This window comes from Streptomyces erythrochromogenes, from assembly GCF_036170895.1.
GTDB classification, from domain to species: Bacteria; Actinomycetota; Actinomycetes; order Streptomycetales; family Streptomycetaceae; genus Streptomyces; species Streptomyces erythrochromogenes.
The window spans coordinates 1,868,544-1,983,886 of sequence record NZ_CP108036.1 but is presented as its reverse complement, the minus strand read 5'-3'; the positions used below and the strand labels follow the sequence as shown (position 1 = coordinate 1,983,886).

87 protein-coding genes, 1 pseudogene and 1 riboswitch (2 of these 89 cut by a window edge) are annotated in these 115,343 nt (G+C 73.8%); of the genes and pseudogenes, 56 read left to right on the top strand and 32 right to left on the bottom strand.

The window, feature by feature from the left end; all coding sequences use genetic code 11:
- Positions 1–104: the beginning of a hypothetical protein gene (locus OHA91_RS09120; protein WP_037632630.1), read on the bottom strand. Its footprint begins 706 nt before the window's first position; only the first 104 of its 810 coding nucleotides appear in the window; its start codon is at positions 102–104; the stop codon falls past the left edge of the window.
- A gap of 165 nt (positions 105–269) precedes the next feature.
- The gene (locus OHA91_RS09115; RefSeq protein ID WP_031151972.1) at positions 270–1,949 is read right to left on the bottom strand and encodes a PucR family transcriptional regulator; all 1,680 of its coding nucleotides are present in this window, start codon (positions 1,947–1,949) and stop codon (positions 270–272) included.
- Between the two features lie 253 nt (positions 1,950–2,202).
- Here OHA91_RS09115 and OHA91_RS09110 point away from each other — a divergent pair, with 253 nt between their 5' ends.
- The 7 genes from OHA91_RS09110 to OHA91_RS09080 all read left to right on the top strand — a co-directional run bounded on the left by OHA91_RS09110 (position 2,203) and on the right by OHA91_RS09080 (position 11,872).
- Positions 2,203–3,096, top strand: coding sequence for an FAD binding domain-containing protein (locus tag OHA91_RS09110; protein WP_031151975.1), 894 nt, complete (start codon positions 2,203–2,205; stop codon positions 3,094–3,096).
- Between the two features lie 2 nt (positions 3,097–3,098).
- Entirely contained in the window at positions 3,099–3,704 is a 606-nt protein-coding gene (locus tag OHA91_RS09105) for a (2Fe-2S)-binding protein (RefSeq protein ID WP_031151977.1), read from the top strand.
- Positions 3,705–3,706: 2 nt separating this feature from the next.
- A complete protein-coding gene (gene pucD / locus OHA91_RS09100; RefSeq protein WP_031151979.1) occupies positions 3,707–6,103 on the top strand; it encodes a xanthine dehydrogenase subunit D in 2,397 nt (798 codons plus the stop codon).
- 327 nt (positions 6,104–6,430) lie between these two features.
- Positions 6,431–7,894 (top strand): NCS2 family permease, encoded by a 1,464-nt coding sequence (locus tag OHA91_RS09095; protein ID WP_031151981.1) that lies wholly within the window; start codon positions 6,431–6,433, stop codon positions 7,892–7,894.
- 108 nt (positions 7,895–8,002) lie between these two features.
- Positions 8,003–9,154: an XdhC family protein gene (locus tag OHA91_RS09090; protein ID WP_031151983.1), complete on the top strand. Its 1,152-nt coding sequence runs from the start codon at positions 8,003–8,005 to the stop codon at positions 9,152–9,154.
- A 130-nt stretch (positions 9,155–9,284) separates the two neighbouring features.
- Entirely contained in the window at positions 9,285–10,535 is a 1,251-nt protein-coding gene (locus OHA91_RS09085) for a YncE family protein (RefSeq protein WP_328739009.1), read from the top strand.
- A 104-nt stretch (positions 10,536–10,639) separates the two neighbouring features.
- Positions 10,640–11,872 carry a GNAT family N-acetyltransferase gene (locus tag OHA91_RS09080; protein ID WP_031151988.1) on the top strand — a complete coding sequence of 411 codons (1,233 nt, stop codon included), beginning with the start codon at positions 10,640–10,642 and terminating at the stop codon, positions 11,870–11,872.
- Positions 11,873–11,923: 51 nt separating this feature from the next.
- Here the strand turns inward: OHA91_RS09080 and OHA91_RS09075 are convergent, their stop codons facing one another.
- Both OHA91_RS09075 and OHA91_RS09070 read right to left on the bottom strand, forming a co-directional pair.
- Positions 11,924–14,140 (bottom strand): terpene synthase family protein, encoded by a 2,217-nt coding sequence (locus tag OHA91_RS09075; protein WP_328739008.1) that lies wholly within the window; start codon positions 14,138–14,140, stop codon positions 11,924–11,926.
- 110 nt (positions 14,141–14,250) lie between these two features.
- Positions 14,251–16,350: an ABC transporter ATP-binding protein gene (locus OHA91_RS09070; protein ID WP_328739007.1), complete on the bottom strand. Its 2,100-nt coding sequence runs from the start codon at positions 16,348–16,350 to the stop codon at positions 14,251–14,253.
- Between the two features lie 628 nt (positions 16,351–16,978).
- Between OHA91_RS09070 and OHA91_RS09065 the strand changes: the two genes are divergently transcribed.
- From OHA91_RS09065 to OHA91_RS09055, 3 genes are all read left to right on the top strand, one after another.
- On the top strand, positions 16,979–17,377 hold the full coding sequence (locus OHA91_RS09065) for a hypothetical protein (RefSeq protein WP_328739006.1): 399 nt from the start codon (positions 16,979–16,981) through the stop codon (positions 17,375–17,377).
- Complete coding sequence (locus OHA91_RS09060) at positions 17,355–18,872, top strand: immunity 49 family protein (protein WP_328739005.1); 1,518 nt, start codon at positions 17,355–17,357, stop codon at positions 18,870–18,872. The genes OHA91_RS09065 and OHA91_RS09060 overlap by 23 nt, the downstream gene beginning before the upstream one ends.
- Positions 18,873–18,963: 91 nt before the next feature.
- Positions 18,964–19,185, top strand: coding sequence for a hypothetical protein (locus tag OHA91_RS09055; protein ID WP_031152000.1), 222 nt, complete (start codon positions 18,964–18,966; stop codon positions 19,183–19,185).
- Between the two features lie 117 nt (positions 19,186–19,302).
- Here the strand turns inward: OHA91_RS09055 and cobN are convergent, their stop codons facing one another.
- Positions 19,303–22,920, bottom strand: coding sequence for a cobaltochelatase subunit CobN (cobN, locus tag OHA91_RS09050; protein ID WP_031152002.1), 3,618 nt, complete (start codon positions 22,918–22,920; stop codon positions 19,303–19,305).
- A 40-nt stretch (positions 22,921–22,960) separates the two neighbouring features.
- Positions 22,961–23,088, bottom strand: a riboswitch (cobalamin riboswitch).
- Between the two features lie 369 nt (positions 23,089–23,457).
- Between cobN and OHA91_RS09045 the strand changes: the two genes are divergently transcribed.
- The 3 genes from OHA91_RS09045 to OHA91_RS09035 are packed head-to-tail and all read left to right on the top strand — an operon-like array spanning position 23,458 to position 26,889.
- Positions 23,458–24,741, top strand: coding sequence for a cobalamin biosynthesis protein CobG (locus tag OHA91_RS09045; protein WP_266493036.1), 1,284 nt, complete (start codon positions 23,458–23,460; stop codon positions 24,739–24,741).
- 4 nt (positions 24,742–24,745) lie between these two features.
- On the top strand, positions 24,746–25,393 hold the full coding sequence (locus OHA91_RS09040) for a precorrin-8X methylmutase (protein WP_031152007.1): 648 nt from the start codon (positions 24,746–24,748) through the stop codon (positions 25,391–25,393).
- Positions 25,390–26,889 (top strand): precorrin-2 C(20)-methyltransferase, encoded by a 1,500-nt coding sequence (locus OHA91_RS09035; RefSeq protein ID WP_328739004.1) that lies wholly within the window; start codon positions 25,390–25,392, stop codon positions 26,887–26,889. Before OHA91_RS09040 ends, OHA91_RS09035 begins: the two co-directional genes overlap by 4 nt.
- Before the next feature lie 58 nt (positions 26,890–26,947).
- On the opposite strand, the gene OHA91_RS09030 is transcribed toward OHA91_RS09035, so the two are convergent.
- From OHA91_RS09030 to OHA91_RS09010, 5 genes are all read right to left on the bottom strand, one after another.
- Entirely contained in the window at positions 26,948–27,706 is a 759-nt protein-coding gene (locus tag OHA91_RS09030; RefSeq protein WP_328739003.1) for a cobalt-precorrin-6A reductase, read from the bottom strand.
- Positions 27,696–28,445, bottom strand: a complete 750-nt coding sequence (cobM, locus tag OHA91_RS09025) for a precorrin-4 C(11)-methyltransferase (protein ID WP_031152013.1) — start codon at positions 28,443–28,445, stop codon at positions 27,696–27,698. Before cobM ends, OHA91_RS09030 begins: the two co-directional genes overlap by 11 nt.
- Positions 28,442–29,725 (bottom strand): precorrin-6y C5,15-methyltransferase (decarboxylating) subunit CbiE, encoded by a 1,284-nt coding sequence (gene cbiE / locus OHA91_RS09020; RefSeq protein WP_328739002.1) that lies wholly within the window; start codon positions 29,723–29,725, stop codon positions 28,442–28,444. The genes cobM and cbiE overlap by 4 nt, the downstream gene beginning before the upstream one ends.
- A 391-nt stretch (positions 29,726–30,116) precedes the next feature.
- A complete protein-coding gene (locus tag OHA91_RS09015; RefSeq protein WP_328739001.1) occupies positions 30,117–30,719 on the bottom strand; it encodes a TetR/AcrR family transcriptional regulator in 603 nt (200 codons plus the stop codon).
- Positions 30,720–30,830: 111 nt separating this feature from the next.
- Positions 30,831–31,790: a trypsin-like serine peptidase gene (locus tag OHA91_RS09010; protein ID WP_328739000.1), complete on the bottom strand. Its 960-nt coding sequence runs from the start codon at positions 31,788–31,790 to the stop codon at positions 30,831–30,833.
- A 483-nt stretch (positions 31,791–32,273) separates the two neighbouring features.
- On the opposite strand from OHA91_RS09010, the gene OHA91_RS09005 reads away from it, so the two are divergent.
- From OHA91_RS09005 to OHA91_RS08985, 5 genes are all read left to right on the top strand, one after another.
- Positions 32,274–33,458: a GDSL-type esterase/lipase family protein gene (locus OHA91_RS09005; protein ID WP_051893229.1), complete on the top strand. Its 1,185-nt coding sequence runs from the start codon at positions 32,274–32,276 to the stop codon at positions 33,456–33,458.
- A gap of 127 nt (positions 33,459–33,585) precedes the next feature.
- Positions 33,586–34,863: a hypothetical protein gene (locus OHA91_RS09000; protein ID WP_328738999.1), complete on the top strand. Its 1,278-nt coding sequence runs from the start codon at positions 33,586–33,588 to the stop codon at positions 34,861–34,863.
- A complete protein-coding gene (locus tag OHA91_RS08995) occupies positions 34,860–36,923 on the top strand; it encodes a VMAP-C domain-containing protein (protein ID WP_328738998.1) in 2,064 nt (687 codons plus the stop codon). The genes OHA91_RS09000 and OHA91_RS08995 overlap by 4 nt, the downstream gene beginning before the upstream one ends.
- Positions 36,924–36,953: 30 nt before the next feature.
- Positions 36,954–38,063, top strand: coding sequence for an AAA family ATPase (locus OHA91_RS08990; RefSeq protein ID WP_051893231.1), 1,110 nt, complete (start codon positions 36,954–36,956; stop codon positions 38,061–38,063).
- Entirely contained in the window at positions 38,060–41,656 is a 3,597-nt protein-coding gene (locus OHA91_RS08985; protein WP_328738997.1) for an SAV_2336 N-terminal domain-related protein, read from the top strand. The genes OHA91_RS08990 and OHA91_RS08985 overlap by 4 nt, the downstream gene beginning before the upstream one ends.
- A 19-nt stretch (positions 41,657–41,675) precedes the next feature.
- Here OHA91_RS08985 and OHA91_RS08980 read toward each other — a convergent pair whose 3' ends face one another.
- The 4 genes from OHA91_RS08980 to OHA91_RS08965 form a co-directional block, all read right to left on the bottom strand.
- Entirely contained in the window at positions 41,676–42,584 is a 909-nt protein-coding gene (locus OHA91_RS08980) for an ion transporter (RefSeq protein WP_328738996.1), read from the bottom strand.
- A gap of 162 nt (positions 42,585–42,746) precedes the next feature.
- Positions 42,747–43,517, bottom strand: a complete 771-nt coding sequence (locus OHA91_RS08975) for a thioesterase II family protein (RefSeq protein WP_266493074.1) — start codon at positions 43,515–43,517, stop codon at positions 42,747–42,749.
- Positions 43,518–43,554: 37 nt separating this feature from the next.
- On the bottom strand, positions 43,555–43,755 hold the full coding sequence (locus tag OHA91_RS08970; protein ID WP_266493076.1) for an acyl-CoA carboxylase epsilon subunit: 201 nt from the start codon (positions 43,753–43,755) through the stop codon (positions 43,555–43,557).
- Complete coding sequence (locus OHA91_RS08965; RefSeq protein WP_328738995.1) at positions 43,755–45,314, bottom strand: acyl-CoA carboxylase subunit beta; 1,560 nt, start codon at positions 45,312–45,314, stop codon at positions 43,755–43,757. Before OHA91_RS08965 ends, OHA91_RS08970 begins: the two co-directional genes overlap by 1 nt.
- Before the next feature lie 249 nt (positions 45,315–45,563).
- On the opposite strand from OHA91_RS08965, the gene OHA91_RS08960 reads away from it, so the two are divergent.
- The 8 genes from OHA91_RS08960 to OHA91_RS08925 are packed head-to-tail and all read left to right on the top strand — an operon-like array spanning position 45,564 to position 56,467.
- On the top strand, positions 45,564–47,375 hold the full coding sequence (locus OHA91_RS08960; protein WP_328738994.1) for a fatty acyl-AMP ligase: 1,812 nt from the start codon (positions 45,564–45,566) through the stop codon (positions 47,373–47,375).
- On the top strand, positions 47,369–49,129 hold the full coding sequence (locus tag OHA91_RS08955; RefSeq protein ID WP_266493083.1) for an acyl-CoA dehydrogenase: 1,761 nt from the start codon (positions 47,369–47,371) through the stop codon (positions 49,127–49,129). The genes OHA91_RS08960 and OHA91_RS08955 overlap by 7 nt, the downstream gene beginning before the upstream one ends.
- 54 nt (positions 49,130–49,183) lie before the next feature.
- Entirely contained in the window at positions 49,184–49,483 is a 300-nt protein-coding gene (locus OHA91_RS08950; RefSeq protein WP_031152048.1) for an acyl carrier protein, read from the top strand.
- The gene (locus OHA91_RS08945) at positions 49,483–52,449 is read left to right on the top strand and encodes a type I polyketide synthase (protein ID WP_328738993.1); all 2,967 of its coding nucleotides are present in this window, start codon (positions 49,483–49,485) and stop codon (positions 52,447–52,449) included. The genes OHA91_RS08950 and OHA91_RS08945 overlap by 1 nt, the downstream gene beginning before the upstream one ends.
- Positions 52,446–53,486 carry a 3-oxoacyl-ACP synthase III family protein gene (locus tag OHA91_RS08940; protein ID WP_051893234.1) on the top strand — a complete coding sequence of 347 codons (1,041 nt, stop codon included), beginning with the start codon at positions 52,446–52,448 and terminating at the stop codon, positions 53,484–53,486. The genes OHA91_RS08945 and OHA91_RS08940 overlap by 4 nt, the downstream gene beginning before the upstream one ends.
- A gap of 8 nt (positions 53,487–53,494) precedes the next feature.
- On the top strand, positions 53,495–55,390 hold the full coding sequence (locus OHA91_RS08935) for an HAD-IIIC family phosphatase (protein ID WP_266493096.1): 1,896 nt from the start codon (positions 53,495–53,497) through the stop codon (positions 55,388–55,390).
- Entirely contained in the window at positions 55,377–55,613 is a 237-nt protein-coding gene (locus OHA91_RS08930; protein WP_328738992.1) for a phosphopantetheine-binding protein, read from the top strand. Before OHA91_RS08935 ends, OHA91_RS08930 begins: the two co-directional genes overlap by 14 nt.
- A complete protein-coding gene (locus tag OHA91_RS08925) occupies positions 55,610–56,467 on the top strand; it encodes a 4'-phosphopantetheinyl transferase family protein (protein WP_031152060.1) in 858 nt (285 codons plus the stop codon). Before OHA91_RS08930 ends, OHA91_RS08925 begins: the two co-directional genes overlap by 4 nt.
- Here OHA91_RS08925 and OHA91_RS08920 read toward each other — a convergent pair.
- Together OHA91_RS08920 and OHA91_RS08915 are read right to left on the bottom strand one after the other, a co-directional pair.
- A complete protein-coding gene (locus tag OHA91_RS08920) occupies positions 56,464–57,495 on the bottom strand; it encodes a LuxR C-terminal-related transcriptional regulator (protein ID WP_266493102.1) in 1,032 nt (343 codons plus the stop codon). The genes OHA91_RS08925 and OHA91_RS08920 overlap by 4 nt on opposite strands.
- Positions 57,496–57,883: 388 nt before the next feature.
- Complete coding sequence (locus OHA91_RS08915; protein ID WP_328738990.1) at positions 57,884–58,612, bottom strand: 4'-phosphopantetheinyl transferase family protein; 729 nt, start codon at positions 58,610–58,612, stop codon at positions 57,884–57,886.
- Positions 58,613–58,924: 312 nt separating this feature from the next.
- On the opposite strand from OHA91_RS08915, the gene OHA91_RS08910 reads away from it, so the two are divergent.
- The 3 genes from OHA91_RS08910 (at position 58,925) to OHA91_RS08900 (ending at position 63,751) form a co-directional block, all read left to right on the top strand.
- A complete protein-coding gene (locus tag OHA91_RS08910) occupies positions 58,925–59,752 on the top strand; it encodes a metallophosphoesterase family protein (protein WP_328738989.1) in 828 nt (275 codons plus the stop codon).
- 145 nt (positions 59,753–59,897) lie between these two features.
- Positions 59,898–62,594 carry a helix-turn-helix transcriptional regulator gene (locus OHA91_RS08905; RefSeq protein WP_328738988.1) on the top strand — a complete coding sequence of 899 codons (2,697 nt, stop codon included), beginning with the start codon at positions 59,898–59,900 and terminating at the stop codon, positions 62,592–62,594.
- 209 nt (positions 62,595–62,803) lie between these two features.
- Positions 62,804–63,751, top strand: a complete 948-nt coding sequence (locus OHA91_RS08900; RefSeq protein WP_245240134.1) for a polyprenyl synthetase family protein — start codon at positions 62,804–62,806, stop codon at positions 63,749–63,751.
- Between the two features lie 178 nt (positions 63,752–63,929).
- On the opposite strand, the gene OHA91_RS08895 is transcribed toward OHA91_RS08900, so the two are convergent.
- From OHA91_RS08895 to OHA91_RS08880, 4 genes are read right to left on the bottom strand one after another with little or no spacing between them, the layout of a single operon-like run.
- Entirely contained in the window at positions 63,930–65,663 is a 1,734-nt protein-coding gene (locus OHA91_RS08895; RefSeq protein WP_328738987.1) for an AMP-binding protein, read from the bottom strand.
- Complete coding sequence (locus OHA91_RS08890) at positions 65,654–67,945, bottom strand: ATP-binding protein (RefSeq protein WP_245240135.1); 2,292 nt, start codon at positions 67,943–67,945, stop codon at positions 65,654–65,656. The genes OHA91_RS08895 and OHA91_RS08890 overlap by 10 nt, the downstream gene beginning before the upstream one ends.
- 10 nt (positions 67,946–67,955) lie before the next feature.
- Complete coding sequence (locus OHA91_RS08885; protein ID WP_328738986.1) at positions 67,956–70,646, bottom strand: AfsR/SARP family transcriptional regulator; 2,691 nt, start codon at positions 70,644–70,646, stop codon at positions 67,956–67,958.
- A gap of 5 nt (positions 70,647–70,651) precedes the next feature.
- A complete protein-coding gene (locus OHA91_RS08880) occupies positions 70,652–71,656 on the bottom strand; it encodes an AfsA-related hotdog domain-containing protein (RefSeq protein WP_266493122.1) in 1,005 nt (334 codons plus the stop codon).
- 363 nt (positions 71,657–72,019) lie between these two features.
- Between OHA91_RS08880 and OHA91_RS08875 the strand changes: the two genes are divergently transcribed.
- The 11 genes from OHA91_RS08875 (at position 72,020) to OHA91_RS08825 (ending at position 84,106) form a co-directional block, all read left to right on the top strand.
- Positions 72,020–73,426, top strand: coding sequence for an MFS transporter (locus tag OHA91_RS08875; protein ID WP_328738985.1), 1,407 nt, complete (start codon positions 72,020–72,022; stop codon positions 73,424–73,426).
- Between the two features lie 89 nt (positions 73,427–73,515).
- On the top strand, positions 73,516–74,463 hold the full coding sequence (gene hypE / locus OHA91_RS08870; RefSeq protein ID WP_266493126.1) for a hydrogenase expression/formation protein HypE: 948 nt from the start codon (positions 73,516–73,518) through the stop codon (positions 74,461–74,463).
- Between the two features lie 178 nt (positions 74,464–74,641).
- Positions 74,642–75,241: an acyltransferase gene (locus OHA91_RS08865; RefSeq protein WP_031152088.1), complete on the top strand. Its 600-nt coding sequence runs from the start codon at positions 74,642–74,644 to the stop codon at positions 75,239–75,241.
- A gap of 430 nt (positions 75,242–75,671) precedes the next feature.
- On the top strand, positions 75,672–76,841 hold the full coding sequence (locus OHA91_RS08860; RefSeq protein ID WP_328738984.1) for a hypothetical protein: 1,170 nt from the start codon (positions 75,672–75,674) through the stop codon (positions 76,839–76,841).
- Positions 76,838–77,608 carry a WecB/TagA/CpsF family glycosyltransferase gene (locus tag OHA91_RS08855; protein WP_031152093.1) on the top strand — a complete coding sequence of 257 codons (771 nt, stop codon included), beginning with the start codon at positions 76,838–76,840 and terminating at the stop codon, positions 77,606–77,608. Before OHA91_RS08860 ends, OHA91_RS08855 begins: the two co-directional genes overlap by 4 nt.
- Positions 77,608–78,864, top strand: a complete 1,257-nt coding sequence (locus OHA91_RS08850) for a nucleotide sugar dehydrogenase (protein WP_031152096.1) — start codon at positions 77,608–77,610, stop codon at positions 78,862–78,864. Before OHA91_RS08855 ends, OHA91_RS08850 begins: the two co-directional genes overlap by 1 nt.
- A gap of 4 nt (positions 78,865–78,868) precedes the next feature.
- Positions 78,869–79,999, top strand: a complete 1,131-nt coding sequence (gene wecB / locus OHA91_RS08845) for a non-hydrolyzing UDP-N-acetylglucosamine 2-epimerase (RefSeq protein WP_037632642.1) — start codon at positions 78,869–78,871, stop codon at positions 79,997–79,999.
- A 29-nt stretch (positions 80,000–80,028) separates the two neighbouring features.
- Positions 80,029–80,766 (top strand): YveK family protein, encoded by a 738-nt coding sequence (locus tag OHA91_RS08840; protein WP_209441506.1) that lies wholly within the window; start codon positions 80,029–80,031, stop codon positions 80,764–80,766.
- Positions 80,763–82,211: an oligosaccharide flippase family protein gene (locus OHA91_RS08835; protein ID WP_051893236.1), complete on the top strand. Its 1,449-nt coding sequence runs from the start codon at positions 80,763–80,765 to the stop codon at positions 82,209–82,211. Before OHA91_RS08840 ends, OHA91_RS08835 begins: the two co-directional genes overlap by 4 nt.
- Before the next feature lie 10 nt (positions 82,212–82,221).
- A complete protein-coding gene (locus OHA91_RS08830) occupies positions 82,222–83,286 on the top strand; it encodes a hypothetical protein (RefSeq protein WP_051893237.1) in 1,065 nt (354 codons plus the stop codon).
- A 25-nt stretch (positions 83,287–83,311) separates the two neighbouring features.
- On the top strand, positions 83,312–84,106 hold the full coding sequence (locus tag OHA91_RS08825; protein WP_328738983.1) for a glycosyltransferase family 2 protein: 795 nt from the start codon (positions 83,312–83,314) through the stop codon (positions 84,104–84,106).
- A 22-nt stretch (positions 84,107–84,128) separates the two neighbouring features.
- On the opposite strand, the gene OHA91_RS08820 is transcribed toward OHA91_RS08825, so the two are convergent.
- The 3 genes from OHA91_RS08820 to OHA91_RS08810 form a co-directional block, all read right to left on the bottom strand.
- Positions 84,129–85,034, bottom strand: coding sequence for an RNA polymerase sigma-70 factor (locus OHA91_RS08820; RefSeq protein WP_031152112.1), 906 nt, complete (start codon positions 85,032–85,034; stop codon positions 84,129–84,131).
- A 91-nt stretch (positions 85,035–85,125) separates the two neighbouring features.
- Complete coding sequence (locus OHA91_RS08815) at positions 85,126–86,097, bottom strand: glycosyltransferase (protein ID WP_266493148.1); 972 nt, start codon at positions 86,095–86,097, stop codon at positions 85,126–85,128.
- Positions 86,037–88,067, bottom strand: a complete 2,031-nt coding sequence (locus tag OHA91_RS08810) for an O-antigen ligase family protein (RefSeq protein WP_266493150.1) — start codon at positions 88,065–88,067, stop codon at positions 86,037–86,039. The genes OHA91_RS08815 and OHA91_RS08810 overlap by 61 nt, the downstream gene beginning before the upstream one ends.
- Before the next feature lie 62 nt (positions 88,068–88,129).
- Between OHA91_RS08810 and OHA91_RS08805 the strand changes: the two genes are divergently transcribed.
- Complete coding sequence (locus tag OHA91_RS08805) at positions 88,130–88,906, top strand: hypothetical protein (RefSeq protein ID WP_209441507.1); 777 nt, start codon at positions 88,130–88,132, stop codon at positions 88,904–88,906.
- On the opposite strand, the gene OHA91_RS08800 is transcribed toward OHA91_RS08805, so the two are convergent.
- From OHA91_RS08800 to OHA91_RS08770, 7 genes are all read right to left on the bottom strand, one after another.
- Positions 88,825–89,874, bottom strand: coding sequence for a glycosyltransferase (locus OHA91_RS08800; protein ID WP_328738982.1), 1,050 nt, complete (start codon positions 89,872–89,874; stop codon positions 88,825–88,827). The genes OHA91_RS08805 and OHA91_RS08800 overlap by 82 nt on opposite strands.
- Complete coding sequence (locus OHA91_RS08795; RefSeq protein ID WP_328738981.1) at positions 89,871–93,173, bottom strand: DUF4082 domain-containing protein; 3,303 nt, start codon at positions 93,171–93,173, stop codon at positions 89,871–89,873. The genes OHA91_RS08800 and OHA91_RS08795 overlap by 4 nt, the downstream gene beginning before the upstream one ends.
- 31 nt (positions 93,174–93,204) lie before the next feature.
- Positions 93,205–94,320 carry a DegT/DnrJ/EryC1/StrS family aminotransferase gene (locus tag OHA91_RS08790; RefSeq protein WP_031152123.1) on the bottom strand — a complete coding sequence of 372 codons (1,116 nt, stop codon included), beginning with the start codon at positions 94,318–94,320 and terminating at the stop codon, positions 93,205–93,207.
- A complete protein-coding gene (locus OHA91_RS08785) occupies positions 94,317–95,168 on the bottom strand; it encodes a NeuD/PglB/VioB family sugar acetyltransferase (RefSeq protein ID WP_328738979.1) in 852 nt (283 codons plus the stop codon). Before OHA91_RS08785 ends, OHA91_RS08790 begins: the two co-directional genes overlap by 4 nt.
- On the bottom strand, positions 95,165–96,316 hold the full coding sequence (locus tag OHA91_RS08780) for a DegT/DnrJ/EryC1/StrS family aminotransferase (protein ID WP_328738978.1): 1,152 nt from the start codon (positions 96,314–96,316) through the stop codon (positions 95,165–95,167). Before OHA91_RS08780 ends, OHA91_RS08785 begins: the two co-directional genes overlap by 4 nt.
- A complete protein-coding gene (locus OHA91_RS08775; RefSeq protein ID WP_031152126.1) occupies positions 96,313–97,308 on the bottom strand; it encodes an NAD-dependent epimerase/dehydratase family protein in 996 nt (331 codons plus the stop codon). Before OHA91_RS08775 ends, OHA91_RS08780 begins: the two co-directional genes overlap by 4 nt.
- A gap of 86 nt (positions 97,309–97,394) precedes the next feature.
- The gene (locus OHA91_RS08770; RefSeq protein ID WP_266493165.1) at positions 97,395–98,519 is read right to left on the bottom strand and encodes a Gfo/Idh/MocA family protein; all 1,125 of its coding nucleotides are present in this window, start codon (positions 98,517–98,519) and stop codon (positions 97,395–97,397) included.
- 370 nt (positions 98,520–98,889) lie between these two features.
- Between OHA91_RS08770 and OHA91_RS08765 the strand changes: the two genes are divergently transcribed.
- From OHA91_RS08765 to OHA91_RS08755, 3 genes are all read left to right on the top strand, one after another.
- Positions 98,890–99,750 carry a glycosyltransferase gene (locus OHA91_RS08765; protein WP_328738977.1) on the top strand — a complete coding sequence of 287 codons (861 nt, stop codon included), beginning with the start codon at positions 98,890–98,892 and terminating at the stop codon, positions 99,748–99,750.
- Positions 99,751–99,875: 125 nt separating this feature from the next.
- Entirely contained in the window at positions 99,876–101,207 is a 1,332-nt protein-coding gene (locus OHA91_RS08760; protein WP_328738976.1) for an MFS transporter, read from the top strand.
- Positions 101,208–101,215: 8 nt separating this feature from the next.
- Positions 101,216–102,232: a TolB-like translocation protein gene (locus OHA91_RS08755; protein ID WP_328738975.1), complete on the top strand. Its 1,017-nt coding sequence runs from the start codon at positions 101,216–101,218 to the stop codon at positions 102,230–102,232.
- 425 nt (positions 102,233–102,657) lie between these two features.
- Here OHA91_RS08755 and OHA91_RS08750 read toward each other — a convergent pair.
- Together OHA91_RS08750 and OHA91_RS08745 are read right to left on the bottom strand one after the other, a co-directional pair.
- A pseudogene (locus tag OHA91_RS08750) lies at positions 102,658–103,119 on the bottom strand (AMP-binding protein); the annotation flags it as partial.
- Between the two features lie 97 nt (positions 103,120–103,216).
- Complete coding sequence (locus tag OHA91_RS08745; RefSeq protein WP_266493175.1) at positions 103,217–103,891, bottom strand: AMP-binding protein; 675 nt, start codon at positions 103,889–103,891, stop codon at positions 103,217–103,219.
- Between the two features lie 636 nt (positions 103,892–104,527).
- Between OHA91_RS08745 and OHA91_RS08740 the strand changes: the two genes are divergently transcribed.
- The 12 genes from OHA91_RS08740 to hypB form a co-directional block, all read left to right on the top strand.
- Entirely contained in the window at positions 104,528–104,899 is a 372-nt protein-coding gene (locus OHA91_RS08740) for a low affinity iron permease family protein (protein WP_031152137.1), read from the top strand.
- Positions 104,900–106,024: 1,125 nt separating this feature from the next.
- A complete protein-coding gene (locus tag OHA91_RS08735) occupies positions 106,025–107,776 on the top strand; it encodes an enoyl-CoA hydratase-related protein (RefSeq protein ID WP_266493181.1) in 1,752 nt (583 codons plus the stop codon).
- An 80-nt stretch (positions 107,777–107,856) separates the two neighbouring features.
- Positions 107,857–108,912, top strand: coding sequence for an NADH-quinone oxidoreductase subunit B family protein (locus tag OHA91_RS08730; RefSeq protein WP_031152142.1), 1,056 nt, complete (start codon positions 107,857–107,859; stop codon positions 108,910–108,912).
- A 79-nt stretch (positions 108,913–108,991) separates the two neighbouring features.
- Entirely contained in the window at positions 108,992–110,776 is a 1,785-nt protein-coding gene (locus tag OHA91_RS08725) for a nickel-dependent hydrogenase large subunit (protein WP_328738974.1), read from the top strand.
- Positions 110,773–111,300, top strand: coding sequence for a hypothetical protein (locus OHA91_RS08720; RefSeq protein WP_031152147.1), 528 nt, complete (start codon positions 110,773–110,775; stop codon positions 111,298–111,300). The genes OHA91_RS08725 and OHA91_RS08720 overlap by 4 nt, the downstream gene beginning before the upstream one ends.
- Positions 111,297–111,959, top strand: a complete 663-nt coding sequence (locus OHA91_RS08715) for a DUF5947 family protein (protein WP_266493185.1) — start codon at positions 111,297–111,299, stop codon at positions 111,957–111,959. Before OHA91_RS08720 ends, OHA91_RS08715 begins: the two co-directional genes overlap by 4 nt.
- On the top strand, positions 111,956–112,657 hold the full coding sequence (locus OHA91_RS08710; RefSeq protein WP_266493187.1) for a DUF6084 family protein: 702 nt from the start codon (positions 111,956–111,958) through the stop codon (positions 112,655–112,657). Before OHA91_RS08715 ends, OHA91_RS08710 begins: the two co-directional genes overlap by 4 nt.
- Positions 112,654–114,072, top strand: a complete 1,419-nt coding sequence (locus OHA91_RS08705) for a hypothetical protein (protein ID WP_031152155.1) — start codon at positions 112,654–112,656, stop codon at positions 114,070–114,072. The genes OHA91_RS08710 and OHA91_RS08705 overlap by 4 nt, the downstream gene beginning before the upstream one ends.
- Entirely contained in the window at positions 114,069–114,647 is a 579-nt protein-coding gene (locus OHA91_RS08700) for a hydrogenase maturation protease (protein WP_328738973.1), read from the top strand. Before OHA91_RS08705 ends, OHA91_RS08700 begins: the two co-directional genes overlap by 4 nt.
- Complete coding sequence (locus OHA91_RS39850) at positions 114,644–114,748, top strand: DUF6893 family small protein (RefSeq protein ID WP_381622670.1); 105 nt, start codon at positions 114,644–114,646, stop codon at positions 114,746–114,748. Before OHA91_RS08700 ends, OHA91_RS39850 begins: the two co-directional genes overlap by 4 nt.
- A gap of 116 nt (positions 114,749–114,864) precedes the next feature.
- Positions 114,865–115,260: a hydrogenase maturation nickel metallochaperone HypA/HybF gene (locus tag OHA91_RS08695; RefSeq protein WP_031152160.1), complete on the top strand. Its 396-nt coding sequence runs from the start codon at positions 114,865–114,867 to the stop codon at positions 115,258–115,260.
- Between the two features lie 3 nt (positions 115,261–115,263).
- On the top strand, positions 115,264–115,343 hold the start of the coding sequence (gene hypB, locus OHA91_RS08690) for a hydrogenase nickel incorporation protein HypB (RefSeq protein ID WP_328738972.1). It continues 829 nt past the right edge of the window; only the first 80 of its 909 coding nucleotides appear in the window; it begins with the start codon at positions 115,264–115,266; the stop codon falls past the right edge of the window.

Here is a 115,343-nt window from a genome sequence, read left to right as displayed (position 1 = left end):
GCCGCGTCGGTCCAACAGCCGCGCGAGCGCAGCCGCCATATCGCCCGCTGGAGGGGGTCGTCTCCCCCGGTAGATCCGGCACCCGACATGGCGGTATCCGCCACATTGCCCTCCCCGAAGCAATCAAGCAGCACATGGTTGAGCCCTGGGGCGAAATGAGAGCACGGATCGCAGGCTCCGGCCAAGGGGTCGGGTGAACTCTTTCACAAAGTCCGGACGGATCATCAGCGCCGCCCGCCACCCCGTGGCCGCCGGCGGAGAGGGTCTCCTCAGCTCATGCGCAGTGCCAGGAAGAAGTCGAGCTTGTCCTCCAACCGGGACAGGTCCCGCGCCGTCAACTGCTCGATTCGCCCGACCCGGTAGCGCAGCGTGTTGACGTGCAGGTGCAACCGGGTCGCGCAGCGGGTCCAGGAGCCGTCGCAGTCCAGGAAGGCCTCCAGCGTCGGGATGAGCTCCGCCCGGTGGCGCCGGTCGTAGTCCCGCAGCGGGTCCAGCAGCCGGGCGGTGAAGGCGCGGCGCACGTCGTCCGGGACGAACGGCAGCAGCAGCACGTGCGAGGCCAGCTCGTGGTGGCCCGCCGCGCAGACCCGGCCCGGCCGGGCCGCCGCGACCCGGCGGGCGTGCCGGGCCTCCTCCAGCGCCCCGCGCAGCCCCTCGGCGGAGTGCACGGCGGCGCTGACGCCCAGCGTGAGCCGGCCGTCGTCGGCCAGGCCGGCCGCCAGGGGCTCCCGTACGGTCGCCAGCAGCACGTCGGCGTGCAGGGCCGAGTCCGGGCCCTTGTCCTCCCCGGCGTCACCGGACAGCGAGGGCAGCGGCACCAGTGCGATGGCCTCGTCACCCGCATGGGCCACCGCGATCCGGTCGGACGGCTCCGGGCCCGAGACCGACGGGTCGACGAGGATCTCCTCCAGCAGCGACTGGGCCACCGGGCCGCCGGGGATGTCCCCGCCCTCCCAGTCCACCCGTGCCACCACGACCTGCCAGTGCGGGGCGGCACCCAGCCCGGGCAGCAGCACCGGGGCCGCGACCCGCAGGCGGGCGGCGATCTCGGCGGGCGCGGCGCCCGTCTGGACCAGCTCCAGGACCTCCTGTGCGAGGCGGCGGCGCACGGTGCGGGCGGCGTCGCGCCGGTCGCGCTCCACGGCGATCAGCTGGGTGACGCCCTGGAGGAGGTCCAGACGCTCGGCCGGCCAGTCGCCGGCGTCCGCCTCGACGGCCAGCAGCCAGTCGGACAGCACGGTCTCGCGCACGTCCCGGGCGGCCGGACCTGCGGCGCCGCGGCCGTGTCCCCTGATCGGGAAGAGCGAGTAGGTAATACCCTGGATGGAGATCCGGTGCGGTCCCCTACGGCCCGTCCGGACCGCCGCGAGGTGCTCGCCCGCCAGTGCTGCGCAGATGCCCGGCGCCAGCGGCTCTCCCGCCCCGGCGATCTGCCGGCCGGTGGGGGACAGCACCCAGGCCCGGAGGTCGAGGTCGGTGGTGAGGAGATCCAGCACCACGTCGGGGCCGCCCCCCGCCGGACCCGATGTCATCAGGCGGCGGTGCCGGTCCACGACGGCCGCCAGGTCCCCGGCGCGCTCGCCCGAGACCTGCCGTACGACGTACTCGGTGATCGTGGCGAATGCAACGTCCTCGTTCACGGCGAACAGCGGCAGCCGGTTGCGCACACAGGCCGATACGAGGTCGTCCGGGATGTCGCCGAGCTCCGCCTCGCCCGCCGCCAGCCCCGCGACGCCGGCGCTGGCGAGGATTCGTACGAATGGCTCGGAGTCGGCTGAATTTCGTCTCCATGCCAGGCCGGTGAGGACGAGTTCGCCTCCGGACAGGTACCGGCTGGGATCGCGCAGGTCGGTCGTCATGACCCCGCGGACCGTACGGTCGAGTTCGTCCTCGCCACCGAGCAGCCGCAGCCCCAGCGCCTCGGTCTCCAGCAGTGCGCGCAGCCGCATGATGTCGCCGCCGATCTGTCTCGAATGTTGCCGTTGGAAATCGGGCAGGTCGTCGCATCCTGCCTTTCATACGAATCTACAAGACGAGGGAGGCCGTCAGCCAACTCCTTCATGGTTTCGGTGACTGCACCCGGGGGACGCGCGGCTTGTGTACTGAGTCCACACCGCGTTAACAGCACGTGAACGACCAGTCGAGGGCCCTTAGGCCTCCTGGCTTGAAGTGAACGACCCGATTAAGAAGAAGAGAGCCGACATGGACTTCCTTCGCCCCGCCAGCTGGGAGGAGGCACTCGCCGCTAAGGCCGAGTACCCCACAGCTGTGCCGATTGCGGGTGGCACCGACATCATGGTCGAGATCAACTTCGACCACCGCCGTCCGGAGTACCTCCTCGACCTCAACCGCATCGAGCTGCTGCGGGAGTGGGAGGTAGGCGAGGAGGTCACCAAGCTCGGCGCCTCCGTCCCGTACACCCAGATCATGGAGAACCTGCGGACCACCCTGCCGGGTCTCGCGCTCGCCTCGCACACGGTCGCGTCCCCGCAGATCCGCAACCGCGGCGGCGTCGGCGGCAACCTCGGTTGCGCCTCGCCCGCCGGTGACTCCCACCCCGCCCTGCTGGCCGCCGGCTGCGAGGTCGAGGTCGAGTCCGTACGCGGCTCGCGCATGATCCCGATCGACGAGTTCTACACCGGCGTCAAGCGCAACGCGCTGGCCGCCGACGAGCTCATCAAGTCGGTCCACATCAAGAACGCCACGGGCCCCCAGCAGTACTCGAAGGTCGGCACCCGCAACGCGATGGTCATCGCGGTGTGCGGCTTCGGCCTCGCCCTGCACCCCGACACCCGCACCGTGCGTACGGGCATCGCCTCGGCCGCCCCGACCCCGATCCGGGCCAAGGCCGCCGAGGAGTTCCTGAACGCCGCGCTCGAAGAGGGCGGCTTCTGGGACAACGGCAAGGTCATCACCCCGTCGATCGCCAAGCAGTTCGGTGAGCTCGCCTCCGGCGCGTGCAACCCGATCGACGACGTCCGTGGCACGGCGAAGTACCGCCGTCACGCGGTTGGCATCCTCGCTCGCCGCCAGCTCGTCTGGACCTGGGAGCAGTACCGCGGCACGAACGGCCGCTCGCTTGAAGGGGCTGCGTAATCATGCGCGTCAATTTCACCGTCAACGGTCGTCAGCAGGAAGCCGACGACGTCTGGGAGGGCGAGTCCCTTCTCTACGTGCTGCGTGAGCGCCTGGGTCTGCCCGGCTCCAAGAACGCGTGCGAGCAGGGCGAATGCGGCTCCTGCACCGTCCGCCTCGACGGCGTGCCGGTCTGTTCCTGCCTGGTGGCCGCCGGTCAGGTCGAGGGCCGCGACGTCGTGACCGTCGAGGGCCTGGCCGACTTCGCCAAGCAGCGTGAGCAGCACGGCCACGGCGGTGCCTGCGGCACCGGCGGCGGCTGCGGCAGCAAGGGCGTGTCCACCGACGAGGCCAAGAAGTGGGCCGCCAAGCCCGGCGACTCGCAGACCGGCGAGGGCATCGAGCTCTCCAACATCCAGCAGGCGTTCATCGACGCCGGCGCCGTCCAGTGCGGTTTCTGCACCCCTGGTCTGCTGGTCCAGGCCGACGAGCTCCTCGAGCGCAACGCGGACCCGTCCGACCAGGACATCCGTGAGGCCCTTTCCGGCAACCTGTGCCGCTGCACGGGCTACGAGAAGATCCTCGACGCGGTCCGCCTCGCGGCCGCCCGTCAGGGAGAGGCGGTCTGACCATGGCCCAGAACACCCGTACCGTCGGCACGCCGACGAACGTCACCCAGAAGCACAACAAGGGCGGCATCGGCGAGTCCACTCTCCGCCCGGACGGCACCCTCAAGGTCACCGGTGAGTTCGCGTACTCCTCGGACATGTGGCACGAGGACATGCTGTGGGGCCAGACCCTGCGCAGCACCGTCGCCCACGCCGAGATCGTCTCCATCGACATCTCCGAGGCGCTGGCCATGCCGGGCGTCTACTCGGTCCTGACCTACGACGACCTGCCGGCCGAGATGAAGAACTACGGCCTGGAGATCCAGGACACCCCCGTTCTCGCCAACGGCCGGGTGCGCCACCACGGTGAGCCGGTCGCCCTCGTGGCCGCCGACCACCCGGAGACCGCCCGCCGCGCGGCCGCCAAGATCAAGATCGACTACCGGGAGCTGCCGCTCGTCACGGACGAGGCCTCGGCCCTGGCCCCCGACGCGCCGCTGATCCACGAGGGCCGCGACGACCACCACTCCGGCCACGTCCCGCACCCGAACATCGTGCACCGCCAGCCGATCATCCGCGGCAACGTGGAGGAGGCCCGCAAGCGAGCCGACGTCATCGTCGAGGGCGAGTACACCTTCGGCATGCAGGACCAGGCCTTCCTCGGCCCGGAGTCCGGTCTCGCCGTGCCCTCCGAGGACGGCGGCGTCGACCTCTACGTCGCCACCCAGTGGCTGCACTCGGACCTCCAGCAGATCGCCCCGGTCCTGGGCCTGCCGCCGGAGAAGGTGCGCATGACGCTCTCCGGCGTCGGCGGTGCCTTCGGCGGCCGCGAGGACATCTCGATGCAGATCCACGCCTGCCTGCTGGCCCTCGCGACCAACAAGCCGGTCAAGATCGTCTACAACCGCTTCGAGTCCTTCTTCGGCCACGTGCACCGCCACCCGGCGAAGCTCTGGTACGAGCACGGCGCCACCAAGGACGGCAAGATCACGCACATGAAGTGCAAGATCGTGCTCGACGGCGGTGCCTACGCCTCGGCCTCCCCGGCCGTCGTCGGCAACGCCTCCTCCCTCTCCGTCGGCCCGTACGTCGTCGACGACGTCGACATCGAGGCGATCGCGCTCTACACGAACAACCCGCCCTGCGGCGCGATGCGCGGCTTCGGCGCCGTCCAGGCCTGCTTCGCGTACGAGGCCCAGATGGACAAGCTCGCGGCGAAGCTGGGCATGGACCCGGTCGAGTTCCGCCAGCTGAACGCCATGGAGATGGGCACGATCATGCCCACCGGCCAGGTCGTGGACTCCCCGGCGCCGGTCGCCGAGCTGCTGCGCCGGGTCAAGGCCCGCCCGCTGCCGCCGGAGCGCCAGTGGGAGACGGCCGGCGAGGGCGCGGACGTCCGCGCGCTGCCGGGCGGTCTGTCGAACACCACCCACGGCGAGGGCGTCGTCCGCGGCGTCGGCTACGCGGTCGGCATCAAGAACGTCGGCTTCTCCGAGGGCTTCGACGACTACTCCACCGCCCGCGTGCGCCTGGAGGTCATCAACGGCGAGCCCGTGGCGATGGTCCACACGGCCATGGCGGAGGTCGGCCAGGGCGGTGTCACCGTCCATGCGCAGATCGCCCGTACCGAGCTGGGCGTCACGCAGGTGACCATCCACCCGGCCGACACGCAGGTCGGCTCCGCCGGTTCCACGTCCGCCTCGCGGCAGACGTACATGACCGGTGGCGCCGTGAAGAACACCTGTGAGCACGTCCGCGAGGCGCTGCTGGAGATGGGCCGCCGCAAGAACGGCTCCTACCACCCGGCCTGGGCGCACGCCGAGCTCCTCCTGGAGGGCGGCAAGGTCGTCACCGACGGCGGCGAGGTCCTCGCGGACATCGCCGACATCCTGGAGAACGAGGCGATCGACCTCGAGCTCGAGTTCCGCCACCGCCCGACGGTCGCCTTCGACCTGAAGACCGGCCAGGGCGACGGCCACGTCCAGTACACCTTCGCCGCGCACCGCGCGGTCGTCGAGGTGGACACCGAGCTCGGCCTGGTCAAGGTCGTCGAGCTGGCGACCGCCCAGGACGTGGGCAAGGCCCTCAACATGCTCTCCGTGGTCGGCCAGATCCAGGGTGGTACCACCCAGGGTCTCGGCGTGGCGGTCATGGAGGAGATCATCGTGGACCCGAAGACCGCGAAGGTGCGCAACCCCTCCTTCACGGACTACCTGATCCCGACCATCCTCGACACCCCGACCATCCCGGTCGACGTCCTGGAGCTCGCCGACCCGAACGCGCCGTACGGCCTTCGCGGTCTGGGCGAGGCCCCGACCCTGTCGTCCACCCCGGCCGTCCTCGCGGCGATCCGGCAGGCGACCGGGCTGGAGCTCAACAAGACCCCGATCCGTCCGGAAGCCCTCACCGGGACCCTCTAGGACGGACCCGGTCCGGGGGCCGCGAGGCCCCCGGACCCCCTCGGACTCTCCGGGCGGTGTGACTCGGGAACGTCACACTTCACCGCCGCACCGCCCGGAGTACATACGAAGCACCGCACCGCTCGCGGTCCCCTTCAGCCGGCAGTACCCCTGCGAAAACCCCCACGTAGTACCAGCGGTCACCCCGCACTACCCGCAGTACACGCAGTGAACATTCGCGTCGCCTCGGGCCGTCACCCCGGGTCGTGCAGCCAAACGCACCATCCCAAATCCCGCAGTCTCCAATCCCCAAGCGGGTGCCCCTTTGAACCTTGGGAGTTAGGCACCATGACCCAGTCGTCAGTGGAGTCCAAGACCACCGCGGAGGAAGCCGGAGACGGCTCCCCCACTCCGGCGGGCAGTTCTTGGCTCGACCGCTACTTTCACATAACCCATAGAGGATCCAACGTCGGCAACGAGGTCCGTGGCGGTATCACGACCTTCATGGCCATGGCGTACATCCTCCTGCTCAACCCGCTGCTCCTCTCGGGCAAGGACGTCGCCGGCACGTCGATGGAGGCCTCGGCCATCATCACCGCCACGGCCTTCGCGGCAGCCGTCACGACGCTCCTCATGGGCTTCGTCGGCAAGGTCCCGCTGGCCCTGGCCGCCGGACTCTCCGTTTCCGGTGTGCTCGCCTCGCAGGTGGCCCCGCAGATGACCTGGCCGCAGGCCATGGGCATGTGTGTGGTCTACGGTGTCGTGATCTGTCTGCTGGTCGTCACCGGCCTCCGAGAGATGATCATGAACGCGATCCCCCTCGCGCTCAAGCACGCGATCACCATGGGCATCGGCATGTTCGTCGCCCTGATCGGTCTCGTGAAGGCCGGCTTCGTCGGCCGCGGCCCCGAGCAGGGGCCCCCGCTCCAGCTCGGCTCGGTCGGTGAGCTCGCCGGCTGGCCCGTCCTGATCTTCTGCCTCACCCTGCTCGCGATCTTCATGCTGCAGGCCCGCAAGATCCCCGGCGCCATCCTGATCGGCATCGTCGGCGGCACCGTCGTCGCGGCCATCGTGAACGCCGTCGCGAACATCGACCCCAAGGCCTGGCGCAGCGGCCCGCCGGAGCTGTCCGGCTCCGCGGTCTCGATGCCCGACTTCTCGCTCTTCGGCGACGTCTCGTTCGGCGGCTGGGGCGACGTCGGCTACATGACGGTCGGCATGATCGTCTTCACCCTGGTGCTGGCCGGCTTCTTCGACGCGATGGCCACCATCATCGGTGTCGGCACCGAGGCCAAGCTGGCCGACGACAAGGGCCGCATGCCGGGCCTGTCCAAGGCGCTCTTCATCGACGGCGCCGGCGGCGCCATCGGCGGCGTCTCGGGCGGCTCCGGCCAGACCGTGTTCGTCGAGTCGGCGACCGGCGTCGGCGAGGGTGCCCGCACGGGTCTCGCCTCCGTCGTGACCGGCCTGTTCTTCGCGGCCTGCCTCTTCTTCACCCCGATCACGCAGATCGTCCCGGGTGAGGTCGCCTCCGCGGCCCTGGTGGTCATCGGCGCGATGATGATGCAGAACGCCCGCCACGTGGACTGGGCCGACAGCGCGACGGCGATCCCGGTCTTCCTGACCGTCGTGATCATGCCGTTCACGTACTCGATCACGGCCGGCGTCGCCGCCGGCGTGCTCTCCTACGTCGCCATCAAGGTCGCTCAGGGCAAGGCCCGGGAGATCGGCGGCTTCATGTGGGCGCTGACCGGGATCTTCGTGGTCTTCTTCGCCCTGCACCCGATCGAGGGCTGGCTCGGGGTCGGCTGACCCGGAGCACGGCCGGTCCGGGTCGAGCGACCCGGACCGGCCGGTCCGCAGCGGAACCGCACCTCCGCGTACCCGATACTGGAACCGAATCCTCCGAGGAGGCCGCACATGCTGGACATCGCCGAAGAGCTGAACCGGTGGGTACGGCAGGGACGTGACTTCGCCGTCGCCACGGTCGTGGCGGTGGGCGGCAGCGCACCCCGGCAGCCCGGCGCGGCCCTCGCCGTCGACAGCGAGGGCACGGCCATCGGCTCGGTCTCCGGCGGATGCGTGGAGGGCGCGGTCTACGAGCTGTGCCAGCAGGCGCTGGAGGACGGTGAGACCGTCCAGGAGCGTTTCGGCTACAGCGACGACGATGCCTTTGCAGTGGGTCTGACCTGCGGCGGGATCATCGACATCCTCGTCACCCCGGTTCCCGTGGGCTCCCCCGCACGAGCGGTGTTCGAGGCCGCGCTGGCCGCCGCTTCCCGCGGCGAGGCCGCCGCGCTGGCCCGGATCGCCGAGGGACCGGCCGAGCTGATGGGCCGCGCCGTGCTCGTCCGTACGGAGGGGCCCTTCGAGGGCGGGCTCGGCGGACACCCGGAGCTGGACCGCACCATCGCCGAGGAGGCCCGCGCCATGCTGGACGCCGGCCGGACCGGCGTGCTGGAGATCGGCGCCGACGGCAGGCTCTGCGGAGAGCCGCTGAAGGTGCTCGTCGAGTCCAGCGTCCCGCCGCCGCGGATGATCGTCTTCGGTGCCATCGACTTCGCCTCCGCACTCGTGCGGATCGGCAAGTTCCTCGGCTACCGGGTGACCGTCTGCGACGCGCGACCCGTCTTTGCGACGAAGAACCGTTTCCCCGAAGCCGACGAGATCGTCGTGGACTGGCCGCACCGCTACCTGGAGAGCACCGAGGTGGACGGCCGGACCGTCCTGTGCGTGCTCACCCACGATGCCAAGTTCGATGTCCCGCTCCTGGAGCTGGCCCTCAAGCTGCCGGTCGCCTACGTCGGCGCCATGGGCTCCCGCCGGACCCACGAGGACCGCAACAAGCGGCTGCGCGACGTCGGCGTCACCGAGCTGGAGCTGGCCCGGCTGCGCTCCCCGATCGGCCTGGACCTCGGCGCCCGATCCCCGGAGGAGACCGCGCTGTCCATCGCCGCCGAGATCGTCGCGAACCGCCGCGGCGGCAGCGGCGTGGCCCTGACCGGGGCGCACATCCCGATCCACCCGGACGTCGCGCACACGGTGATCGACAGGATCGGCTCCGTCGCTTGAAGGGGTGACGGCGGAAGGTGAGAAAAGGGCGCACCCCGTGGGGGTTGCGCCCTTCGGGCGTTCCTCCTATCTTACCGGCCGGTAATCGGAGGCATCTTCTCCAGCCCTTTCTCACAACGGAGTTGAGCGGATGTTGCGTACCGTGCGAACCCTGGGCGTGCTGGCCGCGGCCGCCCTGCTGACCGCCCTCACGCCCGCCCCGGCGGCTCCGGCCGAGGCCGCTGCGGCCGGCGGCCTGCGCGAGGTGCTCTTCGTGGGGAACAACTGGGAGGGGACGGCCGACGTCCTCGCCTCCACCGGCGATCTCGCCAAGGTCGGCCGGATCGACATGATCCCCGACAAGGCGGAGCGGCTCCGTGAGATCTACCTCAACCCCGTGAAGCTCGCCTTCTTCCTCGGCATCCGGGAGAGTGCCGGCGAGGGACACGATCAGTTCGTCGACGACATGTTCACCACCCCGGACGGCACCGCGGTCGTCGCCTCCCGCCCCAGCTTCGCCGACGTCGTCTCCATCGACCTCGCCTCCGGGCGGATCAACTGGCGCTTCCCGGTCTCCGGTTTCCGCTCCGACCACATGGCGGTCTCCCCGGACGGGACCCGCATCGCCGTCTCCGCCTCCACCTCCAACACCGTGCACGTCCTGGACATCGCCACAGGGCGCCAGACCGGCTCCTTCCGGACCGGCGACAAGCCGCACGAGAACACCTTCACCCGCGACGGCCGCTACCTGTGGAACAGCTCCATCGGCGAGGTGAACACGGCCCTCGACGCGCCCTGGCTGGACTGGACGAAGGGCGACCGGAAGATCACCGTGGTCGACACGCAGACCTTCCGCACGGTTCGGGTGATCGACATGCGCGAGCGGCTGGACGCCTTCGGCCGCAGGGACCTGTCCGATTCCGTACGCCCCGTGTCCTTCAGCCCCGACGAGTCGAAGCTCTACTTCCAGGTCTCCTTCTTCGGCGGCTTCCTGGAGTACGACGTGGCCACCGACCGGATCACCCGCCTCAAGGACCTCCCCGCCAACCCGGCCACCAGCACCGACCGCACCACGTGGGTCAACGACTCCCGCCACCACGGCATGTCGATGAGCCCCGACGGGGCGAAGCTCTGCATCGCGGGCACCATGGACGACTACGCGACCGTCGTGGACCGCGCCACCCTCGCCGAGGGGCCGCTCGTGCCCGCCGCCAAGCCGTACTGGGCCACCGTCTCCGGCGACGGGACCGCCTGCGTGATCTCCGAGAGCGGCACCGACCAGGTGACGGCCATCGACTTCGCCACCGGCGCCAAGCGGGTTTCCGTACCCGTCGGCGACCACCCCCAGCGTATCCGCCTCGGCCACGTCCCGGCCGCCTGGACCGGCCCGGCCGGCCGCTGAGCAGGCTGTCCGGACCGGCGGACGAAGGGGCTGGAATCGGCCGAACCTGCAGATCAAGCGAATATGGGATGACTGGTCCTCGATGACCGATTAGTCTCGCGATCATGGTGGACATCCGCGAGGTACCCGAGGCCGACATCGACCGCGCCCTGGAGCTCGCCTACCTGGCCTTCCACGATCGGCCCGAGAAGGAGGCCCGCGAGCGGCACCACGCGCTGCTCGCGCGCTGCGACCGGATCGGAGCCTACGACGGGGACGTCCTGGTCGGCTTCATGGCCGCGCACGACTTCCGGCTCTCGGTGCCCGGGGCGGACCTGCCCTGCCCCGGGCTCACCTTCGTCTGCGTCGCACCCACCCACCGGCGCCGCGGCGTGCTCACCGGGCTGATGACGCGCATGATGCGGCGCGCCGCCGACTCCGGCCGCCCGATCGCCGCCCTCTGGGCCTCCGAGGCCGCGATCTACGGCCGCTTCGGCTACGGCGGCGCCACCACCGGCGCCACCGTCGAGATCGACTCCACCCGGCCGCTGGCCCTGCGCATCGACCCGGACCGGCGCCCGCTGCGGCTCGTCGACCCGGAGGACGCCGTCGACGTGATCGGCCCCTACCACGAGGCCGCCCGCGCCGGCCGGCCCGGCCGTCCCGGCCGCAGCCCCGAACGCTGGCGCGACGAGTGGCTCACCGAACAGGACGAGGAGGACGAGGAGCTGAGCCCGCCCCGGATCATCGTCCTCGGCGACCCGGGCGAGCCCATCGCCGGGTACGTGATCTACCGGACCAAACCGGAAGGCGACGCAGGAGCCGCCCGTACCCCGGGCCTGGTCCGGGTCGACGAACTGGAGGCGGACAGCCCGGCGGTGGCCGCCGCCCTCTGGGAGTGCGTGGCCGCCCTGGACCTCACCGGCAAGGTCTCCGCGTGGGGCCGCCCGGCCGACGACCCGCTGCTGCACTTCGCCGCCGACCGGGACCAGGTACGGGTCACCGCCCAGTTCCCGGCGCTGTGGCTGCGCCTGCTCGACGTACCCGCCGCGCTGACCGCGCGGTCCTGGGCCGCGCCCGTGGAACTGGTGCTGGAGGTGCACGACGCCCGGCTGCCCGACAACGCAGGGCGCTTCCGCCTCAAGGCCGGGCCGCACGGGGCGACGTACAGGCACGCGGACGGCCCCGCCGACCTGGCCCTCGACGTGCGCGAGCTGGCCGCCTGCTACCTCGGCGGGACCAGGGTCACCGAACTCGTCGCGGCCGGGCTGGTCCAGGAGCACACGCCCGGGGCGGCGACGGCCCTCGACGACGCCCTGCGCACACCCGTCCTGCCGCACACGAGCGACGAGTTCTGAACCTGCCGGCAGCGGGGGCGGGCGCCGACCGCCCCCACCGCCGGACCGGGCTCACGCGGGCAGGGACAGCCTGGCGGCGGCCATGCCGAAGCCGGAGCCGAGGACCATGCCGGCCAGGCCGCCGTCGGGCCGGCCCAGGTCCTCTGGCCGGTAACGCCGGATCTTCGCATGCCAGTTGAGGATGCCGGCGTGCCAGTCCTGGAGCTCCTGCACATACGCGTCCAGGGCCGCCCGCGCCCCCGCGTCGAGCTTCCAGTCGTCGTAGAGAACCGGCAGCTGGGTGGCCACGATGTGCTCGAACTCCTCGGTGCGCTGGGTCATCAGCGCGTGGCAGATGTGCAGGGCCTCCGGGTAGCCGATGTCGAAGAAGTTCCGCGTGACCAGGATGTGGTTGTGGACCTCGCCCTCGAACTCCACCTCCTTCTGATAGGAGTAGACGTCGTTGATCAGGCAGGCCGCGTCGGCGACGGCGTTCTCCAGCGAGCGGATGGTCCCCGAGGCGTAGATCTCCTCCGGAATGCCCCGTCCCTCGTGCCCGAGCCGGCACAGGTACATGGTGAGCCGGCTGCCGAAGGTGCGCCGTCGCATCTCCGCGTAGTCCACCGGGTCCGGAATGCGGTTCTGGATCGCGTTGTCCACCTCCCAGACCCAGCTCTCCAGCATGTCCACCAGCGTCGCCCGGAACTCGGCGCGCTGCCGCGCCCACATGTCGGCACTGGTGCGCACCCACAGGTCGGCGAGCCCGCGCTCCAGCGCCGTCGACGGCTGCGGCTGCTCGGCGTGGTCGACGGGGATCATGGTGATCAGCCGGGCCGTGGCCGCCTTGGCCGCCGCCAGGTTCTCGGCCTGCGCGAAGACCACCGGGTAGTAGTCGTCCCCGTAGGTGCCCCAGGTCAGCCAGCAGGCGTTGAGCGCGAGTGCGCCGGGGGTGGCGTCCGGGTCGATTCCGGCCGAGCAGACCGCGAAGTCGTAGCCGCGCAGCTTCTCCTCGGTCCAGATCGCCGAACCGGGATCGCCCGGCTGCGGATCCAGCAGGCCCGTCCGCCGGGCCCAGGCCACCGACTCCTCGCGCGCGTGCGCCAGATGAGGGCTCAGGGTGAGCCGGTGGGGCATGTAGATCTCGGGGATGACGGAGGGCCCGGTGCGTTCGAAGGGGGTGTGGGTGAAGGAGCGGCGGCGCAGTTCCATCGAGCGCCGGTTGAAGACGGACCGCAGGTCGAGGGCGCTGGTGCCGAGCCCGGACGGCATGAAGGGAAGAGTGACCGGGGCGGTCGCCCTGGCCTCCTTGTTCATGTACCGGCTGGAGACCATGTGCCACTCGTGGCCCCCGGACTGCCAGTCCTGGAGGCCCTTGGTGTAGGCGAGGACGGCCGCGATCTCGGCCGGTTCGAGCGCGAGGTCGGCGAATAGCTGCGGTAGTTCGTACAGGGCCGTCTGCTCGAACTGCTGCAGGCGGGAGGTGAGCAGGTCGTTGGAGGCCTCCGCGGCCTCCTGGGTGGTGCAGCCGAGGAACGTCTCCAGGACCAGGACGGCGTTGGAGAGTTCGCCCTCGTCGGTGACCTCGCGCTCGTAGGAGAAGAGGTCGTTCCTGATGTGGACCGCGTCCGAGAAGGCGTCCCGCAGCACGCCGAGCGGACGCGAGTGCGCGACGCGCGCCGGGACCTCGGCGGCGACGTACTCGACCAGGCCGGCCGACCAGGGGGCCCCGCCCACCTTGCGGCGCATCTCGATGTATTCGAGGGGGTTCGCCACGCGGCCGATGTCGATGTTGGCGAGCTCCCACATCGACTCGTCGAGGAGGTTCTTCGTGGACAAGGAAAACCGTTCCCGCCAGTCCGCCGACATCGAGGGAACGGTTCGCCGCCACAGGTCGGCGAGGCCCGCCTCCACGGGGTTGGTGGGCTCGGGGAAGCCGTCGGCGAGGTCCATGGGCATGAAGGCGGCCAGCCGGTCGAGGTACGCCTTGGCGCCGACGCGGTCCTGCGAGCGCTTGAAGGTCTCCAGGAAGTGGTCGTCGAAGAAGAAGACCCACACGTACCAGTCGGTGACCAGCGACAGCGCCTCGGCGTCGCAGTCGGGGTGGGTGTAGGAGCAGAGCAGGGCGTAGTCGTGCGAGTCGAGGTCGCTCTCCTCCCAGACGCCGGAACCCTCCAGCATCGCGAAGTCGCGCGCCCACTGCTTGGTGTGGACCCGCGCCTCCTCCAGGTGGGGGTTGAGTCGTGCCGGATACGGCACGTAGAAATCCGGCAGTCGGAACGGCTGCGTCACGGCGTGGTAGGCCCTTCGTCCAAAGGCGCGGGGGCCGGTGGCCCGGCCCCCGCAAGAGATCAGCAGTGCCCTACCCGTGACGCGCGCGGACCAAGGCGGAGTTCACCGCATCAGGTGACGGAGGTGTCATTGGGCGACGCGCCGGTCTGCCGGGGGATAGGGGAGGACCCGGACCCGGACCGCGGCCGAGATGGGGACGGGGAGGGGGCCGGGGTCTGGGACGAGGCCTGGGACGGCGATGGCGTTGGCGTTGGCGTTGGTGACGGGGTCTGTTGGGCGAACTGCTCGGCCTGCATCCGGAACATCGACGCGTACCGGCCGCCCAGCTCCAGCAGCTCCTCGTGGCCGCCCTGTTCGACGAGCCGCCCTTCGTGGAGCACGTAGATGACGTCGGCGTACCGCACGCCGGACATCCGGTGCGTGACGAGGATGACGGCGCGCTGCGGCCCGGTGAGCCCCCGGATGCTGTCGAAGGCGGCGATCTCCGCCTCCGGGTCCAGCGCCGAGGTGGGCTCGTCCACGACGATCACGCGGGCGTCCCGGAAGCGCGTCCTGGCCAGCCCGAACTTCTGCCACTGGCCGCCGGAGAGCTCCGAGGCGCCCCTGAACACCCGGGCCAGCAGGGTCTCGTAGCCGTTCGGGAGCTTCTCGACGACGCGATCGGCCCCCGCGTACCGGGCCGCGGCGACCACCTCCGCCGCCCGCTCGACCGCCTCCTCGGACCCCTCCGCCCCGGGCCGGCCGATGGCGATGTTGGTACGGGCGGTCACCGGCCACCGTTCGAAGTCCTGGGTGAGGAGCGCGACCCGGTCGAAGACCTGTTCCCGGTCGGCGTTCCGCACCTCCACCCCGTCCCAGGTCAGCGAGCCGGAATCGGGGAGGTGCAGGCCGGCGAGCAGTTTGACCAGCGTGCTCTTGCCGGACCCGTTCTCACCGACCAGTGCCACCACGGTGCCCGCCTCGATGGTGAGGGAGATCCCGTCGAGCGCGGGTTCGTCCCGGTCCGGATAGCTGAAGCGGACGTCCTCCAGCCGTACGGTGCCCAGCCGTTCGGGCAGCGGCAGCCCGCCGTCCGGGATGGCCCGCCGCCCGGCCTCGGCGACGAACCGTTCCAGGTCCCGTACGTACAGGGACTCCTCGTGCAGGGTGTTGGTGGTGGCCACCAGCGCGCCGAGGCTCGCCGACCCGGTGCGCACCGCGATCACGGCGGTGCCGGCGACGGCGAGGTCCATCCGGCCGGTGACGATGAGTGCGACCATCGCCCCGTACGTGACCAGCGCCGCGGCGCCGGACAGCGCGGCGGCGAGCAGTTCGGTGGCGGCCTTGTCCTTGGCCAGGCGGGTGGCCTCGGTCTCGGCGACCTCGGCCATGTTGCGGTAGTGGCCCAGCAGGTAGCGGCCGACGCCGTGGACCCGTACCTCGGGGGCCGACGTACGGGAGATCAGCAGCTGGCCGATCAGCCGGGCGGCCCGAACGTGCTCGACCCAGGTGATGACGGACAGGTAGCGGCGCTGCGCCACGCGCATCGCGCCCCAGCCGCGCGGGGCGGCGATCAGCAGCAGCATGGGCAGGAGCAGCGGGTGCAGCACGGTCAGCACACCGGCGGTGGCGACGAGGGAGATGATCCCGCCGAGGGTGGCCACGCAGGCGCCGACGGTACGGCGGGCCGAGGGCGGACCCCACTGGGCGCTGTCCAGCAGCCGCCGGAACTCCCCGTCCTCGATGGCTTCGAGCTCCACCTCGACGGCGGCCTTCAGGTACTGCTCGTGCGCGGCCCGTTCGATCTTGGGCTCCAGCCGCCCGGCCGCCGCCGTGGACCGGGAGGCCAGCACGGCGCCCAGTACGGCGACCAGCGCGCCCGCGGCCAGGGCCGGCATGGCTGCGTGCAGCCGCTCGGCGGGCGTGCCCGCGCCCAGGAGCGTACGGAGCACCTCGCTGAGGACGAGCAGCCCGACGGCGGAGGTGACCCCCTGCCCGGCCTCGGCGGCGGCGACGGTGAGCAGGGCGGGCCGGTCGGTGTCCCAGGCCAGCCTGAGGGTCCCGGCGACCATGCGGGGCATGGAGCGCAGGGTGGACAGGAGCCGGCCTTCCAGGCGGGCGTAGTCGTGGTTGGACCAGCCGGCGTCGTAGCGCAGGGGCCCGCCGAAGAGCCGCCGCTCGCTCGCCGAGACGGCGGGCTGGAGGGCCGTGGGCCGCTTGAGGAGCCTCATGCGCGGCCACCTCCGCCCGGTGCCGGGTCGAACACCACATGAACGTGCACGGATCGCAAGATTCCTCCCGAGGCGCTGCGGCTGCGAACTGACGCCGGAAGAACGTGGCTGTTCAGAGCGGCGTCACGGCCCGCGGGGAACGAACGCCCGCACACAGTTGCGACGCCCGCCCGGACCCCAAGCGCCGCGCGGAGACCGGGCGTTCGAACCACCCGGAGGTGTCGATGCCCCCCTTCGAGGGATTGCGCCCGAGCCCTCGCGACCGGCGGCCACGAAGGCGGCGGAGGCCGCCTCCCGGGTGGGGGAGACGGCCTCCGTGCGGTGGTGGGGGTGTCAGGGGGCGGGGACGGGGAGCGGTGCCGTGCCGAGGACGGGAACACTCCAGCGCTGCGCTGCGGAACCGCTGCAGTCCCACAGCCAGAGCTGCCGGCCCCGCGTGGTGTCGGCGTTGCCGCGGCGGCCCCGGATTGTTCGTGACGGTCCGTCGGTTGAGCCGGCGGACCGATTCACGCATCGGACGCAGGTGTTGCCCCGAGTCGATGTGTCGGGTTCGATGCTCGTGCACTGTCGTGCGGATTCAGGGAGGTTGCGGGTGGGGGAAACGGGTGCTGGGGCGGGGGGCGAGTGGGTGAGGCTGCTTGCCGCGTATGCTCCGCCGCACCCGGACGGCGACTGGTTCCAGTGCCTGTTCTGGCCCTTGCTGCGGGCCGCGGCCGAACTGCCCGTGCTCCGGGGTGTGTATCCGAGTCTCGCGCTCAACTGTCTCGTGGTGCACCACGGTCCGGACGTCTGGCGGTCAGATCCGGCGGATCGGTGGCCCGCGGTGTGTGTGGGGTCCGAGGGGGTCTACGCCGTCGTCTCGGATGCCTGGTCGAACGACGCGGAGGTGTTGTTCGAGACGGTCGATCCGGTGCTCGTCGCGGTCGAGTGGGGGAAGTTGATCGGTGTGCGTCAGGGTTCGGGGTGGGTGAAGTCGGGGCAGGGGCGTCTCGTAGGGTTCGGGGGTGAATCGAGACAACTCATCTGAATCCAGTGCCGGTCACGGCGGCGAGAGCGTCGAGGAGTTGCTGCGCGGGGTGCACGCGCGGCTGTTGCCCGTCGGGTTGATCACGCCGGAGGTCGCCGGTGGCATGCGGTACGCCCGGGTGATCGCCGACGAGCTGGTCTTCGCCTACGCCTTCGACGGGCCCACCAGCGTGCGCTCCCTCACCGACGACGACGTGGAGCGCGTCGGGATCGAGGAGTTGGGGCAGGCGGCGTACGCCAACCTGATGCGGGTGCCCGTAACGCACGAGGAGATCTCCCTGGAGGGGCATGCCACGCTGCAGTCCGTCTACGGCGACTCGCACTTCGTGGCCTCCAAGGCGCTGTACCTCGGGGAACTCGCGCGGCAGGTCACCCATGCGGCCCTGCCGTCCGCCGGCGCGCTCGTCGTCGTCCCCACCCGGCACCTGCTGGCCTTCCACCCGATAGCCGACGGCTCGGTCGTGGACGCCCTCAACGACCTGGCCATGTACGCCCTGGGCGCCTACGAGGACGGCCCCGGGCGCCTGTCGCCGCGGGTCTACTGGTGGCACCGGGGCGGTCTGACCTCCCTCACGGTCGTCGACGAGGACACGCGCACGCTGTCGCTCAAGCCGCCGCAGGAGCTGCTCGCTCTGATGAAGGGCCTGGTCCGCCTCGATCGCGCAGGCCGGATCGCCACCCCCGCCGCGGACGGAGCCGCCCCGGATCCGGTCGCACTGACGCGCGCGACCGTCGAGTCCGTGGCGCGGCTCGCGGAGGATCCGTCGGGGCTGGGTGACGTCTTCGCCTCGGCCTTGGCGTTGGCCCATGTCCGCTGCACCGCCGATCCCGTCGTGTCCGAGCTCGACACGTGGGACGCCTGGGCGACGGCCGTACGGCTCGGCTCCGCGCTGTTCACCGGATCCGAGTCGGAGCAGTGGTACCTGGGCGAGGAGAACACCCTCCGGTTGCCCGCCGCGGCCGCCGCCCCGCCCGCCGATGCCCGCGCCTGGCTCGACGCCGTCTACCTCGCGCTCACCTGCCGCGCGCACGACCGGGTGGCCCGGCTGTGCCGGGTCCCGCTGGAGACGCTGCGGGAGGACGACACCGTCGACGCCTACGTCCTGCACTGGGTCGAGACCCTGCAGACCTACCTCTCCGGCGGCACCGGCGACGCGGTCGTGGAGAAGCTGCTCGCCACCATGCAGGCGTCCCTGCCCGAGACGCTGACCCACTCCCCGGACGAGTTCGTGAACCGCGTCGACTACCAGCCGGTCGCGCTCTTCCACCGCCTCTTCACCCGGGACCACGAGGCCTTCGGGGAGGCGCTCAACGAGGCCCTCGCGGAACACGGCAGCTACTGGGCGGAGTCGGCGGCGCCGCGCGCCCGGGTGGCGCTCGGCCCGCTCGCCATGGCCTGCCTCGCCCACGACCAGGGATTCCCGATCGATCCGGAACGGCTGCCGCACCTGCCCAGGTACCTCGTCGACGGCAAGAGGATCGAGGACATCTCCTGACACACCGGCGGCGTGCCGCAGCGCGAGGTGATTGTCCGATTGAGTTAGGTTTGCCCGCGTATGTGGTGCCGATGTTCCCGGAGGGACACTCATGGCGATCGATCTGGACAAGGTGCTCGACAAGGCATGGGCCGACAAGCCGCTGGCCGACGTGCTGGCCGCTCCCGTGGCCGCGCTGAAGGGCGTCAGCGAGAAGGACGGCGAGCTGCTGCACGAGGCGTTCGGTGTCAAGACCGTCGCCGACTTCGGGCAGCTGAAGTACGTACGGTGGGCGCAGGCGCTCGTCGCGCTGAACCAGACCGTCAAGGCGTAGCCGGCCGGCGGTCCGCGTACTCGGGGTACGCGGATCCGACCGCGCGAAGGCCGTCCTTCCCACCCGCTGAAGGGGTGGGAAGGACGGCCTTCGTCGTCGACGGGTACAGCCGGCGGACTACTCCGCCTCACCTTCCAGGTTGCCCTCCGTGTCCAGGTACACCTGGCGCAGGGACTCCAGGACCTGCGGGTCCGGCTTCTCCCACATGCCGCGGGACTCCGCTTCGAGGAGGCGCTCCGCGATGCCGTGCAGGGCCCACGGGTTCGCCTCCTCCAGGAAGGCGCGGTTGACCGGGTCCAGGACGTACGTCTCGGTGAGCTTGTCGTACATCCAGTCCGCGACCACGCCCGTCGTGGCGTCGTAGCCGAAGAGGTAGTCCACCGTGGCCGCGAGCTCGAAGGCGCCCTTGTAGCCGTGGCGGCGCATCGCCTCGATCCACTTCGGGTTCACGACGCGGGCGCGGAAGACGCGGCTGGTCTCCTCCACCAGGGTGCGGGTCTTGACCGTCTCCGGGCGGGTGGAGTCGCCGATGTACGCCTCGGGGGCCGTGCCGCGCAGGGCGCGGACCGTGGCCACCATGCCGCCGTGGTACTGGAAGTAGTCGTCCGAGTCCGCGATGTCGTGCTCGCGGGTGTCCGTGTTCTTCGCCGCGACCGTGATCCGCTTGTAGGCCGTCTCCATCTCGTCCCGGGCGGGGCGTCCTTCGAGGCCGCGGCCGTAGGCGTAGCCGCCCCACACCGTGTAGACCTCCGCCAGGTCGGCGTCCGTACGCCAGTCGCGGGAGTCGATCAGCTGGAGGATGCCCGCCCCGTACGTACCCGGGCGCGAGCCGAAGATACGGGTCGTCGCGCGGCGCTCGTCACCGTGCAGGGCCAGGTCCGCCTGGGCGTGCGCGCGGACGTAGTTCTCGGACTCCGGCTCCTCCAGCGAGGCGGCGAGCCGGACCGCGTCGTCCAGCAGTCCGATCACGTGCGGGAACGCGTCGCGGAAGAAGCCCGAGATGCGCAGCGTCACGTCGATGCGGGGCCGGCCCAGCTCCACGAGCGGGATCGCCTCCAGGCCGGTGACGCGGCGCGAGGCCTCGTCCCAGACCGGGCGGATGCCGAGCAGGGCGAGGACCTCGGCGACGTCGTCGCCCGCCGTGCGCATCGCGCTCGTGCCCCACAGGGACAGGCCGACCGAGGCGGGCCACTCGCCGTTGTCGGTGCGGTAGCGGGTGAGCAGGGAGTCCGCCAGGGCCTGGCCCGTCTCCCACGCGAGGCGGGACGGGACGGCCTTCGGGTCGACCGAGTAGAAGTTGCGGCCCGTCGGCAGGACGTTGACCAGGCCGCGCAGCGGGGAGCCCGAGGGGCCGGCCGGCACGAAGCGGCCGTCCAGGGCCGCGACCACGTGGGCGATCTCGTCCGTCGTGCCGGCCAGGCGCGGAACCACCTCGCGGGCCGCGAAGGACAGCACCTCCGCGACGTCCGCCGGGTGGTCCGCCGCGACCGAGGCCACGGCGCCCGGGGCCCAGTCGGCGTCCTCCATCGCCTGGACCAGGGCGCGGGCCTGCTCCTCGACGTCGTCCGCGGAGGTACGGGTGGCCTTCGACTCGTCCAGGCCCAGCGCCTCGCGCAGGCCCGGAAGGGCCGTGGTGCCGCCCCAGATCTGGCGGGCGCGCAGGATCGCGAGGACCAGGTTGACCCGGGCCTCGCCCGTCGGGGCGCCGCCCAGGACGTGCAGGCCGTCGCGGATCTGGGCGTCCTTGACCTCGCACAGCCAGCCGTCGACGTGCAGCAGGAAGTCGTCGAAGCCGTCGTCGTCCGGGCGCTCCGCCAGACCCAGGTCGTGGTCGAGCTTCGCCGCCTGGATCAGCGTCCAGATCTGCGCGCGGATGGCCGGCAGCTTCGCCGGGTCCATCGCGGAGATCTGGGCGTACTCGTCCAGGTGCTGCTCCAGGCGCGCGATGTCGCCGTACGACTCCGCGCGCGCCATCGGCGGCACCAGGTGGTCCACCAGGGTGGCGTGCACGCGGCGCTTGGCCTGGGTGCCCTCGCCCGGGTCGTTGACCAGGAACGGGTAGACGAGGGGGAGGTCGCCGAGGGCGGCGTCGGGTGCGCACGCCGCGGACAGGCCGGCGTTCTTGCCCGGCAGCCACTCCAGGTTGCCGTGCTTGCCCAGGTGGATCATCGCGTCGGCGCCGAAGCCGCCGTCCTCCGCACGCGCCTGGATCCAGCGGTACGCGGCCAGGTAGTGGTGCGAGGGCGGCAGATCGGGGTCGTGGTAGATCGCGATCGGGTTCTCGCCGAAGCCGCGCGGCGGCTGGATGAGGATCAGGAGGTTCCCGCGGCGCAGGGCGGCCAGGACGATGTCGCCCTCGGGGTTCGCCGAGCGGTCCACGAACATGCTGCCCGGGGCCTCGCCCCAGTGCTCCTCCACGCTGCCCCGCAGCTCGGCGGGGAGCTCGGCGAACCAGCGCTTGTAGTCGGCGGCGGGGATGCGGACCGGGTTGCGGGCCAGCTGCTCTTCGGTCAGCCAGTCCTGGTCGTGGCCGCCGGCCTCGATCAGGGCGCGGATCAGCTCGTCGCCGTCGCCCGAGACCAGGCCGGGGATCTCGGGGACCGGGCCGAAGTCGTAGCCCTCGGCGATGAGGGTGCGCAGCAGCTCCACCGCGCTGGCCGGGGTGTCCAGGCCGACCGCGTTGCCGATGCGGGAGTGCTTGGTCGGGTACGCGGAGAGGACGAGGGCGATCTTCTTGTCGCGGCGCTCGATGTGGCGCAGCCGGGCGTGGCGCACGGCGATGCCGGCGACCCGGGCGGCCCGCTCGGGGTCGGCCACGTAGGCGGGCAGGCCGTCCTCGTCGAGCTCCTTGAAGGAGAACGGGACGGTGATCAGCCGGCCGTCGAACTCGGGCACGGCGACCTGCGTCGCGGCGTCCAGCGGGGAGAGGCCCTCGTCGTTCTCCTCCCAGGCGGCGCGGGAGCCCGTCAGGCACAGGGCCTGGAGGATCGGCACGCCGAGGCCGGCGAGCGCGCCCGCGTCCCAGGACTCGTCGTCGCCGCCCGCCGAGGCGGTGGCGGGCTTGGTGCCGCCCGCCGCGAGGACGGTGGTGACGACCGCGTCCGCGGAACCCAGGGCCGCGACGAGCTCCGGCTCCGGGCTGCGCAGGGAGGAGACGAAGAGGGGGACCGGCCGGGCGCCGTGGGCCTCGATGGCCTCGCAGAGCGTGTGCACGAAGCCGGTGTTGCCGCTCATCTGGTGGGCGCGGTAGTAGAGCACGGCGACCTCGGGGCCGTCCGTGCGCTGCGCGGTGCGCTCCAGGGGGCCCCAGGTGGGGGCGGCGGCGGGCGGCTCGAAGCCGTGGCCGGTGAGCAGGACGGTGTCGGAGAGGAACCGGGCCAGCTGTTCGAGGTTGGCCGGGCCGCCGTGCGCGAGGTAGGCGTGCGCCTCGGCCGCGATGCCGATCGGAACCGTGGAGGCCTCCATCAGCTGGGCGTCCGGAGCCTGTTCGCCGGTCAGGACCACGACCGGGCGGGTCTGGCCGGGGGCCAGCAGCAGGTCCAGGCCGTCCTGCCAGGCCCGCAGGCCGCCGAGGAGGCGTACGACGACCAGGTCGGCCCCGTCGAGGAGGCCGGGGAGGTCGTCGAGGGGAAGGCGGGAGGGGTTCGCGAACCGGTACGGGACGGGGGCGTCCGCCGTGTTCGCTGCGCGAGCGCTGAGCAGATCGGTGTCGGACGTCGACAGCAGCAGGATCATGCGGCGGCAGGCCTTCCTCGGGGTTTCCGCGCCCCGGGCAGTGAGGACAGCGGGAGTTCCTGACTCACCCGGCCCCATGGCTCGGCCGGGTTCACAGTGGCGGGACCGCGCCGGATTCGCACCGGGCTTCCTCCCATGTCGCCGTCCTCGGCGACGGCGGACCGTGTGGGCCGCCGGAAGGTCATCTTAGGGGCGGGTGGTCCGTGCCGGGGTGGGCGGGGCCGTGGTCGTGTGCGGTGCCCCTGCGGGGGGCTCGGCCGTGGCTTGGTCGGTGGGGCGGGCTGGTTGTGTCGGGTGTGGTGCTGCTGCGGGGGGCTCGGCCGTGGCTTGGTCGGTGGGGCGGGCTGGTTGTGTCGGGTGCGGATCCGTTGCAGGGGCTCTGCCCCCGGACCCCCGCGCCCCAAACTCCCCCGGCCACCGCTGGGTGGTACCCCCTGGCAGGGCTGGGATTTCCGGCGGTGCCCGGAGCGCGCCGGGTGACGGAGAGTGGCGGCGGACACAGTTCCGGTGAGGGGAAACGTGGGTATGCTCGCCGCCATGCCCCAGCCCCCTTCCGCCGTATCGCGGGACGAACCCGTCATACGGGACCGCGATGACGCCTGCCCCGGCGCGCTCCGGCTCCACGCGGCGGACGACGGGCACCTCGCACGCGTCCGGATCCCCGGCGGGGCGCTGACCGCGCACCAGGCCTCGCTCCTCGCGTCGGCCGCCGACCGGTTCGGCGACGGGCACCTGGAGCTCACCTCCCGCGGCAACGTGCAGCTGCGCGGCCTCGCCGACGGCTGCGGCGCCGGACTCGCCGCGCTGCTGGACGCGGCCGGGCTGCTGCCCGCGCCAGGCCACGAACGCGTACGCAACATCGTGGCCACCCCGACCTCGCAGGACGTACTGCCCTGGGTCCGCGAGCTGGACCGGCTGCTGTGCGCGAACGCCCGCGTCACCGCCCTGTCCGGCCGCTTCCTGTTCGCCCTCGACGACGGGCGCGGGGACGTGGCCGCCCTGGAACCCGACGTCACCGTCCTCGGGAGGCCCGGCGGCCGGGCGCTGGTACGCCTCGGTGCGGCCGCCGGGGCCGTGGCCGTCGCCGCACAGGACGCCCCGCGTGCCGCGCTGCTCGCCGCCGAGTACTTCCTCGATGCCGCGGACGCGGCCGGTACCCGCGCCTGGCGCCTGGCCGAACTGCCCGCCGGACACGCCCTGGACGACGCGGAGTTCACCGCCCGCCTGACCGCCGCCGGCATCGACGCGGCCCGCACCCCCGAAGTGGCCTGGCCGTACACCGCCCCGCCCCGGCCGTGGGGCCGGGGGCCGGGCCCGCGCGGCGACCTGTGCGTCCTGCCCCCGCTGGGCCGGATGACCACCGGCCAGTGGCGGGTCCTGGCCGAGGTCGCCGGTCACGGCGACGGGCTGCGGATCACCCCCTGGCGCACCGTCGTCCTCCCCGACGCCCCCCTCCGCGGCCCCGTCGACGGCCCCGCCCTGCTGGAGGAGGCGGGCCTGGTCGTGTCCGCAGGCAACCCCTGGCAGTCCGTCACCGCCTGTACCGGGCGCCCCGGTTGCGCGAAGTCCCTCGCGGACGTACGCGCCGACGCGCGCGCCCTCGTGGACCGGGCGCGCGGGCCGCTGCCCGTGCACTGGTCCGGCTGCGAGCGCCGGTGCGGCCACCCGCGGGGAACGCAGTGGGTGGACGCGCTCGCCACGGAGGACGGGTACCGGCTCTCCGTGGACGGGCGCACCCTGCCGCACGGGCCGGACCTGGCGGCCGCCCTCACGGCCGCCCGCGAGACCACCTCATCACCCCAGAGTCCGAAGCCGCAGTGAAGAAATGAGCGAGTACACCGTGTTCGAGTACGAGAAGGACGGCGCCGCGATCTACCGCCAGTCCTTTGCCACGATCCGCGCCGAGGCGGATCTCTCCGGGCTGCCCGCCTCGGTCGCCCAGGTCGCGGTGCGCATGATTCACGCCTGCGGGATGACCGACCTCCCGCAGGACCTGGGGTACACCCCCGAGGTGGTGCTGCGCGCCCGCGCCGCGCTGGAGGCGGGCGCGCCGATCCTGTGCGACGTGCAGATGGTCGCCAGCGGGGTCACCCGCAAGCGGCTGCCCGCCGACAACGAGGTGATCTGCACCCTCTCCGACCCGGCGGTCCCGGAACTCGCCGCGAAGATGGGCACCACGCGCAGCGCCGCCGCTCTCGAAGTGTGGCGCGACCGCGGCCTGTTGGAGGGCTCCGTGGTCGCCGTCGGCAACGCGCCGACCGCGCTGTTCCGGCTGCTGGAGATGATCGAGGAGGGCGCCCCGCGCCCGGCCGCCGTCATCGGCGTGCCCGTCGGCTTCATCGGCGCCGCCGAGTCCAAGGACGCCCTCGCCGCCCACCCGTCCGGCCTCGACCACCTCGTCGTGCGCGGCCGCCGGGGCGGCAGCGCCATCGCCGCGGCCGCCCTCAACGCCATCGCGAGCGTGGCCGAATGAGCGACGCGCAGCCCAAGGGCCGCCTCTACGGGGTCGGGCTCGGCCCCGGCGACCCGAACCTGATGACCCTGCGGGCCGTCGAGGTGATCGGCGAGGCGGACGTCGTCGCCTACCACAGCGCCCGCCACGGCCGGTCCATCGCCCGCTCGATCGCCGCGAAGCACCTGCGCGACAGCCACATCGAGGAACCGCTGGTCTACCCGGTCACCACCGAGACCACCGACCACCCCGGCGGCTACCAGGGCGCGATGGAGGAGTTCTACGAGGCCGCCGCCGCCCGGCTGGCCGCCCACCTGGACGCCGGCCGTACCGTCGCCGTGCTCGCGGAGGGCGACCCGCTCTTCTACAGCTCGTACATGCACATGCACAAGCGGCTCGCCGACCGGTACGACACCGAGGTCATCCCCGGCGTCACCTCCGTCAGCGCCGCCGCCGCCCGGCTCGGCACCCCGCTCGTGGAGGGCGAGGAGGTCCTGACCATCCTCCCCGGCACGCTGCCCGAGGAGGAGCTGACCGCCCGCCTCGCCGCCACCGACTCGGCGGTCGTGATGAAGCTCGGCCGGACCTTCCCCGCCGTGCGCGGCGCCATGGAGAACAGCGGCCGCCTCGCCGAGGCCCGCTACGTCGAACGCGCCACGATGGAGGGCGAGCGCACCGGACACCTCGCCGACACCGACGCCGACAGCGTGCCGTACTTCGCCGTCGCCGTGGTGCCCAGCAGAATCGGCAACCCCGGCAGCGTGCCGTCCGGCCCCGGCGAGGTCGCGGTCGTCGGCACCGGCCCGGCCGGCCCGCTGTGGCTCACCCCGCAGACCCGGCGCGCCCTCGCGGACGCCGAGGTGCTGGTCGGGTACACGACGTACCTGGACCGGGTGCCCGTCAAGCCGGGCCAGGTCCGGCACGGCTCCGACAACAAGGTGGAGTCGGAGCGCGCCGAGTTCGCGCTCGACCTCGCCCGCCGCGGGAAGCGGGTGGCCGTGGTCTCCGGCGGCGACCCGGGCGTCTTCGCCATGGCAACGGCGGTCCTGGAGGTCGCCGGGCAGGCCGAGTACAAGGACGTGCCCGTACGGGTCCTCCCGGGCGTGACCGCGGCCAACGCGGCGGCCGCCGCGGCCGGCGCCCCGCTCGGCCACGACTACGCGACGATCTCGCTGTCCGACCGGCTCAAGCCGTGGGAGGTCATCGCGGAGCGGCTGCGCGCGGCCGCCGCGGCCGACCTGGTCCTCGCCCTCTACAACCCCGGCTCGCGCAGCCGGACCTGGCAGGTGGCCCAGGCCCGCGAGCTGCTGCTGGAACTGCGCTCGCCGCAGACCCCGGTGGTCGTCGCCCGCGACGTGGGCGGCCCCGAGCAGTCGGTGCGGGTCGTCACGCTCGCCGAACTGGAGCCGTCCGAGGTCGACATGCGCACGATCCTGCTGATCGGCTCCTCGCAGACGCAGGTCACCGAGCGGCCCGACGGGTCGCGGATCACGTGGACGCCGCGCCGCTACCCGTGACGTAGCCTGACCGGACGTCGGTCCCCGGGGTGCTTTTCCCACCCCGGGACCGACGTCTTCACGCCTGCTGCCGCAGCCAGTCGAGTACCGCGGCCACCGATTCCGCCTCCGCCACGCCCTCCGGGACCGGGGGGCGGCGTACGACGAGGACCGGGATGCCGGCCTCGCGGGCGGCCGTCAGCTTGGGGGCGGTGGCCGAGCCGCCGCTGTCCTTCGTCACCAGGACGTCGATGCGGTGGCGGGCCAGCAGCTCCCGCTCGTCCTCCAGCGTGAACGGGCCCCGCGCCAGCAGGACTTCGAGGTGTGCGGGGACGGGTCCGGCCGGCGGGTCCACCGAACGCACCAGGAACCAGAGGCCGTCGAGGTCCGCGAAGGTGTGCAGGCCCATCCGGCCGGTGGTCAGGAACACCCGGTTGCCGAGGCCCGGCAACAGGTCCGCGGCCCCGTCCAGAGAGTCCGCGAACGTCCACGCGCCGCCCGGTCCGGGCTCCCAGCCGGGGCGGCGCAGCGCGAGCAGCGGAACGCCCGAAAGCGCCGCGGCCGCAGCCGCGTTGAAACTCATGCGCTCCGCGAAGGGGTGGGTGGCGTCGACCACCCGGGTGACTCCGTGCGCGCCGATCCAGGCCGCCAGACCACTCGGCCCGCCGAAGCCCCCGATCCGCGTTTCGCCCGGGGGGAGCACGGGTGAGGCGACCCGCCCCGCCAGCGAGGTCGTCACCCGGTACGAGGACTCCCGTGCCAGTGCCTCCGCGAGGCGGCGGGCCTCCGTCGTACCGCCCAGGACCAGGACGTGGGGCGGAGCTGCGTCAGCAGACATGCCGGTCGCGCTCGGGGGAGTACAGGTGGCTGTCGCGGAACTGCTCCGCGCCGAGCGTGCGGCCCACCACGATGACGGCGGTGCGGACCAGTCCCGCCTCCTTCACCTGGCCGGCGATGTCGGCCAGGGTGCCGCGCAGGATCAGCTCGTCGGGGCGGCTGGCCATCGCCACCACCGCGACCGGGCACTCGGCCCCGTAGTGCGGCAGCAGCTCGTCGACCACCCGGTCCACGTAGCGGGTGGCCAGGTGCAGGACGAGCAGCGCGCCGCTGCGGCCCAGGGTGGCCAGGTCCTCGCCGGGCGGCATGGGGGTGGCCTGCTGGGCGATCCGGGTGAGGATCACGGTCTGGCCGACGGTGGGCACCGTCAGCTCCCGCTTGAGGGCGGCGGCCGCGGCGGCGAAGGCCGGCACGCCCGGGACGACCTCGTAGGGGATGCCGGCCGCGTCCAGCCGGCGCATCTGCTCGGCGACCGCGCTGAAGATCGACGGGTCGCCGGAGTGCAGCCGCGCCACGTCCTGGCCCGCCCGGTGGGCCCGTACGCACTCGGCGACGATCTCGTCCAGGTTCAGCTGCGAGGTGTCGACGAGGCGGGCGTCCGCCGGGCACTCGGCGAGCAGCTCGCGCGGCACGAGGCTGCCCGCGTACAGGCAGACCGGGGCGGCGGCGAGGGTCCGGGCACCGCGCACCGTGATCAGGTCGGCGGCGCCGGGGCCCGCACCGATGAAGTACACGGTCATGTCTGATCCTTCTCCTTGGTGTCCGCGTCCGTCCGGGTTGCCGTCATCGGCTTCGTCACCGACCACTGGGTGACCGCCATGGCCTGCCGCCAGCCCGTGAAACCGCCCACCGGCACGGCGTGCGCGACGGCCAGCTTCACCAGGTCGCCGCCGTGGCGCCGGTAGCGCTCGGCGAGGACCGCCTCCGACTCCAGCGTGACCGTGTTGACCACCAGCCGGCCGCCGGGGGCCAGCGCCGCCCACACCGCGTCGAGCAGGCCCGGAGCGGTCAGCCCGCCGCCGATGAACACCGCGTCGGGGGCCGGCAGCCCGGTGAGCGCCTCCGGTGCGGCTCCGACGAACACGCGCAGGCCGGGCACGCCGAGCGCCGCCGCGTTGCGGGTGATCCGCGCGGCCCGCTCCGGGACGCGCTCCACGGCCACCGCCCGGCACGAGGGGTGCGTGCGCATCCACTCGATGCCGATGGAGCCGGAGCCGCCGCCGATGTCCCACAGCAGCTCGCCGGGGGCCGGGGCGAGCGCGCACAGGGTCGCGGCGCGCACGTGGCGCTTGGTGAGCTGTCCGTCGTGCTCGTAGGCGGCGTCCGGCAGGCCGGGGGTCGCGCCGAGGCGCGGCCCGTCGTGGGCCGGGTCGCGGCGGCAGTCGACGGCCACCACGTTCAGGGGGTCGCCGGGCGCGTGGTCCCAGCCGTCGGCCGTGCCCTCGTACGCGTCCTCGCGCTCGGAGCCGAGCTGTTCCAGCACCCGCATCCGGCTGGGGCCGAAGCCGTGCTCGCGCAGCAGTGCGGCGATCTCGCCCGGGGAAGCGGCTCCGGCGCTGAGCACGAGTACCCGGCGCCCGTCGTACAGCGCGGCCGCGAGCCGGGCCACGGGGCGGCCGACCACGGTGACCACCTCGGTGTCCTCCACCGGCCAGCCCAGGCGGGCGCAGGCGTAGGAGACGGACGAGGGGTGCGGGTGGACCAGCAGTGAGTGCGGCCCGAGCTCCTCGGCGAGGGCGCGGCCGATCCCGTAGAACATCGGATCGCCGCTGGCCAGCACCGTGATCCGGCGCCCGGCGTGCTCGGCCACCAGCTTCGGCACGGCCGGCCGCAGCGGGCTCGGCCACGCCACCCGCTGCCCGGGGCACTCGGCGGAGGGCAGCAGGTCCAGCTGGCGCGGCCCGCCGATCAGTACCTCGGCCGAGGACAGTGACGACCGCGCGGCGGCGGTGAGCCCGGCCCACCCGTCGGCGCCGAGGCCGACGACCGTCACGGGTATGGGGGGCGGTGCGGAGCTCACTGCGCTGTACCTCGGGGCGGGAAGGGGAAAGAGGGCGGACCCGCAGCCTACTGGCCTGCGGCTGCGCCGCCCACGCCCACCCTCGCGAGTACTGATCCGGAGCCAGTGCTGCGGCCCGGGCACCCGACGTGAGCCCGTCCGCCCCCGGGGCGCCCCCGGGCGCCCCACCACGTGCCTACCCCGCACCCGCCCGCCGGTGGAGACTCCTCGCCATGGACGACGACGCTGCGGACAACCACCCACGACCCGTCGCCGGCGGCGCCCCGGCATGTCGCCGACCGCCGCGTGGGCGCCGGCACGATGACGTCCACGGTCGGTCGACCGGGCCGAGTTCCCCGTCGCGGACGCCCGCGCCGGTGTGCCCGAGGGCGGTGGCGCCCGCCCGCAGCGGTCAGGCCGGGTCGGGGCGGAGGGAGCGCCAGATGTGGTCGGGGAGGTGGCGGGCGGCTTCGGCGAGGTCGATCTCGTAGGTGCTGGAGAGCCAGCGCCGGGCCGCCTCGGTGAGCGGGCCCATGACCAGGACCTCGATCACGGGTGCGGGGAGCGGGGCGATCTCGCCGCGCCGTATGCGCACCTCCAGCCACGTCATGATGGCCGCGAACTTCTCCGCCCTGGCCGCCCCGATCTCCTCGGCGTGCGCCACCAGGTAGCCCGAGTAGGCGGAGGCGTGCAGGAACAGTGCGACGTCCCGGTGCTCGCGGGTGAAGTCCAGGTACGACGCCACCCACTTGTGCACCCCGGTCCGGGCGGCGCGGCACCGGGTGAGGGCGGCGACCATTTCGTCGCACAGCTCGTCCATGCAGCGGATGTAGAGCGCGGCGGCCAGGCCGTCGAAGCTGCCGAAGTGGTGGTAGAGGCTGCCGAGGCTGACCCCGCTGGCCGAGACGATCGCGTTCACCGTGAAGCCCTGTTGGCCGGACTCCGCGAACACCCGCAGTGCGGTGGTCAGCAGCAGGTCGACGGTGGCCTCGCCGCGTTGTTGCTTGGGAGACATGGGCCGGTCCCGTCGGGGTGCGTTCGGTGTGCGTGGTGCCGCGATGCGGAATCTGCGCCCCGAGCCTAGCAATCCCCGGAAATGGCCGGACCTTTACGCAAAAGGAGCGGGTCAGGGCTGGGTGGAGCGTTCGTAGAGGGCGCGTATGCCGTCGCCGAACCAGATGCTGTACGAGGTCTCGTCGTCGCCGCCCCCGTCGCGTCCGCCGATCACCCCGATGAGGGTGTGCCCGTCGGTCAGCACCGGGCCGCCGCTGGTCCCGTTGGGCACGTCCGCGCAGTCCAGCCGCAGCTGCGTCGGACCGGCCGGGCGGGCCGTGGTCCGGCAGTCCAGCGGCCGCTCGGAGAAGTTCGGGTAGCCCACGAGCCGTGCGGGCACGGGCAGTTCGGTCCCGAAGGCGATCGTCTTGCCGCCGGTGACGTCCTCCAGCCGCTGGCCGGGGTATCCGGGCCGGCGCAGCCGGAGGAACGCGATGTCGTAGTCGGGGTCCTGGTCCGCGGTCCAGCGCGGGTCCACGTCGATCCGGGTGGGCACCCAGACGCCGTACGGTGCGACCCCGTTCCGGTAGGCGGGGGCGAAGGCGAGGTTGGTGCGGAAGCCGCCGCCGTGGACGCAGTGGGCGGCGGTGGCGACGAGGTCGCCGCCGGGGGAGTGGACCACGACGCCCGAGCAGTGGTGGTCGGGGTCGCCGTCGTTGCCGGGGGAGAAGAGCGCGCCGATCGCGGGTTCGGCCGGGGCGGGGCGGGCCTCCAGCGGATCGGAGGGCTCCCAGCCGCCGGAGCGCCAGTCCACCGCACCGCTCCCGGCGAAGACCTTGCCGTCCGTGGGGGGTTCCAGCTCCTCGCGGACGATCCCGTCGAGCACGGCCGACGCCGTCCGGTCGGCACGCTCGGGGTCCTGCCGGTAGACGCCCCGCGCCGGATCGCCGTCGGCGCGGTTCGCGGCGATGCCGCGCAGCTCCCAGGCGACGTACCCGGCCCCCGCGAGGACCAGGGTGCACACGAGGCCGACGGCCACGCCGCCCCGTGCCGCGGTCCGGCCCCGCTCCCGCCCCTCGACCCTGCTGGACATGTGGCCCCTCCCGCCCCGCGTACGCGTCCGCCTCTCGGTTCGATGGGGGGAGCGCGGCCCGGGTTCCGAGGTCGGGACGTGTTCGTCCTCACAACCGATCCTACCGTCGTGTGCATGTCATGGATTGGCCTTCCGGGCGTCACCCGACCGCCCTACGCTCCGGGCGACTTGAGCCGCGAACGAACCGACGGGAGCCCGGAACGGGACTGCGCAGCCGGACGGGGGCCGCGGTGCGCGCCGCACTGGCCGCCCTCACCCTCACCCTCGCGCTGGGGGCGACGCCCGCCGGCGCGTCCGCCGCCGACCCGCCCCGCGGACCACCGGCGGGCTCCCGTACGCCGGTTCCACCGGGGTCGGCGTGCACCACTCCGCCGACTGGTACCCCCTGCGCCAGGTCCTGGCCACCGTCGTCCCGCGCGGCCGCTGACCCGGCCCGCCCCGAAACCGGATGCGGGAAACGCCTCCGGTTGAAAGGCTGACGGGATGGACGACCTGGCGCAGAACGCATCCCCCGACGGCATCCCCGGCCGGTTCACCACACCGGTCGGGCCGCAACTCCTGCGCGGCGCACTGGAAGTGGAACGCACCGACCACGGCGTCCTGCCATACCGGCTGCCCGCCTGGGCCCGCCGCCAGGCCCCCGCCGAGCTCACCGAGGTCGTGGCGCAGCCCGCCGGCGTGCGGCTGGCCTTCCGCACCAGGGCCACCGCCGTCGAACTGGACGTCCTCGCCACGACGACGGTCTACCGCGGCGCCCCGCAGCCCCCGGACGCCGTGTACGAGCTGCTGGTCGACGGCCGCCCGGCCGGCCGGGCCGTCGCCGACGGCGGCAACGTCCGTACGGTCGACCTCACCACCTGGGCCGAGGTCCTCACCCCGGGGCTGCCCGGCACCGTCCGGTTCACCGGGCTGGCCGACACGGCGAAGGACATCGAGATCTGGCTGCCGTACCGGGGGATCCACGAACTCATCGCCCTGCGCACCGACGCCCCCGTCGAGCCGGCGCCGGACCCCGGCCGGCGCGTCTGGCTGCACCACGGCAGCTCGATCAGCCACGGCTCGAACGCCGACGGCCCGACCGGCACCTGGCCGGCGCTGGCCGCCGCCCGAGCCGGAGTGGAACTGGTCAACCTCGGCTTCAGCGGCAACGCCCTGCTCGACCCGTTCACCGCACGGACCATGCGGGACACCCCCGCCGACCTCATCAGCGTCAAGATCGGCATCAACCTCGTCAACCACGACGTGATGCGCCTGCGCGCCTTCACCTCCGCGGTCCACGGCTTCCTCGACACCCTCCGAGAAGGACACCCCACCACGCCGGTCCTGGTCGTCTCCCCGCTCCACTGCCCGATCCACGAGGACACCCCGGGCCCGGCCGCCGCCGACCTCGGCGACGGCAGGCTGCGCTTCCGCGCCCTCGGCGACCCGGCGGAGGCCGCCCACGGGCGGCTGACCCTGCGCGTCGTCCGCGACGAGCTCGCCCGCATCACCGCGGCGCGCGCCGCCGACGACCCCCACCTGCACCACCTCGACGGGCGCGCCCTGTACGGCGAGGCCGACTTCGCCGAGTTCCCGCTGCCCGACGACCTCCACCCGGACGCCGCCGGCCACCGCCGCATCGGCGAGAACTTCGCCGCACACGCCTTCGGCTCCGCCTGGGCCCGGTGACGCTTCGGGGGTGTCCGGCGGATCAGGGTCGGACACCCCCCAACCCGCCGTTCCCTACCCCCTGCCGAGCGCTCGGCGCTATCGTGCCGGGGCGGAGGGGCGACTGCACGAGGGGGGCGGGGCGGCGATGCGTTTTCTCTTTGTCCACGGCACGGGGGTACGGCGCGAGCGGCACGACCGGCTCTTCGCCCTGGTCCGCGAGCGGCTGACGGCCAGATTCCCCGACGCCGCCGTCGACTCCTGCTACTGGGGCGACCGCTTCGGGGCGACCCTCGGCGCCGGCGGCCGGTCCGTGCCCGGGCTGAAGCCCGCGCCGGGAGCCGCACCGGACGCGCCCGACGAGATCGACGCGATCGACGCCGAGACGGCCGAGTGGGCCCTGTTGCTCGCCGACCCGCTGTGCGAACTCCGGGTCCTCGCCGAGGCCGGCTGGCCCGCCGGGGCCGGGGGCGCGGACGACGCCGCGGACGACGACCCCTTCGCGATGCCCGGCGTACAGGCCGCCGGGATCCGGGTGCTCGCGACTCTGGCCGCCTTACCCCCGGCGCCGCCCCACCCCGGCGACGAACTCGGCGCCCTGCTGCACGGCACCGGCCTCGCCGCGGACTTCCCCGCCGCCCTGGACGCCGCCGCCCGCTCCGCCGAGGCGGCCCGCGCCGCGGAACGCGCCACCGGAGACCCGCAGGCGCGCGAGCTGGCCACCGCCCTCGCCCGGGCCGTGGCCGCCGACGCGCTCGCCGCCGCCGGAGCCGAGGCCGACTGCACCGGCGCCGAACGCGACCGCCTCGTCGAACTGCTCACCACCCGCCTCGGCGGCGACGCCCGGGTGCCCGGCGCCCGCGCGGCCGCCTTCCTCGGCCGGCTCGCCCTGCGGGTCACCACCCAGCCCCTGCTCAACGCCCGGCGCGGCTCCCTCACCGTCGGGGCCACCCCCGCGCTCGGCGACATCCTGCGCTACCAGGCCCGGGGCCACGACCTGCGCCAGTTCCTGCACGCCCGGATCACCGCGGCCCCCGGACCGACCGTGCTCATCGGCCACAGCCTCGGCGGGATCGCCCTCGTGGACCTCCTCGCCCTCGCCGCCGCCCGCGGTGAGGCCGTCCCCGGCACGGAACTGCTCGTCACCGTCGGCTCCCAGGCCCCCTTCCTCTACGAGCTCGGCGCCCTGACCGCGCTCGAACCGGGCGCGAAACTCCCGTACGGCTTCCCGCGCTGGCTCAACGTCTACGACCGCCAGGACGTGCTCTCCTACCTCGCCGGGCCCGTCTTCCCCGGCGACCCCCGCATCACCGACCACGAGATCGGCAGCCGCCAGCCCTTCCCCGCCTGCCACAGCGCCTACTGGAAACAGGACGCCCTCTACGAACGGATCGAACAGGCGGTGGCCGAAGCGGAGATCGGGTGACCCCCGCCGACTTCCTGCCCCCGGCCCTCGGCCCGCAGCGCACCTTCGCGCTCGTCGCCGGCGTCGAGCGCTACGAGATCAGCCACCGCTGGAACCTGCGCGGCCCGGCCCGCGACGCCCTGCGCTTCGCCCAGTGGCTGACCGGCCCCGCCCGGGTGCCGCCCGGCAACCTCAGGCTCCTGCTGTCCCCGCTCGACGACCCCGACGCCCTCGACTGGCCGGACTCCCCGGCCATGGCCGCCCTGCGGGCCGCGTACCGGCCGGCGACCGAGGAGAACGTCAAGGCGGCGCTGCTCGACGAACTCCCGCAGTGCGACGGCGACCTGCTGTGGATCTTCTGGGCCGGTCACGGCTACCTCGGGCCGCGCCAGGAGCTGATGCTGCCCTGCGCCGACGCCCGTCCCAGCCAGATCCGGCACCTCAACCTCGATTCGGCCCTGCGCTGGTGGCGCACCGACCTCGTCAAACACCGCAGCTTCCCGCTCCAGGCCGCACTCGTCGACTCCTGCCGGGTCGACGCGCCCCGCGACGCCCGGTGGAACTTCGGCAGCACCGACTACGGCGGCGGGAGCTCGGTGCCGGGACGCCGGCAGTTCCGGCTCTACGCCTCCCGCGAGGGCGAGGCCGCGCAGAACGACGCCGAGCGCGGCGCGGGCCGCTTCACCGAGGCCCTCCTCACGGAACTCGGCCCACGCTCCGTACGGGAGAGCGTCAGCGGGCTGCCGGCCGCCGCCCGCAGCATCCACCGCACCTTCCAGGACCTGCGCGAGCGCGGCGAGGGCTGGCAGCTCCCGCAGTTCCTCGTGGACCGGGACTGGGACGCCTGCTCCTTCCTCGACGACGACCTGACCGCCCCCGCGCCGCCCGGAGCGGCCCGGCTCGACCAGCAGGCATGGGACGGACTGGGCGAGCTCTTCGAAGGCCGCGAACTGCCGCGCTGCGCCTACGAGGCCTACGCATGGGCGTTCAAGGCGGCCGGCTGCACCACCCCGGTCGGCGGCGGCCTGCCGGGCGACGGTCTCCTGGAAGTGGTCCAGGACCTGGACGAACGCCAGGGCGGGCGCGGCGGGATGCCGCTGGCCGTGCCCTTCGTACGGTTCCTCGCGGACCGGGCCGGCACCGCGGGCGACACGGCGTGGGCGGGCCGGCTGAAGGACTGGGTGTCCACCACCCGCGAGCGGCTCGCCCTGCCGGTGCTGCCCCCGCCCCCGCCGCCGGCGCGCACGACGGTCGTGCACGTCGGGCTGGAGCCGCCGCCGGACGGCGGCCCCGGCTTCCGGGCCCGGATGTGGCTGAGCGGGGAACGCACCGAGCAGATATGGGAGTCGGAAGGCGCACCCGTGCGGCTGGACGCCGTACGGGAGGAACTCCTGCGCCAGCTCGCCCTCGTCGGCGCGGCGCCGGCCGACGGCGGCGAGGCCGGGCCGCGGACCCGGGGAGGCGTCGACCGCATCGAGTTCCACGTGCCGTACGAGCTGCTCGACACCGACTTCGACCAGTGGCCGGTGCCCCGCGGCCCGGCCGGCCGGCACCGCGCCCTCGGCCTGCTCCACCAGGTCGTGGTGCGCTGCCCGCAGGAACGCCTCGACACCCGCGCCGAGTGGCGGACCAGCTGGCGCTGGCTGTGCACCCGGGGCGGCCGGCACCCCGAGGCCGTCCGGGTGGTGCAGGAGGCCGAGGTCACGGACGCGCTGGGGATGGAGCTGGCCGAGCGGCCGGCACCCGCGTGCGTCCTGGCCCACACCACCGCCGCCCCGCACGCGGGACTGCTGGAGGCCGTGCTCGAAGGCGGTGTCCCGGTCGCGGTGTGGCGGCGCGGGGGCGGAGCGCCGGCGCCCCCGCTCCTCGACCTGCTCGCACCGGCCGGGCCCGACGGGCGACCGGACCCCGGCGCACTGGACGTACTGGCCCTGCCCGCGCGCGTGCGGGAAGTGCGCCGGGCGGCCGCCGGAGCCGCCGCGGGCGCCCAACGCGCCGCACAACAACCCGCAGGGGAAGACCAGTTGGTGCTCCTGTGGGACGATCCCGACGACATACCGGGCTTCCGGTCCCTGGCCTGACCCCGACCACTGACAGACGGCGACACGACGATGGAGGCAGAGGCAGTGGTGAAGGACTGGTGGCTGTACCACGGGACCGGTGAGGGCACGGACCGGCGCGCCCGCCTGGAATCCGGATCCCCGCCGCCCTGGCGGGACTTCACCGGCGTCCCCGACCCCGGTTACGCGCCCCCCGGGTGCGAGGGTCCGGCCTGGGAGCGCACCCGGCGGCGCGGCGAGGGCTACGTCCCCGACGAGCAGGAGAAGGACGTCGTCAACACGGCCCTGCACCTGCGCAGGCCGCTGCTGATCACCGGGAAGCCCGGTGTCGGGAAGTCCACCCTCGCCTACAGCATCGCCGCGGACCTGGACCTGGGGCCCGTACTGCACTGGCCCATCACCAGCCGGACCGTGCTCCGCGACGGCCTCTACCTGTACGACGCCATCGGCCGCCTCCAGGAGGCCGGCCTGGAGCAACTGCGCAGGCCCGCAGGCCCGGTGGGGCCAGCGGCGCCGGCCCTGGCAGCCGACGCGACCACCCCGGCGCCCGAACCCGAACCCGCTCCCGCGCCGTCGATCTCCCGCTACCTGCGCCTCGGGCCCCTCGGCACCGCCCTGCTGCCGCAGGACCGGCCCCGCGTCCTGCTCGTCGACGAGATCGACAAGAGCGACATCGACCTCCCCGGCGACCTCCTGACCGTCTTCGAGGACGGCGGCTTCGTCATCCCCGAACTGGCCCGCCTCGCCCAGGAGGACCCCGCCGTCGCCATCGGCACCGACGACGACCCGGACGCCGCCGTACGCATCGCACAAGGCCGCGTGCAGTGCCGGTACTTCCCCGTCGTCGTCCTCACCAGCAACGGCGAACGCGACTTCCCGCCCGCCTTCCTGCGCCGCTGCGTCCGCCTGCACCTGGAGCCGCCCGGCGAGGAGAAGCTCGCCCTCATCGTGCGCCGCCGGCTCGGCATCGACGTCGAGGCGGGCGGGGAGTACCAGGAGCTCGTCCGGGACTTCATCGACCGCGCCGGGGACGGAGACCTGGCCACCGACCAACTCCTCAACGCCATCCAGCTGCGCCTCGCCGGAGCCTGGTCCGCCCCCGGCGACCGCGACCGCTTCCTCAAGACCGTCATGCAGCACCTGACCGGGCCCACGGCGTGATCGAGGAACTGCTCGCCGCCCTCGCAGACGGCGCCGAGGACGCGGGCCCGCGTCCCGGCATCGGGGCGGAGGAGATCGCCGACATCCTGTGGCTGGCCGCCCGCGTGGATCCCGCCGGGCCCCGCGCGCCCGCGGTGACGCCCGGCGACTTCGCGGGCCTGCCGCCACCGGCCGCCGACCCGCCGGTCCCCGAGGCCGCGACGCTCCCCGGCGGCCCGGCCGGCGGCCGGCCCGGCGTGAAGATCTTCCCCGCCTCCGTACCCGACCCGGCCGGGAAACCGGCCGACGACGGCGCGGGCCGCCGGGGTTCCCCCGTACGGCTGCCCCGCGCCGCCTCCCTCGACGACCCGCTCGCCCTGATGCGCGCCCTGCGCCCCGTCGGCCGGCGCTCCATCGGCGGCCCCGGAGAGGAACTGGACGAGCAGCTCACCGTCGAGCGCAGCATCGAGCGGATGGTGCCGACCCCCGTCCTGCGGCCGGCCGAGAGCCGCTGGCTGGACCTGGCGCTGGTCGTCGACGCGCACCACTCGATGCTGCTCTGGGCGGACCTCGTGGACGAACTGCGCCGCGTGCTGACCCGCAGCGGGGTCTTCCGCGACGTACGCACCTGGCGGCTGACGGGCACCGGCTCCGGCGCCACCCCGATGCTCACCCGCGGCCGGTCCGGCGCCCCGCGCAACCCGCTGGAACTGGCCGACCCCGCCGGCCGCAGGCTGATCCTCGTACTCTCCGACACCGTGGCGGGCGGCTGGCGCGAGGCCTCCGTGCAGGGCGTGCTGCGGCACTGGTGCACGCACAACGCCGTGGCCGTGCTGAACGTCCTGCCCGAACGGCTCTGGACGCGCGGCGCCGTCCGGCCCGTCCCCTTCGCCGTCCGCGCGGACCGGCCCGCGGCCGCCACCCGATCCTGGCAGCGGGCGGCGACGGCCCGCCGCTCCCGCGCCGGCCGCCGGCGCCCACCCGACGTCGTCCCCGTGGTCGGCGTCGCCCCGGGCAGCCTGGCCAGGCTGGTGCGGGTCGTCTCCGGGGACGGCCGCTGGCGGCGCCTGGCCTGTCTGCGGCTGGACGCGGAGCCGGAGCCGGAGCCGGGGACGGCGCGGGTGCGCGAAGCCTCCTCGGCCGGTCCGCACAGCGCGCTGGAGGTGGTGGAGCGCTTCCGCGCGAGTGCCTCGCCGACCGCCCAGCAGCTCGCCGCACACCTGGCCGCCGTACCGCTGACCCTGCCGGTCATGAACCTGGTCCGGCGCTCCCTGCTGCGCGACTCGGAGCACGGCCACCTCGCGGAGGTCGCCCTCGGCGGGCTGTTCGCGCCCTGGGACCACGAACGGGACGCCGAGGAGGTGGAGTTCGCGTTCCTGCCGGGCGTCCGGGAGGCGCTGCTCGGCTCGCAGCTGCGCGGGGACGTGGCCGCCGTACGGGAACTGGTCCGCCGCCGCGTGTGGGAGTACATGTCCCGCAGCCGCGGCACCGGGCCGGACTTCTCCGCGACCCGCGTCACCGACGGGCGGGAGGGCCGCCGCGGCGTCGCCGAGGGAACCCTGCCCTTCGCCGCGCGGCCGCCGCAGGACCCCGGGCTCTCGGACCGGGTCGTACGGGTCCGCTACGACCCGATGCCCGAGCCGCAGGAGGTGGGCACCCTGCTGACGCCGCGCCTCGTCCTCACGGTCGGGGACGCGCCGCTGCCCTCCGGAGCGGCGGCATGGGTGCGGGCCGGCGACCGCGAGGTCGCCTGCCGCGCGGTCTGGGCGGACGACGCCCTGCCCCGGGTGTTCCTCCTGCTGGCCGACGAGGATCTGGTGGACCCTGCGCCCTGGTCGGAGGCGACGCCCTGGGCTCGGGCGGAACCCCAGGTGGTCCGGATCCGGGTCGACGGGGTCACGGACCAGGGCCGCCCCGTCGCGCTGACGGGCGAAGCGGTCCCGTACGAGGGCGACCGCAACGGCGAACTCGTCCGGCTCTCCCCGGAACCGGAGGGCTGGACCCACTTCCGCGGCGGCCCGGTCTCCCACGAGGGCGCCCTGCTCGGCGTCGTCCACGGCGTCTGGCCGGACCGCATGGTGTTCCTGTCGGGCCGGGCCCTGCTGGAACAGCCCGGCTTCCGGGCGGCGATGGCGGAGCACGGGCAGGTCCGCCGGGTGCCGAGCACCTTCGTGTGCCTGGCCGTGCAGCCCGGTGACGACGGCGCGTACCCGATCGGGAGCTCGCCCCACGCGGAGGCGGTGAGACTCCTGATGGGGCTCATCGCCGACACGGGCCTCACGGAGAGGCTGGCCGGCAGCGGGCCGGGAGCACCCCTCTTCCTGCTGCTGCAGGGGCCGGGAGCCCTCGGCAGGGCCGGCCGGCTGCTGACCGGGCTCCCCGGTGCCATGGCCCGGTCCGCCGACCGGACGGGGGACGGCGGCCCCCTCTCGCTCGACGTGGCGGTGGCCGCGGGGCCCATGGAACCGGTCCTGACGGACCTCGACCTCGACGGGCTGCCCACGTCGGAGGCCGCCCGGATCGTCCGCCATCCCGGGATGGCGGACCGCCCCCGGCTGCTCCCGGGGTTCCTCGCCGTCGCCCTGTCGCAGTCCGTGTACGAGGCGCTCGGCGAGAAGGTCGGTCCCACGGCGACGCGTGCGCTCGTACCGCTCGGCGGCGAGGCGGAGGGCTGGTTGTGCACCGACCCCGACGAAATCGGCGCGGCCCTGACGGAGGCCGACGCGTCGCAGGACGCCGGCATCGCATGGCCGGTGTGCGGCCGCCGTGCGGTGGAGGACGTCCGCGCCCCGTGCAGGGGGATCCGGCTGCCCGGCCACGACGTGTGCCTCGCCCATCTCGAGCCCGACGAGGAGCACGTGTACCTGGGGACCCTCGGGCCGGGATCCGCGGTGGACTTCAGGGGCACCACCTTCAAGGAGGGGCTGCTCCAGCGGCTTCTGGCCGCGCTGCGGGAATCGCGCGCGCAGCCCGTCACCCTGGGCGAGGCGGCCTTCGACCACGCCACCTTCGTGGACGACTGGAACGAGGGCGGCATCGAGTTCCTGGCCGGGGCCTCCTTCACCCGGGCCGTCTTCGCCGGGCGGGCCAGGCTCGGGGACTCCGCGTTCGCCGGACGGGTCTCCTTCTACGAGGCGGTGTTCCTGGGCGTCGGCGACTTCGACCGCAGCCGGTTCCACGGGGGAGCCGATTTCCGCCGTGCGCAGTTCCGCGGCCTGGCGGGCTTCTCGGACAGCGTCTTCCTGGACGAGGTGTCCTTCGACCGGGCGGTGATGGAGCTGTCGGCGGACCTGAACGGGATGCAGGTGGCCGGGAGCGCGGACTTCTCCCGCGCCGTGTTCTGCGGCCTGACCGGGCTGAGCGGGGCCCGCTTCGAGGCAGCCGTCTCCTTCGCCGCCACCACGTGGGAGCGGGGACTGGTGGCCACCGGCGCCGTCTTCGAGGGGCCGGCGGACTTCCGCCGGGCCAGGTTCCTCGGGCGGGTCCGCCTCGAACAGCTGAGCCTCCCGCAGGCCCCCGCGTTCGTCCTCGACGACCGGCACGGCCCCTGGGACACCCAGCGGCGCCCGGACGGCACCTGGGACATCCAACTGCGCGGCACCGGGACGCAGTGACCGGCGGGGGGCCGGCCGGTCAGGAGCTGCTGTGGGAGGGCTCCAGGCGGCGCGGGGGGCGGCCGTCCTGGGCGGGGAGGCTCGCCTCGATCTCGTCCAGGGCGCGCCGGGCCGTCGCGATGCGGTCCCGGACGTCCGTGTCGGGGCCCGCGGCCGGCGGCGGGCCCGGCTGCTTGCGATCGCGGTCGGCCGCGTCCTCGATCTCGCGTGCCTCGTCGAGGGAGTTGAGGACCACCCCGATGAGGACGTTGACCAGGACGAAGGAGGCGAGCAGCGCGTAGGAGGCGTAGTAGAGGATGCTGAGGCGGGAGATCTGCAGTCCCGCGCGGACGGCGTCGGTCAGGCCGTCCAGGGTGGTCAGCAGGAACAGCGTGAGCATCGCGCGGCCCACCGAGCCGTAGTGTCCGGGGTCCGACTCGGCGAAGCAGACCCAGCCGACCATGGCGTACACGTACAGGACCAGTCCGCCGACGAACAGGAAGCTGGCGGTGCCGGGCAGACTGCGGCCCACCGCGATCAGCAGGATGCGCAGGTGCGGAAGAAAGCGGGCCGTGCGCAGGACCCGGGCCAGCCGCAGCAGCCGCAGCAGAGTGGTGTTCTCGCGCACGAACGGGACGAAGGCGCAGGCGACGACCGCGAGGTCGAAGAGGTTCCACGGGTCGCGGAAGAATGCTTTCGGCCGGTCCGCGAAGGCGCCGATGCGCAGCAGCATCTCCAGGCTGAACAGGGCCAGGCAGCACTGCTCGGCGGTCCGCAGCAGCCGCTGGTACTCCGCGGCGAGCCCGCTGTACGTCTCGACACCCATCAGCGCGGCGTTGAGCAGGATCACGCAGAAGACGACCAACCCGAAGGCGGGGGCCTCGGTGGCCACCCGGCACCGGGCTGCCAGCTTCATCCGACGGCGTCCGGCCGGCCTGGGGTCTGTCATCGTGCTCCTCGTGCTCTCGCGTGCATCACGGGCGAACGGCGGCCCACCTTCCCTAACGCCCCACAGCCGATCGGGTTTCACCACAATGCGCACGCCAACGCGCCGACTCGGACGTGCCGACCGCCGAAACGGTCTCCGAGCCGGCGCCGGACGGCCCGCAGGTCACCCGAGCTGCCGCCGTACCAGGCCGTTCACCTCGGCCGCGTGCCGGCTCAGGTAGAAGTGGCCGCCGGTGAAGCGGTGCAGGGCGAAGGGGCCCTCGGTGTGGTCGGCCCAGCCCGCGGCCTCCTCGGCCGTCACCGCCGGGTCCGCGTCCCCGGTGAGGACCGTGATCGGGCAGGTCAGGGCGGGGCCCGGACGGTAGCGGTAGGTCTCGGCGGCCTTGTAGTCGCCGCGGATCGCCGGGAGCACCGACCGCAGCAGCTCGTCGTCGGCCAGGACCGCCGGGTCCGTGCCGCTCAGGGCCTTGATCTCGGCCAGCAGCTGCTCGTCGGGGGCGAGGTGGACGGTCTGGTTCTCGCGGTGGTGCGAGGGGGCCCGGCGGCCCGAGGCGAACAGGGCCACGGGATCCGGTTCCCCGGCCTCCCGCAGCCGCAGCGCCACCTCGAAGGCCAGGGACGCGCCCAGGCTGTGCCCGAACAGCGCCACCGGCCGGTCGCACCAGGGCAGCAGCTCCCGGGTGACCCGGTCCGCGAGCTCCATCAGGTCGTCGACGCACCGCTCGCCGCGGCGGTCCTGGCGGCCCGGGTACTGCACGGGCACCACGTCGGCGTGCGGGGACAGGGCCCGGGACATCGGGAAGTAGTAGCTCGCCGCGCCGCCCGCGTGCGGGAAGCAGAACAGCCGTACGGGGGCGTCGTCGGCGGGGTGGAAGCGCCGCAGCCAGGCGCCGGTCGCCGGCAGGGCCGGGGCGGCCGTGGTCGTAGGGGTCATCGTCGGTCGGTTTCCTTTCGGTGGGGTCCCACCCCGCTCAGGGGGCGGTCCAGGAGCCCGGCGGCCGCCAGCCGTGCGCCGGACGCCACAGGGCCCGGGGCGGGGGAGCGGCGGCCCGGCCGGAGCGGTCGTCCGGCTGCCGGGCGAGGGAGAGCAGCGCGAGGAGGACGGCCGCCAGTTCCGTGCTGTCGGGGGCGCCGCGCACGATCCTCAGGGGTGGTTCGGTCCGCTCGTCCATCAGAACGGCGGGTTGCCGTGCTTGCGTTCGGGCAGCGCCACGTGCTTGGCCCGCAGCACGTCCAGCGCGTCCACCAGCACCTGCCGGGTCCCGGCCGGGTCGATGACGTCGTCCACCAGGCCGCGCTCGGCGGCGTAGTAGGGGTGCATGAGTTCCTGGCGGTACTGCTTGACGCGCAGCGCCCGCGCCGCCTCCGGGTCGGCCGAGGCGGAGATCTCCCGGCGGAAGACCACGTTCGCCGCACCCTCGGCGCCCATGACGGCGATCTCGTTGGTGGGCCACGCGAAGGACAGGTCCGCGCCGATCGAGCGGGAGTCCATCACGATGTAGGCGCCGCCGTACGCCTTGCGCAGGATCACCTGCACCCGCGGCACGGTCGCCGCGCAGTACGCGTACAGGAGTTTCGCGCCGTGCCGGATGACACCGTTGTGCTCCTGGCCGCTGCCCGGAAGGAAGCCCGGCACGTCCACCAGAGTCACCAGCGGGATGCTGAAGGCGTCGCAGGTCTGCACGAACCGGGCCGCCTTCTCCGAGGCGTTGATGTCCAGCACCCCGGCGAGCGAGGCGGGCTGGTTCGCGACGACGCCCACCACGTGGCCGTCCAGCCGGGCCAGCCCACAGATGATGTTGGTCGCCCAGTGGGCGTGGACCTCGAACAGGTCGCCGTCGTCGACGATCTCCTCGATCACGGCGCGCATGTCGTACGAGCGGGCCGGGTCGGCGGGCACCAGCTCGGACAGCGCCGCGGTGCGCCGGTGGGCCGGGTCGGAGGGGACGACCGCGGGCGGCAGCTCGCGGTTGTTGGCCGGCAGGAGCGACAGCAGGTGCCGCACCTCTTCGAGGCACTCCTCCTCGGTGTCGTACAGGAAGGCACTCGCACCGGACACCGAGGAGTGGACCTGCGCGCCGCCGAGGTCGTCGTGGCTGATCCGCTCGCCCGTCACCGCCTGCACCACGTCGGGGCCGGTGATGTACATCTGCGCGATGTCGCGCACCATGAACACGTAGTCCGTCAGGGCGGGGGAGTACGCCGCCCCGCCGGCGCACGGCCCGAGCATCACGCTGATCTGCGGGATCACCCCGGACGCCGCCACGTTGCGGCGGAAGATGCCGCCGTAGCCGGCGAGCGCGGTGACCCCTTCCTGGATCCGGGCGCCCGCGCCGTCGCTGAGCGACACCAGCGGGGCGCCCGCGGCCAGCGCCAGGTCCATCACCTTGTGGATCTTCTGCGCGTGCGCCTCGCCGAGCGAACCGCCGAAGATCCGGAAGTCGTGCGCGTACACGAACACCCGGCGGCCGTCGACCTTGCCCCAGCCGGTCACCACACCGTCGGTGTGCGGCCTGCGGTCCTCCAGGCCGAAGCCCGTCGCCCGGTGCCGGCGCAGCTGCTCGATCTCGCGGAAGGTACCCGGATCGAAGAGCAGGTCCAGCCGCTCGCGCACCGTCAGCTTGCCGCGGGCGTGCTGCGCCTCGGAGGCGCCGGGCGACGGGCCCAGCTCGACGGACTCCTTGATCGCTCCTAGTTCGGCCACTCGGACACCGACATCGCCAACTGTCATGCTCCACCCGTTTCCTCGGCCGTCGGGGCGCGCCCACGGCGGCCCTGGACAGTGCCTGCCATTGAAGGCACCGGCGGCGGGCGCGGAGAACAGCGACCACCCCCCTGACCGGGATAGGGGTCGCGGCCCGCGCGCCCCGCCCGCCGCACGGCCGGACGGGCGCAAGCGCCCCTTAAGGCGGCGCACGCATGATCCGGGGAATCGAGGTCCGCCACTCCACGGGCCCGCAGACCCGAGGGGACGCCGCGGATGTCAGAGCCACGCTTCGCCACCTTCACCGAACTCCTCCGGGCCAGGGCGGCCGAACTCGCCGACGAGGACGTCCACGTCTTCCTCCGCGAGACGGCCGGCGGGGTGGAGGCCGAGCACCTCACCTACGGGCGACTGGACCGCGAGGCGAGACGGATCGCCGCCGTCCTCCAGGAGTACGACGTCGCCGGCCGGCCCGTGCTGCTCGTCTACTCCTCCACCGTCGAGTTCCTCAAGGCATTCGCCGGCTGCCTCTACGCCGGAGCCGTCGCCGTACCCGTACCGCTGCCGGGCGAGGCCGGCCGGGACAAGCGCCTGAGCCGCACCACCGCGGTGCTGGGGGACACCGGCGCGACCCTCGTGCTGACCGAGACGGCCGCCGCCCCCGAGGTCGCGCTGTGGCTCGCCCGCAACTCCCGGCCCGACGCGGCATGCCTGGTCAGCGACGCGCCCGGGGTGGGCGACGCCGACGCCTGGCAGCCCGTCACCGCCCGCCCCGACGACCTGGCGTTCCTCCAGTACACCTCGGGCTCCGTCTGCGAACCGCGCGGGGTGACCGTCTCGCACCGCAACCTCCTCGCCAACCAGGCCGCCCTGCAGAAGGTGCTGCGGACCACCCGCGAGGACCGCTTCGGCAGCTGGCTGCCCTACTTCCACGACATGGGCCTGGTCGCCCACCTGCTGCACCCGGTCTGGCTCGGCACCCACTGCGTCCAGATCACCCCGCTGTCCTTCGTCAAACACCCGCTGCGCTGGCTCCAGGCCGTCGACCGCTACGGCGTCACCGTGGGCGGCGGCCCCAACTTCAGCTACGACCTGTGCACACGCCGGGTCAAGGACGAACAGATCGCCGCACTGGACCTGTCCCGCTGGCGCCTGGCCCTCAACGGCGCCGAACCCGTACGCCCCGAGAGCCTCGACGAGTTCGCCCGGCGCTTCGCCCCCGCCGGCTTCCGGCCCGAGGCCCTCTACCCCTGCTACGGACTGGCGGAGGCCACCCTGGTCGTCTCCGGCGGCGTCCCCGGCACCCCGCACGTCCGCAAGGACTTCGACAGGACCGCCCTGGAAGACGACCGGGTGCTCCGCGCGGCGGCGGGCGGGCGCGTCCGGACCCTGGTCGGCTGCGGCACCCCGGTCGACGTGGAGGTCCGCATCGTCGACCCGCTGACCCACCACGAACTCCCGGCCGGCACCGTCGGCGAGATCTGGCTGCGCGGCCACAGCGTGGCCCGCGGCTACTGGCGCCGCCCCACCGAGACCGCCCGCACCTTCCGCGCCGGCCTCAACGACGAGGAGGGCAACTTCCTGCGCACGGGCGACCTGGGCATGCTGGAGGACGGCGAACTGTTCGTCACCGGGCGGCTCAAGGAAGTCGTCATCGTCAACGGCCGCAACGTCTACCCCCAGGACGTCGAATGGGCCGCGCGCACGGTCAGCCCCGCGCTGACCTTCGGCGCCGGCGCCGCGTTCTCCGTGGACGCCGGGGGCGAACAGCTCGTCCTCGTCCAGGAGGTCCGCGGCGCGGGCGGCGCCGAGCTGCGGACGGTCGCCCAGCGGATCCAGGCCCTGATCGGCAAGGAGTTCGAGATCCCCGCCGGCAACGTGCTCCTCGTACGCCCCGGCACCGTACGCCGCACCAGCAGCGGCAAGGTCCAGCGCACCCTCATGCGGGCGCTGTTCCTCGACGGCGTGCTCCGCGGCGACCACGAGGTGCTGACCCCGGACGTACGGGCGCTGGCACGGCCGGAGGACGTGCTGTTCGGCGAGGACCTGCTGCGTCCGGAAGGAGCCGACGGAGGAAGACGGTGGTGACCTCGCTCCTCGGCGACCGGGCGGCCGCGCAGCCGCGCGAGGACGCAGTCCGCGCCCGGGTGGCCGAGCTGGAGGCACGGTTCGGCGACCCCACCGATCCGGACAACCCGGTCGGCTACACCGCCCTGCTGGAGGCCGACCGGGCCGCGGTGCCCTTCGCCGCGGGCGAGGCGCTGCTCGACGACTTCCGGATCGCCGAGGAGTACGTGCCGCGCGCCCTCGGCGGCCGGCTGGACGGGATGGACACCCTGGTCAGGATCATGCGCCCGGTCTTCCGCCGGGACGTGGGACTGGCCATGGGCCACGGCATGACCACCTTCATGGCGGCCTCCGACGTCTGGGCCGCCGGCAGCTCCCGGCAGCGCCACTGGCTCGCCGGGCTGCTGCGCGCCGGCGGCAAGGCCGCCATCGCCCAGCACGAGACCGCCCACAGCAACGACTTCGTGCGCAGCCAGGTCACCGCCCGCCGCAGCGGCGGCGGCTACCTGATCAGCGGCGGCAAGCCGATGGTCAACAACCTGGAACGGGCCGGGGCACTGGTCCTGTTCTGCCGCACCGATCCCGCCCCGGGCAGCGGCAGCCACTCGGTGCTCCTGTTGGAGCCCGGACAGCTCACCGGCGCACGGGCGGCCGTGACGGCCCGCCGGACCCCGGTCGGGCTGCGCGGCTGCCGGTTCGCCGGGGTGGAGTTCGACGACTGTCCGGTGCCCGGATCGGCCCTGCTGGGCCCCGAGGGCAGCGGGATCCGGACCGCCCTGCGGTCGTTCCAGATCAGCCGTACCGTGATCGCCGCGACGGCCGTCGCGGCCCTCGACACCAGCCTGCGCACCGCCGTCCGCTTCGACCGGGAGCGCTCCGGCGGATGGCAGGCCGGCGGGGGCGGCCGCGACGGCGGCCGTACCGGGGCGGCCCTCACCAACGCCTTCGTCAACCTGCTGCTCTACGACGCCCTCGCCGTCGTCGCCACCCGCGCCCTGCACCTGCTGCCCGCCGAGACCAGCGTCTACTCGGCGGCGCTCAAGTACCTGCTGCCCCGCGTGCTGACCGAGACCATGTACGACCTGTCCATCGTGCTGGGCTCGGGCTTCTACACCCGCGAGGGCACCCTGGGCATCTTCCAGAAACACCTCAGGGACGTGCCGGTGCTCAGCCTCGGCCACGCCGGGACCGTCGCCTGCCAGGCCACGGTCATCCCGCAGATGCCGCGTCTGGCACGGTCGTCCTGGTTCGTCGAGGACGAGGCGCCCGCCGGCCTGTTCCGGCTGCACGGCGACCTGCCGCCGCTGCGGACCGAACGGCTCAGCCTCGCGTGCGGGCGGGACTCGCTCAGCGCGACCATGCTCGCGGTCAGCGCGGGCATCGACGGCGACGGCCCCGTCGAGCGGACCCTGCGCACGCTCGCCCACCAGCTCGTCGGGGAGTTCCGCGACGTACGCGGCCGGGTGCTGGCGCTGGAGGCGGCCGGTGCGCAGGCCACCGCCCGGCCCGCGAAGTTCGCCCTCATGGACCGGTACGCGCTGCTGCTCGCCGCCGCCGCCGTGCTCGGCCTGTGGGACCAGGCCCGCCACGGCCCCGACCCGTTCCTCGCCGACCCGTCCTGGGCGGCCGCCGCACTGCACCGCATCGCCCGCCGGCTGGGCACGCGCGTCGCCGACCTGCCGGCGGAGTGCGAGACCCGGATCCGGCACGAGGTCCAGCTCCGCTTCAGCACCCAGACCAGCTACGACCTCTACTCCACTCCCATTCCCGGCTGACCGGCAGCCCCGGCCGGCCGGCGGATGCGCCGTACGCACTGAAGGAGCCCCACGATGACCGTTCACACCGGCCGGCCCGCCACCGCCGACGGCGTCCTGCCGCACGAGTGGCTGTACGCCCGGCTCTCGCTGTACCTGCGGCGCGCTCCCGAGACGATCGACCCGACCGTGCCCTTCGCCGAGTACGGCATGGACTCGGTGGCGGCGCTGAGCCTGTGCGGCGACCTCGAGGACGAGTTCGGCCTGGAGGTGGAACCGACGCTGCTCTGGGACCACCCCACCGTGGAGAGCCTCGTCGGCCACCTGTCGTCGGTGCTCCCCGCCGCCCCGGCCCACGCGCGGGACCGGCACTGATGGGGGACGTCGCCATCGTCGGGATCGACTGCACGTTCCCCGGGGCGGCGGGCGTGCAGGCGTACTGGGACCTCCTCATGCGCGGCGGAGCCGGCATCGCGCCGGTCCCCGCGCAGCGCTGGGAGGCCCGGGACTTCCCCGCCGTCAGCGGCAGCGGCGGTTTCATCGACGACGCCGATGTCTTCGACAGCGACTTCTTCTCGGTCACCCCCCGCGAGGCCGCCGCCATGGACCCGCACCACCGGCTGCTGCTGCCCTGCGCCTGGCGGGCCCTGGAGGACGCAGGCCGGGCCCCCGGCGACCTCGCGGGCACCGAGACCGGGGTGTTCGTCGGGGTGATGGGCGGTGAGTGGGGCCGCCTCACGATGAGCGACCTCGCACGCGTCACCCCCCTGCTCGGCTCCGGCAGCAGCGCCGGCATGGCGGCCAACCGGATCTCCTACCACTTCAACTTCACCGGGCCGAGCCTCGCCGTCGACACGGCCTGCTCGTCCTCGCTGGTCGCCGTCCACCTCGCGGCGGGCTCCCTGCTGACCGGGGAGTGCGACACCGCCCTGGCCGGCGGGGTCAACATCGTGCTCTCGCCCTCGCTGGGCATGGTCTACGGGCAGCTCGGCCTGGCCGCCGCCGACGGGCGCTGCAAGCCCTTCAGCGCGGACGCCGACGGGATCGGCCGCAGCGACGGAGTGGGCCTGGTCGTGCTGCGCCGGCTGGCGGACGCCCTCGCGGACGGCCAGCGGATCTACGCCGTGCTGCGCGGCAGCGCCGTCAACCAGGACGGCCGCAGCAACGGCGTGATCGCCCCCAACCGCTGGTCGCAGCAGCGGGTGCTGGACTCCGCGTACCGGCGCGCCGGGGTCGCCCCCGACCGGGTCGCGTTCGTGGAGGCGCACGGCACCGGGACCGTGCTGGGCGACGCCATCGAGTGCGCGGCGCTCGGCGCGGTGCACGGCGTCCCGCGAGAGACCCCGTGCGCGATCGGCTCCGTCAAGGGCAACCTCGGCCACACCGAAGGCGCGGCGGGCATCGCCGGCCTCATCAAGACCGCCCTCGCCCTGCACCACCGCATCGTCCCCGCCAGCCTCTTCGCCGACCGGGAGAACCCGCAGCTGAGGCTCGGCGAGCGCGGCCTGCGGCTGCTGAAGTCGCCGCTGCGGCTGCCGCGCGGGGAGAGCCTCGCCGGCGTCAGCAGCTTCGGCATGGGGGGAACGAACGCCCACGCGGTCCTCGGCTCGGCGCCGCGTACCCCGCGCAGCGGCGTCGCCGGCGGGGCCCGTACGCGCGGCGCCGGCGACGCGGTCGGCGTCTTCACCGTCAGCGCCGACACCCCCGAGGCCCTGCGCCGCAACCTCGCCGCCCAGGCCGATGCGGTGGCCGGGCGGCCGCGCGGCGGCGCGGCCGCCCTGTGCCGCAGCAGCAACCTCGTCAAGACCGGGCTGCCGCACCGCTTCGCGGCCCCCGTCCGCGACACCGGCGAACTCGTCGGCGCCCTGCGCCGGGCGGCAGCGCTCCAGGACACCACCGCCGGCGGCGGCCGTCCGTGGGGCAGGCCCGTCACCGCCTTCCTCTTCACCGGCCAGGGCAGCGAGTTCCCCGGCATGACGGCCGGGCTGCACCGCGACTCCCCGCTCTACCGCCGGCACCTCGCCGAGGCCGACGAGGCGCTCGCCCCGCACCTCGGTGCGTCGGTGCGCGACCTCCTCCTCGGCGGCGACGAGCGGGTGCACCGGCCGCGGTTCGCGCAGCCCGCCCTGTTCGCCGTCGGATACGCCCTGGCCCGTACGCTCACCTCGCTCGGCGTCACCCCGGCCGCCGTCCTCGGCCACAGCCTCGGCGAGTACGGCGCCGCCGTCACCGCGGGCGCCCTCGGCCTGCAGGAGGCGGCCCGGCTCGTCGTCCGGCGCGGCGCCCTGACGGACGGACTCCCCGCAGGCGGCGGCATGATCGCCACGAGCGCCGGCCCCGAGGAGCTCGCCGGCCTCCTGGCGGCCGAGCCGGGCACGGTGGTGGCGGCGCTGAACGGCCCCGCCGACACCGTGGTCTCCGGCCCCCTGGACGCACTGGACCGGATCACGCGGCAGCTCACCGGCCGCGGGACCAGGGTCAGGCCGCTGCCCGTCTCCCACGCCTTCCACTCGCCCCTGATGGCCCCGGCCGCCGCGGGACTGCGCACCGAGACGGTGCGGTGCGCACCGCCCGCCGTGCCGCTGGCCTCGACCCGGCACGGCCGGGTGCTGCGCCACGAGCCCATGGACGCCGGCTACTGGGCCGGCCAGATCGAGGAGCCGGTCCTCATGGACAGCGCGCTGGGGGCGCTCGTCGCCGACGTCGCCCCCACCCATCTGATCGAGATCGGCCCCCGCGGCCTGCTCCTGCAGATCGCCGCCCGCGGCGGGCGCGCGCCCGGCGTGGAGTACCTGCACCCGTCCCCTGGCCCCGGGGCCACCGGCCTGGAGCTCGCCGAGGCCCTCGCGGCCCTGTACCGCGGCGGGCTCGACCCGCGGTGGGAGGAGCTGTACGCCCCAGAGCACCGCAGTGCCGAGACCCTGGCCCCGTACGTCTTCTCCTCGGCGCGGCGCTCCTGGGACCGGGAGTCCTTCGTACCCGCGGTCCGGCCGGCCGCCGCGCCCGTCACCGCTTTCACCGGCTTCACGGCCGCACGGCCGGAGCCGTCCCGCGGGGCCGCCGGGGCGGACGGCCCCGACGCCGACGACCCGGTGCTGCACGCGGTGGTGCGGGCCGTCGCCGAGGTCGGCGGCTACCCGCCGGAGCGCGTCGTGCCCGAGGCCCGCTTCTACGAGGACCTCGGCTTCGACTCCGTGATGATCATGCAGCTCAAGAACCAGGTGGAGGCCCGGCTGCCACGGCTCGGTGAGGTGTCCGTGCAGCAGATGCTGCCCGCGCTGCGGTCCGTCGGAGCGCTGGCCGAGTTCCTGGGGGACGTGGCCATGGCGAGGTCGTCGTGACGCGGGGACCGCACGCGGCGGACCGCGCCGCCGTGTACCTCGCCTCGACCGGAACGGCGCTGCCCGGCGACCCGGTGGACAACGCCGCGCTCGGCAGGCTGCTCGGCGTCAGCGAGGAGTGGATCGACATCTTCGTCGGCACGCGGACCCGGCACTTCGGCTGGGACCCGGTCACCGGCGAGGTCCGCGGCTCGCTCGCCGACCTGTGCGCCGAGGCCGGGGCCCGGGCCATGGACGCCGCCGGACTCGGCCCCGCCGACGTCGAGTTCGTGGTGCTGGCCACCGCGACCCCCGACACGCTCCTGCCGACCACCGCGAGCGAGGTGGCCGACCGGCTCGGCCTCGACCACCTGCCGGTCTACCAGATCCAGGCCGGCTGCTCCGGCGCCGTGCAGGCCCTCGACCTCGGCCGCACCCTGGTCCTCGGCGGTCGGCGGGCCGGCCTGGTCCTCGGCGGGGACGTCACCCACCGCTTCCTCTCGCCCCGGCGGGACACCGCCCGGATGCCCACCGAGGAACTGGTCAACCACGTCCTGTTCGGCGACGGGGCGGGAGCCGCCGTCCTCACGGACGAACCCGAGGGCGAGCGGATCGCCCTGCGGTCGGTGCTCAACTCCTGGACCGGGCGGGGCCGTCCGCCCGGCCAGCTCCTCGACTGGTACGGCACCACCGACCGGGACTCGCAGCGGCGGATGCTGGCCGAGGACTACAAGGCGATCGAGGAGCACGTCCCCGCCATCTCCGTGGAGATCCTCTGGGAGCTGCTCGGCGGGCTCGGGTGGGGCCTCGACGACATCGCCTTCCTGCTGCCGCCGCAGCTGTCCGAGCGGATGACCGCCCGCATCGTCGAGCGGCTCCCGGCCGGGCCCGCCCGGGAGGTCTCCTGCGTCGCCGAGACCGGCAACACGGGCAACGCCCTCCCCTTCCTGCAAGTCGACCGACTGCTCCCGCAGTTCGCCACCGGGGACCGGGCGCTCGCCCTGTGCGTGGAGTCCAGCAGGTGGATCAGAGCCGGGTTCGCCCTGGAGAAGGTGTGAGGCACTCCATGACCAAGGGACCGGACCGGCTGCGCGAACTGCGCGAGCGGGGACTGCTGGAGAAGGCCTACGACCGGGTGCCGGCGCTGCTCGCCGACGAGGACGGGCCCGGCGACGCCGCCGCGGCGGGCCGGCTGCTCGCCGCCCTCGACCACGACGCCGTACTCGGCCACCACCCGCACACCCCGGTGGTGACGGTGGCGGTCACCGGGCAGTCCACCGTGGGCCACGTCGTCGACCCCCTCAGGGGCGAACTGGCCCGCCACGGCATGCTGCTGCGGGCGGTGGTCGGCGAGCACGGCACGTACCTGCGCGACCTCACCGATCCGGCCGGCGAGCTCCGGGCGGCCGCACCGGACCTCACCCTGTGCCTGCTGGACGCCGAGACCCTCTTCTCCCAGGTCCCCGCAGTGTGGGGACCCGAGGACGTCGAGCGCGCGGGCGAAGAGGCGCTGGACCGGTGCGCCGCCCTCGCCGCCGAGGCTCCCGGGACCCTGGTGCTCAACACCGTGCCGCTGCCCCGCTCCTGCAGCCACCAGCTCCTCGACCACCGCTCGCGAGCCCGACTGGGCGCCGTCTGGCGGGAGTTCAACGCCCGTCTGCTGCGCCTGACCGAGTCCGCCGACCGGCTCGTGGTGATCGACCTGGAACCGCTGGTCGGCGAGGGCGGGCCGGTCACCGACCCGCGCCTGGCCCGCCACGCCAAGGTCCAGCTCGGCGCCGGGCTCCTGGCGGCGTACGCCCGCGAGATCGGGCACCTGGCCCGCGCGGTCCGCGGCAGGGTCCGCAAGTGCCTCGTGCTCGACCTCGACGACACCCTGTGGGACGGGGTGCTCGGCGAGGACGGCCCCGACGGCGTCGCGGCGGCCGGCACCCTGCGCGGAGAGGCGTTCGGCGCCTTCCAGAAGTGCGTCAAACAGCTCGCCTCCCAGGGCGTGCTCCTCGCCGTGAGCAGCAAGAACGACGAGGGCCTGGTCCTGGAGGCGCTCGCCTCCCATCCCGACCTCGTCCTGCGCGAGCCGGACTTCGCCGCCGTCAACGCCAACTGGGAGCCCAAGGACGCCAACCTCGCCGACATCGCGCGGACCCTGGACCTGGCTCCCGACGCCCTCGTCTTCGCCGACGACTCGCCGGCGGAACGCGCCCAGGTCCGGCTCGGCGCACCCGAGGTCGCCGTCGTGGCGCTCGACGCGGAACCGGCGCTCCACGTGACCCGCCTGCTCGCCGACGGCTGGTTCGACACCCTGCGGCTGACCGACGAGGACCGCGCCAGGCCCGGCGAGTACCGCAGGCGGCGCGAGCGCGGGGCGCTGCGGGCCGGTTCGGGCTCGTACGAGGAGTTCCTGCGAGCCCTGGAGGTGAGCGTCGGGCTCGGCCCGCCCCGCCCCCACGAGTTCGCCCGCGTGTCCCAATTGACCCTTCGGACCAACCAGTTCAACCTGATCGGTGTGGGATACACCGAAGCCGAGCTGGCCCGGCGGGCCGCCGATCCGGGGCGGCTGCTGCTCGTGGCGCGCAGCGCGGACCGGTTCGGCGACAACGGTCTGGTGGGTGCGGTGCTGGGATCCATCGCCGGGGAGGTGCTCCGGCTGGACGGCATGTGGCTCAGCTGCCGGGTGCTCGGCCGCGGCGTGGAACAGGCCTGCCTCGCGCTGCTGCTGGCCCGCGCACGGGAGCTCGGACTGTCCGCGGTCGGCGCCCGGTACGTGCCCACGGCCCGCAACCACCGTGCCCGGGACTTCTACCCGTCCTGCGGGTTCACCCCGGCGGATCCCGGCGGAAGCGAAGGCTCCGCAGACGGTCCGGTGGTGTTCCGCCACGACCTGGCCCGGCTGCCGCAGGTGCCCGCGCACGTGCGCATCACCGAAACCCCGGGAGGAGGGCTGGCCGATGGGCCTCGATAGCCTCGACGTGTTCCTGCGGACGGTCCGCGGCGACCTCGGCCTGGACATCGCCGTCCCCGAAGGCGCGGACACGGCTCTGGGCGAACTGCCGGGCTGGGATTCGCTGAACCTGCTCCGACTGGTGGCGCTCCTGGAGGAGTCCGGCCACCGGGTACCGGTACACCGCCTGCTGGAGGCGCGCAGCCTCCGGGAGGTCCACACACTCGTGAAGGAGTACGGATGACCGCCCCGGGCAGCCCCTCGCTCGGCCCGCCGCTCGGTGAGCCCGTCGCCGTGGTACCGGGCGGCGACTCGTGGGACCGGGTCCGGGACGACCTGGCCACCCACGGGACCGCCCTGGTCTACGCGTGGCTGAGGGACCTGGAGCCGGTCGTGCCCCCCGGCGACGGGCTGCGCGAGCTGCTCGGCCGCGACTGGACGCGTTACCTGGACCTGACGCACGCCGACGTGCGGGGCCGCTACATCGCCTCCCGGATGCTCCTCAAGTACGCGGCGGGTGCGGTGCTCGACAGCGATCCCGCCGACCTGGAACTGGCCTACGGGCCGACCGGGCGCCCGTACCTGCGCGGCTGCGACCAGATCGACATCAGCCTCAGCCACACCGACGACCTGCTGCTCGTGGGCCTGACGACCTGTGGGCTGATCGGTGTCGACGCGGAGCGCGCCGACCGCGAGATGCACGGCAGCGGCCTCGGCCGGCACATCTGCACCCCGTACGAGTCGGTGCTGCTGTCGGGGATGCCGGAACCGCAGCGCAACGACGCCCTCGTACGCCTGTGGACGCTCAAGGAGGCCTACAGCAAGGCGATCGGCCAGGGCATGCAGTTCCGTTTCACCGAGTTCGGCTTCGGTCCCGACGGCCGCGCCGTGCGGGTCCAGCGGCCCGACGGCACTCCGGGGACCGGGGACGAGTGGATCTTCCGTACGTTCCCGGTCGCCGACGGCTACGTGGTCAGTGCGGCGGTGTACGACGCGGGCTTCGGCCGGCTCCAGGACGCCCACGTGACGACGATGCTCGACCAGGACTGCGTGGACGCCATCACCGAGGCGCTCGACGAGGTCCCGGACAGGGCCTAGGAGGGCACCGACCCCCCGGCCAGCATCTCCTGCCGGGCTGCGTTGTAGCCGGCCTGGAAGCGGCTGGTGGCCTCCAGCTCCTCGGTGATCTCGGCGATGTGGCGGCGGCAGGTGCGCACGGACATGCCGAGCCGCCGGGCGACCATCTCGTCCTTGTAGCCCTTGGTCATCAACCGGATGATCGACCACTTGAGCTCGTCGGAGGAGGCGGGGGACCGTTGGGAATCCACCACATAGGGGCTCGCCCCGTCCCACAGGTACTCGAAGACCGAGCACAGGAACGCCACCAGGGTGGGCTCGCGCACGATCGCCGCACCGGGCGTGCGGTCGCCGGCGGACCGTTCCGGCAGGAAGGCCACCTCCCGGTCGTAGATGATCAGCCGGTCGATGACTTCGTCGGCGGTACGGATCTCCGCGCCCTGTTCGCTGACCTCGCGCACGTAGCTGCGGGTCGGCAGGTCGTTGCGGGCGGTGTGCTGGTAGATGGTGCGGATCCGCACCCCGCGCGAGAGGGTCGTCAGCGCGGACTCCCGGGCCTGCGCCAGCGCGTACGCGGGGCGGGCCCCGCCGGGCTGGACGGTGAGCATCTCGCTCTGGCAGCTCTGGGTGAGGTGGTTGAGCATCGACTGGATGCGGGAGACGTCGGTGATGACGTCGAAGGCCTCCAGCCGGTTGCGCACCCGCCGGCCCTCGAAGTACAGGGGCGTCAGGGACAGCAGCTTGGCCCGGACGTCCGTGACCGCCTGCTGGAGGTCGCGTATGTGCCGTTCGGCGGGCGCGACCAGGGACGCGGCCGCGACGTCGGGCGTCACGGGGGTCAGCTCGGAGGGGTTGCCCGGCATCGCCTGTAACAGGCGGACCCCGCTCAGCACCTGTTCCACCCGGGCGATCTCCTCGGGCGTCAGCGACAGCTGTTCGGCGATCCGTTCCCGCTCGAAGCGGCCGTACTCGACGGCCAGGCCGTATGCCGCGGCACTGACGTCGTCCAGCTCGGCGAACCCTGAATCCGAGCCCTCCCCTGCAAACATGTCAGCCCCCGCTGATTGATGTATTTGCTGCCACGTAACTTTACGCCAACGTACCGCCCTTGGCGGGATTGATCGAGAGCGAGCACTCTGTTCCCATCAACCGAGCCGCAGAGCCGGAAGTGGCGAGCGGTACGGATGAGTAGATCTCGATCTTCGACTGGGGGAAGTCGTGAGAACAGTTTCCGTTAAGGTCTTCTCGATTAGCTTGACTGCGGTGGCGAGTGTGGTATTGGCGGCGGGGGTTCAGGTCATGACGGGACCGGTCGTGTCCGGAGCGTCCGCCGAGTCGGCCGTCACCGCCCCGCTGACCGACTCCGACACCGGAACCGACGTCGGGGCCAAGCCCGAGGACGACCAGTGGACGTGATCTGACACCACGTCCGGCGGTTCACGAAGCGCTCCCCGCACGGCAGATGCGGGGAGCGCTTCTGCGTACCGGAGCGCCGACGGCGGCCGGCCTGCCGGCCGGCACCGCTATCGCGCTCAGCAGTACGCCCCGCTCCGCCGACCAGCGACCGTCGAAGGCGGTCGGCCCGGCCGGGGAGAGGGTCTCGGGGTCCGGCAGCAGCCGGGCGTGGAAGGTCTCGCGCACCGGGTCCACGCCCACCAGTGCGTCCGTGAAGTCGAGTTCCTGGCCCGTCAGCGGGAACCAGGTCTTGTAGACGGCCTCCTTGATGCTGAAGAGCAGCCGGTCCCACGCCACACCGGGCTCCGTCCGCTCCAGTCCGGCGATCAGATCGAGCTCCCGGGGCAGCGCGATCGAGTCGAGGACCCCTTCCGGCATGGGGGCGTTGGGCTCCGCGTCCACCCCGACCGAGGCGAACTCGGCGGAGCGGGCCAGCGCCGCGCCCCGGAAGCCGGCGCAGTGGGTCATGGACCCGACGACCGAGGGCGCCCACTGCGGGACACCGCGCCGGCCCGGCACCACGGGGGCCGGGGGCAGCCCCAGCTCTCCCATGGCACGGCGGGCGCACCACCTGACGGTGCCGAACTCCAGACGCCGCTTGGGTACGGCGTTGCGGACGAGGTACTCCTCCTCGGGGTAGAGGAAGACGTCGGCGGGGTCGGTGGTGGCTTCGGCGGTCGCGACGTTCGCGGGCAGGAGCTTTGTGAGCACGGCGTTCCCTCGGGTCGCTGTTCCGGTCGGACAGCTCCCACGTTCCCGCCGCCGCGCCGGCCGGCCCAGGGTCGAAGGCGCAGGTCAACCCGATGGACCGGGGTGCGGCCCGGTTCTCTGCCAGGCCGCTGCCATCCCGCCGGTCCGCCGGCCCGACGCCTGCCGGTCCGCTGGCAGTCGGCCGCACCGGCATTGCCATCCCCCTGCCATGGGGCCCGAAGAGGCGCCCGCCGCCGCCAATTGAGGGGCCGTTAAGGGGTGTTCACGCGATCACCGACCGTCCACACTCACGGAATGCCGCACGGAAACCTCATGGGTATCAGCGACCTCCATGTCGGATTCCCGGAGAACCGCCGGATCGTCGAGGACCTCTATCCCGACAGTCCCGCCGACTGGCTCATCGTGGCCGGCGACGTGAGCGAGTCACTCGACGATCTCCGGTGGGTGCTCGACCTCCTCACCCGGCGCTACGCCACCGTGGTGTGGGCGCCCGGCAACCACGAACTGTGGACCGTCCGGGACGACCCCGAGCCCCTGCGCGGCGAGGCGCGCTACCGGCGGCTCGTCGAGATCTGCCGGTCCTTCGGCGTGCACACACCGGAGGACCCCTACCCCGTCTGGTCCGGGCCCGGCGGCCCGCTCGTCGTGGCCCCGCTCTTCCTGCTGTACGACTACAGCTTCCGCACGCGCACCGCCGCCACCAGGGAACAGGCCCTGGAACAGGCCTACGAGGCCGGGGTGGTGTGCTCCGACGAGTTCATGCTGCACCCCGACCCCTACGCCTCCCGCGAGGCCTGGTGCCGGGCCCGGGTCGCCGCCACCGAAGCGCGGCTGGCCGCGTGCGGCCCCGACCTGCGCACGGTCCTCGTCAACCACTTCCCGCTGGTCCGCGCCCCCACGGACGTACTGCGCCACCCCGAGTTCGCCCAGTGGTGCGGCACCGAGCTCACCGCCGACTGGCACGTCCGCTTCCGGGCCGCCGCCGTCGTCTACGGCCACCTGCACATCCCGCGCACCACCTGGTACGACGGCGTCCGCTTCGAGGAGGTCTCCGTCGGCTACCCGCGCGAGTGGCAGCGGCCCGGCCACCCGCGGAATATCCCCCGCCGGATCTTCCCGGCCCCCGGACGCGGGGATTGATGCCAGGCAACTTCCGGACACCACCGGGTACGGATCCGGCCCCTAGACTGATCGCGAATTCTTGCTCGCGCCACGCTCGAACATCCCCGTTCGGTATTTGAGTTCCCATTTCGAATATCCGGGGCGGGGGCCCTGGGGGATTTTCATGCTGCCGTTCCGCCGTGCCGAGGAACTGTCCTTATTGGAAGCGCTGCTCGACGGCTGCGCCGAAGGAAATGCCGGATTGCTCCTCGTGGAAGGGGCCGTCGGCTGCGGAAAGAGCGAATTCCTCGAAACGGCCGCCGCGCACGCCGAGAACCTCGGCGCCCTCGTGCTGCGGGCCGGCGGCAGCGCCGCCGAACGCGGCCGCGCCCTCGGCGTCCTGCGCCGGCTGGCCGCCGACGCCCCGCCCGGCGCGCTGCCCGTGCCGTCGTCGCCGGACGAGGCCGAAGACCCCCTGGCCCTGCGGGACCTGGCCGTCGCCGTCCGCGAACTGAGCACCACCGCACCCGTGGTGATCTGCGTGGACGACCTGCACCACGTCGACGAGCCCTCCGGCCGCCACCTGCTCCACCTCGCGCACGCGACCCGCCGCGCCCCCGTCCTGCTGGTCCTGGCGGCGTCCCCGCACGAACACCACGACCCGCTGCTGCGCACCGAACTCCTGCGCCTTCCCCACTTCGTCCGCCTGCGCCTGCGGCGGCTCACCCCCGACGCCGTCCACGCCCTGCTGCCCGGCCGCACCGAGGCGCAGGCCGCCCAGCTCCACGAGGCCAGCGGCGGCAACCCGCTGCTGCTGCGGGCCCTGCTCCAGGACCCGCAGGGCCGGCCCGGCGACGCCTACGCCCAGGCCGTCCTCGCCTGCCTGCACCGCTGCGGCCCCGCCACCCCCGAACTGGCCGGTGCGATCGCCGTACTGGACGGCCTGGCCACGCCCGCGCACCTCGCACGGCTCAGCGGCACCGCCGAGACCACCGCCGCCCGCGCCCTCACGGCCCTGGAGGACGCCGGACTGCTCGCCCCCGCAGGGCGCCAGGGGCTGCGCCACCCGGCCGCCCGGGCCGCCGTGCTGGACGGGATGGACCCCGCCGCCCGGTCGGCCCTGCACGCGGAGGCCGCCCGGCTGGCGCACGCGGCGGGCGCTGCCGACACCGAGGTCGCCGGACAGCTCCTCGCCGCACGCGACACGCGCCCGGAGTGGTCCCTGCCCGTCCTGCGCTCCGCCGCGGACCGGCACGCGGCCGAGGGGGACACCGACCGGGCCGCGGCACTGCTGGGGCTCGCCCACGAGGCATGCCCGGACGCCACCTCCCGCGCCGAGGTGGACATCCGGCTCGGCGTCGTGCTGGGCCGCACCGACCCGGCCGCCGCCGAACACCGCCTCGCGGCCCCCCTGGCCGCCGCGACCGCCGGGCAGCTCGGTCCGCGCGCCCTCGCCCCCCTGGCCAGGGCACTGGCCGCGCAGGGCCGCGTCGACGAGTCCGCCGACGTACTGGAACGCCTGGCGGCCGACGGTGCACGGCGCGGCGCCGCCCCCGGAGGCGACCCTCTGGACGGCCTGTCGGCGTTCCCCCGGTGGGCCGCGGGCCGCCGGCGTCCCCCTGCGGAGCCCGGTTCGCACCCGGCCGTCCGGACCACCGGGACCACCGGGACCACCGTCCACCCGGCGGCCCTGTGGGCGCTCCCCGTCGAGGCGGAGGAGGGCGCCGCAGCCCGCTCGGCCGAGCTGTTCCTACGGGGCGCCACCCTCGCCGAGGGCACCGTGGAACCGGTGGCCCAGGCCCTGCGCACCCTGCTCCACCTGGACGGCGCTGCCCGGGCACTGCCCTGGTGCGAGGAGTTCGCCCACCAGGCGGCCCGGCGCGGAGCCACCGGCTGGCTGGCCGTGTTCGCGGGACTCACCGCCGAGGCCCGGCTGCGCCTGGGCGACCTGACGGGCGCCGCGGAAACCGCCGAGGGGGCCCTGCGGGCGGCGCCCGCCCGGGGCACCAGCGTGCTGCTCGGCGCACTGGCGGGCACCCTGGCGCGGGCGTACACCGCGATGGGCCGGCTGGAGGAGGCGGAGACCGTCCTGACCCGGCCCGCGCCCGCGGAGCACGCGGGAGGCGTGCACGGACTGGCGTACCTGCGAGCCAGGGGCCACCACGCCCTGGCGACGAGCCGCTTCCACGCGGCCCTCGGCGACTTCCTGGACATCGGCCGGCACGCGAAGCTCTGGGGCCTGGACCGGCCCCGGGTCCTGCCCTGGCGCGCGGACGCGGCCGAGGCCCTGCTCCGGCTCGGCGAGGCGCACCGGGCCGAGCGCTTCCTCGCGGACCAGCTCACCACACGGGACGCCGCCGACCCCTGGGTGCGCGGCACCTCCCTGCGGCTGCGGGCGTCCCTGCGTGGCCCCGGGGAACGCCAGGCGATGCTGGCCAGGGCCGTCGACGACCTCCAGCGCTCGGGCGACAAGTACGAACTGGCCCGCGCCATGGCCGACTTCGGACAAGCCCTGCGCGAGGCCGGCGAACCGGCGCGGGCGGCCATGGTCCAGCGCAAGGCCTGGCACCTCGCGAAGACCTGCGGGGCCGACGCCCTGCGCGAGAGGATCCTCCCCGGCCACACCGAGGACGACACCGACGAAGCGGGCGGGACCGGGACCCCGGACGCCGGACTGGTCGCGAGCCTCAGCGAGTCGGAGCGGCGGGTGGCGCTGCTCGCGGTGCACGGCCACACCAACCGGGAGATCGCCAAGAAGCTCTACATCACCGTCAGCACGGTGGAGCAGCACCTCACCCGGGTCTACCGCAAGCTGAACATCCCCGGCCGGCAGGCGCTGCCGGTCGACCTCGACCCCGCGGGCGCCGGAGAGCGCGCCTGAGGCGGGCAGCGGGGCGGGCAGGGGGCCGGGAGAGCCCGCCATGGCAAGGTCATGGCAAGCCCGGCCCGACCGGCCGGCCCGTGACAGACATCTGGCACGGAGGGGCCCCGCCGCACCGCCCGTTCCCGCCTCCGAACCCCGAACGGGTGGCTTCCGCGCGCCGCGTCCGGGAAAGTCGGTCATGAGCCGTAGCCCGCAGGGAGGGCACCATGACCACAACACACGACCAGCCGTGGCGCACCGCGTCGCCCGGAGAGCTCCGCGACGCCATGCTCGACCGGGTCGAGGAGGAGCTGGCGAAGCTCCTCGCGCAGGAGCACCGCGGCCGGCGCACCTCCGATCCGCGCAGCGCCGTCCTGGTGATGGGGGTGGCCGAGCTCATCCAGGCCGGCGGCGAACGCGCCCGCCCCGCCATCTGCCTCACCGGATACCTCGCCGCCGGCGGCGACCCCGAGGCGGAGGACGCCCTCGCGGCGGCCGCCGCCCTCGAACTCCTCGACACCTGCTGGGTGATCCGCGCGGACGTACGGGACAACACCCCGCTGCGCCGCGGCATCCCGACCCTGCACATCAGCCACGCCGCCGAACACGAGCGCAACGGCTGGCGCGGCGAGCCGCGCCGGTTCGGCGAGGGCACCGCCGTGCTCGCGGGCGACCTCACCCTCGCCTACGGGGACCGGCTCGCCGCCGGACTGCCGCCCGGGGCCCGCACGTTGTGGGACGACCTGCGCGTCGAGCGGGCGATCGGCTCGCACATGGAGGCCGCCGCGGCCACCGAGTACCTCGACGACGCCTGGCCCGGCCAGTGCCTCGACGGCTGTGCCACCGGCTGCGGCGCGGGCTGGTACGGGCTGCGCCACGCGCTGCTGATCGGCGCCGCGCTCGCGGGCCGCGACGACGTCCGCGAGGCCTACGAGGAGTACGCGCGAGCCCTGCATGCGGCCTGGCGGATCCGCGGGTTCCTCGGCGGGGGCCCGGGCTTCGACGGCGACGCGCAGTTCCTGCGCGACGTGTTCTTCGACGCCCAGGCGCGGGAACGGGCCGAGGAGACGATAGCGGCGCTCGTGGTCCGCGCCGACAAGGCCGTGGCCGGAGCCCGGATCGCACCCGCATGGCGCGACGAACTCGGCGCCCTCGCCCGCGAGATCGCCGGCTGACGCTGTCCCGTCGTCCGGGACGAAGCCCCGCCCTTCGGCCCCCTGCCTTCGGCCCCGGACCGGCCCCTTGCCCGGTGGCCGCCTTCCGGCCCGCGCCCGGATCCGCCCCCGGCCTCCCGTCCGGCACCCGGGCCCGGCCTCGCGGGCGCCGGTCCGGCGGGTGGTGCGGGGCGCGGGATCAGGTCGGGGTAGGTCGGGGGGTGCCCGGGCGGAGGCGGGTCAGCCAGCTCCGCAGGGCCTCTCGGCGCAGGCGGCCGCGGTCGTCGCGGGGCAGCGCCCCGACGATCTCCAGCCGGGTGGGCAGAAAGGCCTCCGCGACGCCCAGGGAGACGAGGTGCTCGCGGAGCTCGGCCGGTCCCGGCGGGCCGTCCTCGGCGGCCGGGACCACGACGGCGCACGGCAGCTCACCGTGCTCCGGGTCGGTGTAGGCCACCACCGCGGCCTCCCGCACCCGGGGGTGGGCCAGCAGCCGCTCCTCCACCTCGGAGACCGGCACCATGAAAATGGCGCCGGTCCGCGTGCCGGCCCGGGCCAGGACCCGTATCCCGCCGTCCCGGTCGGCCGCCGCCAGGTCACCCGTGTCCAGCCAGCCGTCCCCGTGCTCCCAGGTCGCCACCGGCGCCGGGGCGCCGTGCCGCCAGGTGGCCAGGCAGACCGACGGGCCGCGGACCTCCAGCGCCGAGCCCGCGTGCGCGGCCGACACCTCCAGCCCGCCCAGCGGCCGGACCCCGTCACCGTCCCGGTCCCCGCCACCGCTCCCGGAGAGCGCGCCCATCCCCAGCTCGGGAGCCCCCCACACGGAGAGCACCGGTACCCCGAACACCTCGCGCAGCTCCTCGGCGAGCGGCGCCGGCGTACTCGTGCGGCCCCCCGACAGTACGAGCCGCAGCCGCCGCGCCGCCCGGGGCCGGCGGCGCTGCGCCGTCACCAGCTCGGCGAGGTAGGCCGGTTCGGCGTATACCTGGTCCACCCCGGCCGCCGCCATCAGGTCCAGGCACCGGCCCGGATCCCACACGTCCTGGAACACCCCGGTCCCGCCCACGGCCAGCGGCCAGCACACCGTGTAGATCAGGGAGGCCAGCGAGGTGAGCGGCAGGGTGCTGAGGAAGGCCTCGCCCGGCCGCCGTCCGGGCCCGTCGGGCGCGCTCTGGGCGGAGATGTTGGCGTACAGGGTGTTGGGGGAGTGCAGCACCGAGGTGTAGGAGTCCCGCAGCCCCATGACGCTGATCAGCAGGGCCGGCCGGTCGGCCCGTCCGCCGCGCGGCCCGCTGCGCAGGCCCGCCGCCGTGCGTTCGTGCGCGGTCCGCCGGAAGTACGCGGTGAAGTCCACCGCTCCGGTCGCCGCCGCGTCCCCCACGACGACGCGGTGGCGCAGCCACGGCAGCCGCCCGGCCAGGTCCGCCAGGGCCTCGGCGTGCGCGAAGCCCTCCCAGACGTCGGGCACCACGCAGATCCGCGCCCGGGTGCCGTCCAGGATCCGGTGCAGGCCGCGGGCCCGCACGGTCGGCAGCACCGGCACCGCGACCGCGCCGATCCGCAGGCAGGCCAGGGTGAGGGCCGTGGTCTCCCACCAGTTCGGCAGCTGGTAGGCGACCGGGTCGCCCGCTACGACACCGAGGGACGACAGGGCGGCGGCGAACCGGTCCACGTACGCGGCGAGCTGGGCGTAGGTGACCGTGACCAGGCGCCGGCCGGCGGGGCGGTGGGCGCGCTCGGAGACGATCGCGGGGCGCTGCGGCGCACGGGCGGCCGTACGGTACAGGTCGTCCAGGAAGGTCTCCCCGCGCCACCGGCCGGCGGCCCGGAACCGGGCCGCGACCTCGGCGGGCGGCGCCAGGTCCAGCGGCCGCGCGGCGGCGCGCCCCGGGCGGCCGGCCGTACGGGCGGTGCCCGCCGGGCTCGTCAGGTCCATCTGCCCACCGCCCCCGCGACCTGCACCCGCGAGGAGCAGCCCAGGCGGCGCATGACCTGCCGTACGTGGTTGACCACGGTCCACTCGGATATGTCCAGCCTGGCCGCTATCTGACGGTTCGTCATGCCTTCCGAGACCAGCAGCGCCACCTGGACCTGGCGCGGGGTGAGCGACTGGTCCTCGGGGGCCGGTCCGGTCGTCGGGCGGCGCGCGGGCGCGGGCGCCGCCAGAGCCTCCGCCACCGCCTGCGGCGCGGTCATCCGTACGCCCTCCGCCCAGGCCACCGCGAAGTCCGTCCAGTCAAGGCGGGCGCCGAGATCCGTACGGGCCCGCTCGGCCGCCGAGCGCCACTCGTCCGCCACCGCGGCGCCTGTCTCGGCGCGCAGGGTGTCGGCCGCGGCCAGCAGCCGTACCGTCCGCGGCCGCTGGGCGGGCGCGGTGCGCATCAGCAGCAGGGAGAACTCCTCCAGCAGCCCCGGCAGTTCGCTCCGCTCGCCGACCTCCCCGTAGAGCCGCAGGCTCTCCCGCAGCGCCCGGTCGGCCCGGGCCGGCTCGTCGCCGTCGAGGGCGAGCGCGGCCTCCGTGCGCAGGGCACCCGCGAGGCCCCGCCCGTCCCGGGTCCGCCGCAGCGCCTCCACCGCCCGGTCCAGCAGCTCCTGGGCCCGGCGCCGGTCGCCCTCGGCGCGCAGGACGCCGGCCAGCGAAGCGGCCGCACCGGCCGCACCCCCGGTGACGCCCATCGACTCCAGCGCGCTGAGCGCGGTCACCAGCACGGCCCGCGCCCCCGGCGGATCGCCGGCCGCCAGCAGGGCGGCGCCGAGGTGCGCGGAGACGAGGGCGTTCTGCCGCCGGTCGCCCACGCCCTTGCCCAGGGCGAGGGCGCGGCGGTGGCGGCGGACCGCCTCCTGCGGATCGCCCAGGGCCAGCGCGAAGACGCCGGACATGTCGGCGAGACGGGCCCGCACGGCCTCCGGCAGCACCGCACCGCCCGCCCCATCGCTCTCGTCGCACCACTCCAGGCCCTCCCGCAGCCTTCCCTGCGCCAGCCAGGGCAGGCGGCAGCCGAGGACCAGGGCGGCAGCCGCCTCGCCGTCGCCCCGCTCGCGCAGCCGCCGCAGGGCCGCGGTCACGTTGGCGCCCTCGGCCGCCAGCTCCCGCAGGAGGTGGTCCTGGCCGGTCCCGCCGAGCCCGGCCTGCGCGGAGCCCACCAGCGTCCGGTAGCGCTCGGCGTGCGCGTCCCGGGCGGCGTCCTCCTCGCCCGCCTGGGCCAGCACCTCGCGCGCGTGGGAGCGTACGGGCTCGGAGACGGCGAGGCGCAGTTCCCCCTGCTCCTCGCCCACCACGACGAGCAGGCCGCGGTCCATCAGCGTGTCCACGGCCGGTTCGGCCGACAGCCCCGCCGCCGACAGGCCGAAGCCCGGCTCGTACACGGCCAGCCGGCCCAGCAGGGCGCGGGCCGGGGCGTCCAGGCCGCGGCAGCTCCATTCGGCGAGCGCGGCCAGCGAGCGGTGCCGCTCGGGCGCGTTCGCCGGCCCGCCGGACAGGACGGTCGTACGGTCCCGCAGCCGTACCGGCAGCAGGTGCGGGGGCAGCAGCCGCAGTCGGCGCGCGGCGAGTTCGACGGCGAGCGGCAGACCGTCCAGCAGCGTGCAGATCTCGGCGACGGCCCCGGCGTTCTCCAGGGTGAGCGCGAAGGCCGGGTCGGCGGCCCGGGCCCGCCGTACGAACAGCTCCACCGAGGCCACTTCCGCGAGCTCCTGCGGATCGGCCGCGGCCCCGCCGGCCGGACCGCGCACGGGTCCGGGGACCGGCAGCGGGGCCAGCGGCAGCAGCAACTCCCCGTACACCCCGAGCGGTTCCACGGCCGTGGCCAGCACCACCACCCGCGGATCACCGGCGAGGGCCTCCAGGGCCGCGGCGGCGCCCGCACGCGCCTCGTGGTCGCAGCCGTCGAGCAGCAGCAGGAACCGGCCGGGCTCCCCGCCCCGCGCGGACGGCGAACACGGTCCTGCCAGCCCGGTCACTGCGGTCACTGCGGTCAGTGCCGAAGGCGTGTCCGGCGCCCCGGCGTCGAGGACCTCCACCCGGCCGAACTCCCCGCCGATCTCCCGCACGACCTCCAGCGCCAGCCGGCTCTTGCCCACCCCGGCCCGCCCGGTGACCGTCACCAGCCGTACCAGGGGGTCCCGCAGCCGCTCGCGCAGCATGGCCGCCTCCAGCTCCCGGCCGACGAGCTCCGTCACCGGGCCGAGCGATGCCGGCAGGGTGCCCATCGCGCTCATGGTGCTCCTTTCACAGGGGGTTGGCGGGGACGGCGGCCGGGTCGATGCGCCAGAGGCCGGGGCGGATCTCCACGGCCCGCGACGCCGGGCCGGAGCCGCCCCGCGGCGGCAGGCTCAGCGCGCGCAGCGAGCGCAGCGCGTACACCTCCAGCCGCTGGTCGCGCAGCGCGCCCGCCAGCTCCAGGCACTCGCCGAACCAGGCCCGGGCGCTCTCCCGGCCCTCCTGTGCCAGCGCCAGCAGGGCCCGCGCGCGGCTCGCCTCGTACCGGCCCCGGGCACGGCCCGGCGCCGACAGGGCGGCGAGCGCGGGCTCCAGCAGCGCCGCGGCCTCCGCAGACTCCCCGGCGTCCAGCCGCAGTTCGGCCAGGCCCACCAGGGCGCGGGCGGCCTCCTCCTCGTCACCGGCCGCCCGGGCCAGTCCGAGGGCGCCCGAGAACAGCTCGTGCGCCCGCTCCACCTGCCGGTACTGCCAGGCGAGTTCACCGAGCGAGCGCCGCATCCGAGCCTGGGCCGCACGGTCCGCGCACCGCCCCGCCGCGTCCAGGGCCAGCGCGTACACGGCCTCCGCGTCGTCCGGCACCCACCCGGCCAGGGCGTCCGTCAGCCGTACGGTCAGCGCCCACAGCCCCGCCCCGTACGCGGTCCGGGCCAGGCGTACGAGGCCGCGCGCGCCCGAGTCCGAGACGCGGCCCCGCTCCGCGGAGCCGTCCGCGTACGCCCGGCACACGCGCTCCGCCGCAGCCCGCGCCACCTCGGGCGGGTCCTCCAGCGCCAGCCGTTCCACCGCCAGCAGCCGCAGCAGCTCCGGGAGGCGGCAGCCGTCCCGGTCCACAGCCACCAGCCGCTCGTCGGCCAGAGCCTCCAGGGCGGCCGAGGCCTGCGGCTCGGTCAGGTCCAGGGCGGCCGCGGCCTGCCGGGCACCGAACCGGCCCGGCGGCAGCAGGGACAGCAGCCGGAAGGCCCGCCGCTGCGGGTCGGGACAGGCCGCGTAGGCGTCGAGGAGGCGCGAGCGGACGTCCACGTCACCCGTGCGCAGCACGTCCAGGCGTCCGCCCTCGTCCCGTAGCCGGTCCGCCAGGACGGCGGCCGTCCAGTGCGGACGGGCGGCGAGCTGGGCCGCGGCCGTCCGCACGGCGAGCGGGAGCCGCCCGCACAGCTCGGCGATCTCGGCGACCGTGTCGGGACCGAGGCCCGGCCCGGCGTCCAGTGCGGCCGCGGCGCCGAGCGTCCCCGCACGGGTCCCCGCGCGTCCGGTGAACAGCCCGACGAGCCGCTGCGCCTCGTCGGGGCGCCACGGTCCGAGGAGCACCGACCGCAGCCCGGGGAGCCCGGCGGGCACCCGGCGCGCCACGAGCAGCACCACGGCGCCGCGCAGAACGGGCAGCAGGGGCCGCACCTCGGTCTCCGAGCCGACCCCGTCCAGGACCAGCAGCAGCCTGGGAGCCGCCGCGCCGCCGTCCGCGGGGGCGGCGCCGGGTCCGCCGGACGCGCGCACCAGCCGGTCCAGGACCGGTCCCGCGGCCGGCGGCAGACCGGGGCCGGCGCCGCCGCGCAGGTCCAGGAAGAGCCGCCCGTCGGGGAAGGCGTCCGCGACCCGGTGCGCGGCCTCGACGGCCAGCGCGGTCTTGCCCGCGCCCGGCATGCCCGTCACGGCGACGCAGCCGCCGGCCGGGGCGCTGCGCAGCAGCCGCTCCAGCTCCGCCAGTTCCTCCGTGCGGCCGGTGAAACAGGGGTCGGCGGCCGGCAGCGCGCCGAGCGCCGCGGACCAGCCGCCGGCACCCGTGACGGAGCCGTCGCCGGTGTCCGCGACGGCTGCGGGCAGCCCGTCGTGCCCCGGGTCCCGGCCGGTCGCGGCCGTCGCGGACACCGGCGCGGCGGACGGCGCGGCCGACGGACCGGGAGCACGGCCCCCGGCGCGCGCCAGTGCCGGGTCGCCTTCCAGGATGCGCTGGCGGAGCCGGCTCGACGACGGGCCCGGTTCGATGCCGAGCTCCTCGACGAGGGTCTGCCGCAGCGTCGTGAACACCCGCAGGGCCTCCGCCTGCCGCCCGCACCGGTACAGCGCCACCATCAGGTGGGTGTGGAACTCCTCGTGCATCCGGTGCTCGGCAACCAACTCCTGCAGCTCGGCGACCAGTTCGCGGTGCAGTCCGAGGTGCAGTTCGGCCCGGATCCGCTCGTCGAGGGCGCCGGTGCGCGCCTCGGCCAGCCGCACGGCGGCGCCCTCCAGCACCGGTCCGTGCGGGGTGTCCGACAGCAGGGGCCCCCGCCACAGCGCCAGCGCCCGCCGGTGCAGATCGGCCGCGGCGGCGAAGTCCGAGGTCTGCAGGGCCTGGTGGCCGCGCCGGTGGAGGTCCTCGAAGGCGAGCGCGTCGAGGGCGTCCGCGCCGACCCGCAGCAGGTACCCCGGACGGCGGGTGACCAGGGCCTCGCGGCCGTTGTCCGGATCGGCGCTCTGGAGGGTCTTGCGCAGGTGGGACACGTACACCTGGAGCGTGGTCGTCGCGGTGCGCGGCGGCGCGTCCGGCCAGAGCTCGTCGATCAGGCTCTCCACCGACACGACCTCGTTCGCGCGGATCAGCAGGGTGCCGAGGACGACCCGCAGCTTGGCGGCCTGCGGAGCGTACGAGGGCTCCCGGCGGCCGTCCGCCGGGGCCGCGGCGCCGGTGACCTCCAGCGGGCCCAGGATCCCGAAGCGCATGGTGCTCAGTGGTCCTGCACCACGGTCGTGCGGGCCTCGGCCACGGCACGCCGCCGCTGGGTCAGGGTGAGCGTGACCGCGACGGCCGGCCGTCCCTCGTCATCGCGCCCGAGCGGTCCGGCCACCGCGACGCAGCGCAGCGGCAGTTCACGCTCCGCGGGCCCGCGGAAGTGGATCTGGCAGGCGCCGAGCGTGCTGTGCGCGGAGCTCAGCCCGTGCGTGCGGCCCGCGGCGACCAGCGAGGTCTGGCGCAGCGCCTCCAGCAGGTGCAGGCCGGAGTACTGGCCGTCCTCGCCGGTGAACACCGGGCTGACGGGGGTGGGGAGCAGCCAGGTGCTCAGCCGGCCGCGCGAGACGTCGGCCGGTTCGCTGATCACGATGTTCTCGGGCGCGTAGCGGCCCGCCTCGGCGGAGTCGGCCGGCAGCAGCGGACCGTCCGGCGCGTCGTCGATCTCCGGCGCGGCCTGCAGGGCCCGCCGGGAGTGCTCCACGTGCTTGCGGTACAGCTTCGGCATGAGGAAGACGAGGCCGGCCGCGCCGGTCGCGCACGGGCGGCCGTCGATGGTCACCTGGAGGTGGAAGTCGAGCCCGCGCGGCACCTCGGCCACGACGTTGGCCGGACGTGCCCGGATGTGGGTGGCCAGCGGCACGGGACGGGGGCCGCCCGCGTCCGTACGCCAGGCGGAGAGGTCGGTGAAGTCGAGGGCGAAGCGGTAGAACAGGCCGGGCCGGTCGTCCGGGACGCCGAAGTAGCGGTGGCCGACGAACTCGCCGATCTCGCGCACCGTCTCGGTCGCGATCTGCAGGTCGTGGAAGCGGCCGGGGCCGTCGTTGAAGAGCGGGTGGGTGACGGGAGTCGCGCCGACGAGGGTGAAGTTCTCCTCGCCCAGGCTGGGTGCGTCGAGGGCGTAGTACGCCCGCGAGGGCGGGCGGTGGATCAGGTGCTGGGTGCCCGCGGTCGCATGTCCATGGATGGCGGGGGGCGAGGTCGTGCCGTTGTCGACTGTCATGTCCCTCTCCTTCTCTGCAGACATGGTGGGGCGGCCGCGGAGCGGGCGGCCAGCCGGAGCCGGTGTCAGCAAGGTGCATGGCAGGAACTCGTCCGGCCGCGTCGGCCCCGCTCGCGGGGCCGGGGCTTTAGCGCGGTCCATGCCGCACGCCGGAGTGTGGGTGCCAGGGAGCTTCCGTGGAGTTCCCCGGAAACCGGCGGGACTTCACGGACACGGCCAGGGCCCCGCCCCTTCGGGGCATCCCCCACCCTTCGGGCGCGGGGCCCTGGCACCCGCAGCTTCCCCCTTTACCCCGTTCCTTCGGTCCCCCGATTCCCCGTTCCGCTGTTCCCCGCTCTCCCCGATCCCGGAAGGGAGCCCCCGATGGCCACCACAGCGACCGCGCGCACGCGAGGCGCGGCACCGTCCGCACCCGGGCCGCCGGCCGGCCCGCCGGCCCGGCTGCGGTTCGGCTACGCCTCGGGATCCCTCGTCACCGCGACCTTCACCACCCTCCCGGGCCTGCTGCTGCTCCCGTACCTCACCGACACCCTCGGCGTGGGCGCCGCGCTCGCGGGTGCGGTCGTATTCGTGCCCAAGGCCTGGGACGCCCTGCTCAACCCCCTCGTCGGCCGGGCCAGCGACCGCACCCGCACCCGGTGGGGCGCCCGCCGCCCGTACGTCCTGTGGGGCGGCCTCGCCATGGCCGCGGCCTTCGCGCTGACCTTCGCGGGTCCGCTGCCGGGCACCGCGGGAGCCTGGTTCACGGCGGCCGGATACCTGCTGACCGCCACCGCGTTCGCCTTCTTCCAGGTGCCGTACGTGGCCATGCCCGCCGAACTCGCCGACCGCGACGAGGACCGCATGCGCCTGGTCGGCGGGCGGGTCGCGGTCATCGGGGTGGCGGCCCTCGTCACCGGAGCCGCCGCCCCCGCCCTGATCGACGCCGGGGGCGGCGGCCTCGCCGGGCACCGATGGGCCGGCGGGTTCGGCGCCGTGGTCATCGCCCTGGGCGCCCTCTGGGTCTTCGCCGGTACCGCAGGAACCCCCGGTTCCGCCGGCGCTCCAGGTGTCGCCCCGCCCGGCCGCCGCCGGGTGGCCGAGAGCGGGCCCGGGCTGCGCCGGCAGTTCGCCGCCGCCCGCGCCAACCCGTCCTTCACGGCGCTGCTGCGGTGCGCCGTCGTACAGTCCGCCGCCACCGGGGTCCTGCTCGCGGGCGCCCCGTACTTCGCCGACCACGTGCTGCGCGACTCCGCCGGTCTGGGCCCCCTCGTCGTCGCGTTCGTCGCCCCCAACCTGCTGACCGTCCCGCTCTGGTCGCGGCTGCGCGGCCGCCGCGGCTACGCCTGGGCGTCCGCGCTGTTCGCCGCCGGCTGCCTGCTCCTCCTCGCGGCCCCCGTGCTGCCCGACGCCGCGGTGCTCGCCGTGATGGCCCTCGCCGGCACCGGCCACGCCGGCCAACTGCTCTTCCTGTACGCCATGCTGCCGCAGTGCATCGCCCGCGACGGCGCCCGCGGCGGCACCCGGGGCGGGAGCCGCCGGGCGGGCGTCCTGTCCGGTCTGTTCACCACCTGCGAGGGCCTCGGGGTCGCCGCCGGCCCCTTCCTCTTCGGGCTCGTGCTCCAGCTCTCCGGCTACGTCTCCTCCGGCACCGGCCGCGCCGCGGAGCAGAGCGCGACCGCCGAACTGGGCGTGCTGGCCGGATTCGCGGCCCTGCCGGCCCTCGCCACCGCGGCCGCCGTCGTCCTGCTGCGCGGGTACGACCGCCCGCCCGCCCCTACCGACCCCTGATCGGCCGCCGCGCGGATGACACGGGTAGGCGCGGCCCCGTAGGCACAGGATGATGGGGCGATCATGGATCGGGCGCATCGGGGGATGGCGTGACGTACGCACAGGGATGGGACGCGGCCCAGGTCGGCTTCGGCCCGGGCGTGCGCGCCCTGGTCGAGGAGGAACTCCTCCCGGACCGCAGCGTCGTCGTCCGCACCGGGACGTACGTCGTCGACCCGCCGTTCTTCGGCAACGGCGACATCGGCCGGGTGGCCGTTTGCGGCGCCGTCAACGAACTGGCCGTCACCGGCGCCGAACCCCGGCACATCGCCCTCGGCATCGTGCTGGAGGCCGGGCTCCCGCTGGAGCTCGTCCACCGGCTGACGGCATCGGTGCGCACCGCCGCCGCCGAGGCCGGTGTCGCCATCGCCGCGGTGGACACCCAGGTCGTCCGCGCGGGCGAGGCGGACCGGGTCTTCGTCACCACGACCGCGTTCGGGGTGCTGGGCGCCGGTCCCACCCTGGATCTGCACGCGGTCCGGCCGGGGGACCGCATCGTCGTGACCGGGCCGCTGGGCAGCCACGCCGCCCACCTGGTCTCGTTGCGCGACGGCCTCGGCTACGAGCACCACGTACCCAGCGACTGCGCCCCCCTGGCCGGCCTCATGCGGACGGTGAGCGCCGACCTCCGCCACGCCCGGACCGTGGTCGCGGGCGGCCTGGCGGAGGTGCTGCGTCAGGCTGCGGCGGGCCGCGGCCTGACGCTGCGCGTCGACGAGTCCGCCCTGCCCGTACGCCACGAGGCCCGGGTGGCCCTCGGCGCCCGGGGCCTCGCCCCCCTGGACGCGGCGTGCGCCGGCTGCCTGTGCCTCTTCGTCCCGCCCGAGCACACCGGCCGGGTCCTGGCGGCGCTGCACGCCCACCCCCACGGCCGGCTGGCCGCCGTCGTCGGCGAGGTCACGGCCGACCCCACGGGCGACGTCGAGTTCCGTTCCCCCGACGGACGCCTGCGCACCCGCACCGTCCCCGCCGGCTCCGTTCCCGAACGCCTCCTCTGACGGTTCCCAAGTGCGTTGGATGAACAGTCGGTTGATCCACGTATGGAGCGGCCCGCCGGCGCATATGCTCGGCGCGTACTTCCGTACACCTGAACACCGGCACGTCCGTGCGCCCGCACATCCGTGCATCCGCACGCCCGTGCACCGTACGTCTCGCGAACCGTTAGGGGACCGCGCCGTGAGTGTCCGCATTCAACCCACCTCGCAGGTCGACGAGAGCGCCGAGCTCGGCGAGGGGACCACGATCTGGGATCTGGCGCAGATACGCGAGGACGCCCGGCTCGGGCGCGGGTGCATCGTGGGGCGCGGCGCGTACGTCGGGCCCGGTGTACGGATCGGCGACCACGTGAAGCTCCAGAACTACGCGCTCGTGTACGAGCCGGCGGAGCTCGGCGACGGGGTGTTCATCGGCCCGGCCGCCGTCCTCACCAACGACTTCTACCCGCGCGCGGTCGACCCCGACGGTGGGCTCAAGCGCGACGGCGACTGGGAGGCCGCCGGGGTCGTGGTGGCCGAGGGCGCCTCGCTGGGGGCCCGTTCGGTGTGCGTGGCGGGGGTGCGCGTCGGGCGCTGGGCCCTCGTCGCGGCCGGGGCGGTGGTCTCCAAGGACGTGCCGGACTTCGCGCTCGTGGCCGGGGTACCGGCCCGCCGGATCGGCTGGGTGGGCCGGGCGGGGGTCCGGCTCGTGGAACGCGAGGGCGAGCCGGGCGCGTGGGAGTGTCCGCGCACCGGGGCGCTGCACGACGAGAAGGACGGCGCGCTCACCGAGCGAAACTGACGGAATGTCGGCAATCTAGGCCACAAGCATTTCCTCAAAACCACAATCAATGAACATCCGTGGGCATAACGTGTCCCTGCACACGGGATCTGAGCAGGCAACAGGCCTTGTTCAGTGGGGGGTTGTGTACGACGAGGCACCGCGGGCAACGCCCGGCGGAGCGCGGTTCCACCGTGCCCGCCGCCATTGCCGTGCGCGCGTGTCCCGGTCCGAGGCATCGCTGGGGGGATCCAGACGGCAGCCTTCGGACGGCTCGTGCCCTCGGCGTCGGACGCCGCGGGCACGGGCGCCGTCACGCGCAGTCCCCCTCCGCGGAATGACGACCGCCAGGTCCGTCCGAGGAGCGATCAGAGGGGGTAGGTGTGTTGGAGCCGAAGAGCTCGGACATGCGGGGTGCGAGCGGCACCCGGGGAGTCGGGGTGGGGACCCGATGACCACCACACGATTAGGAGCACTGGCCGAAGAGGACCCGAAGCTGCACGCGCTGGCGCAGCGGCTGCTCGGGCTGGCCGAGGCGGGTCTGCCCGCCATGTATCTGCCCGAGGCCGAGACTTTCGTCTTCACCAGGGCCGGGGCGGTCTCGCCCGAGGGCACACGACGCCTGGAACTGCGGGGAACCAGCACCCGGTACGCGGCCATCACCGCGCTGGGCGCCCGGTTCCTGCCCGAGGAGCGGCAGCGCGCCCTGTTCGGCGGACGCTCCGCCGAGGAGTTCACCGGCCTGCTCGTGGAACGGCTGCCCGGGGTGGTGAACCTCGGCGACGCGGCGCTCATCGCCTGGGCCGCCGCCGAGACCGGCCACCCGAAACTGTCCGACGCGCTCGGCCGGGTCGCCGCCCTGGACCGGCCCGGGCGGCCGCAGTACACGGTCGAGGCGGCCTGGGTGCTCTCCGCCCTCGCTGCCGCGCGCGCCGTGGTGGACGTGGAGGACCGCCTCACGGCCGCCCGCGACCGCCTGCTGGCGGCCAGGACCGGCAACAGTCCGCTGTTCCCGCACGCCACCGGCCCGGGACCGGTGCCCGGCTACCGCGCGCACGTGGCCTGTTTCGCCGACCAGACCTATCCGCTGCAGGCGCTGGCCCGGCTGCACGCGAGCGGCGACGACCCGGAGGCCCTCGCGGCCGCCGACGCCTGCGCCGCCCGCATCGTCGACCTCCAGGGCGACGGCGGACAGTGGTGGTGGCACTACGACGCCCGCGAAGGCGGCGTGATCGAGGGCTACCCCGTCTACAGCGTGCACCAGCACGCGATGGCCCCCACCGCCCTGTTCGACCTCGCTGAGGCGGGCGGCACCGACTTCGGCGCGGCGATCCGCCGCGGACTGCGCTGGATGACGGAGGTCCCCGAACTCGCCGGGCCCACCGGAACCCCGCGCGAGCCGATGATCCGCGAGGACCTCGGCATCACCTGGCGCAAGGTCTACCGCGGCGACCCGAAGAAGGCCGTCCGGGCCGCCCGCGGGCTCACCACCCGGGTCGCCCCGCACGCCCGGCTCGCACCCCTGGACCTGCTCTTCCGCCCCCGCGCGGTGGACCGGGAGTGCCGCCCGTACGAGTTCGGCTGGATGCTGTTCGCCTGGCTCGGGGGGCCGCAGAGATGACCCGCCACACCCTCTTCGGGGTCGCACTCGACCCCCTGACCATGGACGAGACCGTCCAGCGCTGCCTCGACGCCGTACGGCGCGGCGAGCAGATCGAGATCGGCATGGTCAACGCCGCCAAGCTCGTCAACATGCGGCGCGACCCGGCCCTCGCCGAGGCGGTCGCCGGCTGCGACCTCGTCCTCGCCGACGGCCAGGCCGTGGTCTGGGCCGGCCGCGTCCTCGGCGTCCGGCTGCCCGAACGGGTCGCGGGCATCGACCTGTTCATGCGCCTGCTCGCCGCGGCCGAGGTCGCGGACATCCCCGTCTACCTGCTCGGCGCCCAGCAGGAGGTGCTGGAGATGATGCTCCGGCAGATCTCCGAACGCTTCCCGCAACTGCGGGTCGCCGGCAGCCGCAACGGCTACTTCGGCGACTCCGAGCAGGAGGAGATCGCCGACTCCGTCGCCGACAGCGGCGCCCGCCTGCTGTTCCTCGGCATGACCTCGCCCAAGAAGGAGATCTTCACCGCCGGCTACGGCAAGCGCACCGGCGCCCACGTCGTGCACGGCGTCGGAGGCTCCTTCGACATCCTCGCCGGCATCACCAAGCGGGCCCCGCTCGTCTGGCAGCGGATGGGCCTCGAATGGTTCTACCGGACCCTCCAGGAACCGCGTCGCCTCGGCAAGCGCTACCTCACCACCAATGCCGCCTTCCTCGCCATGACGGTCCGGGAGCTCATCCACCGCACACCGTCTGCCGGTTCCGCGAACAGGAGTCACTGCTGATGCGCGTCGTCGTCGTGGGACAGGGATACGTCGGACTTCCGCTGGCCGTCCGGGCCGCCGAGGTCGGCCACCAGGTGATCGGTTACGACGTGGACGAGCGGCGGGTCAAGAGCCTCGCCGCCGGAGAGTCGTACGTCGAGGACGTCACCTCCGAACGCCTCGCCCGCGCCCTGGAGCGCGGCACCTACCGCCCGAGCGAACTCGCCCGGGACTGCGGCGGTTTCGACGTCGCCGTCGTCACCGTCCCCACCCCCTTGCAGGACGGGGCCCCCGACCTGCGCTACATCGAGGAGTCGGCCCACACCCTGGCCCGCTTCCTGCGGCCGGGCGCGACCGTGATCCTGGAGTCCACCACCTACCCGGGCACCACCGAGGAGCTGTTCGCCCCGATCCTGGAGGACGGCTCCGGGCTCACCGCCGGCGCCGACTTCCACCTGGGATACAGCCCCGAGCGCATCGACCCCGGCAACACCGTCTGGGGCTTCCAGCAGACGCCCAAGGTCGTCTCCGGCGTCGACGCCGCCTCCCTGAAGGCCGTCGAGGCGTTCTACGGGCAGCTCGTCGACACCACCGTGCCCGTGCGCTCGCCCAAGGAGGCCGAGCTGGCGAAGCTGCTGGAGAACACCTTCCGGCACGTGAACATCGCCCTCGTCAACGAGATCGCCATGTTCGCCCGCCACCTCGACATCGACGTCTGGCAGTCCATCGAGGCCGCCTCCAGCAAGCCGTTCGGCTTCATGAAGTTCACCCCCGGCCCGGGCGTCGGCGGCCACTGCCTGCCCATCGACCCCTCGTACCTGAACTGGCGCGTCCAGCGGGAGCTCGGCCAGAACTTCCGCTTCGTCGAACTCGCCAACGACATCAACAACCACATGCCCGAATACGTGACGCGCCGCGTGGTGGACGCCCTCAACGCCAAGCGCCGCTCCGTCAACGGCTCCCGGATCCTGCTGCTCGGCCTCGCGTACAAGAAGAACACCGGCGACGCCCGGGAGTCGCCCGCCGTACGCATCGCCCAACTGCTCCTCGACATGGGGGCCAAGGTCCGCGCCGTCGACCCGCACGTCGTGGAGGGCGTGAAGGTCGACGCCCGCCTCGCCCGGGTCGAAGCGACCCGCAAGGAGCTGGCGGCCGCCGACGTCGTCGTCCTGCTCACCGACCACGACTCCTTCGACTACCAGATGATCACCGAGCACGCCTCCTTCGTGCTCGACACCCGCAACCGCATGACCGGCCCGAAGGTGGAGGTGCTCTGAATCCATGACCAGGATCGTCTGCGTCGCCGGGGCGCGCCCCAACTACATGAAGATCAAACCGGTGATGGACGCACTGGAGCGCCGCGGCGCCGAGGTGGTCCTCGTCCACACCGGACAGCACTACGACGAGTCCATGAACGACGTGTTCTTCCGCGACCTCGGCATCCGGCCGCCCGACCGGTACCTGGGCGCCGGCTCGGGCAGCCACGCCCAGCAGACCGGGCGGGTGATGGCCGCCTTCGAGCCGCTGCTCGACGAACTGGCCCCGGACGCCGTGGTGGTGGTCGGGGACATCAACTCCACCCTCGCCTGCGCCCTGGTGACCGCGAAGGCCGGCCCGCTGCTGGCCCACGTGGAAGCAGGCCTGCGCAGCCGCGACTGGAGCATGCCCGAGGAGGTCAACCGGGTCGCCACCGACCGGGTCAGCGACTACCTGCTGGCCCCCTCGCCCGACGCCGCCGCGAACCTGCGCGCGGAGGGCTACCGCGAGGACCAGGTCCACGTCGTCGGCAACGTCATGATCGACACCCTCCTGGCCAACCTGGACCGGGCCAGGCAGTCCGACGTCCTGGACCGCTACGGGCTGACCCGCGGCGGATACGGCCTGGTCACCCTGCACCGGCCGGCCAACGTGGACGACCCCGGCGCGCTGCGCGGCCTCCTCAAGGCCCTCGGCGAGATCGCCGGCCGCTGCCCGCTCCTGCTGCCCGTGCACCCGCGGGCCGCCGATCGGCTGGCAGACCTGGGCGTCCCCGACGGCATCCGGCTCGTACCGGCCGCCGGGTACCTCGACTTCATCGCGCTGCAGGACTCCGCCCGCCTGGTCCTCACCGACTCCGGCGGCGTCCAGGAGGAGACCACCGCGCTGGGCGTCCCCTGCGTGACCCTGCGGGAGAACACCGAGCGCCCCGTCACCGTCGACGAGGGCACCAACGTCCTCGCCGGCACCGATCCGGACCGGATCGTCGCCACCGTCGACAAGGTCCTCGACGATCCGCCCGCGCCGCGCTGCCCCGCACTGTGGGACGGCCGCGCCAGCGAGCGCATCGCCGCCGTCCTCCTCGACGGCGGCACCGCCCGCACCCGGCCCAGACCCACCGACCTCGTGCCGGCCGCCGGGCACGGACCGCAGTAGCCGGAACATCCGCAACAAGGGGGAAGACCATGGATCTCGCCGAGATAGGGCGGGTCATGCGCAGGCGCTGGTACGTGCTGCTGCCCGGACTGCTGCTGACGGCGGCACTCACCACCGCCGTGCACCTGCTGATCCCGGTGGAGTACCAGTCGCAGAGCACCGTGACGCTGCTCAACTCGTCGAAGGCCACCGAGGCCTTCGACGGAAACCCCTTCCTCAGCACGCAGACCTCGCTGACCGGCATGGCCGACGGCCTCGCCCGCAACCTCAACTCGGACGGGGCCAAAGCCGACCTCAAGGCCCTCGGCGTCACCGGCAGGCACGAAGTGAAGATCGCCGACAACGCCCAGGGCCCCTTCATGTGGCTGACCGTCACCGGCACCGACCCGGCGGCCGTCCTCACGTCCGACGAACTCCTCGCCGCCTACGCCGACAAGCGGCTCAAGGAGTTCCAGACCCAGCAGTCCGTGGCCCCCGAGGCCATGATCCGGATGGCGACGATCGTGCCCCCGCAGAAGCCGGAGGCACAGACCAAGACCCGGCTCCAGTACCTGGTGATGGTGGGCGCGCTGGGCTTCGTCCTCAGCCTGGTCGCCGTCTTCTTCGTGGAGGCCCGGCGGCGCACCCCGCGCGGGAAGAACCGCCCGGCCCCCGCCGCGACGCCCTCCGCCGAGGCGGCCCCCGTACCCGTCGGCGCGGCGCCCGCCGCGACCGACGAGACCATGGCCCTGCGCACCGTCGGCCCGGGCGGGGCGGGGGCGACGTGACCGACACCGGCACGAGCACGCAGCCCGCGCCCGCGGCGCCCTCGCTGGGGCGCAAGGTCGGCTCCGCCGCCAAGTGGAGCCTGATCAACACGGTCGTGATGCGCCTCGGCAACTTCGCGACCGGCATCGTCCTCGCCCGCTACTTCCTCGGCCCCGAGGCCTGGGGCGTGTACGGCATCGCCCAGACCGTCCTGCTCGTCCTGCTCTCCGCGAACGAGCTGGGCGTCTCCCTCGCCATCGTCCGCTGGGAGGGCGACCCGCGCCGCTTCGCCCCCACCGTCCTCACCCTGAGCGCGGCCTCCAGCTGCCTGCTGTACGCCGTGCTCTTCGCGACCGCCCCGGCCGTCGCCGACGTGCTCGGCTCACCCGAAGCCTCCGGGGTCCTGCGGGTCATGTGCCTGTGCGTGGTCCTCGACGGACTGTCCCAGGTGCCGGCCGGCTTCCTGACCCGGGAGTTCGCGCAGGGCCGGCGGATGGCCGTCGACGGCCTCAACTTCGTCCTCAGCACCGCCGTGACCCTGCTGCTGGCCGTCCAGGGCTGGGGCGCGATGAGCTTCGCCTGGGGGTCCGTCGTCGGCAACGTGGCCGCCCTCATCGGCTGCTGCCTCGCCGCACCCGGCACCCTGAAGTTCGGCTGGGACCGGGAACAGGCCCGCGCCCTGCTGAAGTTCGGCCTCCCGCTCGCCGGGGCCAGCATGCTCGCCCTCGGCGTCGTCAACGTGGACACCATGGTCGTGGGCTCCACCCTGGACCCCCTCGCGCTCGGCTTCTACGTCCTCGCCTTCAACATCTCCGGCTGGCCGGTCCGCATCATCTCCGAGGCCGCCCGCCGCGTCTCCTTCGCCGGCTTCTCCCGGCTGGCCGACTCACCACAGGCACTGGCCGCCGGATTCGCCCGCGCCCTCGGCGTGGTGACCGCGGCCACCGTCCCGCTGTGCGTCCTGCTGGCCGCCCTCGCCGCGCCCGTGATCGAGCTCGTCTACGGCGGACGCTGGCTGCCCGCGGCCGGCGCCCTGCCCTGGCTGATGGCCCTGGGCCTGGTCCGCATCGGCTGCGAACTCGCCTACGACTGCCTGGTGGCCGTCGGCCGCCGCCGCTCGCTCATCGCGGTCCAGGGCCTGTGGCTCGTCCTGCTGATCCCGGCCCTCGTGATCGGCGCCCGCGGCGGCGGCATCGTTGGCGTGGCCCAGGGCCACGTCGCGGTCGCCGGCGCCGTCGTGGTCCCGGTCTTCCTCCTCGCCCTGCACCGCGGCGGCATCCGCCTGGGCACGGTCGCCCGGGCCTGCGCCTGGCCGCTGCTCGGCGGGGCCGTGATGGCCGCGGCGCTCCTCGTACTGGAGCGGTACCTCGGCGACTCCGTGCCCGCGCTCCTGGCCACCGCGGCCGTCGGCACCCTGGCGTACGCCGTGTGCCTCCTGCCCGCCCGAAAAACGCTCCGAGGATAGGCGAACGGCCATGACACGGAACCGAAGGCGCCTCGTGGCGTGGCTGCTCGCCGGGGTGGTCCTGGCCGTCGTCCTCACGCTGTACGACGCCGACCGCACCGGGGTGGGCGACCCGAAGGCCGCGCCTTCCGCGACACCGTCGGCCGTCCTGCCCGGGACGGCGGCGCCCGCCCCCACCGCCACGCCGAGCCCGTCGGCCACACCCTCCCCGACGGCCCCGCCGGGAACGGGCGCACCGTCGCCCTCCGCCTCCGCCACCGCCTGCACCTCACCCGGGGCGTGCGGATACCCCGACGCGAACAGCACCGGGCCGCGGATCGCACTCGAACGGCACGACACCGGCAACATGTCGGTCAAGAAGGACGGCACGGTCATCAAGGGCTGGGACATCCGCGGCTCGCTCGACATCTACGCCAACGACGTCACGATCATCGACAGCAGGATCACCTCCACCAACTGGTGGGGGGTCAACCTGCGTCCCGGCTTCAGCGGGCTCAAGGTCCTGCACACCACCATCACCGCCGTACCGGGCAAGGGCCCCGACAACGGAGGGGTCAACTACGCCGTCTCGAACATGGGCGGCAGCTCCATCGAGGTCGGCTGGTGCGACATCTCGGTGTTCGGCAACGCCCTGTCCATGGGCCAGGGCGACCTGCACGACAACTACGTGCACGACCTCGTCGCCTTCCGCAACCAGGGCGGCGAATGGCAGCACATCGACGCCGTCATCAGCGGCGGCGGCAACAAGGGCCGGCTGACCGTCCGGCACAACACCCTGCTCAACTCCACCCCCGTCGACAAGGGCGCCACCGCCGCCGTCGGCCTCTTCGCCGACACCGGGGTCGTCTCCTCCGTCGTCGTCGAGGACAACTGGCTGGCCGGGGGCGCGTACGCGCTCTACGGCGGAGGCCCGGGCGCCACCGGCATCCAGGTCACCGGCAACGTCTTCTCCACCCAGTACCACCCGGCCGGCGGCGCCTACGGGCCGGTCACCGCCTGGAACGCCGGCGGCGCCGGGAACGTGTGGAAGGACAACCGCATGTCCGACGGCCGCCCCGTGGAACCCGCCCCCTGACCCCCACCACGACGGAGTGTGCGACATGCGCCGTATCGCCCGGGCCCCCTGGGAACTGCTCAAGCGGGCCTTCGGCTGGCTGGTGCTCTTCGAAGCACGCAACAAACTCCTGCTCCTGCCCTCCGCCGTACGGCTGCGGCGCTTCGAGGACGCCGAGACCACCCGCCTCGCCGCCCTCCTGGGCCGGCCGCCGGCCGCCCGGGTCGCCACCGTGATCGCCACCCACCGCCGCCCCGACGCGCTGCGCGCGGCGGTCCGCTCCGCCTTGGCCCAGACCGTCGCCGACCAGGTGGTCATCGTCGTCGACGACGGCGCCGGACTGCCCGAACTGCCCGCGGACCCGCGCCTGTTCGCCGTGTCCCTGGCCCGCAACACGGCGACCGCCGGAGTCGTGCGCAACGTCGGCATCCGGCTCACCCGCTCCCGGTACGTGGCCTTCCTCGACGACGACAACCTGTGGGAGCCCGACCACCTGGAGCAGGCCCTGGCGGCACTCGACGCGGCTGGCGGACCCGACGCCGTCTACACCGCACTGCGCAGGGTGCTGCCCGACGGCACCGAACGCGACGTCCTGTCGGTGCCCTTCGACCGCCGCCGCGCCGCCCACGAGGCCTTCCTGGACACCAATGCCTTCGTGGCCCGCCGCAGCCGGGCCCTGCACTTCAGTCGGCTGCGGCGGACCCCCGAGGTGCTGCCCCGCGAGGACTGGGAGCTCATCCGCCGCTACGCCCGCCGCCACGAGGTGCGCCACCTGCCCCGCCCCACCGTCCGCTACCTGGTGAACCCCGGCAGCTTCTACACCGCGTGGGACGGCGCGTGAGGAAGGGCGGGGACGGCGGGGCTCACCGCAGGGCCAGCGGGATCTCCGACGCCAGGCGGGCCAGCTTCTCCGGGTTGCGGACGTAGTAGAGGCCGGTGATACGGGAGTCCTCGACCCGGACCGTCATGATCCCGTCGAGCTCCCCGCCCAGATGGACGGCCAGGGCCGGGCTGCCGTTGACCACCGTCGGCGCGAGCGTCATCGGAAGGTTGTTCCTGTCGTTCTTGCCGATGCCGCCCACCATGAAGCGGGCCACCCTCTCGGCACCGGCGATCGGCCGCAGCGCCGCCTGCTTGATGCCGCCGCCGTCCGCCACGAGGACGACGTCGGGGGCGAGCACGGCGAGGAGGTCCTGCGGGTCGCCGGACTCCAGCGCGCCCCGGAAGGACTCCAACGCCGCCCGCGTCTGCGCGGCCGAGACCGCCTGCCGGGGCCGCCGCGCGTCCACGTGCTTGCGGGCGCGGTGGGCGATCTGGCGGACGGCCGCCGAGCTCTTGCCCACCGCGGCCGCGATCTCCTCGTAGCCGACGTCGAAGACCTCCCGCAGCACGAAGACGGCGCGCTCGGTCGGCGACAGCGTCTCCAGGACGAGCATCAGCGCCATCGACACGCTCTCCGCGAGCTCGGCGTCCTCGGCCACGTCCGGCGCGGTGAGCAGCGGTTCGGGCAGCCAGGAACCGACGTACGCCTCCTTGCGGCGGCTCATCGCGCGCAGCCGGTTCAGCGCCTGCCGGGTCGTGATCCGCACCAGGTACGCACGCCGGTCGCGCACCTGCTCCAGATCGACCTCGACCCAGCGCAGCCACGTCTCCTGGAGGACGTCCTCCGCGTCGGCCGCCGATCCGAGCATCTCGTAGGCCACGGTGAACAGCAGATTGCGGTGCGCGACGAAGGTCTCGGTCGCCGCGCCGGCGCCGTCCTCGCTCATGATGTCTCCTCCGATTCCAGGGGTACGCCCACAGGACACCGGCCGATCCGTTCCTGTGACAACACGTGCCGGTTCCGCCGGCCCGGGCGGTCTACGGGGCACCGTGCGGCGCCGAACGGCCGGCCAGGGCCCGGGCCGCCGCCAGGCTCGCCGGGCGGCCCAGCGCAGCCCGGGAGGACTCCCGCAGCAGCACGGCCGCCCGGAAGGCGGTGGTGGCCGCCAGGCCGTGACGGCGCCGGTAGAGGCGGACCCGGTTGACGGTCAGCAGGGTCCACAGCCGCGGCGACACCTGGGAGTCCCCGCCGAGGTGGGTGGCCGAGGCCGAGGGCTCCAGCCGGGTCACGAAGCCCAAGTCCCGGGCCCGCAGACAGTACTCGGTCTCCTCCGAGTACAGGAAGAACGACTCGTCCCACGGCCCGCACGCGGCCAGGCACTCCCCGGACAGGGCCATCAGCGCCCCCGTCGCCCAGTCCGCCACCGTCTCCCGCCCGTACGCGGCCGGGTCGGTGACCAGCTCGCTCCAGCGCGGGAAGCGCCCCGCCCGGCGGTTGCCGATCACCGCCTCGCCCAGCGCGCGGGTCACGCTGGACTCGCGGCGCAGCGAGTGCAGCAGTGTCCGGCCGTCCTCCTCGTACAGCAGCGGGACGCTGATCCCGACCCGGCCGCCGCCGGGGTGCGCCTCGCCCAGCGCGTCGACGAGCAGCTTGGCGCAGCCCTGCCGCATCCGGATGTCCGGATTGCACACCAGGGCGGCCCGGAAGCCGCCCTCCCACCCGGCGGCCGCCGCCAGCGCGGCGTTCACCCCGGCCGCGTAACCGGCGTTGCGGCCGGTCCGGACGACCGTCGCGTCCGGGGCCAGGGAGCGGATCACCTCCACCGTGTCGTCGGCGGAGTCGTTGTCGGCGACGACGAGGCGCCAGTCGAGCCCGGCCATGCCCTCCGGCAGCGAGGCGAGGAACCCCGGCAGGACCTCCGCACTGTTCCAGGTGACGACGAGGACCGCTACCGGGCCGGAGCCGGTGCCCGCGAGGAGGTCGGGGGATGCTGATCGGCGGGAAGGCATGGGAACTCCACGGATCGGGGCTTCGGCGCCGCGCGCCGGATGAAGCCGAGGTAACTGCCTCCGGCGGCGATCGTCAGGAAGAACATCCCGGCGAACATCGGGAAGCTGAGTGCGTCGAAGGTGGCGCTGACGACCAGGGCGACGAGGGCGGACGCGAAGAACGCCTGTCCCAGCTCCCGGTCGGACTCGCCGACGGCCAGCCGGCGGATCGCCCCGCCCTGGTGGATGCCGGTGAGGAAGAGGAACAGGAGCGCGAGCAGCCCCAGGAACCCCATCTCGGCGAGGGTCAGCATGTACTGGTTGTCGGTGAAGAAGTAGAGCTCGGGAATGAACGTGCCCAGGCCCCGCCCGAACAGGGGCCGCTCGTCCAGGTAGGGGACGATCGCGCTGTACTTGACCGTACGGGCCTGGGTACTGCTGTCGGAGTTCGACAGGAAGGACGCGAACAGGGCCGTGATGGTGCCGATCAGCCCGGGGATGATCACCTTGAAGCAGGCCACGGCCCCCACGAGCACACCGATCGCGGTCCACCGCCGCTGCGGCTTCCAGCGCGGCACCATCACCAGGATCACGATCAGCGCCCCGATGATCGAGGTGCGCGACACCGTCAGCGGCAGCGCCCCGCCCATCAGCGCCACCGGCCCCCACCGGCGCCAGGCCTTCAGGTGGCGCCGTACCGGATCGAAGGCCTGCTGCACGGCGAAGGGCAGCAGCAGCGCCAGCATCCCGCCGAACTCCAGCGGCTGCGCCGTCGTGGACCGGGGCCGGGTGAACGCCCCGCGGTCCAGGGTCGTGATCTGGGGGACGCTCGACGACAGCCCCGGGATGCTGATGCTGTCGGCGATGTTGGTCGCGGTGAAGAAGTCGTAGAACCCTATGGCCGCCACGATCGTCCCCATCACCACCGCCCTGCGCAGCAGGACGTCCAGGCGCGCCCGGTCCTGGATCCCGGCGGAGACCAGCACCACCAGCGACACCCACACCAGCAGGGCGATCAGGCCGCGGTCGGCGCCGAGCAGCTCCTTGCGCACGCTCCCGCGGCTCGCGTTCGCGATGTAGGAGGCCAGCACCGAGACGGTCAGCAGCCACATCGCCACCCGGGGCAGCCGGGTCCCGGGCGCCGACCGGATCCGGCCGGCGAGCCAGGTCGCCAGATACCAGAACAGGGCCAGCAGGGCGAACACGTTGGCCGGGGTCCCCACCCCGCCCAGGCCCGGCAGCGTCAGGTTCGACGGGATGAAGAAGGCCAGCGCCAGATACCCGGTGAGCAGCGCGGTGGCGTCCACACGGCGGCCCCGGGACCTGCGCCGGCCGGCCCGGCCCGGCCCGCCGGAGTCCTCCGCGGAGCTCTCCCGCCTGCGCCGCCGGGCGGCCGGCAGCGCGTCCGCCACGAAGGAGAGGGTGAACCCGCTGCCGACGCCGACGATGAGGACCCCCAGCACCTGCTGGTAGCGGCTCTTGAGCTGCGGCACCGGGGTCTGCGGCAGTACCACCGGCGCGGTCTGCACCATGTACGCGGGCTGCACCTTGGCCGCCGCCTGCAGGGCGTTGAGCTGCTCCCCGGCGAACCCGGTCAGGATGTTGGTCTCCTCGAGCACCTTCTCCCGGTCGGTGCCCGTGACCGTCAGCGTCAGCAGCGGGCCCGAGGTGTTCGCGGCGAACCCGACGGTGTAGGGATCGGTCACGCCCAGGCTGTGCAGTTCACGGGCGGAGTCCGCCCCCGACAGCGTCCTGATCAGTACGTCCGCGGTCACCACCAGGGCGCCGCCGGCATTGGAGATGGGATTGCCGAAGGAGGGCGGCAGCTTGGAGGCCGCCGAGGAGTCCAGCAGCGCCACCGAACTCTGCGACTGGTACGCCACCGGCACCGACCGGTACAGGTGCAGCGCCGCCAGCAGGCTGAGCACGACCGTCGGCACGATCACGTACCAGCGCCGGCGCAGCACCGCGACCAATTCACGAATGCTCACGAACACCCCTGCCGGGTAACGGATTTGATGGCGGACCTACCCGGGTCCTGCAAAGATCGGACATGAAGGAAAGGATCCCCGTGTCGCCTGGTGAGTTGGTCCGTGCGCTGCGCCGGCGCTGGTACGTCCTGGTCGTGGCGGCGCTGCTCGCGGCCGCCGGAGCGGCGGCGGTGCTGCGGCCCGAACCGGTCCATCTCAGCTCCGCGATCGTGGTGCTCAAGCCGCCGGTGACCAGCAGGCAGCCGAACCAGCTCGCGAACCTCCAGCCGCCGCTCGCCGCCGTCTCGTACGCCGTCGTGCAGCAGCTGGACTCGCCCGCGGGAGCGGCCGAGCTCAAGGCGGCGGGGGTCGGCGGCACCTACCGGATGACACCGCGCAACAGCGGCACCAGCGTCACCCCGCGCCACCTGATCCCCTCGCTCCAGATCCAGGTGGAGCACTCCGACCCCGACGTGGCGGACGCGTCCGTACGGAAGATCATCGAGGTCTACACCCGGCACCTGACCGAGCTCCAGACCCAGCAGGGCATCCCGGACGCGGCACGGATGAGCGTGGACCTGCTGGTGCAGCCGCACGCGGTCGCGCGGACCGGCGACCGGATGCGGTCCCTGGCCGGGGCGGCCCTGCTGGCCGTGGTCGGCGGTGTGGCCGCGACCCTGTGGACCGACCGGCTCCTGACACGCCGGGACCGGCGCCGGCGCGAGAGCGCCGACGCCGGTCCCGAGGACCCGCCGGTGGAGCCGGTGGAGACGGGGCATCAGATCCCTCGGCGCTTCCAGGAACGCCACCACAGCCACTCGCGCCCCCGGTCGGCGACCGCCGACAGCACCAGCGGCTGAAGGTAGGGCATCACGCCCGGACCGATCCGACGGCGCAGCCGCAGCGCCCGGTATTCGCCCAGCGACGTGTAGCCGTCGGGCAGGCACTCGGCCGCGAACTGCACCAGTTCGTCGACCGGCACCACCGCGGTGCGGCCCCGGTCGTACGCCCGGTAGGCGCGCCGCAGCGCGTACCGGGCGAGCCGGGTGCGCGCCGCCAGTGCCAGCCGGTCGGCCCCCGGGAGCAGATCGCCGCACTTGACCAGCACCGAGTCGAAGGCGACGAGGCGCTGGCGCAGGTCGTCGAGCTGTCCGCCGAAGTCCGTCGTGGACATGTTGTCGCCGTGGACGCGGTAGAAGGCCTGGTCGGCCCCCTGGACGTAGCCCACGTCGGCGTGCGCGGCGAGCCGCATCCACATCTCGATGTCACCGGCGTGCGGAAGCTCCGGGTCGTAGCCGCCGACCTTGCGCTGGAGGCTGGAACGGACGACCACCTCGGGCGAGGTGATGCAGCCGGTGCCCTCCCGGAACCGCCGGTCCAGCCACCACCGCCCCGGGTAGACCACCGAGCCGGTGGACCGGGTACGGGCCGCCGGCAGCGGGCCGCCGTGCAGGAAGCGCAGCGGCCTGCCGTAGGCGAAACCGGCCTCCGGATGGGCGTCGAGCAGGGCGGCGGCGCGCACCAGGGCCCCGGGGACGAGCCGGTCGTCGGCCGAGAGCAGGGCGACGTAGTCCCCGTCGGCCCACTCCAGCAGACCCTCGTTGTAGGTCGCGATGTGCCCCTGGTTGCGCTCGTGGACCCGCACCTCGATCCGCGGGTCGGCGGCCGCCAGCGCGCGGGCCACGTCCGCGGAGTCGTCGGGCGAGGCGTCGTCGATGATCAGCACCCGGACGTCCACGCCCTCCTGCTCGTCCAGGACGCTCTTGACGCAGTCGGCCAGGAAGTGGCCGTACTTGTAGCAGGGGATCACCACGCTGACCGTGCTCACTGGCCGGACACCTCCGTGGACCCGTCCGTGGACTGGAGCGGGTTCGGCGGGGTGGTGGTGAAGACGGGACCGACCCAGTAGTTCACGGATCCGAAGGTGTTCGACGGGAACGCCGTGGCGGAGCCGTACTTGTAGAGCCCGTTGGCGCTGCCCGGCGCGTCGGCCGGGGCCACCAGCGGGTAGGAGCGGTGGGCGCCGGTGAAGTAGCCGCCGTCCACGGAGTAGTTGCCGTTCGGCGCGTGGTAGGAGGCCACGTACGTGGTGCCCGCCGTGATGGGCACGGGCGTCGCGAACTGCAGCTGCTGCCACCCGGTCAGGGTTTCGCTGCCGAAGGTGCCGGTGGCCAGCAGCGTGCCGGAGGCGGACCACAGGCTGCCCGTGTGGGTGCCGGTGTTCCCGGGGCCCTTGTAGAAGGTGACACCGGTGATGTAGCCGTTCACCGCCGACTGGAAGCGGGTGCCCAGCTCCACCGAGTTGGCGTCGTCGCCCACGTTGGCGGTGCTCGGCGTCGCGGCGGAGTTCCACAGGGTGCACGGGCAGTTCACCGCCGGAGGGCTGGCGCTGGTCGTGAAGTTCCACGTGACCGGCGCGCTCATGGCGTTGCCCCACAGGTCGGACGCCTGGACGGACGCCGTGTACGCGGTGTTCAGGGCCAGTTCGGAGGACGGGGTGAAGGTGGCGCTGTTCGAGGCGCCGAGGACCTTGGTGCCCGGGACGGTGGCGCCGCCCGAGTCCTTCACGGTGAAGGTGAGCGTCTCCGCGTCGACGGCGGTGCTGAAGGTGGCCGTCACGGCCGCCGTGATCTGGGTGCCGGTCGCGGCGGACTGCGGCGAGGTTCCGGTGACGGTGGGCGGGGTCGTGCTGGCGCCCGAGGTGTCCAGGACCGCGTCCACCCAGTAGTTGCTGCCGGACGAGGCCTTGTTCGGGAAACCGCCCGTGCCGCTGTAGCGGTAGACGCCGTTGCCGCCGTCGGTCCCGTTCTTCAGCGCGGTGAGCGGGGCCAGGCCCGCGTCGCCGGCGGCGAAGGTGTTGTCGAAGGAGTATCCGCCGTTCGGGGCGAAGTAGGAGGCGATGTAGGTGGTGTTGGGCTTGATCGGCACCGGGCTGGAGAAGTTCAGCTGCTGCCAGCCGGACGCGGTCTCGTTGGTGAAGGTGCCGGTGGCCAGGCGCTGGCCGGTGCTGCTCCACAGGCTGCCGGTGTGGGTCCCGGTGTTGGCGGGGGACTTGTAGAACCGGACGCCGGTGATGGAGCCGGCCACGGAGGAGCGGATCTTCACGCCGAGCTCGACGGCGCTGCCGTCACCGGCGTTGACGGTGCCCGGCACGGCCGCGGCGGGCCACACGGTGCAGGGGCACTGCTGCGGGCCGACGGTCAGCGGGACCGTGGTGGTCGCGCCGATGTTGACGCTGTCGTCGACCGCGCGCACCTTGATCTGCACGGGGCCCGGGGTGGTCGGGGTCCACGTGTAGCTCCAGGCGGCCAGGCCCGTCGTCGCCTTCCAGGTGGTTCCGCCGTCGGTGGAGACCTCGACCCGGGCCACCACGCCGCCGCCGGTGTCGGTCGCCGTACCGGTGACGGTCACGGGCCGCAGGGCCGGGACGGTGGCGTTCGCCGCCGGGCTGGTCACGGTGATGCCGGGTCCCACGGTGTCCGTGGACGCGGTCGAGGCGATCAGGTCGCTCTGCAGGGACTTGGGCTGGACGCCCATGTCGGCGAAGACGTTCACGGTGGCCTGCTGCATGCGCTTGTCGGCCGTGACCACCGTGTCGTCCGGGTTGCTCGTGGGCATGTTGGTCAGGCCCCAGGACCACTGCACCGTGCCCGCGCCGAACACCAGCGCGTGCGAGGTCTGGTCCCGGAAGGCCACCAGGCTGTGCGTCGCGGTGCCGTTGCCGTAGGTGTTGCCGTAGTCCTTCAGGAGCTTGCCGTCCTCGATGTCGACGGTCGTGGACGACATCTGGATCTGTCCGGCCGGGCGGCTTGCGTTCTCCACGTCGCTGTCCCACTCGTAGCCCAGCGTCCCGGTGGGGAAGGTGGCGGTCTGCGAGGGGGTGAGGTTCGCGACGGAGGTGTTGCGCCACAGCCGCTGCTTGGCGAAGGTGCCCGGCACGGTGATCGCGTCGCTGCGGTAGCCGTTGACGCTGAACATCGAACCGGTCAGCTGGTTCTGCGGCTGGAAGGGCCGGCCGTTGGTCGCGCCGGCCGGGTCCATGAAGGTACCCGTCCAGATCCCGCTCGGGTCCGGGACGCCGTTCGGCTGCGGGAAGGACAGCTTGGTCTCCTTGTACGAGACCAGCGTCCGGTCGGCGGTGTTCGTCCCGTCGATGCTCGGCGCGAGCCGGGTCTTCCAGAAGATCTCGTTGCCGGCGAAGTACGTCTGGTGCTGCCCGGCGCGGCGCGCGTTCAGGGCGTTGGTGAACTGGTCCTGGGTCCAGTACTCGTCGTGCCCGGAGGACATGAACACCTTGTGGTTCTGCAGCAGGGTCGCGCCGCGGACCGACATGTCGATGCCGGACATGTAGCTCACGTCGTAGCCGTTGCGCTCCAGCCACGCGACCATCTGGAACTCGGAGCCGTAGATCCCGTTGTCACCGCCGATGTCCATCGGCCGGTTGTAGCTGACCTCGTAGGCCCGCCCGTCCGGCGCGGGACCGCCGCCGTCGTAGAGGTCCTGGCCGCCGTAGTTGTTGTACGCCTGCCAGGTCTGGTCGCTGGTCTGCACGACGATGTCGGAGTGGCTGGAGTCCTTGCGGACGACGAACGGGTACGGCATCACGCCGTTGCCGTCCGCCTGGTCGAAGTTGGCGATGTAGAGCCCGGAGACGGCGTCGGCCGGCACGTTCCACGTCACGGTGACGGGCCAGTTGCCGCAGTCGACCAGGCCGGTGGCGGCCTTGGTGGTGCAGGCGGCCGGGTTCCCGCCGGGCGCGAAGTTCGCCGGGTACGTCTGGGCGGCCTGGGCCGCGGTCGACATCAGCCGGGCCCCGTTGCCCCCGTAGTGGCCGAGGCGGTAGACCGAGACCTTGTACGCCGTCGGCGACTGGATCTTGAACTGCACCGTTTCGCCGGGCTGGACGCTCGTCCGGTCGGGGAAGCCCTTGATGTCGCCGTACGCGCTCGGCGCGAACCACTCCTCCATCGGGGTGCCCGGCTTGGAGTTCTCGCAGACGATCGCGTTCGTGGTGGGACCGCAGGGATCGGCCGCCCCGGCCACCGCGGCCGGGGGCAGGACCGTGGCCATCAGGGCCGCCACCACGGTGAAGAGACCGTAACGGAGCAACTTTGTCCGTCTGTTCATGTGGACCTCATTGATTTCGCGCCGGCACGTATCAGCGCAGGGCGTCGGAGAACGCTTCCACGACCCGCTGCTGCTGGGCAGCGGTGATCTGCGGGAAGAGGGGGAGGGAGAGCATGCTGTCCGCTGCCTGCTCCGCGTGCGGGAAGTCCCCGCGACCGTGACCGAGGTGGCCGAAGGCCCCGGTGAGGTGGACCGGGGCCGGGTAGTGCACCCCCGCGCCGATCCCCTCCGCGTTGAGCTTGCCGACGACCGTGTCGCGGTCCGCTCCGGAGATCCGTACGACGTACAGGTGCCAGACGTGGACGTTGCCCTCCGCCGTGACCGGCAGCGTGACGCGGCCCGCCGCGGCCAGGTCGCCGAGCAGCTCGTCGTAGCGGGCGGCGGCGGCCCGCCGGGCCGCGTTCCCCTCCGCCAGGCGGGCCAGCTTCGCCCGCAGGACCACGGCCTGCAGACCGTCCAGCCGGCTGTTGAAACCGGCCACGTCGTGGCGGTACTTGGCGACCCCGCCGTGATTGGCGACGGCCCGCACGAGGTCGGCGCGCTCCTGGTCGTCGGTCACCACCGCGCCGGCGTCCCCGTAGGCTCCCAGGTTCTTGCCCGGGTAGAAGCTGGTGGCCGCGATCGTCCCGCTGCCGGGGGAGCGGCCGTCACGGGTCGCGCCCTGGCTCTGCGCCGCGTCCTCGACGACCTTCACGTGCGACGGGAGCCGCTCCGCCAGCTCCGCGGCGGCCGCACACTGCCCGTACAGGTGGACGGGCACCACCGCGCGGGTGGCCTTCCCGACCGCGTCCAGCGCGGCCTGCGGGTCCATCAGCAGGGTGTCGGGAAGGCAGTCGACCAGCACCGGCCGGGCACCGATCCGGGCGACGGCGCCCGCCGTGGCGATGAAGGTGTTGGCGGGCAGCACCACCTCGTCGCCGACGCCGACCCCGCTCGCGCGCAGGGCCAGTTCGAGGGCGTCCGTGCCGTTGGCGACCCCCACGCAGTGCCGGACCCCGGCGAATTCGGCGTACTCGCGCTCGAAGGCCTGGACCTCCGCACCGCCGATGAAGGCCGTGCCGGCCAGCACACGGTCGAATCCGGCCTTTAACTCCTCGGCGACCTCGGCGTGCGCCGCCTTCAGGTCGACGAGCGGTATCTGGTTCATACGACGGGACTCTCCATCCGTGTCTGCGGCCGCCGGCCGTTCGGGCCGGTGCCGTCTTCCGTGCCGTGCGCCGGCGCCCCGGCGGGCACCGGTGCGTCCCCGGCGGGCCCGCACGGGGCCCCGCCGGGCCCGCCCGCCTCGCGGGCCAGTTCGGCGAGGGCGGTGGCCCCCGCCGGCCGCAGGAGGCGGGCCGGGCTGCCGGCCCACACCTCCCCGGCCGGGACGTCCGCGAGGACGGTGCTGCCCATCCCGGTCAGCGACCAGGCGCCGATCCCGGCGTACTCCCGCACCAGCGCCCCCGCCCCCACGTACGCCCCGCGCCCCACCCGCACCCCGCCGCCCAGGCGGACGCCCGAGGCGAGGGTGGCGAAGTCCCCGACCTCGTCCTCGTGGGTGAGCACCGCCTGCGGCATCACCGCCACGTGCGACCCGACCCGGACGCCGGCCGTCAGCACGCAGTGCGCGAGCAGGACCGAGCCCGGGCCCACGGCCGAGGAGCCCGACACCGCCGCCGCGGGGTGCACCACCGTCGCGTACCGGTCCACCGGCAGCCCCAGGCGCCGCACCAGGCGGGCCCGTACCGCGTAGTCCCGCGGACTGCCCACGCAGACCACCACCCGGGCGGCCGGCAGGTCGTGGACCAGTTCGCAGCCGCCCGGCACCGGCACCCCGTCGACCTCCCGGCCGTGCAGGGCCGGATCGTCGTCGAGGTGACCGGCGAGCCGCCACCGGGGTGCGCGGCCGCGCGCCACGTCGGCCGCGGCCACGTCCCGTACCGCCTGCGCGGTCTCCCGCGCGAACCCGCCCGCGCCGACGATCAGCAGGTCCTCGGTCACCGGAGCGCTCATCCGCCGGCCTGCTCCCGGAGCACCGCCACCACCCGGTCCTGCTGGGCCGCGGTCATCGTGTGGAACAGCGGGAGGATCAGGGAGTCGCGGCTGATCCGCTCGGTCACCGGCAGCGGGGCCGCGCCGTGGCCCTCGTACGCCGGCTCCAGGTGCGAGGCCATGATCCCGCGCCGGGCCGAGACACCGGCCTCGGAGAGCACCCCGAGCAGTTCGTCCCGGCCGACGGGGAAGTCCTCGGCCAGCAGCACCCAGTACGACTGGAAGTTGCCCTGCCCGTAGGCGGGATCGCGGACCGGGCGCACGCCCGGGACCTCGCGCAGCAGCTCCGTGTAGCGGGCGGCGAGCGAGCGCCGCCGGGCCACGATCTCGTCCAGCCTGCCGAGCTGCACCAGGCCGACCGCGGCCTGGATGTCGGTCATCCGGTAGTTGTAGCCGACCTCCAGGTAGCTCTCGACGATCGGCTTGCTGCTCGCGTGGCGCTGTGCGGCCGACACGTTCATGCCGTGCTCGCGCAGCCGGCGCAGCCGCTCCGCCCACTGCGCGTCGTCCGTGGTCACCATGCCGCCCTCGCCGGTGGTGATCACCTTGCGGGGGTGGAAGGACCAGGCGGCGAGCAGCGCCCCGTGGCCGACGGACTTACCGCCGACCGTCGCACCGATGCCGCACGCGGCGTCCTCCACGAGCGCGACGTCCCACTCGGCGCACGCCGCGCGCAGCGCGTGCACGTCGGCGGGGACCCCGCCCTGGTGGACGGCGAGCACCGCCTTCGTGCGGGGGGTGCGAACCGCGTCCACGGTGGCCGCGGTCAGGTTGCCGGTGGCCTCCTCGACGTCGGCGAACACCGGCCGCGCGCCCACGTAGCGCACGGCGTTGGCGGTGGCGATGAACGACAGGGAGGGGACGATCACCTCGTCGCCCGGCCCGAGGTCCAGCGCGACGAGGGCCAGGTGCAGGGCGGTGGTGCACGAGCTCACGGCGATGCCGTGCTCGGCGCCCACCCGCTCCGCGAAGGCCCGCTCGAACTCGGCGACCCGGGGCCCCTGGGCGACCCAGCCCGAGAGCACCGCGTCCGCCGCCGCCTTCGCCTCCTCCTCGCCCAGCCAGGGCACCATCACGGGGATCCGGGCGCCCGCGTCCGGGGCGCTCATCGGCCCGCCTCCGGGTCCGCGCCGGCGGCGCGCTCGGCCCGCCACCAGTCCACCAGGTCCCGCAGACCGGTGCGCAGGTCGATCCCGGCCGTGAAGCCGAGGCGCTCGGAGGCCCGCGCGGTGTCCGCGAGGCGGCGGGTCACGCCGTTCACGGCGCGGGCCGGGCCGTGCTCCGGCACCAGGCCGTCCGCGCCCATCGCCTCCAGCAGCCCGTTCGCCAGCTCCAGCAGGCTGGTCTCGGTCCCGCTCGCGACGTTGAACACCTCGTCGGTCAGGTCCGACTCGGCGGCCAGCAGGTTGGCGCGCGCGATGTCGCGCACGTCCACGAAGTCCATCGTCTGCAGGCCGTCGCCGAGGATCAGCGGCGGCTCGCCCGAGGCTATGCGCTCCATCCAGCGGATGAGCACCTCGGTGTAAAGACCGTGGATGTCCATCCGCGGCCCGTACACGTTGAAGTAGCGCAGCGCGACGTAGTCCAGCCCGTACATCGAGTGGAAGCTGCGCAGCATCCCCTCGTTGAAGGCCTTCGCCGCGCCGTAGAAGGTGTCGTTGTTGTAGGGGTGGTGGCGCTCGGTCGTCGGGAACTGCTCGGCCAGCCCGTAGACGGAGGCCGAGGACGAGGCGATCACCTTGCCCACCCCGGCCGCGGCCGCCGCCTCCAGCACGTTGAACGTGCCGTCCACCATCACCTCGTTCGCCAGCCGCGGCTCCTCCGCGCACTGGGTGATCCGGATGGCGGCCAGGTGGAAGACCAGGTCGGCGCCTTCCGTCACCTTGCGCACCGCCGCCACGTCGCGGATGTCGCCCTCGACGACCTCGACGACGCCGCTGGGCAGGGCGCGGGCCAGGTTGGCGGTCCGCCCCCGCACGAAGTTGTCGAGCACCACGATCTCGCGTGCCCCGTTGTCCACCAGCTGGTCCACCACGTGCGAGCCGATGGTGCCCGCTCCGCCGGTGACCAGAATCTTCTTGCCTCGTACGCTGCTGCTCAACGCCCTGCTCCCACTGGATCGGTCGTGGTCTTGCGTGTGACGGAATGCGAGGGGTCCGGACAGGACCGGGATCGGACCGCCGGCGGTCAGCGCCCGGTGCGCAGTCCGACGACCGCACCCCGGAACTCCAGGCTCCTGGAGGCCGCTTCGAGGATGTCCAGCACCTTCAGGCCCGCCCGGCCGTCGGTCAGCGGCGGCCGACCGGTCCTGATGGCGTCGCCGAACTCCTCGACCACGCTGCGCAGCGCTTCCTTCTCGCCGATCGCGGGCGCCACCATGTCGCCGGTCCGGTAGGAGACGAGCATGTCGCGGCGCTCGTCGGCGCCGATCTCCTGCGGGGTGCTCAGCTCCACGCCCCGGTCGAACACCGAGACGCGCTGGGTGGGGTTGAGGTCGTCCCAGACCAGGGTGCGCTTGGAGCCGCCGACCATGGTGGTGCGGACCTTCGTCGGGGAGAGCCAGTTGACGTGCACGTGCGCGATGGCGCCGGTGTTCAGCTGGAGGGTCAGGTAGGCCACGCAGGACTGGCCGGCCCCGATCGGATCGGCGCCTGTCGTGGCGACGGCCACCGGCTGCACGTGGTCGGGGAGGATGAAGTCGAGGACCGACAGGTCGTGCGGGGCGAGGTCCCACAGGACGTCGACGTCCTTCTGGACGAGTCCCAGGTTGATCCGCACCGAGTCGACGAAGTGGATCTCGCCCAGTTCGCCGGAGCGGACCATCTCCCGGATCCGGCGCACCGCCGGGGTGTAGCAGTAGGTGTGGTCGCACATCAGGGTGAGGCCGCGCTTCTCGGCCTCCGCGACCAGCCGCATCCCGTCCTCGTACGTGGCGGCGAGCGGCTTCTCCACGAGGACGTGCTTGCCGGCGCGCAGGGCGGCCAGCGCGACGTCCAGGTGCGTCCCGGCCGGGGTGGCCACGGCGACCGCCTGCACGGACGGGTCGGCGAGGACCGCCGCGTAGTCCGAGGTCGGCTGCACCGTGGAGTACCGGCCGAGCGCCTGGCGGGCCCGGTCGATGTCCAGGTCGCAGAGCCACCGCAGCCGGAACTGCGGGCTGGACTGGAAGTTGCGGACGAGGTTGGGGCCCCAGTACCCGGCTCCGACCACCGCGATGCCTAAGGGCGCCGCGGACCCCCGGCCGGAGATTGCGGCGCTCTGCCCGACGGTCCGGTCGGCGCTCTGCGCGCCGTCCTTGGAGGTGTCCTTCACAGCGTTCCCTTCGTTCCGCGCACGCCGACTGGCGTGTCGACAACCCATGGCCGGGACGCGTGCGGTGGAGGAGAACGCCGTCGCCGAGGGGCACGCCGGACGCCTGCGCGTCCCGTGCGTGACCTGCTCAACGGTGATGGCCCCCCACAACCGATGTTCTGCGTGAATCGCGTACGCCGCCCCCCGGCCCGACCGCCTGTTCCCCACAAGCAGCCGAACCCGTACCACCCTTGCCGGTTCCGGACGGTGTCGGCCGCGCCGAAGCGCGCCGAATCCGGTCGGCGCCGCTCAATCTAGTCCACCGGGCGTACCCCCGGGCAGAGTTGGCGGAATCGCCGGGAGCTGGTGCTCGAGCGTGCATACTGCCCGGGTGACCAGCATCGTGATACCGGCCCACAACGAGGGCCGGGTCATCGGCCGGCTCCTCGACGCGCTCCTGGCCGACTCCCCGTCGTCCGGGCCCGACATCGTCGTGGTGTGCAACGGCTGTACGGACGACACCGCCCGGGTGGCGGGCGCGCGCGGCGACCGCGTACGCGTCGTGGAGATCCCGACCCCCTCCAAGCACACGGCACTTCGGGTCGGCGACGAGCACGCGCGCGGCTTCCCCCGGCTGTACGTGGACGCCGACGTCGTCGTCGGGGCCGCCGACGTACGGGCCCTGGCGGGCGCGCTCGCCGCGGACCCGGACCTGCTCGCCGCCGCCCCCGGCCGCGACATCCCGCCGACCGGCTGCGCCTGGCCGGTCCGGGCCTACTACCGGGTCTGGCAGCGGCTGCCGGCCGTCCGCGAGGGCCTGTTCGGCCGGGGCGTCATCGCCGTGACCGAGGAGGGACACAAGCGGATCGCCGCACTGCCCCCGCTGATGGCCGACGACCTGGCCGCGTCCCTCGCCTTCGGGCCGGGGGAGCGGCGCGTGGTGGAGGCGGCCCGGGTCGTCGTGCGTCCGCCGCGCACCTGGTCCGACCTGATCCGGCGCAAGGTCCGCGCGGCGACCTCCTCCGCGGAGTTCGAGCGCTTCCAGGCCGCGCGGGAGGCCTGCGCGGGGGCCGCGCCCTCGGCGCGCACCGGAGCGTCCGACCTGCGCGCCCTGCTGCGCGCCGATCCGGAACTGCTGCCCGCGGTCGTGGTGTTCGCGGCGGCCGCCCTCGCCGCCCGCCGGGGCGCCCGCAAGGCCATCCGCGAGCAGGACTTCTCCACCTGGCTGCGGGACGAGAGCAGCCGGCAGTGACGCGCCGGTGCGTACGGCCGAATCGTGGCGTACGCACCACAGTTGGCCCGTACACGCACTAGGGTTCGGGTTCGACTCGCACGTTCGAACGACCTCAGACCGTCTGCACGGGGGAGCGCCAGAGCATGTACCTCGCGGACCGCTCCGCGCCCTCGGGCGCGAAGACCGCGCCGACGGACCGGGGATCCGGCAGGGCGCCGGCGGTCGCCTCGACCGTCCTCGCGCTGGGCACGGTCAGCCTGATCACCGACATCTCCTCCGAGATGGTCACCGCCGTCCTGCCCCTGTACCTGATCGCCGGGCTGGGCCTGAGCCCGCTCGGATTCGGCGCCCTCGACGGGGTCTACAACGGCGTCAGCGCCCTGGTGCAGCTCACCGGAGGCCACCTCGCCGACCGGGTCCGCAACCACAAGCTGGTCGCCGGCCTCGGCTACGGCCTGTCCGCCCTGTGCAAACCCCTGCTGCTGCTCGCCCACAGCCTGGGCCCGATCAGCGTGATCCTCGCGCTGGAACGCACCGGCAAGGGCCTGCGCACGGCCCCGCGCGACGCGCTCATCTCCCTGTCCACACCGGACGGGTTACAGGGCCGGGCCTTCGGCGTCCACCGGGCCATGGACACCACGGGCGCGCTGCTCGGCCCCCTCGCCGCCTTCCTCATCCTCGGCGTGGCCGTCGACGGCTACGACGCCGTCTTCGGCGTCAGCGCCTGCGTCGCCGTACTCGGCGTCGTGGTGCTCCTGCTGTTCGTCCCCTCCGGCGCGGGCGGCACCCCGCCCCGGCAGGCCGCGGCCCCGCCCGCCGCCCTTCCGGCCCCGGCCCGCCCGAACCCCGTACGCCTGCGCGACGCGGCGGCCCTGCTGCGCCTGCCGCGGCTGCGCGCCCTGGCGCTCTGTGCGGTCCTCCTCGGCCTCACCACCGTCAGCGACGCGTTCGTCTACCTGCTGCTCCAGCGCCGGACCGGCATCGACGACCAGTGGTTCCCGCTCCTGCCGCTCGGGACCGCCGCCGTGTTCCTGCTGCTGGCCGTCCCGGCCGGCGCCCTCGCCGACCGGATCGGGCGCCGCACCGTCTTCCTGACCGGGCACGCCCTCCTGCTCGCCGCCTACGGGCTGCTGCTGTGGGCCCCCGACTGGCCCGCGCTGCCCTACCTCGTGCTCGCCCTGCACGGCATGTTCTACGCCGCCACCGACGGGGTGCTGCCCGCCGCCGTCGCCGCCACCGTCCCGGAGTCCCTGCGCGCCACCGGCCTGGCCCTGGTCGGCACCGGCCAGGCACTGGCCCGCTTCGCCTGCTCGCTCGCCTTCGGCGGGGCGTGGACCCTGTGGGGCACCGGCCCGGCACTCGCCGCCGCCGCGGCCGGCCTGCTCTGCTGCGCGGCCGTCGCCGGCCACGTACTGCGACCCTCGCCGCCCGTGCCCGCCGCACCTGCTCCGCCCGACCCTGCCCGACGCCCGTGAGGAACCCGATGACACGCTCCCGCCGCCTGCTCATCCTCGCGGTCGCGGTGCTGCTGCTCGGGGGCGTCGGCGCCGCCCTGGTGCTGCACGCCGCCTCCCGCGCCGACCGGCCCCGGACCGGCGGCCCGGCGGCGACCGCGGGGGCCGTCACGCTGACGGCCGGACGCGACACCCTGACCTTCCTGGGCAGCGGACAGGGCCCGCACCGCGGGGCCCTCGCCTCCGTCCCGGCCGATGCGCCCGACGGCACCCGCACGGTGTCCGACCTCAGCTGCCAGCGCTTCCACGCCGCCGCGGGGACCGGCGTCTGCCTGCGCTCCAGCCCGGGCGCGCTCGCCCAGGACAACAAGGCGATCATCGTCGACGCCGAGCTGCGCCCGGTGCGCAGCTTCCCCCTGGCGGGCACGCCCAGCCGGGCCCGCGTCTCGCCCAGCGGCCGCTTCGCCGCCTGGACCGTGTTCGTCTCCGGCGAGTCCTACGGCGCGGCGTTCTTCTCCACGCGCACCGCGATCCTGGACACCAGGACCTGGAAACTCGAGCCCAACCTGGAGGAGTTCGCGATCACGATGGACGGGCGGGACCACCGGGCCCAGGACGTGAACTTCTGGGGCGTCACCTTCGCCAAGGACGACGACACCTTCTACGCCACCCTCTCCACGGCCGGCGAGACGCACCTGGTCAAGGGATCGGTCTCCCGACGCTCCGTCACCACCCTCGTCAAGAACGTCGAATGCCCGTCCCTGTCCCCGGACGAGACGCGCATCGCCTACAAGAAGCGGGTGCGGGCCGGCGCCTCCCTGTGGCGCGAACACGTCATGGATCTGGGGACGTTGCGGGACCACCCGCTCGCCGAGAAGCGCAGCGTGGACGACCAGGCCGCCTGGCTCGACGACGACACGCTGGCCTACGGCCTGCCCGGCGACGACGCCGCCGACCGCACGGACCTGTGGACCGTGCCCGCCGACGGCTCCGGGACCCCCCGCCTGCTGACCTCCGGTGCCTCCTCCCCGGCCCGTCTGGGCTGACGGGCCGGGCAGCAGGTCAGGCCCGGTCCACGAAGGTCCGTACCCGCTCGACGAGCGCGGCGCTGTCCTGGCAGGAGGGGGCTCCCACCAGTACCGCGCCCGAGGCCATGTGCGGCTCCTGGCTCGCGGCGCAGTTCGGCGGCGACGACCACCTGCTCCACGCCGTCCGCGTCCACGCCGAAGGCGGCGACGCAGCCCGGGCGGATCGCGGGGTGCGCGCTCTCGGCGGTGCGCTGGATGTCGTGCGGGTAGTGGTTGCGCCCGCCCACGATGACGACGTCCTTGATGCGGCCGCAGACGAAGAGGCCGTCCTCCGTCCGGAAGCCGAGGTCGCCGGTGCGCATGTACGGGCCCTGGTCCCCGCCGTCGACCGGCGTCGCCTCGAAGGCCTCGCGGGTGAGGTCGGGGCGCTGCCAGTAGCCGACGGCGACGCTGTCGCCCGCGACCCAGATCTCGCCGACCTGCCCCGGACGGCACCGCGCACGCGTCCGAGGGTCGACGACGGCCACGTCCAGGGTCCGGCTGGTGCCGCAGCTGACGAGGACGCGCGCGGCCGGGCTGTCGTCAGGCACGCTCACCGCGGTGCCGCGTTCGAGCTCGTCCTCGTCGAAGGCCCGGACCCAGGGCCGTTCGAGGGGCGCCCCGCTCACGAGCAGTGTGCTTTCGGCGAGCCCGTACACCGGAACGATGGTTTCCGGGCGGAACCCGGTGGAGGCGAATTCCTCCGAGAACCGCTTCATGGAATCGGCACGGACGGGTTCGGCGCCGTTCGTCGCGACCAGCCAGGACGAAAGGTCCAGGCCCGCACGTTCCTCGTCGGTCGCTTTTCGAGTGCACAGGTCGAATGCGAAATTGGGGGCCGCGGAAAGCGTTCCGCGGACGTCGATATCGCTCGCAGCCAGCGCACCGGGCTCTGCAGGAACGCCACGGTCGGCATGGAAACGGAATGGATTCCCGTCATCGCCGGAACGATGATCATCGAGATCAGTCCCATGTCGTGATAGGGGGGAGCCACCCCACGACGACCGTGGACCCGTCCATCCCGAGCGAGGTGCGGATGAGGTCGGTGTTGTGGGTGAGGTTGCCGTGGGTGACCATCACACCCTTCGGCCGGCCGCTCGAACCGGAGGTGTACTGGAGGAAGGCGACGGACTTCGGCTCCGGGGACGGCGCGGACCAGCCCGCTCCGGCCCCGTCGGCGATCGTGTCGACCGCCAGCCAGGGCGCCTCCTGGACATCCGGGATCGTGCGCGCCGCCGTCTCGACGGCCGCCCGGATCCCGGCGGTGGTCAGTACGGCCGCGGGCTGCGCGTCCTCGGCGATGCCGGCCAGCCGCAGCAGCCCGCGGGCGCGCTGCGCGGGGTGGGGCAGGTACGCGGGCACGGCGACGACGCCCGCGTACAGGCAGCCGAATAGCGCGACGACGAAGTCCTGGCCGGGCTGGAACGGCAGGAGCGCGCGGGATCCGGGCTCCACCTGCGCGGCGTGCAGGCTCGCGGCGACGGCCCGCGCCCTGGCGTCGAGCATCGCGAAGGTGAGCGGGGGCTCGGCCTCCTCGCCGTCGGGGAGGAAGGTGAACAGCGGATGGTCCGGTATGCGCGCGGCGTGCGCGCGGACGGCGTCGACCACCGTCTCGTGATGCATCGGTTCGGCAGGCATTCTCAGCCTCATTCGGTGCCGGATCGTCGGCTCGCACGGGGTGCGGGCCGACGGGCGGGATGACGGGAGCAACGCGCGGGATACCCCTTCTTCGGGGTGCCGGAGCTCCGGGACTCACGGGGCCGATCTGGGGACGAGGAAGCGCGGGGCCCTCCGGGTCGGATGACACGAGGTCATGCAACCGGCGTCCATCGCATCCTGATCCGCAAACATCGACCTTTTCTTCCGGTGAGTTTCGATCCGCAGCACAGCGCGGACGTGCGGGGGCGAATCAATCAATTCCCCATACCGTGTCCTCGGCGATCAGGAGCACTGGTCCAAACCTTAGGTCGACCCTCGCTGCGCGGTCAACTCGCATTGAATGGCCGGAAATTGTCTGCAATTCCGGGCGGCCTGAATAGTTTTGGCCACCCCTGGTCGGGGCGGGAGGAGGGGGCGGGGCGCGATGCGTCCGAGCGGTGACGATGGGACCGGATGCTGGATGGCCGTAACCGATTGAGCGAAATCGAGCCTTTCGCGCGGGGACATCCTGTCAATCCGGCGCGCGTATGGGCCGTTCGGCCCGGTAGTGACACCTTCGGGCACAAGCGGCCGAACCGGGTGGTTCGAGGTGCCCGGAGCGGGCAGGCGTGGGGCATGACCTTTGAGCATCCCGCGAAGGAGGGCGACGAGAACGAGCTGGGGCGGTTCGCGAAGCTCGCGGAACTGGCCTCCAACCTCACCAGCTCCGCCGGCTTCTCCGTGTTCTGCGTCCTGCTCGTGGCGGCCTTCATCGTGGTCCACCTGCTCCATCTGGACACGAGCTGGCAGCACCTGGTCGGCGACGCGATGGGCGCGGTGGCCCTGCTCCTCCTGGCCCTGCTGAAGAACTCCGAACGCCGGGCGGAACACGCCATCCAGGTCAAACTCAACGCCATCGCGGCCGCCCTGCTGGAACAACAGGAGGGCGACTGGGGCCAGGCCCACAAGGACCTCCAGAAGGCCATCGGCCTGGAAGACCGCCAATAGCCTCCCGGCGGGGTTGCGGGTTTTCGCGGGGCGGCTTTGGTCCTTCGGCGGCTCGGCTCCTGCCGGGGTTGCGGGTTGTCGTGGGGCGGGATGGATGGGGTGGGGCGGTGCCGCTCGGCTCCTGCCGGGGTTGCGGGTTGTCGTGGGGCGGGATGGATGGGGTGGGGCGGTGCCCCGCCGGAGTGTCTCCTCGGCTCGGCGCGTGCGGGGTGTCTCGGCGAGGCGGCCTGGGTCGCGCGCTCGTCCTGCGGGGACACTCCGCCGTGTCCCCACCCCACGCCAGCGCTCCGGTACTCCTGCCCGTGCAGGGGGACACGCCCGTACTGCGCGCTCCGGGCCGGCACGGATGGCGCCCCGGAACCGGGCTCGTACTGCTGGAGCGGGGACGGGGAGGGGTGTCCCCGCAGGACGAGCGCGCAACCACCCCGCACAGGACGAACCCCTCGCACGCGCGAGCCGAGGAGACACCCCTCCGCGGCACCGCGACCCGCCCGCACGGGGCATGGATTCCGCCCGTACCGCGATGCCACGGCCCGGCCACACCGCGCCCGGATCCCGGCCCGGCAAGGGCAGGGGCCCGGGGCCGTGGCCCCGGAGTCGGATCCCGTACGGCCCGGCCAGGGCATGGGCCTCGGAGTCGGATCCCGTACGGCCCGGCCAGGGCATGGGCCTCGGAGTCGGATCCCGTACGGCCCGGCCAGGGCATGGGCCTCGGAGTCGGATCCCGTACGGCCCGGCCAGGGCATGGGCCTCGGAGTCGGATCCCGTACGGCCCGGCCAGGGCATGGGCCTCGGAGTCGGATCCCGTACGGCCCGGCCAGGGCATGGGCCTCGGAGTCGGATCCCGTACGGCCCGGCCAGGGCAAGGGCCCCGGAGTCGGATCCCGTACGGCCCGGCCAGGGCAAGGGCCCCGGAGTCGGATCCCGCACCGCCCGGCCAGGGCAAGGGCGTGGGCCGAGCGGCCGTGCCCCCCGGCGCTTTCGGGTGACATCGCCGCTCCGCTTCGGCCGCCCCCCGCCCGAAGGGGACGAGCATCGCAGGCGGCCGGTCGTGCGCCGGTCACCAGCCGCCGAACAGGCCCGGCACCGCGACGCGGCGGCTCCGGGTCGCCGCCGGGAGACCACGTGTACGTCCTGCTCGTCGCGAGCGCGTTCAACAGCCTCACCCAGCGAGTCCACGCCGAGCTGCGCGACCACGGCCACCGGGTGGCCGTAGAACTGGCCCTGCCCGACGCCCCCCTGGGCGACACCGTGCGCCGCCACCGGCCCGACCTCGTCCTCGCGCCCATGCTGCGCACCGCCATCCCCGAGGACGTCTGGGCCGCGTACACCTGCCTCGTCGTCCACCCGGGACCGGTCGGCGACCGCGGCCCCTCCTCCCTCGACCACGCCGTCCAGGACGGCGAGACCCGTTGGGGGGTCACGGTCCTCCAGGCCAACGCCGAGATGGACGCCGGGGACGTCTGGGCCACCGCCGACTGCCCGGTGCCCCCCGTCGGCAAGAGCGACCTCTACCGCGGCGAGATCGCCGACGCGGCGCTGGAGGCCGTCCTGCTCGCCGTCGAGCGCTTCGCCTCCGGCACGTACGTCCCGCCCCCCCAGACCGGTGGCCGGGCCCGGCCGCCCGTGCGCCAGGAGGACCGCCGGATCGACTGGGCGGCGGACGGCACCGAGCGCGTCCTGCGGGTCCTGCGCGCCGCCGACTCGCAGCCCGGCGTACGCGACCACCTGCTCGGCGCCGACTGGTACCTGCACGGCGGCCACCGCGAGGACGGCCTGCGCGGCCGCCCCGGCGAGCTCCTCGCCACCCGGGCCGGCGCGGTGTGCCGCGCCACGGCCGACGGGGCCGTGTGGATCCCCGAGCTGCGCGCCCCCCGGCTGCCGGGCCGGCCCGCCACCCCCCGGCTGCCCGCGACGCTCGCCCTCGCGGACCGGCTCGACCGGCTGCCCCCGCTGCCCGAACTGCCCGCACCGCCGGACGCCGGCCCGTACCGCCCCGCCTGGTCCGACATCGGCTACCACGAGGAGGGCCAGACCGGCTTCCTGACGTTCTCCTTCCCCGGCGGCGCGATGAGCACCGCGCACTGCCGCCGCCTGCTGGACGCGTACCGGACCGCCTGCACCCGCCCCACCACCGTCCTGGTCCTGGGCGGCGGCCGCGACTTCTTCTCCAACGGCATCCACCTGGGTGTCATCGAGGCCGCCGCGGACCCCGCCGAGGAGTCCTGGGCCAACATCAACGCCATGGACGACCTGGTCGAGGCGGTTCTGACGACCACTGACCGCCTCGTGGTCAGCGCCCTCGGCGGCAACGCCGCCGCCGGCGGCGCCATGCTCGCCCTCGCCGCCGACGAGGTCTGGTGCCGCTCCGGCGTCGTCCTGAACCCGCACTACCGCCTGATGGGGCTGTACGGCTCCGAGTACTGGACGTACACCCTGCCCCGGCGCGTCGGCCCCGCCCTCGCGGACCGCCTCACCACCGAGGCCCTGCCGCTGGGCGCCGCCGCCGCGCAGCGGCTCGGGCTGGTCGACCGTACGGTCCCCTGCGCGGCCGGGGACTTCCCCCGCGAGACGCAGCGCCTCGCGGTCCGTCTCGCCGCCCTGCCCGCCACCGCCTCCCGGACCGCCGCGAAGAAGGCCGCACGCGAGCGCGACGAGGCGCGGCGCCCGCTGGCCGCCCACCGGGAGGCCGAGCTGGCGCGGATGCGGCGGACCTTCTTCGACCCGCACGCCCCCTACCACGCCCTCCGCCGCGCCTTCGTCCGCAAGGAACGCCCCTCGGCCACCCCGCCCCACCTCACCCGCGCCGCCGCGGACCGGCGCGGTGTCACTGGACTGGCCGTACCAGACGCGGCGCCCGGCCCCGGCAGCTGTTAGCAAGAAATGTGGAGCCGAGGCAGACCGCCTCCCCGCCCCACCCCTCTCACACCCTGATCCCCTCCCCGAGGAGGCAGCGCATGGCCGCAGTGACGAAGGACCCGGTCGAAGACCCCGTGATCCACATTCTCTGGATCAACGCGGGCCTGAGCTGCGACGGCGACTCCGTGTCCCTGACGGCGGCGATGCAGCCGAGCATCGAGGAGATCGTCACCGGCACCCTGCCGGGTCTCCCCAAGATCGCCGTGCATTGGCCCCTGATCGACTTCGAATGCGGCCCGGTCGGCGGCGCGGACACCTTCATCGAGTGGTTCTTCAAGGGCGAGCGCGGCGAGATCGACCCGTTCGTCCTCGTCGTCGAGGGCTCGATCCCCAACGAGTCGATCAAGCCCGAGGGCTACTGGTGCGGGTTCGGCGACGACCCGGCGACCGGCCAGCCCATCACCACCAGCGAGTGGATCGACCGGCTGGCACCCAAGGCCCTCGCCGTCGTCGCCATCGGCACCTGCGCCACGTACGGCGGCATCCACGCGATGGAGGGCAACCCGACGGGCGCCATGGGCGTGCCCGACTACCTGGGCTGGGACTGGAAGTCGCAGGCCGGCATCCCCATCGTGTGCGTGCCCGGCTGCCCGATCCAGCCGGACAACTTCTCGGAGACCCTGACCTACCTGCTCTACCAGGCGGCCGGCTCGGCCCCGATGATCCCCCTCGACGACAAGCTGCGCCCCACCTGGCTGTTCGGCGCGACCGTGCACGAGGGCTGCGACCGCGCCGGCTACTACGAGCAGGGCCAGTTCGCCCACACCTACGACTCCCCGAAGTGCCTGGTCAAGCTGGGCTGCTGGGGTCCCGTCGTGAAGTGCAACGTCCCCAAGCGCGGCTGGATGAACGGCATCGGCGGCTGCCCCAATGTCGGCGGCATCTGCATCGCCTGCACCATGCCCGGCTTCCCCGACAAGTTCATGCCCTTCATGGACGAGCCCCCCGGCGCGAGGGTCTCCGTGACCGCGAGCGGGGCGTACGGGGTGCTGATCCGCAAGCTCCGCTCGGTCACCGCCCACACCGTGGACGAGGAGCCGAAGTGGCGGCGTGCCGGACGGAGCCTGACCACGGGCTACCGCCCGCCCTGGTGACGGCCCGCTCCTCCCGCCCCCCCCGCAGACAACGCCCCGCACGTACCGCACGTACCGAAGAAGGGTCACGGCAGAAACGATGGCAGCGAACACGAAGGCGGCCGGTGACGGCAGCGGCCTGGTGGAGATGGCCTGGGATCCGATCACGCGGATCGTCGGCAGCCTCGGCATCCACACGAAGATCGACTTCAAGCAGAAGCGCGTCGCGGAGTGCTACAGCACCTCGTCGGTCTTCCGCGGCTACAGCGTCTTCATGCGCGGCAAGGACCCCCGCGACGCGCACTTCATCACCAGCCGCATCTGCGGGATCTGCGGCGACAACCACGCCACCTGTTCCGTCTACGCGCAGAACATGGCCTACGGGGTGAAGCCGCCGCACCTCGGCGAGTGGATCATCAACCTGGGCGAGTCCGCGGAGTACATGTTCGACCACAACATCTTCCAGGAGAACCTGGTCGGGGTCGACTACTGCGAGAAGATGGTCCGCGAGACCAACCCCGGCGTCCTGGAACTGGCCGAGCGCACCGAGGCCCCGCACGCCGGCGACCACGGCTACCGCACCATCGCCGACATCATGCGCTCCCTCAACCCCATCGAGGGCGAGTTCTACCGCGAGGCCCTCCAGGTCAGCCGCTACACGCGCGAGATGTTCTGCCTGATGGAGGGGCGCCACGTGCACCCCTCCACGCTCTACCCGGGAGGCGTCGGCACCGTCGCCTCCGTCCAGCTCTTCACGGACTACATGAGCCGGCTCATGCGCTACGTCGAGTTCATGAAGCGCGTCGTCCCGCTCCACGACGACCTCTTCGACTTCTTCTACGAGGCCCTGCCCGGCTACGAGGAGGTCGGCCGCCGCCGGGTGCTCCTGGGCTGCTGGGGCGCGCTCAACGACCCCGAGCACTGCGACTTCACCTACGCCAACATGACCGAGTGGGGACGGAAGATGTTCGTCACCCCGGGCGTCGTCGTGGACGGCAAACTCGTCACCAACGACCTCACCGAGATCAACCTCGGCATCCGCATCCTGCTCGGCAGCTCGTACTACGACGACTGGGAGGGCAAGGAGCAGTTCGTCACGCACGACCCGCTCGGCAACCCGGTCGACCCCCGCCACCCGTGGAACCAGCACACCATCCCGGCCCCGCAGAAGCGCAACTTCGACGACAAGTACAGCTGGGTGATGTCACCCCGCTGGTTCGACGGCAAGGACCACCTCGCCCTCGACACCGGCGGCGGCCCCATCGCCCGCCTGTGGTCCACGGCCCTGTCCGGCCTCGTCGACGTCGGCTACGTCAAGGCCACCGGGCACAGCGTCGTCATCAACCTGCCCCGCACGATGACCAAGCCCGAGACCCGCTTCGAGTGGAAGATCCCGAAGTGGAGCAACGCGCTGGAGCGCAACCGCGCCCGCACCTACTTCCAGGCGTACGCGGCCGGCATCGCCCTGCACTGCGCCGAGATGGGCCTCGCCGAGGTCCGCGCGGGACGCACCCAGACCTGGGAGAAGTTCGAGGTGCCGGACGAGTCCATCGGCGTCGGCTTCACCGAGGCCGTCCGGGGCGTCCTCTCGCACCACATGGTCATCCGCGACGGCAAGATCGCCAACTACCACCCCTACCCGCCGACGCCGTGGAACGCCAGCACCCGCGACACCTTCGGCACGCCCGGACCGTACGAGGACGCCGTGCAGAACACCCCGATCTTCGAGGAGAACACCCCGGAGAACTTCAAGGGCATCGACATCATGCGCGCCGTGCGCAGCTTCGACCCCTGCCTGCCCTGCGGCGTCCACATGTACGTCGGCGGCGGCAAGACCGTGAAGACGATGCACGTTCCCACCGGCCTGAGCGGACTGGGCGGATGAGCGCGGCCGTCGACGCCCGGGAGGCGGGCCGCCGCGTCGAGGAGGTCCTCGACCGGCTGGCCGCCACCGGGGACCGCGAGGCGTGCGCGGCCGCCGAGGAACTGGTGCGGGTGCTCATGGAGTTCTACGGCGCCGGGCTCGCCCGGATCGCCGAGAAGCTGGGCAACGGCCCGCTGGCCGCGGCCGCGGACGACGAGCTCGTGGCGAGCCTGCTGTCCCTGCACGGCCTGCACCCCGAGGACGTGCACACCCGGATCGCCCGCGCCCTGGCCGGCGCGGCCGACCCGGTGGAACTGCTCGGCTTCGACGAGGCCACCGGTGTCCTGCGGCTGCGCCCCGCTGCCGCCCCCACCGGCTGCGGCTGCGGCCCCGGCGGCGAGGAGGCCGCCCGGCGGACGCTGGAGGACGCCCTGACCTGCTTCGCCCCCGAGGTCACCAGCGTGGAGATGGAGCCCGCCCCGGCCCCGCAGCCCCCGCTGCTGCAGATCGGCACCCGGCCGCACAGCCCGGCGCGGGTCTCGTGAGCGGGCCCGCCCTGCGTACGGGGGGCCCGCGCGGGCTGCGCCGGTTCGCCGGCCCGCGCCCGCCCCGGCCCGAGACCTGCGAGCTGTGCGGGGTGGCGGTGCCCCCGGACGGGCACCGCCACCTGGTGGAGACCGAGAAGCGGACGCTGGTCTGCGCCTGCACCGCCTGCTCGCTGCTGTTCGACCGGCCCGGCGCCCGGACCGGCCGCTACCGGGCGGTCCCCGACCGGTACCTGACCGACCCGGACCACCGGCTCGACGCCGGGGTGTGGGAACGGCTCCAGATCCCCGTCGGCGTCGCCTTCTTCTTCCGCAACGCCGCACTGGACCGGCTGGTCGCCCTCTACCCCAGCCCGGCCGGGGCGACCGAGAGCGAACTCGATCCGCAGACCTGGCAGCAGGTCCTCGACGGCGGGCCCCTGGCCGCCCTGCTCGAACCCGACACGGAAGCCCTGCTCGTGCACCGCTGGGAGGGCCGCTCCGGCTGCTACCTCGTGCCGATCGACGTCTGTTACGAACTGGTCGGCCGGATGCGGATGCTGTGGCAGGGCTTCGACGGAGGGGCCGAGGCCCGGGCCGCCCTCGGCGCCTTCTTCGACGACGTCGAACGGCGGGCCAGGCCCGTGGCCCCCGCAAACCCCGCGGGGGACCGGTCATGACGGGCTTCGGCTTCACCTGCACCGGGGTGCGGGCCGACCCGTACGCCGCCGGCCCCACCCTCGTCTTCCGGCTGCGCGTCACCGCCGACCCGGACACCCGCGTGCACGCCCTCGCCCTGCGCTGCCAGATCCGCATCGAACCGGCCCGGCGCGGCTACGGCCCCGCCGAGGCGGAGGGCCTCGCCGACCTGTTCGGCGAACGCTCCCGGTGGGGCTCCACGCTCCAGCCGGTGCAGTTCGCCATGGTGTCGGTGATGGTGCCAGGCTTCACCGGGGAGACCGAGGCGGACCTCGTCGTGCCCTGCACCTACGACATGGACATCGCCGCGACCCGGTACTTCGAAGCCCTCCAGGACGGCGAAGTCCCGCTGCTGATGCTGTTCTCCGGCACCGCCTTCACCGGCGACGGCGGCTTCCGGGTCGAGCCGGTGCCCTGGGACCGCGAAGCCGCGTACCGGATGCCCGTGGCCGTCTGGCGCGAGATGGTCGAGCAGCACTTCCCCGGGTGCGGCTGGCTCCGGCTGCCGGCCGACACCATGGCCGAGCTGCTCGCCTACCGCTCCCGCCACGCGCTCGCCTCCTGGGAGGCGACCGTACGCGCCCTGCTGGACGCGGCCGACCCCGCGCAGCCGCCCCCGCCCGGGGCCGTCCGGCTGGGTGCGCTGCGTCCGCGCCTCACCGAGAGGACCGCCCCGTGACCGCGACCACCACCGCGGACCAGCGCTTCGCGGCCGCCCGGCAGGTGGCCGACGCCGTCCTCCTCGAGGGGTACGTGCTCTACCCGTACCGGGCCTCCGCCGCCAAGAACCGGATGCGCTGGCAGTTCGGGGTCCTCGTGCCCCCGGCATGGGGCCCGGCCCACGGCGAGCACGCCTTCCAGCGGACCGAGATCCTGATGGAGCCGAAGGGCGACGCGACGCTCGCCCTGGAGCTGCGGTTCCTGCACGCGCAGCGGCGTACGGTCCAGCAGGCGCTGGACGGCGGCGGCTTCGCCGACGCCGACGAACTGCACCTGGCCGACCGGGTCCTCGTCCCCTGGGACGAGGGAACCGAGGAGCGCGTCGAACTGGCCGTGCCCGTGAGCGGGTTGGCGGGGGACGGCATCTGCGTGCCGTTCGCCCGCCCCGCCCGCGACGGCATCGAGCCCGTCCTCGACGCCGACGGGCGGACGGCGGGCCGCCTGGTGCGGCGCACCGAGGAGATCGAGGGCGTACTGCGGCTGCGGGCCGTCGAACTCGACAGTGCCTACCGGGTGTTCCGGCTCACGGCCGTCGTGGAGAACACCAGCCCGTGGACCCCCGCGGCCGGATCCGACGCCGACCGGGAAGCGGCCCTGCCCCGCTCGCTGGTCGCCGCCCACCTCCTGCTCGGCCTCGACTCCGGTTCCTTCCTGTCGATGACCGACCCGCCCGAATGGGCCCGGGAGGCCGTCGCCGACTGCGAGAACCGCCACACCTGGCCGGTGCTCGCGGGCGAGGCGGGCCGCGCCGACGTGGTCCTGTCCTCCCCGATCATCCTGGAGGACCACCCGGCCATCGCCCCCGAGAGCGCGGGCGCCATGTACGACGCCACCGAGATCGACGAGATCCTCGCCCTGCGCACGGCAGCCCTGACCGACCAGGAGAAGCGCGAGGCGCGCGGCACCGACGCCCGGGCGGCCGCCGTCATCGACCTCGCCGACTCCCTGCCCCCCGAGGTGCTGGAACGGCTGCACGGCGCGGTGCGCTCCCTGCGGGAGGTCACCGGCCCGGACGGCCCGGAGCAGATCTGCGAAGTCCCCGACGAGGAAGCGGTCTTCAGACCGGACACCCCCTGGTGGGACCCGGCCGGCGCCGACACCGCCGATCCGGCCCGCGACCGCGTCACGATCGACGGCGCCCCCGTCGGCCCGGGCAGCCGCGTCCTGCTCCGCCCCGGACCGCGCCGCACCGACGCCCAGGACCTCTTCCTGCACGGCCGCGCCGCACAGGTCGAGGCCGTCCTGCACGACGTCGACGGGGGAGTGCACCTCGCCGTCACGGTGGAGGACGACCCCGGCGCGGACATCCGCCGGGAACAGGGCCGCTTCCTCTACTTCCAGCCCGACGAGGTCACCCTGTTGGAGGACGCGTGAGCCCCAAGGTCCTGATCGCGGGCATCGGCAACGTCTTCCTCGGCGACGACGGCTTCGGCGTGGAGACCGTGCGGGCCCTTTCCGCGCACCCCCTGCCCGACGGGGTCGAGGTGGTCGACTTCGGCGTGCGCGGGGTCCACCTCGCCTACCAGCTCCTCGACGGCTACGACACGCTCGTCCTGGTCGACGCCACCGCCCGCGGCAGCGCACCGGGCACCCTCTACCTCATCGAGGCGGAGGCGGAGACGGGCGCCGGTGCGGGTGCCGGTGCCGATGCGGGTGCCGGCACGCAGGCAGCAGGACCCGGCGAAGGGCCCGTGCTCGACGGCCACCACATGTCGCCCGACACCGTCCTCGCCCTGCTGGGCGCCCTGTGCGCCGGAACCGGCGCCACCCCTCCGCGGCGCACGCTGGTCCTCGGCTGTGAACCGGCCTGCGTCGAGGAGGGCATCGGACTGAGCGCGCCCGTGGCCGCCGCGGTACCGGAGGCCGTCCGCATGGCCCTCGACCTGCTCGACCGTCCGGCTCCCGACGAAGCCGGCGCACCCCGCCGTGAACTGAGGAGAACCCCATGAAGAAGGCTGTCATCAGCGGGGCCGCTCTCGCCGCCCTCGCCGCCGTCGTGCTCCAGGTCCTTCCCGACCTCAGGCGCTACCTGCGCATGCGCCGGATGTGACACCGCTGCCGCCGTGCCCCCCGCCGAACGGCGTACGGGGGGTGCGGCGCATCGGCGTGCCCGCCCGCCGCAACCCCGTCCCGCCGGTGTAATGAGCCCCGGCAGGACGGAGTCCGATGCACGAGATGTCGATCGCCATGGCCGTCGTGGGCCAGGTGGAAGAAGCCGCCGCGGCGGCCGGCGCGCACGCCGTCACGTCCGTACGGCTCCGGGTGGGCGAGCTGGCGGGGGTGGTGCCCGACGCGCTGGCCTTCTGCTTCGAACTGGCCTGTGCCGGAACGGTTCTCGACGGCGCCGAGCTCGTCACCGAATCCGTGGCGGCCCGCGCCCGCTGCGCGACCTGCCCCGGCACCTGGGCCGTGGGGATGCCCCCCGAGCTGTGCTGCCCCGGATGCGGCAGGGCCACGGACGTGGAACTGCTGTCGGGCCGCGAGCTGGAGATCCTCAGCGTCCGCTGGGAGGACGGCCCCGCCGGCGCCCGTACCCGCGAACCGATTCCCGAGGAGGCCTGAACCATGTGCCGAGTGGTCGATCTGCGGCAGGCGGTACTCGCCAAGAACGACGACGCCGCCCAGGCCCTGCGCACCGGACTCAC

What these genes read in the sequence shown, in the direction of transcription:
- OHA91_RS08780 (WP_328738978.1), bottom strand. Translation starts at nt 96,316, where the DNA reads ATGAGCGCCCCGGACGCGGGCGCCCGGATCCCCGTGATGGTGCCCTGG.
- OHA91_RS08855 (WP_031152093.1), top strand. Translation starts at nt 76,838, where the DNA reads ATGACCCGCCACACCCTCTTCGGGGTCGCACTCGACCCCCTGACCATG.
- OHA91_RS08790 (WP_031152123.1), bottom strand. Translation starts at nt 94,320, where the DNA reads ATGAACCAGATACCGCTCGTCGACCTGAAGGCGGCGCACGCCGAGGTC.
- OHA91_RS09045 (WP_266493036.1), top strand. Translation starts at nt 23,458, where the DNA reads ATGCCCCAGCCCCCTTCCGCCGTATCGCGGGACGAACCCGTCATACGG.
- OHA91_RS08975 (WP_266493074.1), bottom strand. Translation starts at nt 43,517, where the DNA reads ATGACCCCTACGACCACGGCCGCCCCGGCCCTGCCGGCGACCGGCGCC.
- OHA91_RS08945 (WP_328738993.1), top strand. Translation starts at nt 49,483, where the DNA reads ATGGGGGACGTCGCCATCGTCGGGATCGACTGCACGTTCCCCGGGGCG.
- OHA91_RS08925 (WP_031152060.1), top strand. Translation starts at nt 55,610, where the DNA reads ATGACCGCCCCGGGCAGCCCCTCGCTCGGCCCGCCGCTCGGTGAGCCC.
- OHA91_RS08880 (WP_266493122.1), bottom strand. Translation starts at nt 71,656, where the DNA reads ATGACAGTCGACAACGGCACGACCTCGCCCCCCGCCATCCATGGACAT.
- OHA91_RS08875 (WP_328738985.1), top strand. Translation starts at nt 72,020, where the DNA reads ATGGCCACCACAGCGACCGCGCGCACGCGAGGCGCGGCACCGTCCGCA.
- OHA91_RS08785 (WP_328738979.1), bottom strand. Translation starts at nt 95,168, where the DNA reads ATGAGCGCTCCGGTGACCGAGGACCTGCTGATCGTCGGCGCGGGCGGG.
- OHA91_RS09040 (WP_031152007.1), top strand. Translation starts at nt 24,746, where the DNA reads ATGAGCGAGTACACCGTGTTCGAGTACGAGAAGGACGGCGCCGCGATC.
- pucD (WP_031151979.1), top strand. Translation starts at nt 3,707, where the DNA reads ATGGCCCAGAACACCCGTACCGTCGGCACGCCGACGAACGTCACCCAG.
- OHA91_RS09005 (WP_051893229.1), top strand. Translation starts at nt 32,274, where the DNA reads ATGGACGACCTGGCGCAGAACGCATCCCCCGACGGCATCCCCGGCCGG.
- OHA91_RS09090 (WP_031151983.1), top strand. Translation starts at nt 8,003, where the DNA reads ATGCTGGACATCGCCGAAGAGCTGAACCGGTGGGTACGGCAGGGACGT.
- OHA91_RS09070 (WP_328739007.1), bottom strand. Translation starts at nt 16,350, where the DNA reads ATGAGGCTCCTCAAGCGGCCCACGGCCCTCCAGCCCGCCGTCTCGGCG.
- OHA91_RS08720 (WP_031152147.1), top strand. Translation starts at nt 110,773, where the DNA reads ATGAGCGCGGCCGTCGACGCCCGGGAGGCGGGCCGCCGCGTCGAGGAG.
- OHA91_RS09030 (WP_328739003.1), bottom strand. Translation starts at nt 27,706, where the DNA reads ATGTCTGCTGACGCAGCTCCGCCCCACGTCCTGGTCCTGGGCGGTACG.
- cobM (WP_031152013.1), bottom strand. Translation starts at nt 28,445, where the DNA reads ATGACCGTGTACTTCATCGGTGCGGGCCCCGGCGCCGCCGACCTGATC.
- OHA91_RS08860 (WP_328738984.1), top strand. Translation starts at nt 75,672, where the DNA reads ATGACCACCACACGATTAGGAGCACTGGCCGAAGAGGACCCGAAGCTG.
- OHA91_RS08815 (WP_266493148.1), bottom strand. Translation starts at nt 86,097, where the DNA reads ATGCCTTCCCGCCGATCAGCATCCCCCGACCTCCTCGCGGGCACCGGC.
- OHA91_RS08950 (WP_031152048.1), top strand. Translation starts at nt 49,184, where the DNA reads ATGACCGTTCACACCGGCCGGCCCGCCACCGCCGACGGCGTCCTGCCG.
- OHA91_RS08725 (WP_328738974.1), top strand. Translation starts at nt 108,992, where the DNA reads ATGGCAGCGAACACGAAGGCGGCCGGTGACGGCAGCGGCCTGGTGGAG.
- cobN (WP_031152002.1), bottom strand. Translation starts at nt 22,920, where the DNA reads ATGATCCTGCTGCTGTCGACGTCCGACACCGATCTGCTCAGCGCTCGC.
- OHA91_RS08930 (WP_328738992.1), top strand. Translation starts at nt 55,377, where the DNA reads ATGGGCCTCGATAGCCTCGACGTGTTCCTGCGGACGGTCCGCGGCGAC.
- wecB (WP_037632642.1), top strand. Translation starts at nt 78,869, where the DNA reads ATGACCAGGATCGTCTGCGTCGCCGGGGCGCGCCCCAACTACATGAAG.
- OHA91_RS08890 (WP_245240135.1), bottom strand. Translation starts at nt 67,945, where the DNA reads ATGAGCGCGATGGGCACCCTGCCGGCATCGCTCGGCCCGGTGACGGAG.
- OHA91_RS08755 (WP_328738975.1), top strand. Translation starts at nt 101,216, where the DNA reads ATGACACGCTCCCGCCGCCTGCTCATCCTCGCGGTCGCGGTGCTGCTG.
- OHA91_RS08760 (WP_328738976.1), top strand. Translation starts at nt 99,876, where the DNA reads ATGTACCTCGCGGACCGCTCCGCGCCCTCGGGCGCGAAGACCGCGCCG.
- OHA91_RS08910 (WP_328738989.1), top strand. Translation starts at nt 58,925, where the DNA reads ATGGGTATCAGCGACCTCCATGTCGGATTCCCGGAGAACCGCCGGATC.
- OHA91_RS08905 (WP_328738988.1), top strand. Translation starts at nt 59,898, where the DNA reads ATGCTGCCGTTCCGCCGTGCCGAGGAACTGTCCTTATTGGAAGCGCTG.
- OHA91_RS09000 (WP_328738999.1), top strand. Translation starts at nt 33,586, where the DNA reads ATGCGTTTTCTCTTTGTCCACGGCACGGGGGTACGGCGCGAGCGGCAC.
- OHA91_RS09095 (WP_031151981.1), top strand. Translation starts at nt 6,431, where the DNA reads ATGACCCAGTCGTCAGTGGAGTCCAAGACCACCGCGGAGGAAGCCGGA.
- OHA91_RS08805 (WP_209441507.1), top strand. Translation starts at nt 88,130, where the DNA reads ATGAAGGAAAGGATCCCCGTGTCGCCTGGTGAGTTGGTCCGTGCGCTG.
- OHA91_RS08695 (WP_031152160.1), top strand. Translation starts at nt 114,865, where the DNA reads ATGCACGAGATGTCGATCGCCATGGCCGTCGTGGGCCAGGTGGAAGAA.
- OHA91_RS08710 (WP_266493187.1), top strand. Translation starts at nt 111,956, where the DNA reads ATGACGGGCTTCGGCTTCACCTGCACCGGGGTGCGGGCCGACCCGTAC.
- OHA91_RS08730 (WP_031152142.1), top strand. Translation starts at nt 107,857, where the DNA reads ATGGCCGCAGTGACGAAGGACCCGGTCGAAGACCCCGTGATCCACATT.
- OHA91_RS08740 (WP_031152137.1), top strand. Translation starts at nt 104,528, where the DNA reads ATGACCTTTGAGCATCCCGCGAAGGAGGGCGACGAGAACGAGCTGGGG.
- OHA91_RS08920 (WP_266493102.1), bottom strand. Translation starts at nt 57,495, where the DNA reads ATGTTTGCAGGGGAGGGCTCGGATTCAGGGTTCGCCGAGCTGGACGAC.
- OHA91_RS08840 (WP_209441506.1), top strand. Translation starts at nt 80,029, where the DNA reads ATGGATCTCGCCGAGATAGGGCGGGTCATGCGCAGGCGCTGGTACGTG.
- OHA91_RS09110 (WP_031151975.1), top strand. Translation starts at nt 2,203, where the DNA reads ATGGACTTCCTTCGCCCCGCCAGCTGGGAGGAGGCACTCGCCGCTAAG.
- OHA91_RS08900 (WP_245240134.1), top strand. Translation starts at nt 62,804, where the DNA reads ATGACCACAACACACGACCAGCCGTGGCGCACCGCGTCGCCCGGAGAG.
- OHA91_RS08970 (WP_266493076.1), bottom strand. Translation starts at nt 43,755, where the DNA reads ATGGACGAGCGGACCGAACCACCCCTGAGGATCGTGCGCGGCGCCCCC.
- OHA91_RS09105 (WP_031151977.1), top strand. Translation starts at nt 3,099, where the DNA reads ATGCGCGTCAATTTCACCGTCAACGGTCGTCAGCAGGAAGCCGACGAC.
- OHA91_RS08820 (WP_031152112.1), bottom strand. Translation starts at nt 85,034, where the DNA reads ATGAGCGAGGACGGCGCCGGCGCGGCGACCGAGACCTTCGTCGCGCAC.
- OHA91_RS08965 (WP_328738995.1), bottom strand. Translation starts at nt 45,314, where the DNA reads ATGACAGTTGGCGATGTCGGTGTCCGAGTGGCCGAACTAGGAGCGATC.
- OHA91_RS08990 (WP_051893231.1), top strand. Translation starts at nt 36,954, where the DNA reads ATGGAGGCAGAGGCAGTGGTGAAGGACTGGTGGCTGTACCACGGGACC.
- OHA91_RS09010 (WP_328739000.1), bottom strand. Translation starts at nt 31,790, where the DNA reads ATGTCCAGCAGGGTCGAGGGGCGGGAGCGGGGCCGGACCGCGGCACGG.
- OHA91_RS08795 (WP_328738981.1), bottom strand. Translation starts at nt 93,173, where the DNA reads ATGAACAGACGGACAAAGTTGCTCCGTTACGGTCTCTTCACCGTGGTG.
- OHA91_RS08850 (WP_031152096.1), top strand. Translation starts at nt 77,608, where the DNA reads ATGCGCGTCGTCGTCGTGGGACAGGGATACGTCGGACTTCCGCTGGCC.
- OHA91_RS09115 (WP_031151972.1), bottom strand. Translation starts at nt 1,949, where the DNA reads ATGCGGCTGCGCGCACTGCTGGAGACCGAGGCGCTGGGGCTGCGGCTG.
- OHA91_RS08935 (WP_266493096.1), top strand. Translation starts at nt 53,495, where the DNA reads ATGACCAAGGGACCGGACCGGCTGCGCGAACTGCGCGAGCGGGGACTG.
- OHA91_RS09015 (WP_328739001.1), bottom strand. Translation starts at nt 30,719, where the DNA reads ATGTCTCCCAAGCAACAACGCGGCGAGGCCACCGTCGACCTGCTGCTG.
- OHA91_RS08895 (WP_328738987.1), bottom strand. Translation starts at nt 65,663, where the DNA reads ATGGACCTGACGAGCCCGGCGGGCACCGCCCGTACGGCCGGCCGCCCG.
- OHA91_RS08885 (WP_328738986.1), bottom strand. Translation starts at nt 70,646, where the DNA reads ATGCGCTTCGGGATCCTGGGCCCGCTGGAGGTCACCGGCGCCGCGGCC.
- OHA91_RS09035 (WP_328739004.1), top strand. Translation starts at nt 25,390, where the DNA reads ATGAGCGACGCGCAGCCCAAGGGCCGCCTCTACGGGGTCGGGCTCGGC.
- OHA91_RS09080 (WP_031151988.1), top strand. Translation starts at nt 10,640, where the DNA reads ATGGTGGACATCCGCGAGGTACCCGAGGCCGACATCGACCGCGCCCTG.
- OHA91_RS39850 (WP_381622670.1), top strand. Translation starts at nt 114,644, where the DNA reads ATGAAGAAGGCTGTCATCAGCGGGGCCGCTCTCGCCGCCCTCGCCGCC.
- OHA91_RS08960 (WP_328738994.1), top strand. Translation starts at nt 45,564, where the DNA reads ATGTCAGAGCCACGCTTCGCCACCTTCACCGAACTCCTCCGGGCCAGG.
- OHA91_RS08825 (WP_328738983.1), top strand. Translation starts at nt 83,312, where the DNA reads ATGCGCCGTATCGCCCGGGCCCCCTGGGAACTGCTCAAGCGGGCCTTC.
- OHA91_RS08980 (WP_328738996.1), bottom strand. Translation starts at nt 42,584, where the DNA reads ATGACAGACCCCAGGCCGGCCGGACGCCGTCGGATGAAGCTGGCAGCC.
- OHA91_RS09085 (WP_328739009.1), top strand. Translation starts at nt 9,285, where the DNA reads ATGTTGCGTACCGTGCGAACCCTGGGCGTGCTGGCCGCGGCCGCCCTG.
- OHA91_RS08745 (WP_266493175.1), bottom strand. Translation starts at nt 103,891, where the DNA reads ATGCCTGCCGAACCGATGCATCACGAGACGGTGGTCGACGCCGTCCGC.
- OHA91_RS08830 (WP_051893237.1), top strand. Translation starts at nt 82,222, where the DNA reads ATGACACGGAACCGAAGGCGCCTCGTGGCGTGGCTGCTCGCCGGGGTG.
- OHA91_RS09055 (WP_031152000.1), top strand. Translation starts at nt 18,964, where the DNA reads ATGGCGATCGATCTGGACAAGGTGCTCGACAAGGCATGGGCCGACAAG.